Genomic DNA, 92,803 nt, shown 5'->3' on the forward strand with positions numbered 1-92,803 from the left:
GTGCTCGACCGGCACGGCTTCGAGCCCGTCCGGGTCACCCCGACCCTGCTGCGACTGCGCAACTGCCCCTTCCACCCGCTGGCCGCCCGGGACCCCGAGCTGGTGTGCGCGGTCAACCACGCGTTCCTCGCCGGGTTCCTCGACGGGCTGGACGCGCCCACCGCCGAGGCCTGTCCCGCCCCGCGCCAGGGCGCCTGCTGCGTCGAACTGAGAGGAGCCTGACCGATGACCTATGTGATCGCCGGCGGCGGCCTGGCCGCCGCCAAGGCCGCGACGGCGCTGCGCGAGCAGGGCTACGACGGCCGCCTGGTCGTGGCGGGGGCGGAGCCGCACCTGCCCTACGAGCGGCCTCCGCTGTCGAAGTCCTACCTGCAGGGCAGGTCCGAGCGCGACAAGATCTTCGTCCACGACGCCGACTGGTACGACCAGCATGACGTCGACCTGCGGCTCGGCGTCGAGGTGACGGAGATCGACCGCGCCGCCCACGAGGTCGTCCTGTCCACCGGCGAGCGGCACGGCTACGCCAAGCTGCTGCTGGCCACGGGCGCGACCCCGCGCCGCCTTCCGGGCGACGCCCTCTACCTGCGCTCGGTCGACGACAGCGAGCGCATCCGCGAGGTGCTGGCCGGCGCCTCCCGGGTGGCGATCGTCGGCGCGGGCTGGATCGGCCTGGAGGTGGCCGCCGCCGCCCGCCTGGCCGGCGTGGAGGTGACCCTGCTGGAGGCCGGCGACCAGCCGCTGCTGCGCGTCCTCGGTCCCCGCCTCGGCGCGGCCTTCGCCGACCTGCACCGCGCCCACGGGGTCGACCTGCGGCTCGGCGTCGAGATCCAGGAGGTCGGGGACGGCGTCCTGCTGGCCGACGGCAGCCGCGTGGAGGCCGACGCGGTCATCGCCGGAGTGGGCGTCGAGCCCGACACCCGGCTCGCCGAGGCCGCCGGGCTGGAGGTCGACGACGGCGTGGTGGTGGACGCCTCGCTGCGCACCTCCGACCCCGACATCTTCGCGGCCGGCGACGTGGCCCGCGCCTACCATCCGCTGCTCGGCGCCCACATCCGGGTCGAACACTGGGCCAACGCACTCAACCAGCCCGCCGTCGCCGCGGGCGCCATGCTCGGCAGGGAGGTGTCCTACGACCGGCTGCCCTACTTCTACACCGACCAGTACGACCTCGGCATGGAGTACACCGGCTGGGTCCGCCCCGGCGAGACCGGCGACGTGGTGATCCGCGGCGACCTCGCCGGCCGCGAGTACATCGCGTTCTGGCTGTCGGGGGGCAAGGTCGTGGCCGGCATGAACGTCAACATCTGGGACGTCACGGACGACATCAAGGCGCTCATCCGCGCCGCCGCCCCTGTCGACCGGTCCAAGCTCGCCGACCCGTCCGTCCCCCTCCCGGAGACCCTGGCCTGACGCGACCCTGGCCTGACGCGACCCTGGCCTGACGCGACCCTGGCCTGACGCGACCCTGGCCTGACGCGACCCTGGCCTGACGCCCCGGCCGGCGGGTCAGCGGACGCGGAGGTCGGCGAAGAGGGCGTGGTGGTCGGAGCCGGGGACGGCGTGCACCCGCGTCGCCACCGCGTCGGCGCGGCCGTCGGTCAGCACGTGGGAGATGGCCACCAGCGGCGGGAACCGGCGCGCCGGCCAGGTCATCGACAGCCCGCGCCCCGTGGCCGCCGCCGCGTCGGTGTAGCCGGTGTCCAGCAGCCGCCGGAACGCCGCGTGGTCCAGCGTCGCGTTGAAGTCGCCGGCCAGGACGCGCGGCGGCCCGTCCGACGGGGCGGGCGGCAGGCTCGCGATCCCCGCCTCCCACTCGTCCACCGTCCACGGGACCGGCGCCACCGGGTGCACGACCACCACCTCCACGGCCGCGCCGCCGGGCAGCGCCACCTGCGCCACCGGCATGCGGTGCCCCACCGGCCGGAACAGCCCCGACCGTTCCCGCAGCGGGTGGCGGGCGTAGATCCCGCTGCCCTCAGGGCCGCGTGGCATGGGGTGGCTGACCTCGTACGGCAGCAGCTCGCGCAGCCCGGCCGCCCGCAGCCGCTCGCGCGCGGCCCAGGTGAGCTCCTGCACGCTGAACACGTCCACGTCGAGCTCCCGTACGAGGTCGACGACGGCCTGGGCGTCACCGCGGCCGCCGTTGAGGTTGGCGGTCAGCAGCCGCAGCGGCCGTCCCTCGGCCGGCGCCGCGTCGGCGACGGCGCGCGGCGCCACGAGCCAGGTCAGGCAGAGACACACCGCCAGGAGGATCGCCACGGCCGCCCGGCTCCTGGCCCGGACCGCGAAGGCCAGCGCCACCAGCGCCGCCACCGCGAAGTACGGCGTGAACGACACCAGCGGCACGAGCAGGAACCCGCTCTCCAGCCCGCCGAGCCGGATCGCCGTCCCGGCCGCGAACACCACCGCCACCACCAGGACCGGCCGCACCGCCCGAGCCCGCCGCGCCGGCCCGCCGCCGGCCTCTTCCATGAGCACGGCGACGAATCTAGGCGGCCATTCTTAAACTCCCATGAGCGTCACCACGGGAGATCACGGAACCCCTTGGCCTGAACGTCGCCGGTCCAGCGCCGCACCGGGGCGGCGGCGCTCCGGCTCACCGCCTGCCGGACCGGCTCCAGGTCAGCCCGCTCGGCGCGGTGGAGGTGCTTTCCCCCGCGATGGGCGCCGCGTTTTTGATACCCCCTTTTCCCTGCCGGTGTGATGACGGTGCGCTCACGGGTCGTCGTCCTTTATGGTGATGCGGTAATGGGCGTGGCAGTATTGCCGAGCAAGCCGGGCCAGGGGTGGGGCGGCGAAGAAATTGGGGAGCGAAAATGTCGACTTCTCGTGATTTGGGGGGTCTGACCGGAATTTCGGGTGGGGAGCTCCAGCGCGTGGGCCCGACCGCCTTGCGGATTCTGGTGGGCACACAGCTGCGCAGGCTGCGCGAGACCAGCAAGATCACCCGCGAGCAGGCCGGATACGCCATTCGCGGATCGCATTCCAAGATCAGCCGAATGGAGGGCGGGCGCAGCGGCTTCAAGATGCGCGACGTGGAGGACCTGCTCACCCTGTACGGCCTCGCCGGACAGGCGGAGCGGGCGCCGCTGCTGCTGCTGGCCGAGCAGGCCAACCAGCCCGGCTGGTGGCAGGAGTACCGCGACCTGGTCCCCGACTGGTTCGAGGAGTTCCTCGGGTTGGAGCACGACGCCGAGCTGATCCGTACGTACGAGATCCAGTACGTCCCCGGTCTGCTCCAGACCGAGCAGTACGCCCGCGCGGTCATCGCCAGGGGTCACGGCGGCGAGGCGCGGGGGCGGGTCGACCTGCGGGTCGCGCTGCGGATGCGGCGCCAGGAGTACCTGGTGGCGTCCGGCCGCAGGCTCTGGGTCATCGTGGACGAGGGTGCGCTGCGCCGGGTGGTCGGCGGGCGCGAGGTGATGCGCGCCCAGCTCGGCCACCTCGTCGAGATGGCCGGGCTGGCGCACGTCACCCTGCAGGTGCTGCCGTTCAGCGTCGAGGTCGCGGTGGGCGGGGTCGGTCCCGTCACCCTGCTGCGCTTTCCTCAGGCCGAGCTGAGCGACATCGTCTACCTGGAGCATCTCGCCGGCGCCCAGTACCTCACGAAGGACTCCGAGGTGGGCCCGTACCGCCGGCTGCTGGACGAGCTGAGCGTGCACGCGCCGCCGCCCACGGCCACGCCCGAAATCCTGCGCGAGATCATGGCGGAGCTGTAGGGCCCTACGGCTTGCGCGCGACGCCGACCAGCGCGTCCACCTCCTTGAGCTCGGCCAGCGGGTCCGGGTCGGGCCGCCAGAAGGGGAGCGAGGTGATCCCCGGCTCGACCAGCTCCAGGCCGTCGAAGAAGGCGCCGAACCGCTCCCGGCTGCGGAGGCTGTACGGGACGCCCTCTCTGTCGTTGTACTCCTCCTGGGCCTGGTCGAGGGCCTCGCCGGTGACGACGTTGACGCCGTCCCACAGGGCCAGGTAGCTGCCTGGCGGCAGCGCGTCCATCAGCCGGGCCACGAGCGCGTGCGCGCCCTCCTCGTCGCTCACGAAGCCCACGATGCCCATCAGCATCAGCGCGACGGGCTGCGTGAGGTCGAGCGTCCTGGCCGCGGCGGCGATGATCGGCTCGGGGTCGCGCAGGTCGGCCTCGACGTAGTCGGTGGCGCCTTCCGGCGTGCCGACCAGCAGGGCGCGGGCGTGGGTCAGCACCAGCGGGTCGTTGTCCACGTACACCACCCGGCAGGCCGGGTCGGCGCGCTGGGCGACCTCGTGGATGTTGTCGACCGTGGGCAGCCCCGTCCCGACGTCCAGAAACTGGCGGACACCAGCCTCAGTGACCAGATAACGCACGACACGGGATATTAAATGACGAGATAGACGAGCGATATGCACAATGTCCGGAAATGCTTGGCTGAACTGGTCGCCCGCCGCGCGATCGACGTCGTAATGGTCCTTGCCGCCGAGCCAGTAATTCCACATCCGCGCGGGGTGGGGGACGGTGGTGTCGATGCGATGGGCCTGGCCGGGGGGAGGGGACTCACTCGTCATCCGCATTCTCCTCTTACGTCGGGATACGCCGTTCAACGTAGCGCCGCCGCCCCTCCCTTTCCACCGGCCGTTCTCACAGCGCGTCGGTGCTCTGCGCGGCCTGGTACACCTCCATCGCCTCGTCACCGAAGAACGGGCCGAACATGAAGCCGGGCGCGAAGTCGTACGTGAAGCTGTTGACCGAGTTGAGCATGCCGACCCCGGTCGTCTCGTCGAACCCGAGGAACCAGCCGCCGCCGCTGGACCCGCCGGTCATCGTGCAGGGCACCCCCTGGCCCCGGGTCGCGACCGGGTCGTTGAACGCCCGCCCGCTGCAGTAGATCAGGTCGGAGCCGTCGAACGGCGAGGCCGCCGGATAGCCGAAGGCGAACATCTGCCGCTGCCTCGCCTGGTTGAACGCCACCCCCTGCCCGCCCACGACGTCGGTCAGCGTGCGTCCCTGGAGCGGCGCCACCACGGCCGCGGCGATGTCGAAGTTGATGTCCTCGCGCGCGTTCCACTGCTGCGTGGTGAGCAGCCTGGTCGCCACCCAGGTGCCGAACGGGCGCCGGCCGTTGTCGAAGGCCGGCACGAACGCCACGTTGCGGTGCGCGGCCCCGTTCAGCTTGACGCAGTGCCCGGCGGTCATCACCACGCTCTCGTTCGCGCTGGTCACGGCCGTTCCCGAGCAGGAGGCGTTGCCGCCGCCGGCGGTGGTGAAGAACAGCCGCCCGCTGGTGCGCACCACGGCGCCGCCGTCGGTCCACCGCAGGCCGCGGCTGTTGGGGACGGCGGCCCGCAGGGCGGCGCCGTCGCGGGCCGAGTCCTGGGTCGGCCCTGAGGTCCGCTCCGGGGTCCGCTCCGGGGTCCGCTCCGGGGTCCGCTCCGGGGTCCGCTGTCCCGACCGGGACGCCGTGCCCCTGGCCGCCCACGGCTCGCCCCTGGTCGGGCCGGTCGACCGGGCGGCGCGGCGGGGCGCCGCCATGGCGTCCATCGGCTGCGCGGCCAGCAGCCGCTGCGTGGTCCAGTACTGCAGGACGGCCCTGCGCTCCGACCAGGAGTCCGCGCCGGACCAGCGGACGGGCCGGTGATCGGTCGTACCGGTTGCCTGGGCCTGGGCGGCGGGGACGAGCGCGCCCGCCAGGGCGAGCGCGGCGGCGGAGATCAGGGCGACTCTGCGGTGCATGACGTACCTCCCGAAGACCGGAATCTGCCGTCATGAGGTACGCACGGGGCCGTCCATCTTCCTCAAGGCGATCGCGTACGGGTATGGCCCCGATCCGGTGATCACGGTGGCCGGTGGGACTTTGTCCAATCAGACGCGGAAGTCGGGCGGGCTTCCGGCGATTGGGCCCTCGTCGGTCGGCGTAACTCGGGTTACATTCACGTTGATTTGCCCTCACTCATCCCTCACGTTGACCGAAGGGAGAGGCATGAGAGCGAGAACCGCGATCGCGGCTGTGACTGCTGCGGCGATCCTCATGCCGGCCGCGGCCGCCCAGGCCGCCGAGACCGTCAGCGCCCCGCCCCCCGACGACCGGTTCCAGAAGGTCACCCTCAACGACCACCCCGGCGAGCCCATGGACCTGGCGGTGCTGCCCGACTCCAGGGTGCTGCACACGACCAGGAAGGGCGAGGTCTGGTTACACGACCCGAAGACCGGGCTCAACACGCTGGCCGCCGACCTCGACGTGTACCAGCACGACGAGGAGGGCCTGCAGAGCATCGCCCTCAGCCCCGGCTTCGGGCAGGGCTCCAAGAAGGACGACTGGGTCTACCTCTACTACTCGCCGCCGCTCGACACCCCCGTCGACGACCCCGCGACGCCCGACGTGAACGAGGGCGACGCCCCGTTCACCGGCTCGGCGGAGGACTTCGAGCCGTTCGAGGGCCTGATCCGGCTGTCGCGGTTCCGCCTGTCGGGCGACACCCTCGACCTGCGCAGCGAGCAGCGCATCCTCGACGTGCCGGTCGACCGCGGCATCTGCTGCCACGTCGGCGGCGACATCGTCTTCGACGCCAAGGGCAACCTCTACCTGTCGACCGGCGACGACACCAACCCGTTCTTCTCCGACGGCTACACCCCGATCGACGAGCGCCCCGGCCGCAACCCGGCGTTCGACGCCCAGCGCAGCTCCGGCAACACCAACGACCTGCGCGGCAAGATCCTGCGGATCAAGGTGAACGACAACGGGTCCTACTCGATCCCGAGCGGCAACCTCTTCCGGCGCGGCACCCCCGGCACCCGGCCCGAGATCTACGTGATGGGCCTGCGCAACCCGTTCCGCATCGAGCTGAACCGGCGCAACGGCGACCTCTACGTCGCCGACTACTCGCCCGACGCCGGGAACGCCGACCCCGCGCGCGGCCCGGCGGGCCACGGCAAGTGGACGACCGTCCGCAAGGCCGGCAACTACGGCTGGCCCTACTGCTCGACGGCGCGGCTCCCGTACATCGACTACGACTTCGCGACCGGGACCTCCGGAGAGGCGTTCGACTGCGCCGCGCCCGTCAACGACTCGCCGCGCAACACCGGGCGGCGCGAGCTGCCGCCCGTCGTCCAGCCGGACGTCTGGTACACCTACGGGCCGTCGGCCGAGTTCCCCGAGCTGGAGACCGGCGGCATCGGGCCGATGGCCGGCCCCGCCTACGCCTTCGACCCGCGGAACACGCGCGGCCGCGACGCCGTCGGCTGGCCCCGCTACTACGACGGCGTCCCGCTCTTCTACGAGTGGACCCGCGACTACGTCAAGGCGTTCCACCCGGGCGGGCGGATCGAGGACGTGCTCCCGTCGATCGTCTTCGACAACCCGATGGACCTGGAGTTCGGCCCCGACGGCGCGCTCTACGTGCTGGAGTACGGCGACGGCTACTTCCGGGAGAACCCGGACGCCCAGCTGGCCCGCATCGACTACATCGGCCACACCGGCAACCACACGCCCGTCCCCGTGGCCGCGGCGTCGGCGACGGCCGGCCGCGCCCCGCTCACCGTCCGGTTCACCAGCGCCGGCACCACCGACGCCGACGGTGACAGGCTCCGGTACGCGTGGGACTTCGACGCCGACGGCAGGGTGGACTCCCGCAGTCCCGAGGCGTCGTTCACGTACACGGAGAACGGCCTGTACAACGCCACCCTCCGGGTCAGCGACCCGAGCGGCAGGTCCGCCTCGACGTCGGTGCGGATCGTGGTCGGCAACGACGCCCCGGTCGTGGAGATCCTCCGCCCGGCCGAGGGCGACGCGTTCTCCTTCGGCGACGTGGTCGAGTTCGAGGTGCGGGTCACCGACGACCAGCCGATCGACTGCGCCCGGGTCACCGTCGACTACGTCCTCGGCCACGACGACCACGGCCACCCGCAGACCACGGCCCGCGGCTGCACCGGCTCCATCCAGACCACCGAGCCGGGCGGCCACGATCCGGAGAACGACGAGCTGACCGGGGTCTTCGTCGCCAACTACACCGACCCCGGCACCGGCGGCCTGCCCGAGCTGACCGGCACCGACCAGGTCGTCCTGCAGCCCACCCGTTAGGAGAAACCTTTCATGTGCTACGGCTACGGCCCCAGCCGGCGGTCCCTGCTCGCCGCCGGCCTCGGCCTCGGCGCGGCGGCGCTCGCCGCCGCCTCTCCCGCCGCCGCCGCGGGCCCGCACCACCCCGGCAAGCGGCGTCCCGTCCCTCCGGGCCAGATCAGCATGCAGCTCTGGACCGTACGCGACGATCTCGCGCAGAACTACGACGCCACCCTCGCCTACCTGGCGGAGATCGGCTATCCGCGCATCGAGGTGGCCCTCGGCTACTTCGGGCGCACGGCCAAGGAGCTCCGCGCGTTCCTGGACGGGCTCGGCATCCGCGCCACCTCCAGCCACGACGGCATCAGCCCCGACGACGCCGCCCTGCAGACCAAGATCGAGAACGCGCTGACCCTCGGCCAGTCCTACATGGTCGTGCCGTACCTGAACTCCGACAGCCTGGACCAGTGGAAGGCCTGGGCCGAGCGGATGAACGTCGAGGCGCGGGCCGCCCGCGAGGCCGGGCTGCGCTACGGGTACCACAACCACGCCCACGAGTTCACCATCGACCTCGGCGGCGGCCGGACCCCGTGGGACGTGCTCACCGCCGAGCTCGACCCGCGCCTGGTCCACCTGGAGATCGACATCTACTGGGCGGTCACCGGAGGCGTCGGCCGGGGCGCCCGCGACCCGGTGAAGTTCGCGATCGACGTCATCCGGCGGGCGCCGCAGCGGGTGCTGCAGTACCACGTCAAGGACCGGCACCTTGACGGCGACATGGCGGACCTGGGGACCGGGACGATCGACTTCCGGCGGGTGTTCGACGCGCACCGCGTCCAGGAGTACATCGTGGAGAACGACACCCCGGACGTGACGCCGCGCCAGACGTCCGAGGTCGGCTACCGCTACCTGCGGAAGCTGCGCTACTAGTGGGGGGCGTTCCGGGTGGATCCCGCATGGGGGTCCACCCGGGGCGGGGTTGTCCTGATCGAGACAGTTTGTGTTGATCTGTAGCTATACGCTGTCGCCCGTGACACCAGAAGTCCCGGCTCGGCTGGGCTCCCGCCGCTGGGCGGCGCTGGTCGTGGTCGGCTTCGTCGGGCAGGTCGCCTGGACCGTCGAGAACATGTATCTCAACGTGTTCCTGTACGACACGATCACCGACGACCCCGCCGCCATCGCCACGATGGTCGCCGCGAGCGCGTTCACCGCGACGCTCGCCACGCTGCTGGTCGGCGCGCTGTCCGACCGCACCGGCCGGCGCCGGGTCTTCATCGCCTCCGGCTACGTCCTGTGGGGGCTGTCCACGGCCGCCTTCGGGCTGGTCACCGTGGACACGGTGGCCGGCCTCGCGCCGGCCGCGAACGCCGTGCTGCTCGCCATGACCGCCGTCATCGTCCTCGACTGCGTCATGTCGTTCCTGGGCTCGGGCGCGAACGACGCCGCCTTCCAGGCGTGGGTGACCGACGTGACGCGGCCGGCCAACCGCGGCCGGGTGGAGTCCGTGCTGGCGATCATGCCGCTGGTGTCGATGCTGGCTGTCTTCGGCGCGCTCGACCCGCTCACCCGGGCCGGGCAGTGGCGGGAGTTCTTCCTGGTGGTCGGGTCCGTGATCACCGTGGTCGGCGTGGTGTCCTGGTTCCTCGTCCGCGACCGGCCCGACCGGCCCCGGCCCCGGACCCGCGGCGGCGTCCTGGACGCTCTCCTCCACGGCCTGCGCCCCCGCTCGATGCGCGCCAACCCCGCCCTCTACCTGCTGCTGTCGGCGTGGGCGATCTGGGGCGTCTCCACGCAGGTCTTCCTGCCGTACCTGATCATCTATCTGCAGCGCTACCTGCAGATCGAGGCGTACGCGGTCGTCCTCGGCGTGGTGCTGACCGGGGCGTCCGTCGTCACCGTCGGCTTCGGCCGGCTCATCGACCGCGTCGGCAAGGCGCGCTTCCTGCTGCCCGCGCTCGCGGTCTACGCCGCCGGGCTGCTGGCGATGCTCCCCGCGCGCGGCATGCTCGCGGTCATCGCGGCCGGCCTGGTGCTGATGTCCGGCCTCATGCTGGTCGCCGCCACCATCGGCGCGCTGGTCCGCGACCACACGCCGCCGGAGCACGCGGGACACGTCCAGGGCCTGCGGATGGTGTTCGCCATCCTGATCCCGATGCTGATCGGGCCGTACGTCGGTGCGCTCGTCATCCGGGGCGCGGACGCGTACTACGAGGACCTGGGCGTGCTGAGACAGGTGCCCACGCCCGCCGTCTTCCTGGCCGCGGCCGTGGTGCTGCTGCTGATCGCCGTCCCCGTCCTGGCGCTGCGCAAGAGAGAGGCCGCATGAGCATGCTGACCCGCTGGGGCAGGGCCCTGGACCCCGAGGCGGTCCTGCCCGAGTACCCCCGTCCCCAGTTGGTCCGCGACAGCTACCTCAACCTCAACGGCCACTGGGACTACGCCATCACCGGCGGCATCACCGGCGGCGAGGAGCCCGGGACGTACGACGGCCGGATCGTGGTGCCGTTCTCGCCCGAGGCCCCGCTGTCCGGCGTCGGCCGGCGGCTCCTGCCCGGCCAGACCCTCTGGTACCGGCGCGCCGTCACCCTGCCCGACGGGTTCGGCGACGGCGGCAGGGTCCTGCTGCACTTCGGCGCGGTGGACCAGACCTGCCGGGTGCTGGTCAACGGCGTCGAGACCGGCAGTCACGTCGGCGGCTACCTCCCGTTCAGCTGCGACGTCACCGACGCCCTGCGCGACGGCGAGAACGTGCTGACCGTCGCGGTGCGCGACGACACCGACACCGGCCACCACGCGCGCGGCAAGCAGAAGCTGGAGCGGGGCGGCATCTGGTACAGCCCGCAGTCCGGCATCTGGCAGACCGTGTGGGCCGAGCGCGTGCCCGACCCGCACGTCGAGCGGCTCACCCTCACCCCGCACCTGGCCGACTCGTGCGTCGAGGTGACCGTGCACGCCGCCGCGGGGGAGGCGCGCGTCGAGATCCTCGCCGCCGGGTCCGTCGTCGCCCGCGCCACCGTCCCCGCCGGGCGGCCCGTGCGGGTCCCGATCCCCGACGTGCGGCCGTGGACCCCGGAGGACCCCTTCCTGTACGACGTCACGGTGGAGCTGGGCGCGGACCGGGTGACCAGCTACGTCGGGATGCGCTCGTACGGGATCGGGCCGGACGCCGACGGGGTGCCCCGGCTGCTGCTCAACGGGCGGCCGTACTTCCACGCCGGGGTCCTCGACCAGGGCTACTGGCCGGACGGCCTGTACACGCCGCCGTCGGACGAGGCGATGATCCACGACATCGCCACGATGAAGCGGCTCGGCTTCACCATGCTGCGCAAGCACATCAAGATCGAGCCGATGCGCTGGTACCACCACTGCGACCGGCTCGGCATGCTCGTCTGGCAGGACCTGGTCAACGGCGGCGGCCGCTACCACCCGTTGCTGGTCACCGCCCCGGCGATCGTCCCTTTCCACCTCCCCGACAGGCTGTTCCGCAGGCCCGGCAGGGAGCGGTTCCGCGCCGAGCTGCGCGAGACCGTCGAGCACCTGCGCAACGTGGTGAGCCTGGCCGTCTGGGTGCCGTTCAACGAGGGCTGGGGCCAGTTCGACGCGGCCGGGGTCGCGGCGGAGCTGGCCGCGTTCGACCCGACGCGGACCGTCGACCACGCCAGCGGCTGGCACGACCAGGGCGCGGGCGACCTGCGCAGCCTGCACGTCTACTTCCGCCGCTTCCGCGTGCCGCGCCGCCGCGACCGGCGGGTGCTCGTGCTGTCGGAGTACGGCGGCTACGGGCTGCGCGTCGACGGCCACACCTTCAACGACCGGGCCTTCGGCTACCGGCGCTACGACACCCCCGACCGGCTGGGCGCCGCCTTCGCCCGGCTGCACGCCGACCAGATCGCCCCGGCGGTCCCGCGCGGCCTGAGCGCCACCGTCTACACCCAGCTCTCCGACGTCGAGGACGAGCTGAACGGGCTGCTCACCTACGACCGCGAGGTCATGAAACTCCCGGAGGACCTGGTCCGCGCGGTCAACCGGAGACTCACCCTGAACCGGAACCCCTGAAGGAGAACCCGTGGCGAACGCCCTGGACCTGCTCCGCGCCGACCCCAGGACCGCGGCCTGGCTCACCGGGATGGAGTCCGACGACGCGCCGGACGTCGAGCTCGTCCCGCCGGACGCCCTCACCCTGCTCGACCTGGCCGTGCCGCACGAGGACGTCAACGAGATCCTCGCGCTCACCGGGCCGATCCTGGACGACCCCGGCCTGCGGTGGCTGCTGGAACGCTGCGCCCGGCGGCTGGTGCGCGACCTGGGGGCCGCCGGCATCTCCTTCGACCTGCCGCACCTGCCCGCCGAGCTGGGCGCGGCGGGCCGCTACTTCCACCTGTACGCCTTCGTCGCGGCGCTGCCGCACGTGCGCGCCTACCACCGCGAGCACGGCGTCCCCGCCGACGTCTCCCGGCACACCCTGGCCGACCTCGGCCGCAACCTCGCCGTCCACCGCAGGCGGCACGGCGTCGGCGGGGTGATCCAGCCCTCCTGGATCCAACTGCACTTCCGCGGCGTGCTCTACCAGCTGGGCCGGCTGCAGTTCGAGCGCGCCGTCCTGGGCAGCCGGATGGGGGCGGTCGTCGCGGGCGCGCTTCCCGCCGGCCCCGGCTCGCCCTGCCTCCTCCTGCACATCCCCGACTTCTCCGGACCGTTGACGCCGGCCGCCTGCGACGACTCGCTCGCCCGCGCCCGCGCCTTCTTCCCGCGCCACTTCCCCGGCGAGCACTACGCCGTCGCCGCCTGCTTCTCGTGGCTCCTGGACCCCCAGCTCGCCGACCACCTGCCGGACACGGCCAACATCGTCGCCTTCCAGCGCCGCTTCCGCCCCGGCTACCGCAACGAGGAGCCCAACGACGCCGGGCCGATCGAGTTCGTCTTCGGGGACCCCGCGCTGACGGTGGACGAGCTGTCCCCGCGCACCACGCTGGAGCACGCCGTCGTCGCCCACCTGCGCGCCGGCGGCCACTGGTACGACGGCAACGGGTGGTTCCCGCTCTGACGGCTCACCACCGCCGCCAGAGCACGGACGAGCATCGCTCAGACGCGCACGGGCCGCGGGCCGGCCCACTCGGCGTCCGGCATGCGCAGCACCCGCAGCGCGATCAGGCCGTAGGCGGCCAGGTGCAGCAGGGAGCCGGTGGACTGCACGACCGGAGCCTCGTCCATGGTGAGGAACGGCACGATCGTGCCCGCCAGCGCGGCGACCGGCACCCACCAGGGCGCCATCTTGACCGCGACCAGGGTCACGAGCAGTGTGATCAGGCCGACGTGCAGCAGGAACCCCGGCAGCAGCATCCCGTACACGAAGCCCGCCAGTTCGTTCGCCCGCCGCGTGACCTCCTCGGCCTGGGCGTCGGGCAGGGTCTGGGCCAGGGCGAGGTCGTAGAAGTCGGTGGTGAAGAGCGTGAGCCCGTGACCGGCGCCGACCAGGCCGAGCGCCGCCCCCACGTTGCTCGCGCGGGGGGCGCGCTCGCGCAGGAGGTGGGCCAGCCCCAGGACGACGGGGATGAGGCTGAGCGTCGCCCACACGTAGAACAGGGCGCTGACCTGGACGGCCGTCGCGTGCGTACGGAAGATCTCGGGATCGTGCTCGGCCCCGGGGGGCGAGGTCAGGAAGGCCAGGAACTGGAACACCGGCCAGGCGATCAGGGCGAGGCCGGCGACGATCCGGCGCAATGAATCAGGATTTTTCAGCACTCGCCCAGAGAAGCGGAGGCCCGTCCCGCTGCGCCCGGGCGCTCGTCCCCGGCCTGCCGGGAAGAACGCCCGGACCTCCCGGGACACCGTCCCGACCGGTCCGGGACCACGGGCGGATACGGTGTGGCCGGAGGAGGAACGGATGGCGGTCACGGCTCGGGTCGCGTGGGTGTGCTGCGCCCTGACGCTGACGTTGTCCGCGACGGCCGCCGGGCTGGCCTTCGCCAACGGCACCGCCCCCCTCTCCGTCGTCCACCTGCTGTTCGTGGCGGGGTGCGCGGTGGCGGGCGGGCTGATCGGCGCGCACCGGCCCGGCCACATGGTGGGGCGGCTGCTGGCGCTGAGCGCGTTCTGCTTCGCCCTCATGGAGGTCTGCGGCCACTACGCGATCCTCGGCCTGCGCGACGGGCTGCCGTTCGCCCGGGCGCTGGCCTGGCCGCAGACCTGGCTGTGGATCCCGGCGAACGTCGCGGCCGTCCTGATCCCGCTGTACTTCCCCCGCGGCCGCCTGTCCTCCTCGCGCCTGCGCCCGCCGGTCGTGGCGGTGGTGCTCCTGGCCGCGCTCACCGCCGTGGCGAACGCGCTGCGGCCGGGGGACAACCACCAGGTCGGCCTGGGGGCGGCGGTGCCCAACCCGCTCGGCGTGCCCGCCCTGGCCGGGTTCGCGCAGGCGACCGAGGCGGTGCTGACCGTCCTGCTGCCGGTGGCCTTCCTGCTGGGCGCCGCCGATCTGGCCGGGCGCGCCTGGCGCGGCGAGGGCGCCGAACGACGCCAGATCGCCTGGCTCGTGTACGTGGTCGGGCTGGAGACGGTGGTGATCGCGGCCAGGCTGGCGGCCGGGCTCACCGACGACGTCCCCGGCTCGGTGTGGCCATCGGGCAGCGTGCTCTGGGAGCTGGTCGGCGTCGCGGGCGCCACGCTCCTCCCGGTCGCCATCTGCGTGGCCATCCTGCGCCACGGGCTCTTCGACATCGACCTGGTGATCAACCGCACGCTGGTGTACGTGCTGCTGTCGGGCTGCGTGACCGGCGGCTACGTGGCCGTGGTCGCCTACCTCGGCGCGCTCTTCCCCGCCGGTGACCTGCCGGTCTCGGTGCTGGCCGCCGGGCTGGTGGCGCTCGCCTTCGCGCCGCTGCGCCGGCGGCTGCAGAGCTGGGTCAACCTGCTGACCTACGGCGAGCGGCACGACCCGTACGCCGCGCTCACCCGGCTGGGCCGCAGGCTGGAGAGCACCGCGGACCCCGGCACCGTGCTGCCCGGCATCGCCCGGTCGATCGCCGAGGCGCTCCGGCTGCCGTACGTGGCCGTGGAGACCGCCCAGGGCGAGCGCTACGAGCATCGTCCTGGCGGCCCGGCCAGGGCCGCCGAGCCGATCCGGCTGCCGCTGACGCACAACGGCGAGCGGGTCGGCGGCCTGACGCTCGCGCCGCGGCCGGGGGAGAGCGGGTTCGGCCCCCGCGACCTGCGCGTCCTCGCCGACCTGGCGCGGCAGGTGGCGGTGGCCGTGCACGCCGTACGGCTCTCCGCCGACCTGCGCCGCTCCCGCGAGCGACTGGTGATGGCCAGGGAGGAGGAACGCCGCCGGCTGCGGCGCGACCTGCACGACGGGCTCGGCCCCACCCTGGCCGCGCTGACCATGCGGGCCGAGGCGGCGCACGACCTGGTCACCGACGAGGGCGCGCGCAAGCTGCTCGCCGAGATCGTGGACGACGCCGAGACGGCCCTGGCCGACGTGCGGACCCTCGTCGACGGGCTGCGGCCGCCCGCGCTGGACTCCCTGGGCCTGGCGGGGGCGCTGCGCGCGCACGCGGCCAGGCAGCCGTCCGGCCCCCCGGTGGACGTGCGCGTCCCGGCCGACCTGCCCGCGCTGCCCGCCGCCACCGAGGCCGCCGCGTACCGGATCGCGACCGAGGCGCTGGCCAACACGCGCCGGCACGCGGACGCGACGCGGGCGTGGCTGCGCGTCGCGATCGAGGACGGGACGCTGGTGCTGGAGATCTCCGACGACGGCCGCGGCATCACCCCGCCGACCGGCCAGACCGGTCAGACCGGCCAGACCGGTCAGACCGGTCAGGGCGGCACGGACGGCGTGAGCGACACGGGCGGTCAGGGCCACACGGACGGCCCGGGCGGCACGGGGGTCGGGCTGGCGTCCATGCGGGAGCGGGCCGCGGAGCTGGGCGGGTCGTGTGTGATCGACGAGCGTCCCGGGGGAGGCACCCGCGTCCGGGTCGCGCTGCCCGCGGGCGGGGAGGGTGACGGTGATGATCCGGATCTTGGTGGTTGACGACCACGCGGGGTTCCGCGCGGGCCTGCGGACCCTGCTGGCGACGGCCGAGGGCATCGACGTCGCCGACGAGGCGGGCAGCGGGGAGCAGGCGCTCGCGCTGGCCGCCCGGATCCAGCCGGACGTCGTGCTCATGGACCTCGACATGCCCGGCATGGGGGGCATCGCGGCGACCGAGCGGCTGACCCGCGACCATCCGCACATCAGGGTGCTCGTGCTCAGCATGTCCGACGACGACGACTCGGTCTTCGCCGCCGTCCGGGCGGGGGCGCGCGGCTACGTGGTCAAGGGCGCGCGCAAGGCCGAACTCGTCCGATCGGTGCACACCGTCGCCGAGGGCGGCGCCGTCTTCGGCCCCGCCCTCGCCTCCCGCCTGGTCGGCTACTTCTCGCCCGGGGAGCGCGCCGAGCCGGCCCTGCCCGGCCTGACCCCCCGGGAGCGGGAGATCCTCGCGCTGATCGCCGCCCACCTGACCAACCCGCAGATCGCCGCCCGGCTCGGGCTGAGCCAGAAGACGGTGCGCAACCACGTCTCGGCCGTCTTCGCCAAACTCCAGGTCGCCGACAGGGCGCAGGCCATCATGCGCGCCAGGGAGGCCGGACTCTGAACGCTCAGCCGATCAGCCCGCGCCGGAAGGCGACGGCGACGGCCGCCGCCCGGTCGTTGACGCCGAGCTTGGTGTAGACGTGCAGCAGGTGGCTCTTCACCGTGGCCTCGCTGATGAACAGGCGCGAGGCCACCTCCCGGTTGGTGGCGCCCTGCGCGATCAGCTCCAGGACCTCGATCTCGCGGGCGCTCAGCGGGTCGGCCGGCGTGCGCACCTGCCCCACCAGGCGGGTCGCGACGGAGGGGGAGAGCACGGACTCGCCCCGCGCCGCCGTGCGCACGGCCCTGACCAGGTCGTCGCGCTGGGTGTCCTTCAGCAGGTAACCGGTGGCTCCGGCCTCGATGGCGGGCAGCACGTCCTTGTCGGTGTCGTACGTGGTGAGCACGAGCACGTGGGCCCGGAGCCCGAGCTCGGCCAGTCTCCTGATGGCGGCGACGCCGTCCATCCCGGGCATGCGCAGGTCCATGAGGATCACGTCGGGCTCCAGGGCGCGCGCCAGCTCGACCGCCTGGGCGCCGTCGCCCGCCTCGGCGAGCACCTCGAACCCCGGGTCCCCGGCGAACATGCCGCGGATGCCGTCGCGGACGATGGGATGGTCGTCGGCGATCAGCAGCCGGATCGGGCGCTCAGCCACGCGCCACCGCCGGGACGCTCGCGGAGACCGCGGTGCCGCCGCCGGGCTCGGTCTCGATCTCCAGGGTGCCCGCCAGGCGGCTGACGCGCTTGCGCATCGACGTCAGGCCGAAGCCGCCGCCGTCCCGTGCCCGTTCGGGATCGAAGCCCGCGCCGTCGTCGCGCACGTCCAGCGTCACCAGGTCCTCCATGTACGAGAGCGTCAGGCCCACCCGGGACGCGCCCGCGTGCTTGGCCACGTTCGCCAGCGCCTCCTGCGCGGTGCGCAGCAGGGTCTCCTCCACCTCCGGGTGCAGGGGGCGGGGCGTGCCGGTGGTGGTGAGGCCGGCGCGCACGTCGTTGAACTCGCTCCACCGGTCCACGACCTCGCGCAGGGCCTCGGGCAGCGGGGCCGCGTCGAGCTGGCCGGGGCCGACCGCGTGGACGGAGCGCCGGGCCTCGGCGAGGCTCTCGCGCGCCAGCCGGATCGCGTTGTCCACGTTGGGCCGCCAGTCGTCGGCCTGGTGCGCCGCCTGGAGCTGGGTGATGATGCCGGTCAGGCCCTGGGCGAGGGTGTCGTGGATCTCCGCCGCCATCCGCTGCCGCTCGTCCAGCACGCCCGCCTCCCGGGCCTGGACCAGCAGCTGCGCCTGCAGGCCCGCGTTCTCCCGCAGCGTCTCCTCCAGTCGCGCCACCATCTGCTTGCGCTCGGCGCTGCGCGCGGCCGTGATCTCGCCGACGAAGCTGAACAGGCCTACCCCGGCCACGATGGCGGCGGTGAGGAGCAGGTACGAGAGGATCTCGGACGGGACGAGGCCCGGCAGCCCGCCGAAGAAGCCCGTGACGCTGATCGCCGCCGTGGCGGTGACCCCGGCGAAGCGCCACATCCCTTTCAGGTACTCCCATGAGTGCAGGTAGCCGATGAAGCCGAAGAAGCCGGCGAACCACACCGCCTGCGTGCACAGCACGCCGATCAGGACGATCAGCCCGATCACGTAGACGACGCCCCGCGGGACCAGCCGGATCCACGCGGCGGCCAGCGCCGCCAGCGCCACGACCCGCCATGGCGGGCCGTCCTCTGTGAGGAGCGCGAGCACCGTGGAGGCTGCCAGCAGGACGTACGGTGCGGCCGCCAAATGGTGCTCCAGCAGGCGCTCCCACCGATCGAGCTGCGCTGTCATGCCTCACTCCCAGCGGAAGAACCTGGCCGCGATCATACTGACGACCAGCGCGTACCCGGCCATCACCACCAGTGGCAGCGGATCGGCCGGACTGCCCGCCCAGATGCCCTGCAGGCTCTGCCGGAAAGCCCCCAGAGGGGTGTATTCGCCGACACGCACCAAAATATCGGGCATCTGATGCGTCGGCTGCATCAGTCCGGCGAGGTAGGCCATCGGGAAGTACAGCAGCACGCCGATCCCGTTGGCGGACCGCCCGTTCGGGGCCAGCGCCGCGATGAGCAGCCCGATGGCGAACAGCGCCCCCACTCCGAGCAGGAAGGTCAGCGCGACCAGCGGCCACTGGGAGGGCAGGTGGGCGCCCAGGACGCCGCCCGCCACGCCCAGCAGCAGGCCGCAGGCGGCCACCGCGAGCACGACCTGCAGGACCAGCTGCACCACTAGCAGTTTGATCGGGCGCACCGGCGTGGCCGAGAGCCGGCGCAGGATGCCCCGCTCGCGGTAGGTGGCCATGGTGGTCGGCAGCATGTACAGGCCCACCAGCCCGACCGCGATGGCCAGTGCCATCGGCACCAGCACGGTGTCGCCGGGCTCGATCGAGCTGCCGAAGACCACGAGGATGAACAGCGGGATGAGCAGGGCGAAGATCGCCCCGGGCTCCCGGGTCAGCAGTTTCAGTTCGACGAGGGCGAGCTTGGTCACGGGTCCTACTCCTGGGTTCCGAAGGAACGCCCGGTCAGGGCGATGAAGGCGTCGTCGAGCGTGCGCTTGTCGATGCGCAGGTCGCTGACGAGCACGTGGTGCCGGGCGAGATGGGCGGTGACCGCGGTGGCGAAGTCGGCCCGGCCGCTGACGACCATCCGGTCACCGGTCCTGCTCACCCCGGTCACCCCGGGCAGGGACTCCAGCCCGGCCGGCTCGCCGCTCATCAGGGTGAAGCTCATCCGGTGCTCGGCGTCGACCCCGTCGATCAGCCCCGCCGGGGTGTCGAGCGCGACGACCCGGCCGCGGTCGAAGACGGCGACCCGGTCACAGAGCTCCTCGACCTCGTCCATGAAGTGGCTGACCAGCACCACCGTCACCCCGCTCGCCCGGACCCGCTTGACCAGCTCCCAGGTGGTGCGGCGGGCCTGCGGGTCCAGCCCGGTGGTCAGCTCGTCGAGGAAGGCCACCCGCGGGTCGCCGACCAGCGCCAGCGCGATGAACAGACGCTGCTTCTGGCCGCCCGACAGCTTCCCGAACCGGGCGTCGCGCTTGTCGTCCAGCCCCCACTCCGTCATCAGCTCCCGCCAGTCGCGCGGCCGGGCGTAGAAGGAGGCGTAGAGGTCCAGGGCCTCCCAGACCTTGATGTTCTCCGGCAGCTGCGTGTGCTGAAGCTGCACGCCGACCACCTCGCGGAGCCGCCGCTCGTCCCTGACGGGGTCGAGGCCCTGCACGCTGATCGTCCCGCTGTCGGCCCTGCGCAGGCCCTCCACGCACTCCACGGTGGTGGTCTTGCCGGCGCCGTTGGGGCCGAGGATGCCGAAGATCTCGCCCTCCTCGACGGAGAACGACACTCCGTCCAGAACCGTCAGCTCGCCGTACGACTTGCGCAGGCCGGTGACTTCGATGACTGCCATGGCTCAAGCCTCGTGCGGCGGCGGCTCCGGCGAATCGGCCCGCCGGCCATGATCCGCCACGGTTCGGGTTGATCCGGAAATCAGCCGATCGGTTGATGCGCCCACCGGCCGAACTCGGAGCTGAAACTTTCACCGCCGGTTGACGAACCGGCCGCCGCCGCCCATGATCACGCTTGTCTCCTGGTCAGGAGGAGGCGTCGAGTGAGGACCACTGCCCACGGCGAGGTGCACCGATGCCGAGAACCCTGCTCCGCGCCGCGTCCGCGATCGTGCTGACGCTGGCCGTCCTGAACGTCCCCGCCGCCCATGCCCAGGAGGCCACCCCTGTCGACGTGACGGTCAACACCCGCGCCGCGCTCGCCGCCGTACCGGAGACCGGCATCGGCGCCAACCACGCCATCTGGGACGCCCATCTGGGTACGGACCAGACCGCGGACCTGCTCAAGGCGGCGGGCGTCCGGCTGCTGCGCTACCCGGGCGGCTCGTACTCCGACATCTACCACTGGGCCGACCACACCGCCCCCGGCGGCTACGTCGCCCCGAACACCGACTTCGACACCTTCATGGCCGGGGTGCGCCGCACCGGGGCGCGCGCGATGGTGACCGCCAACTACGGCACCGGCACGGCCGAGGAGGCCGCCGCCTGGGTGAGGTACGCCAACGTCACCAAGGGCTACGGCGTCACGTACTGGGAGATCGGCAACGAGAACTACGGCAACGGCCACTACGGCGCCGCCTGGGAGGCCGACGACCACCCGGACAAGAGCCCCGCCGAGTACGCCCGGCACGTCGTCGCCTACGCGGACGCGATGAAGGCGGTCGACCCGACCATCAAGATCGGGGCCGTGCTGACCACCCCCGCCAACTGGCCCGACGCGATCGTGGCCGAGGGCGACGAGGGAAGCTGGAACGAGGTCGTCCTGTCGACCGCCGCCCAGAAGATCGACTTCGTGATCCTGCACTGGTACCCGGGCGCTCTCGACCGCACGGGCCACGTGCCCGACATGATCCAGCTCACCCGCGAGCAGATCGCCCGGCACGCCGGCCCCGGCGCGGAGCGCATCGGCATCGCCATGACCGAGTTCAACACCGGCTCCAGCAGCAACGGCACCACCACCCAGCCGGGCGCCCTGGCCGCCGCCGACGCCTACGCGACGCTGCTGGCCAACGGCGTCTTCACGGTCGACTGGTGGAACGTGCGCAACGGCATCGGCGCGGTCACCGAGGTCGCGGGCCACACCGACTACGGCGACTTCGGCCTGCTGTCCAGCGGGGGCTGCACGTCCGACGGCTCGGTCTGCGAGCCCGCGCTCAACACCCCGTTCGCGCCCTACTACGCGCTGCAGATGGTCAGCCGGTTCGCCCGCCCCGGTGACCAGTTCGTCCGGGCGGGGACCGACCGGTCCGCCGTCTCCGCGCACGCCGCCCGCCGTCCCGACGGCTCCCTGGCGGTCCTGCTGATCAACTCCTCGCGCGACACCTCGTACGCGGCCACGCTCGACTACGCCGGCTACACCCCCGCCCCTGGCGCTCCCACCGTGCTCACCCACACCAACGGCGCCACCGCGATCACGACCGAGACCACCGGCACCCCCGGCAGCCGGCTCCTGCCCCCGCTCTCGCTCACCACGATCGTCCTGCGTCCTGCCCCGTCGACCGGCCCCGGCGCCCCCGGCCGGCCGGCCGCCACCGCGGTGACGGACACCACCGCCACCATCGCCTGGCCGCGCGCCGCCGACGGCGCCCGCCCCGTCGCCAAGTACGAGATCCACCGCCAGCACGGCGCCGTCACCGAGCAGCTCGGCGAGACCGCCGGGACCATGTTCACCGTCCGCAACCTGCGGCCCGGCACCCGCTACACGCTCAACGTGCTGGCCCGCGACACCGGCGGAGGGCTGTCGTGGTCCTCGCCGCCCGTGACGTTCACCACCGCCACCCCGGCCACCGGCACCTGCCGGGCGAAACTGACGATCCAGTCGGACTGGGCGAGCGGCTACGTCGGCAGCATCGAGCTGACCAACACCGGCGCTCCGGTCGACGGCTGGACCCTGGCCTTCACCTGGCCGCGGACCTGGCAGCGCCTCGACAGCGGCTGGAGCGCGGTCTGGACCCAGGACGGGCAGGACGTCAAGGCCGTGAGCGAGCCGGGGAACGGCGCGCTGGCCACGGGGGCGACGACCACCGTCGGATTCGTCGGCGCCTACTCCGGACCCAACGTCCTGCCGTCGGTCTTCACCCTCAACGGCAGGGTCTGCACCGGCGGCTGACGCCCCGGGTGCGGCGGCCCGGACCGCCGCACCCGGACCGCCGGCGCCCCGACTGTCACAGCAGGTCAAGCCCGCCTCCTGAGTATCTGGGATGGCGATCCTCCGGTGGCGGTCAAGTCTTTTCTAAGCCGCCAGAGAGGGCGTGATTGATCCCTATTTGGGTGCTAGCGTCCTAATTGAGGAATCAATCAGATCGAGGGGAGGCGCCATGTCTGGCGGATACGGACGAGGCTGCCGCCGTCGTCACCACCGTCGTTTCTGCCGCCGCAGGAGGTGGTGGGGCTACTGGCACGACTGGGATGACGACTGGGGCTACTGGTGGTAGCACCCCGAACCTGACGGATCGCGACGGTCATCGCAGACAGCGAGATCGCCGCGATCCGTTTTTCGTGCCCGCGCTTCCCATTCCTCAGACCACCGGCTGCCGTTCGAGCAGCGTCTTGAGACCGGACAGGACCTCGGGCCAGCCGCCGCTGAGCATCTCCAGCGCGGTGCTGCCCGGCTCGAACCCGTCGTGGACCACGGTCAGCCTGACGCCGTCGCCGTGCGGTTCGAGCTCGAAGGCCACCCGCGAGCGGGGCTCGCCGCGGAGCTCGGCCAGCACGTCGGCGCCGACCCCGGACACCTCGGCCCACTCCGGGGTGAACGCGTGCCAGCTGTACGAGAGCCTCCGGTACGGGTCGTACTCCAGGACGGTGCTGCCGCCGTCGTCGAACGTCGACTCCCCGGAACGCCAGCCGACGGAGGCGCCCTCGGTCCAGGCCGACTCCAGGGCGAGACCCCAGTAGGCCTCGGTGAACTCCGGCTCGATCAGGGCGCGCCACAGCCGCTCCGGCGTGGTGGCGATGTAGGTCGTGTAGACGAACGCGGGCTTGGACACGGGGGTCTCCTCCAGGGCGTGCTTCAGCGCCGACAGGGCCTGGACGCGGCGGCGGTCGTAGCGGCGGATCCAGCGGTCGGCGATCTCGTTGATGGGGGCGGCGTTGAGATAGTGGAGCTTCTCCCGGCCGCGCCTCCTCGTGCTGATCAGGTTGGCGGCCTCCAGGACGGCCAGGTGCTTGCTGACGGACTGGCGCGCCATGGCCAGGCCCTCGCACAGCTCGTTGAGCGTCTGGCCGTCACGGGCGTGGAGGCTGTCCAGGAGCAGGCGGCGGCTCGGGTCGGCCAGCGCCTTGAACACCTCGTCCACGGGGAACCACCTCACAAATGCAGCCTTTTGGCTGCCTGTCGAAAATAGGCAGCCAAAAGGCTACATGTCAAGGCCGCCTCAGCACGTCCGCAGCATGTTGAGCAGTGCCTTCTTCTCCGCCCGGGTCACGAACAGCCCGTAGTGCCGCTTCACGGTGATCCACGACGTCGCGTACTCGCACCAGTAGGCGCGGCGCTGCGGCCGCCAGCTCTGCGGGCCCTGGCCGCCCTTGGCGATGTTGGCGGAGTGGCTGACCGTGATCAGCTCCGGGCGGGTCAGGTCGTTGGCGAACGCGCGCCGCTTGGCCGGGCTCCACCGCTTGGCGCCCGAGCGCCAGGCGTACGCGAGCGGCACCAGATGGTCGACGTCCACGTGCCTCTCGCTCTTCAGTCTCTTGCCGTCGTACGGGCTGTACCAGTGACCCTTGACCGGATGGCAGGCCGCGTTCCTGCGCACGCCCCGCCCGTCTCGCGCCAGCGCCAGCTCCCGCGTGCTGCACCGTCCCTTGCGGTTGACCCAGTGCGGCCGGAACTTCTCCCGGCTGTAACCCCGGATGGACAGCGGCCTGGCCACCTTGAGCTGAGCCAGGGCGCGCCGGGCCGCGGCCTGCTTGGAGGATTCGGCCGACGCCTCCGGGGTAGTCAGGACGACGGTGGCCGGGAGAGCCACGAGAGTGAGCGCTGCGACGTGAGCCGACCGCCGCAGAGAGATCATGGTTTTGCCCATGCCCAGCGGCATCCCCGATCATGGCGGCGATATTCGCCCCTTTTGTGGCTTCTGGCCGTCGCGACAGGTCCCGGAACCCGCGCGGACGGGGCCGTGAGAGGATCGGCAGTGTGTCGCGCCTGCTGATCGTGCACCACACCACCTCGCCCACGCTGCGCGAACTCTTCGAGGAGGTCCGGCGCGGCGCCGCCGCCGACGGGATCGAAGGCGTCGACGTGATCACCCGCCCGGCGCTGGCCGCCTCCGCCGTCGACGTGTTCGAGGCCGACGCGATCATCCTGGGCACCCCCGCCAACATCGGCTACATGAGCGGCGCGCTCAAGCACTTCTTCGACACGATCTACTACCCCTGCCTGGAGGAGACCCGGCGCCTGCCGTACGCCCTCTACGTCCACGGCAACGACGACACCACGGGAGCGGTCCGCGCGGTGGAGTCCATCGCCACCGGCCTCGGCTGGGAGCGGGTCCGCCCGCCGGCCACGGTGACGGGCCCGCCCGGCAAGGACGACCTGGAGTCCTGCTGGGAACTCGGCGCCACCGTCGCCGCGACGATCAGCGCATGAGCGGTTCGCCACTGGCACGCCGACGAGTGGAACGTGCGGGGGCGTCGTCGTCCGCACTCTGGCCGGCCGGGGCGCACGCCGACCACCCGGCGGCGACCGATCGCTAGCGGGGTGCGAGCCCGGTCTTCCCGTCGATCAGCTCGCGTACGACGTCGAGGTGCCCGGCATGACGGGCGGTCTCCTCGATCATGTGCAGCGCGATCTGCCGTAAGTCGGAGATCTTGTCTCCCGGCGGATGGGGATGGCGTCCCCGGGGCCGCGCCGACAGCGGCAGGGCGGCGAGGACGGCGTCGGACCGCGCGCACTGGGCGCGGTAGAAGGCCAGGACCACCGACGGCGGGCGCGGGGTCGTGAGCGGCTCGTGGTCGTCGGCCGGCCAGGGCAGGGGCTCGGCGGAACCCAGGGCGACCTCCTGGAACCAGTGGCGCTCCGCGTGACCCAGATGCTCGACGAGCCCCAGCGGGGTCCATCCCGAGGGCAGGACGGCGGTCGTCAGGGCGTCGTCGTCGAGACCGTCGAGGATCGCCAGCACGGCGGCGCGCTGCGCCTCCAGGAACGTCAGCAGGGCGTCCTTCTCGCTGTCGCTCACCGGCCCACAGCCCTTCTCCGGCCAACCCGCCGCACCGAAGGCTAACGACCGCCTCCGACATTTCTCGCGCGGCCGCTTGTGGAGCTAAACGTCCTCTTTGTCATGAAGTACGTAGAGCATGCCTTGACGATAACCATGACCCGCTTCGCGTGACTAGAGCTGTACTATCCTGGCCGCTCCTAAAAGGATCAACACTGAGGATTTACGCCGTGTCAGTCTTGTGGGCCGCATTAGCCATCGTCTTCGTCATCTGCCTGCTCAACCTCGTGCTCACCATCGCGGTGATCCGGCGCCTTCGCGAGCACACCGAGCTGCTCAATCGAGGAGGCGGACAGCACCCCGGACAGGAAGAGATCACCCTGCCCGCCGGCTCCCGCGTCGGCGAGTTCAGCGCCGTCACGGTCGACGACCGGACGCTGACCCGCGAGGATCTCCGGCCGGGGATGCTCGTGGCCTTCTTCTCGCCGCGCTGCCCCACCTGTGAGGAGGAGAAGCCGGCCTTCATCCGGTACGCCTCCGGCCTGCCGGGCGGCCCCGACCAGGTGATCGCCGTGCTGCTGGGCACACCCGAGGAGCTCGCCGGGCTGCGCGAGGAGCTGGGCGAGGTCGCGCGGATCGTCATCGAGCCGGACGTCGACGGCGCGATGTCCACGGCGTTCGCCCTGCGCGGATACCCCGCCTTCTGCCTCATGGGCCAGGACGGCGTCCTCCAGGTGACCGGGTTCCGGGTCGACGTCCTGCCCGACTCCGTGGCCCTGTGACGACCGGCAGGCGGGTCGCCCTCGCCGCGTGGCGGCTGGCCTGGCGGTCCTCGGCGCGTACGACCGTCGCCCAGCTCGTGCTGACCGTGCTGGGCGCGGGCGCGCCCGTCGCCGTCGCGTGGCTGACGAAGATCGTGTTCGACCGGTTGAGCGCCCCGGACGGACCCGGGGACCTGACGTGGCCGATCACCGGCCTGGTCGCCGCGGGCATCCTGACGGCGCTGCTCGCGCAGGTGCTGCGCTACCTGCGGGCCGAACAGGGACGGATCGTCGCACTCGCCGCCCTCGACCGGCTCTACGCCGCGGTCAACAGGCTGGTCGGCCTGGGACGGTTCGAGGACCCGCAGTTCGCGGACCGGCTGCGCTTCGCCCGCCACGCCGGCGGGTCCGGACCGGCCGAGATCGTGGCCGTGAGCCTGAACCTGCTCCAGCAGGTCCTGGTGACCGCCGGGTTCGTCATCTCCCTGGTCACCGTCAGCCCGGTGCTGGCGGTGGTCGTCCTGGCCGGCGCGCTGCCCGCCGTCGGCGCCGAGTTCGCGCTCGCCCGCCGGCGGGCCGAGGCCATGAACACCGTGGGACCGCTGGAACGGCGCGAGCTGTTCTACGGCCAGCTGCTCTCCGACGTGGAGGCGGCCACCGAGGTGCGGCTGTTCGGCGTCGGCTCCTTCCTCCGGCGACGGATGCTCGGCGAACGCCGCAGCGCCAACCGGGTGGAGCGGGCCATGGACCGGCGCGCCCTGGGCACGGAGGCGCTGCTCACCGCGCTCTCGACCGCGGTCGCGGGCGGCTGCCTGGTCTGGGTGGTCAACGCCGCCGCCGCCGGGGCGGTCTCCATCGGTGACGTGTCCATGCTGGTCGCCGCCGTCGCCGCGGTCCAGGCGGCGCTGCTCGGCATCGTGCGCGACCTGGCCGGGGCGCACACCCAGCTGCTGATGTTCGGCCACTACCTCGCCGTCGTGGAGGCGGAGCCCGACCTGCCGGTGGCGGCCCGCCCCCTTCCGGTGGAGCCGTTGCGGCACGGCATCGAACTGCGCGACGTCTGGTTCCGCTACCGGGAGGACCTCCCGTGGGTGCTGCGCGGCGTCACCGTGACCATCCCGAAAGGCCGGTCGGTCGCTCTCGCCGGGTACAACGGCGCCGGCAAGAGCACGATCATCAAACTCCTGTGCCGCTTCTACGATCCCGACCGCGGCCAGATCCTCTGGGACGGCGTCGACCTGCGCGACCTCGACCCGGCGCAGCTGCGCGCCCGGATCGCGGGCGTCTTCCAGGACTTCGTCTCGTACGAGATGTCAGCCGCCGAGAACATCGGCATCGGGGACGTGGAAGCCCTGGCGGACCGGTCACGCGTCGAGAACGCCGCCCGGGACGCGGGCGTCCACGACATCCTCGACAGGCTCCCGCACGGGTACGACACGCTGCTCAGCCGCATCTACTTCGCCGGCGACGAACTCAACGGGAACACCCCGGGCACCACGCTCTCCGGCGGCCAGTGGCAACGGGTCGCCATCGCCCGCAGCTTCCTGCGCGGTGGTCGTGACCTGCTCATCCTCGACGAGCCGAGCGCACGCCTCGACGCCGAGGCCGAACACGAGATCCACCAGGGCTTCCGGCGGCTTCGCGCCGGCGGCACCAGCCTGCTGGTGTCGCACCGGCTCGGCACGATCCGGGACGCCGACCTGATCCTGGTGCTCGACGGCGGCACCGTGGCCCAGGCCGGGCGGCACGACGAACTGGTCGAGGCGGGAGGGCTCTACGCCGAGCTGTTCTCCCTCCAAGCCGCCGGATATCGGGATTGACCGCGACCTGAATAGATCTTTACTGTAGGTCAAAACGGGTCAAGATCGAGTGATGCCTACCGGAATCCGACGAACGGCCCGTCACCTCACAAGGGAGCAAGCATGCTGCGACTCTTCAACACGCTGGGCGACCGGATGCTGTCCGCCTTCGTGCCCAAGGTCACCGCCCAGGCCGCCTGCACGACCTGGAAGGAATTCTGCTACTGCAGCGGTGTCTATTCCATTTCCCGGTGGTGCGACCGCGGCTGCGACAGCAGCCAGACGACCTGCGGGCCGTGCAACGTGAGAGGGGCCAAGTACAGCTGCTAGCTCACCCGTAAGACGCGAGTGGCCGCCGGCCGGAGCCGGTGGCCGCTTCCGTGTCACGGACCCGGCCGCCTGGCGGCGGGTGACGCTCCCCACCCTCACCGTGCGACCCGCCGATGAGTTCCACCGAACAGTAAGGCGCCTTCCGTGCAGGCCGTGATCGCAGTGCTCCTGGCAGGCGCCGGCGTGGCGGCCCTCGCCGCGGTGCTGCGGCGCAGGTTCGTGCTGGCCACCGTCGCGGGCTACAGCATGGCGCCCACCCTGCGTCCCGGCGACCGTCTCCTCATACGCCGCGCGCCCCTGTCGCGCCTGAGCGTGGGCGACATCGTCGTGGTCGTGCCGGACGCCCGGATGGCGGCGGGGCCGCGCCACACCACCGGCTACGTGATCAAACGGTTGGCCGCCGTACCGGGGGATCCCGTACCGGATCACGTCCCGGCGCCGGCGCACGAACGCGTCCCTCCCGGCCGGATGGTGATCCTGGGGGACAACCCCGACGCCAGCCGCGACTCGCGGGACTACGGCCTGGTCACCCAGGAGCAGCTCGTCGGCGTCGTCGTGCGCGCCCTCGGCGCCTCGGACCCGGCCAAGGACGAACCCACAAGAGATCAGGCCAACCCGTAACGCGGTCCCGCAGGAAATCAGGCGAAACCGTAAGGCAGTCTCTATCCTGCGGGAGGTGCGCAACTCCCTCACCTTCGCGAACCTCCTCGACGACGCCGCCCTGCTCTCCCTGGAGCACCAGCTGCACCTCGAAGAAGTTCTCGCCGAGCACTCCTGGCACGTGAACCTGAAGCAGCCGCTCTTCGAGTTCACCGGCGACCGGACGATCACCTGCACCGCCTTCCACCTGCTCGGCACCGCCGCCCCCGGACCGGCTTCGTGGCTGTGGGCGTGGGCGAACCCGTCGGGCTTCCCGGAGGCCGTGGTGTCCGCCTCGGAACGGGTACGCGACTTCGGGCGGCAGCACGACATCCCGGAACTGGCCTCCGCGGAGGTGCCGTTCGCCTCGCTGCCCGGCTCCCCGTCAGTGCCGCACGTGGTCGCCGGACTGCTCACGGAGGCGGCCAAGACGGTGACCGGGCACTGGACCTCGTACAACGGGGAAGCCGGCGGCGGGACCAGGGCCGCGTTCCTCGTGGAGCACCCCGACTTCCACCTGCCCGCGCCCGAGCCGGTCCGGGTGATCCGCGTCATCCAGCAGGCGCTCGCCGACCTGTCGCTGACCGACCACCGGCGCGCGCTGCGCGCCTACGCCGCCGGTCGCGGCCTCGGCGCGGAGTTCGACGACCGCGAGGGCCGGCTCACCGGGCCGGGATTCGAAGTGGTCGTGGACCTCGACGCGTACGGCCGCGTCACCGCCATCAAGGCCGGCCTGCCCTCACCCGACGGACCGACCCCCTGAAGCGGCGCTCCAGTGAAAAATCCGGTGGAACCTGTCGAGGATCGGTGCCGGCCGTTCGTCACCTGCACGACACAGCCCTTCCGACCACGAGGAGCAACGATGAAGTACGCGATGCTGATCTTCGGCGACGACCGCGAGTGGGACGCGCTGTCCCCGGCCGAGGAGCAGGACCTGATGAGCCAGATCCACGAGTGGTACGAGCGTTGGCAGCCGACCGGCAAGATCGTCGACGGCGGCGCCGAGCTGCGGCCCCGGGACACGGCGAAGACGGTCCGCGCCGGCGCGGACGGCCGGCCGATGATCATTGACGGGCCGTACCTCGAACTCAAGGAGGTTATCGGCGCGGTCGTCATGCTGGAGTGCGACCACCTCGACGAGGCCGGGCGGATCGCCGCCACCTGGCCGCTCGCCGCCGGGATGAGCGCGGTGGAGGTCCGCCCCGTGATGAGCCGCGACCAGTAGTGACGCCGGGCGCCGGTCTCACAGCCGGCGCCTCAGCTCAGCCACCCGGCGCGACATCAGCTCCCGTTCGGCCGGGTTCGCCGCCAGCTCCAGCGCCCGCTCCGCCGCCGTCAGCGCCTCCGACGGACGGCCGAGCGCCGCCAGCAGATCGGCCCGGGCCGCGTGCCACAGGTGATAACCGGCGAGCCGGTCACCGAGCGCCTCGACCTCGTCCAACGCAGGAGCCGGCCCCACCGCGAACCGCGTGGCCACCGCCCGGTTCAGCAGCACCACCGGCGACGGGTCCAACACGTACAGCCGGTCGTACAGCGCCCGCACGCCCGCCCAGTCGGTGGCCTCGTACGAGCCGGCCAGGGCGTGCAACGCGGCGATGCCGGCCCGCACCTGGTACGGTCCCGGCCGGCCACGGCGCACCGCCGCCCGCAGCCGCAGCGCCGCCCGTCCGATCGCCGCCCTGTCCCACATCCGCCGATCCTGCCGTTCGAGCAGCACGATGCGGCCCCAGGAGTCGAACCGCGCGCCGACGCGGGCGTGATGCAGCTCCAGCAACGCCGCCAGCCCCGCGGCCTCCGGCTCATGGGGCAGCAGCCCGGCGAGCCGGCCCGCCAGCTCCACCCCCTCACGGGCCAGCTCGCGCCGCTGAACGGACCGGCCACTGGACAGATAACCCTCGTTGAAGACGAGATAGATCACCGCGAGCACGGCCGGCAGCCGGTCGGCGTACTCCTGCGGCCGCGGCACCTCGAACCGGACCCCGCGTTCCCGCAACTGGCGCTTGGCCCGGGAGAGCCGCTGCGCCATCGTCGGCAGCGGCACCAGGAACGCGGCGGCGATCTCGGCCGTGCTCAGCCCGGCGGCCGCGTACAACGTCAGCGCCACCCGGGCCGGCTCGGGAAGATCCGGATGGCAACACCCGAACACCATGGCCAGCCGATCGTCCACGCCCGGCTCCGGCGGCGCTTCGGCGGCCACCCGCGCCAACTTCTCGCGGCCGACGGCGTCTCGGCGCAGCCGGTCCAGCGCCTTGCGCCAGCCCGTGGTGACCAGCCAACCGGTGGGGCTATCGGGCACGCCCTCGACGGGCCAGCGCCTGAGCGCCTCGGCCAGCGCGTCCGACAACGCCTCCTCGGCCCGGTCGAAGTCGCCGAGCCGCCGGGTGAGCGCGCCGAGCATGCCGGCCGCGTCCGCCCGCCAGATCCGATCTAACACTTCCGCCACGTCGCCCATCGCACCAGTGTCCCCGCGTGTGCGACACGCCCCCGCACCCGGCGGCCCTGCCCGGGAGGGAGCCCCTGGTCCCTGACGTTCGCTCCGCCGGCGCCGGTCTGGAATCAGGCGTCGGGTCCAGCCCCTCTCACCGGCTCGTCCCACCAGGGCATGCGTAGCCGTCGGCATCCCAGCAGTGATCCGCCGCCGAAGCGATGAGTCTCGCCTCGCGGTCGCCCTCCACCAACACCTCGACGACCCGCTCCCCGAACCTCTTGGTCAGGTCGTACGCCTCACACCGCACCGTGCAGTCCCGTGTGCGTTCGGAGGCCGGTTCGCTGCTCCACCCCGCTTTGCCGAAGGCGGCCACGACCTCCTTCGGCGTCACATCCTCGATGTGGACCTTGACGTGCGCCCCGAATGTGGAGGAGTCGCAGTCATTCCAGTCCTCCATGGTCGCGACCAGGTCGCCCTCGGAGAGAGCGGGACGCAACGCCTCCCGGACGAGGTCGTTCTCATAGTCCGCCCGTTCATGACACGACCGCCCGCCGGCCACCACGCCGAGCAGCCCGCAGCCGGAGGCGAAGACGGCGCTCAGCACGATGAGAACCGGGACCAGCTTGATGCTCGCCATCGCGCCCGAAGCCTTGATCACCGCGCCAGTCAACCATGGACGGCCGAGCCCGTTTCGAGCCGTGGCGACACCCAGACGATCAGGCCGCGGCGCGTACCGATTGACAGCTGTTAGCTATGTGGAATAGCTTTTAAGATATGCAACCTAGCTACAGGAGCAGGGAAACCGCCCATGCCTAGGGCCGGGCTCACCCGCAGCCGGGTCGTCGACGCCGCAATCGAACTCGTCGACAAGCACGGCCTTCCAGCGCTGACCCTCGCCGCCGTCGCCGAACACTGCGGCGTCGCGGCCCCGTCTCTCTACAAGCACGTGAGCAACATCGCCGACCTGCGCACCCTGGTCGGCATACGTGTGATGGAGGAGATGACGGACGGTTTCACGGCCGCCGTGCTCGGCCGCAGCGGCACCGACGCCGTGACCGCGCTCATGCGGGCCTACCGCGCCTACGTGACCGCCCACCCCGCCCGCTACGCGGCCGTTCCCGTCGACCCGCTGCACCAGCAGGAGTACGCCGCCTCCGGGCGCCGCATGCTCGAGGTCATGCAAGCGGCGCTGCGCCCCTGGCAGCTCGACGAGAACGAATCGATCCACGCGATCCGGGCCGCCAGAGTGATCGTCCACGGCTTCGCGTCACTGGAGGCGGCGGGTGGCTTCGGCCTGCCACACGACCTCGACGAAACCTACGAGCGCCTGATCCGGCTGTTCCTCGCCACCCTCCCCCCGCTTTAGGAGATCGCCGTGCCGCTCACCCACACCCGACTCGCCGCCGCCGCACTGACCGCCGCCGGTGTGCTGTTCTTCCTCTACCCGGCGCTCCGCCCGTGGGCGGACGAATCCACAGCCGACGGCGCCCTGCACGCGCTGTCCTCGCCCTGGTGGGTGGCGACCCACCTCTTTGCGATGATCGGGTTCATCCTCGTCCCGCTGGCGCTGCTGCCGATCAACCGTATCGCCGCCGTCATCATGTGGATCGGCGCGGGCCTGACCCTGCCCTACTACGGCGCGGAGAACTTCGCGCTGAACACCATCGCCCTCAAGGTGAGCGAAGGCCGGCAGTTAGACCTGCTCGGCCTCACGGAGAGCATCCGCTACCACCCGGCGGCGGCGGCCACGTTCCTCATCGGGCTGATCCTGCTGGGCGCCGGCGCACTCACCGCCGCCGTCGCGATCTGGCGCTCCGGCGTACTCCCTCGATACAGCGCAGTGCTCTTCGGCATCGGCTTCGCCCTGTTCATCCCCCAGTTCTTCGTCGGCGAGGCAGGGCGAATCGCGCACGGCGTACTCATGGCCGCCGGATGCGGATGGCTCGCGGTCTCCCTCTGGCGAACCCGAACCGTCCCGCTTGGCCGCCCCACCACCGCGTAACCCTCGACACACAACAGTTGGTGTGCCGCGCCTGAAGCTCGTCGGCGTTCAACGTTGGTGGACATTGCCGTACGGGTTGCCGTAGCCGTTCATCGGGGAACGACCTGAGCGCTGACGCCCGGCAGGTCGTCGAATGCGGCAGATGAGTCCATCGTGATCACTGTCCGCGCGGTGGCCGCCGCCGTCGCCGCTATCAGCAGATCATAGGCGCCACGTGTTTTTCCCGCCCGCCGTATGTGCGCCATGAGGCGAGCATGGACCCTGGCGACATTCGTGGTGTATTCCTCGACAGGGATCAACGCGAGGACCTGATCCACGAAAGCTTGCCGATCGGGCCGGCGGTCCTCATCGGCCAACTCCACGCCGACGAACAACTGGGCCACCGTGATCGCCGCGATCGCCACATCATCGGCGTCCCCGATCACCGTGTCCACGGCCGCCTTGCCTCGCTCGGCGGCGATGAGCACACCTGTGTCCAGGATCAGGCGCCGGGCCACGTGTCTCTCATCTCGTTGTCGGTCGCTTCACGTGCCGCCGCCACGTCAGCCTCGAAATCGGCGTCCAACGTGCCCGCGCTTCTGGACAGGAACGCCTTGACCATACGGCCCGGCGCGGCCGGCGCGGGGCCGATCACGGCGATCTGCTTGCCGCCGCGAGTCACCACGATGGTCTCCCCGCGCTCGGCCTCGTCAAGGACGGCCGCGAAGTTTCGGGACGCTTCCGTAGCGGTCATCGCCTTCATGGAATCAGACTATCTGATACCTCCGTTGATCGCTGGCTGTAAGCAGGCTGTCCGCTATGGCTCCGCCATCAGTAAACACGAAAACGCCCCGAAGCGATGATCGCTACGGGGCATTCTTGCTGGTCGGATGAGGTGGTCAGGGGCGGGGTCGAACCGCCGACCTTCCGCTTTTCAGGCGGAGCAATCACCCTGTTCGGGCGATCGAGACCGTGGTCAGGCGCGTGTGGGCGGCGGCGTGGGTGCGTCGGTGGGTGGGGACGTTGCTGTCAGTGCTGCTGTCACCTCAGCCATGTCGTCCGGTGGCAAGGCCCGACGGAGGAGGGCCTTGCCGGCGATCGCCCCAGCTCGTACGACGGGCACCGAAGTCCGCGATCGTCACGGCCTCAGCTACCGTGCTGACATCTGAACCGTAGCTGGGGCGGAGACGTCTACAGGTGTTCAGCATCGATATAAGCCCTTGTCTGAGCAGGAGGGTGGGGCAGGCAGTCCCTAACCTCGGGCTTTCACGGGGAATTTGAGCCAAACTGATCGTTTACATGAGAAAAGTGCCTTTGAGCTGGGAGGATAGGGCTTGTCGAAGGTCCTGTCCGCGTCAGAGCAAGAGGCACTTTTCACGTGCAGACTATCGCGTCCAACCGCAAGATCAGCCTGTCCGCTGACGCAAACGGTCTCCTGTCCCACGCAGGCGGCCTCCTCCTCACCCAGACGCTGGCCATCACCGGCCTGAACCGGGCCCTGTCACACGAACTGGAGCGGTGGCGCCCTTCACGCGCCATGCACGACCCAGGCAAAGTCATCGCTGATCTCGCCCTCACTCTCGCCCTGGGCGGAGACTGCCTGGCCGACATCGCCCTGCTGCGCTCCCAGCCCGAACTGTTCGGCCCCATCGCCTCCGATCCGACCGTCTCACGCCTGATCGACCGGCTCGCCGCCGACGAGACCCGCGCACTGAAAGCCATCCGCGCCGCCCGCGCCACCGCCCGCCAGCGCGCCTGGCACCTGGCCGCCGGTCGCGCTCCCGGAGCCGACGCCCAGCCCGTGATCGTCGACCTCGACGCCACCATCGTCATCTCCCACTCCGACAAGCAGCACGCCGCCCCGACCTGGAAGAAGAACTACGGCTTCCACCCGATGACCGCCTTCGCCGACCACGGCCCCGGCGGTGGCGGAGAACCACTGGCCCTGATGCTGCGGCCCGGCAACGCCGGATCCAACACCGCCGCCGACCACATCCAGACGACCCGCCTGGCCCTCGCTCAGCTGCCCAAACACCGGCGGCGCAACGTCCTGATCCGCACCGACTCCGGCGGCGGCACCCACGAATTCCTCGCCTGGCTCACCCGCCCCGGACGCTGGCTGAAATACTCCATCGGCTTCACCATCACCGACGACATCGCTCAAGCGATCGGCAAACTCCCGGCCACCGCCTGGAGTCCGGCATACGACGCCGACCGCCAACCACGCCAGGGTGCCTGGGTCGCCGAACTCACCGGCCTGCTGGAGCTGACCGGCTGGCCCAAGGGCATGCGCGTCATCGTCCGCAAAGAACGCCCGCACCCCGGCGCCCAGCTGCGCTTCACCGATCTGGACGGACACCGCTTCACCTGCTTCGTCACCGGCACCAAGCACGGCCAGCTCGCCGACCTGGAACTACGCCACCGCCGCCGCGCCCGCGCCGAAGACCGCATCCGCGCCGCCAAGGACACCGGCCTGCGCAACCTGCCCCTGCACGACTTCGCCCAGAACCAGATCTGGCTCGAGATCGTCGCCTTGGCCTGCGAACTGCTCGCCTGGACGCAGCTGCTCGCCCTGCACGGCACCGACGCCCGCCGCTACGAACCCAAACGCCTGCGGCTACGTCTGTTCGCCGTGGCCGGCCGACTGGTGCGCGGTGGCCGACGCCTGCGCCTGCGCATCGCCACGCGATGGCCCTGGGCCGGCACACTCCTGACCGCCCTGGCACGACTCCAAGCCCTGCCAGCGCCGACCTGACCAGCACGAAACCATCCCAACGAACCAGGAAGGAACCCTCGGGCCCGTGGAACCCCGCCCACCCGGCGCGACAGCCGGGCAGCCACGCTGACCACAGCGGGCCAATCGACCTCCAGCCGAAGACCTCAGCCGACCACCTCAAGGTCGAGAAAGAACGAGGCTAAGGTGGCTCATAGGACCGTAGCTACAGTAGCTCACGTCTAGTGGGGTCATTGATCCACACGTCAGTAGCAGGTCGAACGGACTTTCTGTTTTCAAGAATTTCCGTTCGGACATGACCGCGACCACGCAAAAGGAATGCCTCCAAGAGGTCGGCTGCTAGCATAAATTCCGGTCGAGAAGTATCTAGCTGAATACCTTCAGTGCTGCCGATGTCGCTGCACTCGATCTGCTCACGAAGCCGTTTCAAAGCTTCTCTGAGAGAACCGCTCGATCGGTATTCCGCTAGAAGCATTATTAGCGCTGTTCCAGCAGCAGAATTGTACAGTTCAGGGTCTGCGATACTAGGAACGTCCACTACCAATCTTGGGTGTGACCAGATAGCGCATGCTATAGCATACGGATCCACATGCCGAATCGCTCGGTGAGAGATCCTCCATTTAATCAAGGTGACAAGAGCGTCGGATTGAATAGCGTGACTGCCCAGCTTCAGTATAATGTCTACGGCATCAAGTGCAGCTGAGACTTCCTTTCTGTTTCCAACCAGTTCGTACGGGAGCATGATTCTCGCGCCCGATTGGCGTCGGCGAAAAGGAATCATAAGGGATGCGATCCAAGGCTCAATGAGATCGACGATGTTCTCATTTCCGTCGCCATAGAAAGCACCATCCTGGACGGCCATGCCAATACGAACCCAGGACTCAAGCCTGCAATCTCCGATTAAACGCGCATAAGAGGCGTGCTGAAAGTCGGAGCCAGGGATCTGCGATCCGACGTCAACTTTGTCGCCGTCAAGACTGAGTGTGTCCAAAATGGCATTCCAGCCACTTTGATCTAAGCTGCCTCGCCATAAATTGACTAATGATACCCAGGAAGCGCGTGGGTTACTTTCTGTCGGGAAAATGCTGCTTAATGATGTTACCGTTTCGGCAATTGCGAGACGCAGAAGCACCAGATTGGCGCTGTAGGCACCAATCTGCCGTACTCTGTCTAAAGGTAGAGGGCGATACTCACTGTATCGCTCCGATGGGTGGCGTTGTCGGCAATTGGCTAGAAGCACTCCTAGGAGCTGTAGTATATTTTGCTTTTCTTCCGAGGGCATGGCGCGAAAGATTTCAGACACAAATGATGCTATTTGCCCTCGTGTAACGATAGGTTGATGAGACAATAGCGCGAATAGTAGATCGTCATTGAGTTCAGTCGCGCCGCGTCGCAATTCATTGATTGTGTATGACATGCCCTTGAGCGTCTTGATAATCTGTGCAGCTACCAAGTATTCACCAAAGGTGGCATGAAGAAATTCGTAGCTCCTCCTTGTGGTTCTCAAGCCTTCAATCTGAGCCTCTGCTGTATGGATGAAGAAGAACTTTCCTACCAGTTCCCGACCTAGCGTGGCAGTATCAATACTCATTGACCGGTTGCCGCTTAGCGCAGCTATATCGTTTCCAAGTTCGATATCGGTTGCATCCTGCCTGCCTCGGTTAAACATAGCAAACGCAGCTATCGACAGTTGCCATAAACCGTCATTGACCCCCTCGCGTTTCTGATCAGGGTTAGGGATGGTTTTGTGTCGCTTCCGCACTTCTCGAGTAAGAAAGTTCTCTAGTAGGTGACGATAAACATCAGAACTGGACACATCGATGTCCAGAGGGTGAGAGGACGGGTCCGAGGAGTAGAGGGCGAGCATCATTAGAAGTAGGGGTTGAGATGATAGCTCACGCAGACCAAGTGCTCCTTCGGGCGAAAGTACGCCCAACTTGCCCTCCGAAATCAAGGATGCATTTTCCTCCCTCCAAATTTGGAGCCATGATGCGATTTGATTATCGTCGAATTCCTCCAACCTAAGTAGCGGAGTTCCCTCTGAGATTTCGACACGGTCTGCTACAAGAGTACGTGACGTAACAATTGCCACCACCGGGCGCTGTTGTTCGGCCTCGCGGCGCTGGAATTCTGCCACCTCTAGCAGATAGCTTGATCGGTGTAGAGCTGATGCCTGGAGCAGCTCGTCTAGCCCGTCGAGAAGCACTACTCTAATTGTCGCTTGGCTTGTATCGGCTAATTCATGCCACTCGACTCGCTTGTGAGTGTACAAATCGAGCGCTTGTTGTATTTGCTCGAATATCGGGGCGTCAGCGCTGACTCTCCTCAGCGGTACGCGAACGACTGTATAGGATTGAACAGGTAGGCGCGCTGCAAGAACTTTCGTAAAGAGACTTTTGCCGGCTCCAGGGTGGCCCAGCACCACCAGGGGGAGTCTTGTTGCGTCGACGCTGGTTACATGGGCCGTGAGAATCAGATCTATATTGTCTTGTATCGACTGATCTTCCCACCACTCGTCGCTTGAGGGCCGTGCGCTGGGCCCGTAGCGTGCCATCCTGCAATGCGGGTCTACATATATCTGCCCGACGGTTGGAAAGCTGATTGGCTCCTGCTGTTTCGCCATGTCTATGGGGACAATTAAATCGGCGAGAGCTCCCTTGTTTGCACGGCTTACTACGTTCATCAGTTCGCGGTTACCCGAACGGCTTGAGCCAGCTGCCACAGTCAGCAATTGCTCGATGCGGCTCAAGGCTACGCTCTTACTGTCAAGTGCCGTCTGAAGATCAGCTTGAATGGCGCGCATCTGGTAACGAGTTGCAGCATGCTCATGCATGCTTGCCCAGACCAGGAATTCGGGTACGCTAGCAGCTAGCTTTATGAAGTTCGTCCTGTACTTCTCAACGGCACGATCAACCACGGTCTCTGGCGGTGACTTTTTAGATATCTCCGCCCAGATTTGTAGCCCTTCTAGAAATCGAATCGAACGCTCACAGGTTTGCTTCAGCCATCTGCTTACTTCCGCAGCATTTTCTTCGAATCCACGAATAGCGGAAGGAGCAGGCACCACCGTACTATATATAGCGTCCAAGAAGTTTTCTCGTGAGTCTCGCCACTTTCCAGTGACAAGCATCTCTTGCTCGTCATCACGTAGAGAAAGAGAATGGTCTGACTTGTCGCCAACCCATTCGTGCAGGGCATCGAAGAACGCAGCTGCTACTATGGTAGTGTGCGCCGCTGTAATTAGTTGATGGCGTTCGTACCCATTGGTTCCAAGTAGATGATCTGAAACCTTGTTTATCACCTTTCTGAGCAAACCCATAGCTTCATTTTTCTGATCAACCCAACCCCAGACGGCTGCTAGTCCTGCTAACGGCGCCAGGCTTGGTGCTCCTATAGCAAGTGCCCCCGCCGCCATGCCACCAGACATGATCACGCCTCCGAGAAGCCTGTCGAGCTTCTCGATAGTCGGGCGTTCATAATGGCCGAGAATGCTGAGTGCGCCTTGGTACGTCAGCGCTGGATCTCGTTTCATTCAATCTCCGGTACTATGCACGGTTCCGTATTGCTCTATCCTGCAGCGCAAGTTTCAGCCGATATGTAGCTTGGATCATAGTCTTCGTATAAGCGCACTGAAGATCTATAGCGTGCCCCGCAACCGCATCAAATCCAGACCTATGCTTCTGCCACATTCTCATTGCTACTGTGCCACCTAGCCGCAGACAACTCAAGTCACCATCTCCTCGCTCTTTGTCACTTATAGGGTCGTTCTGTGCCATATAGGCGTGGGCGGTGCTGGTCGCGACCGGCCGGAGAGCCGCAGCGCGGCCAGCGACCGCCCGGCGCGGCAGCTCGCCGCAGGCGGGCTGCCCTTGATGACGAACAGATAAGTTGCTTTCTGGGCTGCCCGCAGCTGTGTCGGGTGGTGCTTGAGCTACTGGTAGCAGGGCTGAGCGGTGGCCCAGATCCGGATCATGCTCGTGAGGTAAGTTGCTGCTGGCCCTTCCTCGTTGCCGCCCATGAGGTGCATGACTGGGGCGTTGGCTGCTGGCGTGCCGTAGGCGTGGGTGTTGACGAGCAGTTCGTCGTCGGCCTGGTAGACGGAGTTGTAGAGCACCGTGCGATGTAGCCGGATCTCGACGCCCTGGACATCGAGTAGGGGCCGATACAGTGCGAGCGCGTTTTTGACCCTTGCGGTCATCACCTCGGTGCCGATGCCCTCGTCGGCTCCCCGCTGAGCAACGGCCTCCCCCTCGGGGTCACCCAGAAGGATGCGGACCTTCACGTCGGCCTTGGCCCGTGCCGTGAGGATGTCGAGAGCCGCCCGGTCCTCGGCGAGGAACAACGCGCTGTAGGCCAGGATCCCGATCTCGCGTCGGGCAGCGCTGAAGTGGTTGCGCCAAACCGTTTGGGGGACGGTCCAGCGGTGCGGGTAAATCGCCTTGACGCCTTCGACGAGTGCCTGGTGTCGTGGAGCGACCTCCGGCCATAGGTCGGCCTCGTCGACGTGGAGGAGATCGGCGACGGCCCAACGGTGACGCGGGTAGGGGATGCGGCCTTGAAGCCAGCGGGCGACGGTCTTGGGGTCGACGGCCAGGGCGGCGGCCACATCGGTGGCGCTGAGCCGGGCGGCAGCTAGTGCATAGCGGAGGTTGTCGTTCACGACCGGCCTACCCCTTCCGGAAGGTGACCCTGTGCTGCGACGTTAACACCAGACGTCCCTAGACGTCCCCAAGTTGCGGTGTTCCCGCCCTACTCGCCGGCGCGAACCTCGACCCACAGCACACGAACCCCGCACCGACGTCAGGGAGACTCGGCATGCAGACGAGCAAGACGATCAAGGACCAGCAGCGCGCCTACGCCCAACGGCTGCTGGCCGCACTTGGCAAGCACCTGTCCGCATGGGACGTCACGGCGGTGCTCATCATCACCGCCGACGGCCGCCCCGCCCTGGACGTGACCGACATCCGGGGCCGGATGCGGCGGGTGTTCGTGCACCTGTCGTTCTGCTGGTTCTACTGGGGCGACCGCGGCGACGAACGGGTCTCCTTCCTCCAGATGGCCGGCGCGGTGGACCGCATCGAGCAGGCCGCCCGCGACGGCTGGCACGACGGCGAGCAGGGCGAACTCAGCATCAACCTGGACCACATCCTCGATGCCCACCGCGGCTGAGACGATGGCCGAGCGCCGATGGCTGACCGGCGGGCGCGCCTACCCCCAGATCGCCGGCCGCATCCGCGACCAGATCCACACGGGCCAGTTCCCGCCCGGCACGGTCCTGCCCTCTGAGGCGGAGCTGTGCCGGACATTCGGCGTCGCCCGCAACACCGTCCGGCGCGGCCTGGCCCTCCTGGAGGACGAGGGGCTTGTGGTGACCGTCCCGTCCAAGGGCCGCGTGGTCGCCGGGCAGGCCGGAACCACCTCGTACCGGTACCAGGAGATCGCCGCGACCCTGCGCGAGCAGATCCAGCGCGGCGACCTCGCCCCCGGCGCTGCGCTGCCGAGCGAGGCCGAGCTACGCCGCCGCTTCGCCACCTCGCGCAACACCGTGCGGCAAGCCCTGGCCGTCCTGGAACACGAGGGGCTGATCGTGGCCGAGCATGGCCGGGGCCGTTTCGTCCGCGATTAACACACCCGCTGGCGAGACGTCCGAGGACGTCTCGCCTCGCCCTCTGGATTCACGGGCACCCTTGCCGCCTATCGTGAACCACGTGGGACAAGTCGAGTGGGCATACGGCCTGGCCAAGGACCTGCTGAAGGCGGAGCTGCCCCGGCGCTGGGCACACACCCAGGGGGTCGCCGAGCAGGCCGAGACCCTGGGGCCGATCCTCGGCGCGGACACCGACATCCTGATCGCCGCGTGCCTGCTGCATGACATCGGCTACGCCCCGGACCTCATCGACACCGGCATGCACCAGCTCGACGGCGCCCGCTACCTGCGCGACGTGGCCGGGGCCGATGAGCGGCTGTGCCGCCTGGTGGCCTACCACTCCTGCGCGGACAACGAGGCCCGGCAACGCAACCTGCTCGACGTCCTGGCCAAGGAATTCGACCAGGAGCGGCCAGACCTGGCTCGGGCGCTCACGTACTGCGACATGACCACCGATCCGGATGGGCGGCATCTGGACGTGCGCGATCGGCTGGCGGAGATTCACTCCCGGTACGGTCCCGAGCACGTGGTGAGCCGGTCGATCGCTGCTGCGACGCCGTGCATCGTGTCGTCGGTGCGGGCGGTGGAGTCGGCGCTATCCGATGTGCGGCAGGCCGGTGCCGGCTAGGTAGTGCTCGATCCGCATCCGCATCGACCGATCCATCTTCAGTCCCGCCACCTGGTCGCGGGGTACCCAGCGGACTTCGCGCGACTCGTCGCTCGGTGTCGGCTGGCCGCTGACGGCTCGGCCGGTCAGGACGAGGGAGAACTCTTGGCGGGCCTCGCTGTTGCTGGTGTAGAGGATGACGTGGCGGGGGTCGCTGTAGGTGCCGACCAGGCCGGTGATCTCACAGGTGATGCCGGTCTCTTCGAGAGTCTCGCGGATGGCGGCTTGGGGGATGGACTCGCCCAGGTCGATCGCGCCGCCGGGGACGGCCCAGTTGTCGTTGTCGGTGCGGCGGATCATCAGCAGGTCGCCGGCCTGGTTGGTGACGATGACGTTGACGGACGGCACGAGGCTGTTGGGCTTGGGTGCTTCCGGGTCGTCGTAGAAGTCGATGCGTCGTGCCATCACTGCTCCACCGGCTTGGCCTGGTCCCATACCTTGTCGAAGCTGTCGGCGTAGGTGGCCACCATGTCGCCTCCGGCCACCCGGCTTAGGTGGAGCACGGGGGCATTGCCGGCGCGGCTGCCGTACACGTGGGTGTTGATCAGGAACTCGTCGTCGGCGCGGTAGATCGAGTTGTACAGCACCGTGCGGTGCATCCGGATCTCGACGTTGTCCAGTCCGCTGATCGGCCGGTACAGCACCAGGGCGTTACGGATCTGGGCGGCCAGGCCGTCGCCGCTCTCCTCATCAGCCCCGCGCTGGGCTACCTCGGCGCTGTCGGGGTCTCCGAGCAGGATGCGCACCCGGACCCCGGCGCGGGCCTTGTCTCCGAACAGCCGGACCATGCCGCCGTCGTCGGCCAGGAAGAGCCCGCTGTAGACCAGGACGCCGATGTCCTGGGATGCCGCGCTGAACAGTCGTCCCCAGATGTCCCGGGGCACCGACCAGCGGTGCGGGTAGACGGCGATGATCTCGCTTCGTGAGGCGGAGGTCACCTGTTCGGGGCTGAGCGCTTCCGGCCACAGGTAGGCCTCGTCCACTCCCAGGTATGAAGCCGTGGCAAAGCGGTGCTTACGGTACGGCTCACGGCCCTTGGTCACCCACCGCTCGACCGTCTTGGGATCGACCTCGATGGCCTGGGCCAGATCGGCGATGGACACGCCTTTTCGCAGCAGGGCCGCGCGTAGCCGTTCGTTGGCCATCTCTCCCGCTCCGTGGGACGTCCGGGGACCTGGCCATCGTAGGCCGGACGTCTTGAACATGTCCCGTCGTGTAGTGATCTCGTCCTGACACTCCGTCGCATTCTCGGTTCGCAAGCACGAACGACGAACCGAAGGAGGCGATCGGACATGAGTCACGAGATCTACCCCGAGCCCATCTGCGCCTGCGGCGCACACCTCGACGAGGGCCAGAGCCGGTGCCGTAAGTGCCGCTCCCGTGACCGGTGGATCAAGCGGCAGGTGGCCAAGCGCAAGCGCGACGGGCATCGGCGCGACGAGACCCGTCGTTCCCCGCGCGCTCCGCGCGGCCTGGCCTCGGCGGGGGTGATCTGGTCATGACCCTGATCCCGCTGATCATCGCCGGAGTCATCGGCGTCGCGCTGCTGGTCGGGTACGTGGCGGTGCTGGTTGGCATCCGCCGTGAGGACAAGCGGCTGAGCCTGCGGCAGAACCCGGATGGGGCGTCGGCGGTGCTGGCGCGGCGGGTTACCGGCTGCTACGTCCGGAACGGCGTGTCGTGGACGTAGCCAACTGCTCTTCGACCTTCGCCAGCCGGACAGCCAAGTCCTGCACGGTGGCGCGCAACTCGGCCAGCTCGTCGCCGGCCTTCGGGTCCGGCGGAAGTTCGCCGGCCTCGCGGACAAACACGCCCTTGCCCTGCTGGCCGATCACCAGACCCTCGGTACGCAGCACACCCACGGCGAGCTTCACCACCGACAGGGACGCGTCGTACCGCTCGGCGAGCTTGGTCGTGGACGGCAGCGGGGTTCCGGGCGCCAGAGAGCCGCCGCGGATCTGCGCGCGCAGGTCGTCGGCGATCTGGAGGTAGGCGGGCTGCCCGGTGTTTCTGACCATCGCCCTTCTATCTCACCACGAATGTTCGACCTGGCCAACCGAGGGAACATTGACAACCGAGCCAACTAGGTTAACTATGTTGCTCACGACGAAAGAGGAGGTCACCACCCATGCGTTCCGTCCCAATCCCCGTGGATGTCAGCAAACTCGCCATCACCTGCGTCAAAGCACCCCGCCCGCGCGTCCTCAACCGCGACACCGGCGAGATCAAAACCGACAAGAACGGCAACACCATCTACGAAGTCACCGTCTCCGTCGAAGACGAGTTCGGCCGGATCGAACTCGTCAAGATCGGCACCACCGGCGAACCGCCCATCGGCGTCGGCGACCAGGTCAACGCGGTCGGCCTGCTCGGCTACGTCTGGGAGATCGCCGGCCGCTGGGGCATCGCCTACCGCGCTACGGCGCTCCTTCCCGTGCGGGAGGCCGCCGATGCGTGACACGCTCCTGATGCTCACAGTCCTGGCCGCCGTCGCGGCGGGGCTGTGGGCCTGGCGCCGCTGGCACTACCCCTCCTTCTGGCTCGCCCTCGGCTTCCCCCTCGTCGCCCTGTCCGTCCGCACCTCGTGGCGGCGGGTGGCGCTCGGCTGCGGCCTGACCAAGAAGCGGCAACGCTGGTGGTTCACCACCGTCCCCGGCGCGATCGCCTCCACCGGCCTGGTCAAGGTCCGCCGCCGGTTCCAGCGGGTCGCCGTCGACACCAAACCGTTCATGTGGCTGCCCAAGCCGACCCGACACGGCTGGCGCGTCACCCTGCACACCCTGGAAGGCCAGACCCCCGGCGACTACGCCGACGCCGCCGAACGCCTCGCGCACTCCTGGGGCGTGCACGCAGTGCGAGTGTCGTCGCCCCGGCCCGGCCGCGTGGTGCTGATGGCGACCAAGCGCGACCCGCTGGTCAAGGTCAACGACCTCCCGGCCTCCCCGGAGCTGCTGAAGGTGACGGTCGGACGGCTGGAGACCGGCCAGCCCTGGGTCATCGACTTCCGTACGGTGCCGCACTGGCTCAACGCCGGGGCCACGCAGTCCGGGAAGTCGAACCTCGCCAACGCGCTCATCGTCGGCCTCGCCCCACAACCGGTCGCCCTGGTGGGCTTCGACCTCAAGGGCGGAGTCGAGTTCACCCCGTACGCGCCCCGCCTATCGGCGCTGGCCACCTCCCGCGCCGAGTCCGTCGACCTGCTGTGTGACCTGGTCGGGTTGATGATCGACCGGATGGGGTTGTGCCGTCAGGCCGGTGCCCGCAACATCTGGCAACTCCCGCCCGCCATCCGCCCCGTCCCGGTCGTGGTCCTCGTCGACGAGCTGGCCGAGCTGTACCTGATGGCTGACAAGTCGGAGAAGGACGAGATTGCTAAGAGCTCGACTGCACTGCTGCGGGTGGCGCAGCTCGGGCGGGCGTTCGGCCTCTACCTGTTCTGCTGCGGCCAAAGGATCGGCTCCGACCTGGGGCCGGGGGTAACCGCCCTACGCGCCCAGTGCTCCGGCCGGATCTGTCACCGGGTCAACGACCCGGAGACCGCGACCATGACCCTCGGCGACCTCGACCCTGCCGCCCTGGTCTCCGCCCGCGCCATCGCCTCCGAGACGCCGGGCGTCGCGATCGTCGCCTCACAAGACGGCCAGTGGTACCGCGCACGCTCCTTCTACGTCACCGAGCAGACCGCCGAGCACGCCGCCCGCACTCACGCCCACCTCGCCCCGGCCTGGGACGAGATCACCGCCCACCTGCCCGAGCCCATCACCGCCTGAACCCATGAAGGGAGGAACGATGCGACGCTTGGCCTGCTGGCTGCTCGACACCGGCCCGGTTCTCGTCCTGGCCGTCATCGCGGGTGCCGGATCGTTCACCCACATCCGCGACACCGCCACCGAGCACGGCCAGACCGGCTGGATGGCCTGGGCCGTCGCCGTCTGCATCGACCTGACCTGCGTCATGGCCGCCCGCGAACGCCAACGCGACAAGAAGACCGGCAAAGGCTCGCGGGGCGTGCTCGCCTGGCCCGTCCTCGTTCTGACCGGCGGCATCGTCCTGTCCCTGGCCGCCAACCTCGCCCAAGCCGAGCCGACCGTGTGGGGCTGGATCACCGCCGCCACCCCGGCCGCGGCCTTCCTCATCGCCGTCTCGATGCTGGAACGCCGCGCCACCCACGCCCGTCCTGAGCCGTCAACCGTCCCGGCGGCCTCGCCCGCGCCCGTCCTGGCTCCGTCCCCGCTCCCGCGCCTCGTCCCGCACGACAGCCTGGACCAGGACGACGCCCAGCATGACCGGGACGGCGACCTCGCCCCGGCCCTGGTCGACTTCGCCCGCCGCGTCGCCGACGACCACCACGCCAAACACGGCCGACCGATCACCCGCGACGCGCTCCGCTCACACCTCGGCGTGTCCAACCAGCTCGCCGCCGACCTGCTGCGCACCCTGCGCACCGCCTGAAGGGAGACCCGCATCGATGACCCATCACCACCGCGACGCCCTCATCAACGGCTTGCGAGAGCTGGCCGCGTTCCTGGAGACCAACCCCGGCGTCCCCATCGCCGCAACCGCGACCGTGCACTTCTTCGCGCGCCACACCAGCGACGACGACAACCGCGCCGAGATCGACCAGATCGCCGCCCGCATCGGCACGCCCCTCGACGCCGACGACCTTCCGCACGGCCACTACGCCACCTCGCGCTTCTTCGGCCCCGTCGAGTACCGCGCCGTGGCCATCCTCGCCCCGGCCCGTGCCCGCTACGACGCCCAGAACAGCTACCGCGACTGCATCCAGCCCGACGACCTCACGCCCGCCACCTGACCAGGAGAACCCGCTCATGCGCATCCGTATCGACGGCACCCGAGCCGAGATCGTTGACGCCCTGTTCCGGCTGCGTCTGCACTTCACCGTCTACGCCGTGTCCCGCGCCTACCCCGACCGAGGTAAGCCGCACCACTGGCGCGTCTACCTGACCACCCGCCCACGTGAAAGGAGGTGACCCTGTGACCGATGAGCTGCCGGTGATCCGCTACCGCTGCTGCACCTGCGGCGGCACCGGCCTGACTGGCGAAGGCGACCGGTGCACCGACTGCGACGGCACCGGCATCGACAACCACGGCGCATAGCACAGCGCCCCCGGCCTGGCCGCACATCCGCCAAGACACACGCCAGGTCGGGGGCCATCCCCATCACCCGAACGAGTGAGAGGAGGTCTCCATCTTGCCCGCAACCCATGCCAACGCGCACGCCATCACCGGCATGATCAAGCGCCTCAACCGGGACGACTACGACCGCTGGGCATCCCAGATCCGCAACACCGGCGGCTGCCGCCAACCCATCCACCTGCGGGGGAAGGTCGAACACTACGACCGCGCCACCGGAGCACTGCTCCACCGCTACACCACCCGCACCGAACCTGACGGCATCCTGCGCGTGCCGTGCAAGACCCGCCGCGCCTCCCGCTGCCCGGCCTGCGCCGAGACCTACCGCGCCGACACCTACCAACTCATCCGCGCCGGCCTAATCGGTGGCAAGGGCGTGCCGGAAACCGTCACCGCACATCCGACGCTGTTCGTCACGCTCACCGCCCCGTCCTTCGGCGCGGTCCACGCCCGCCGAGAGCACGGCGGCAAGGTGCAGCCCTGTCACGCCCGCCGCGAGGCCGAGACCTGCCCGCACGGTCGCGTCATGTCCTGCATGGAACGGCACGGCAAGGATGACCCTCGTCTCGGCGAACCGCTGTGCCCGGACTGCTACGACTACACCGGCAGCGTCCTGTTCAACGCCCTCGCGCCGCTGCTGTGGAAGCGCTTCGCCGACTCCCTGCGCCGCGCCCTCGCCAAGGCCGGCGGTCTGGCCCTCAAGGAACTGCCCTGCCACCTGAGACTGTCCTTCGCCAAGGTCGCCGAATACCAGCGGCGCGGCGTCGTCCACTTCCACGCCGTGATCCGCCTCGACGGCCCGGACGGACCCACCACACCGCCACCGGACTGGGCCACCACCGACACCCTGACCTTGGCTGTTGGGCACGCGGCCCGTGCGGTATCAGCAACCGCGCCCGCCCACGACGACAAGCCCTACCTTGTCCTGCGGTGGGGTGCTCAGCTCGACATCCGCCCCATCACCTTGAACGGCGACCTCACCGAGCAGGCCGTCGCGGGCTACATCGCCAAGTACGCCACCAAGGCGGCCGAATGCGTCGGCACGCTGGACCGCCGCATCCACTCCACCGACACCCTGGACGCCTTCAACCTGCGCGACCACGCCCGCCGCCTCATCTCCACCTGCCTCCGCCTCGGCGCCCTCCCCGAGCTGGCAGAGCTGCGGCTGACGGACTGGGCGCACATGCTTGGCTTCCGCGGCCACTTCTCCACCCGCTCCCGCCGCTACTCCACCACCCTCGGCGAACTCCGAGCCGCCCGCGAACAGCACGCACGCGACAACGACATCACCACCGGCAGACTGCCCCTCTTCGACGAAGACACCGTCCTCGTGATCAGCGAATGGGAGTACGCGGGCAAGGGTCACTCCCTCGGCGATCAACTCCTCGTCGCTGCCCTGACCGGTATGAGCCTTACCGGGCCAACGGATCTAGAGGCGGCCCCTCATGGATGACCTCGTGCTCACCGTCGATGAGGCCGCCCAGCGCCTCCGGGTCAGCCGCTGGACCCTCTACGTCCTCATCCGCTCCAACCAACTCCAGACCATCAAGATCGGCCGCCGCCGCCTCGTTCCGGCTGACGCCCTCGCCGACTGCATCAGGACCCTCGTGGAGGTGGCGCGATGACGAAGACCACGGTCGGCACCCCGGAGGAAGAGCCGAAGCGCCGGACCGGCCGCCGCATCCGCAAGCGCTCCAACGGTGAGGGAAGCATCTGGCCCCGCAAGGATGGCCGCTACGGGTACGCCGCCTTCGTCCAGACCACCGCCGGAACCGTGAAGCGTGTTCAGGGTTCGGCGCGGACCCAGGAGGACGCCCGGAAGAAGCTGACCGAGCTTCTCCGCCAGGCCGACGAGGGCATCCCCGTCTCCTCGGAGAACTGGACGCTGGCCGACTTCATGAACTACTGGCTGAAGAACATCGTCAGCCAGGAGCGGCGCCCCAAGACCTACCAGGGGTACGAGGGCGTCGTCCGGCTCCACCTCATCCCCGGCCTGGGCAAGAAGCGCCTGGGCAAGCTCAAACGCCCAGGACGTCCGCCTCTTCATCAACCGAGTCCGCTCCGAATGTCAGTGCTGCCGGAACGGCTGGGACGCTTCCCGCGAGAAGCCGGTGTGCTGCGCCCTCAAGGGCGGTCAGTGCTGCGACTCCCGCTTGTCCACGCGCATGGTCCAGTCCATCCACGCGGTCCTTCGGAACGCCCTGGAGTGCGCCGTACGAGAGGAGATCATCGCTCGCAACGTCGCGAAGCTCGTCAAGGTCCCGGTGCCTAAGTACAAGGTCAATCGCGGCCTCACCGTCCCGCAGGCGCGTGCTGTCCTCAAGGCCGCTCGGGACCACCGGCTCTACGCGCTGTACGTCCTGGCGCTCTGCCTTGGCCTGCGCCGCGGGGAGCTCCTCGGGCTCCGCTGGGCGGACGTCGACCTTGAGGCCGGCAAGCTGGAAGTGGTCCAGAGCCTCCAGCGGGTCGCGGGCCGCCTCCAGTTCGTTCGCCCCAAGACCTCCGACTCGGAGCGGACTGTCCCGCTGCCGCCCATCTGCGTGGAGGCCCTGCGGGAGCACCGAAGGAAGCAGTTCGCCGAACGCTCGGACCGCTGGGAGGAGTGGACGGAACACGGCCTCGTCTTCCCGTCACGCTGCGGTACCCCGATGGAGCCGGACAACCTACGGCGAAGCTGGGGAGCGATCCGCAAGGCCGCCGGCCTCGGCGATATGAGGTTCCACGACCTCCGCCACACCTGCGTGACGCTCCTGCTCAACCTCGGCGTTCCGCCCCAGGTCGTCCGCGACATCGTCGGCCACAGCGACATCGAGGTCACCATGACCATCTATGCCCACGCCTCGCTTGACGATAAGCGTCAAGCGCTCGCCAGGTTGAGTGAGACGCTCGCATAGCGCGAGTGGTTGCGGCTCCGTGAGCAACGTACCGCTCACGGAGCGGCGGCACATTAGCTCGTGCCTAGACTCGGTTGCCGTCCTTATCCAGATCGAGAACAACCTCGTGGCCTGACTGCTCGTGGTAGTCGAGAAGTAGCAGGAGGGCATCGGACAAAGCGCGTTCCTGCTGCTCAAGACCCGCTGCCAATAGGGCCTTGCGTACATAGAGTGCCTCTACGGCAAGACTGGCGCGATGTGATTCCGGCTCCTCAGCCTGGCTAAAGCAAGCCAGCACCTTGACACAGAACTTCGTGAGATCTGCAGCCTCCGGGTGTGGAGAGGCGATCAGGAACTTCGCGAGTCTTACGACCTGCCCATATGGCTCTGCCGCGGGGAACGCGCTGCCGTTCGGGTAGGTGCTTGGGACGCTCGTCCAGAAGTCAGCAGCCATCTCGTCAATCCTCTGCCATGCCTGCTGCACCTTAGGCGGAGGAGTCTGGACACCCTTGCGGCGAAATAAGCCCATTGGGTCACCCTTGCCAGTTGCGTTGCACTGTTCGACAAGAGTGCATCGAGCTCTACAAGCGCCCTGTTACTGGACGTTGCTGTCACTGTTGCTGTCACCAGACACCAAAAAGCCCCGAACGATGATCCGTTCGGGGCATTCTTGCTGGTCAGTTGAGGTGGTCAGGGGCGGGGTCGAACCGCCGACCTTCCGCTTTTCAGGTGTAGCAATCACCGTGGTCCTCAGTCCCGACCAGGAGCTAGTCAGTCGTCCGCGGTGCTCGTCGTGTGAGCTTGGTGGCCGAGGTTGCCGTCAGCGTTGCCGTCACAGGTACCGCTACGCCCAGTGCCGAGGCCCGACGAAGGAGGGCCTTGGCGGCGATCGCCCCAGCCCGTGAGGTGGGCACCGAAGTCCGCGATCGTCACGGCCTCAGCCCGTCGCGACGGGGTTGTCGAACTCGCCACGCTGTGTTGAGTTGTATGCCAAATCGGTACGGATAGCAGTCACTGCGCGCGCATCGCCTTAATCTCGACATGATGAGTCTCGTCGGCCTGAAGCCCGACCAAGCCCGAAACCTGGCCGCTGCTGCCGAGGTCGCGGGCGGATCCCTCGTCGTTCAAGGCCAAGTGATCCGGCGGCTCCTAGACCGCTGGAACGGCGATTCCAGCCGCCTCGCCACATTTCCGGCTCGGGCCACCTGGGCAGACGACCAGGCCAAGGACATCCGGCGCCGTGTGGGGCTCCTCGAACAGGACCCGGAAGGCGTGTTGTTGTTCGCCAGCATGACCGGCATCCTCGACCTCTGGAAGAAGTACAAGGAGCAAAGACAGAATGTGACCAGGCCGCTCAAGGTCATTTCGGTGATCAGTGGCGTGGAAGCTGCCGTTCAACTGCATAAACGGTGGGCGCAGGGCAGGAACGTCGCTGCGGCACGGGCTGTCTATGACATCCGCCGCTACATGGGTGCTCTCCCCGGAAATCGCAAGCTGTCCGAGCTGATCATCGAAGTGCTCAAGCGTCAGAAAATTCGGGACCTGTACAAGCAGCCCTGGAAGTGGCAGCAGACGGTCTCCGCCGCCATGCAACGGTTGCGCGTCCCCGGCGCGCAGCTCCTGGTCAAGAATCCGCCCGGTGCAGGGGTGTTGGCACGGATCATGTTGCCGGCCGCCGTCGTCACCGGCGTCAAGGAAGCCGTGCTGCCTACGCACGAGGGAACGCAAGGCTGGGTGGACCGCAGCATGGGCGTCGTGCAGGCCGGCGGTGCCGTCGCGGTCATGGGTGGTGCGGGGATCGCCGCCTCGCTCAGCGCATCGGCCGCCGTGGCCGCCGCCGTCCCCGTGGCGGGATGGGTCGCACTCGGCGTGGCCGGCGCCTACTTCCTCGGCAGTTGGGCGTGGGACAAGTGGGGAGACGACATCAAGGCAGGGGTGGGCAAGGCGTGGGAAGGCGCGAAAAGCTTCGTCGAGAAGCTCAAGTTCTGGTGAGTCACCCGTTGATCGAGGTACGGAGGCATCATGGCACCTACCAACGCGCCTCCTCTGGCCAGTAGCAACCGGCGCATCGTCCCCATCTGGACGGACGGCCTTCTCGCGCTCGGCGCCGGAGCCATCGGAGGCGAACTGCTCGGCCGGGCCTCCAACTTCTGGGTTGCCGCGATCGGTGCACTCCTCCTGGTGTCCTTCTGCAATCACGTCGTCTTGACGGTCCTGACCGGCGGCAGCATCGGCAAGCTCATCGGCGGGCTTCGTCTCATCCGTACCTCCGATCGCGATAAGCCGGGACTCGGGCAGGCCACCCGCCGTTGGCTCTGGGGCTTCTTCTACATCGCTATCTCCCCCTTCCTGATGCTGACGGGCAGCGACGTGGACCATCTCGACATCGCCGGCCTGCGCATCGTCCGAACCGCTGATCTCCGCTGACGGGGAGCCGATTACTGGTGGAAGCACATTTAGACGTCGAGCTCTCCGAGTTCCGCGCGCAGGTAGGCGAGGCCCTGGCAGAAGGTGGGACACAGGCCCTGACCCGGTTGACCGACGAAGAGCTTGCCGTCCTGGACCCCCAGGAGACGTTCATCCCCAAGCCGCATCTGTCCGCCATGAACGCTCAGCAGCGCGAATGGGTCATGGCCGCCGCTCTTCGCTCGCTGGTCTCACGTGAAGCCGTGGAGATCGTCAACATCGGCGAACTGGACGCCGTACTCCTTGGAGGACCACAAATCCCGGTAGATCTGCGCATCCGGATGGATGTCGACCTCGCCCTGACCCTCCGCCGTACCGCTGACCGCGTGCTCGCCGTGAAGCAGGAGAGCGCCACCGGCACCGCCTTCGGCTACGTGCACATCCATAGCGCCAACTTGCTCCTCGTGGAACGCATCACCGCCGGCGGCATGCACCTCTTCACGCTGGCCGGCACCGTGCAGGACGTGGTGAAGCTCGTCCTACCCCTCGTGGACCCTCTCGGAGTCGCGGACCGGGACGGCGAGAGCAGGCCCTTGGATCCGTCCACCCTCGACCGGGAGCATGTTGGGTCGCTCGCGAGCGTGATCGACAATGCCCGCGTCGTGGGGCAGATGGTTCTTCTGAACGAGCCTCCCGGCCCCTTGATGATGACGTACGCCACGGACCGGGCGGTGTGGGCTGTCGTGGTCGACGGCCCACACGCTCTCAGCGGCGTGACCGCCAGGCCCGTGAGCGCAGCGACGTTGTCACGACGCATCGCGGACATGATGTCCACGGGAAACCCGGAGACGGGCCATGCCTGACCGATTGAGCGAGTGCCAAGCTGATATGCGTCTCATTGAGCAAGCTGCCGATGACATCGAACGAACACTCGAAGCGGTCAACGCGACCAGCGGCGAGAGTGTCTGGGCCGGCCCCGCCGGAGATCGCTTCCGTAACGACTGGGCACTACACCGCTTGGCCATCCGAGCTGCTCTCAACGACGTCAGAGCCCAAATCCAGTCCATAATCGCAGGGGTACGGAAAGAAGAAGGGAGGTCATAGGACGTTGGCTCTCTCGGCCTGCCGCTCACCTCGAAGCTCACCTGAATGTCGCAACGCACGATTGGCAATCTGGGCAGGTGCTTAAAGACCGTGAGACCTTACCTGACCAGGGGGCGTATGGCGGCTAGGCCCGAAAGCATTGGAAGCTGCCGATAGCTCGGAGCTATTCCCTCTCGCCCCTACCGCGTACGACATCAGCGATTCTCAATGCGGCTTCAGCCGGGTCATCGTGTTCCCATACCCTGATTGAAGTCCATCCAGCAGCGACAAGTTTAGAGTCAGTATCCTGATCGCGCAGCGTGTTTCTTCTAATCTTCTCCGACCAGTAGTGAGAGTTGGTCATCACTGCATTTTGATGAGTCGGGCAGCCATGCCAAAAGCAGCCGTCCAGGAAAACGGCTATCTTTGCCCGGGTGAATACTAGGTCGGCTGTGCGTCTAAGGGAGGGGAGAGGCCGGGTTGCTACCCGATATCTGAGCCCCAGGCTATGCACTGCCCTCCTTAGAGCCAGTTCAGGCTTTGTGTCACGGCTACGGTTCGCCCGCATAACGGCTCGAACGGCATCACTGGATGCCCATGAATCTGCAGGCTGGTTCATAACTCCAGAACTTTAAAACAGCTTCTGGTCTTCGGCGTTTTCGCTGTGATCAATATAAGCCTCGTCGACCTCATCGCTGAAATAGTCCAACCAGCGATCGATCTCCGAGAGCTTGACCTCTATCTCAGCAATTCGGCGGTGGAGGGCGCCAGGGAAGTCGCTTATAACTTGTGCGACCTGAAGTCCGGACCATCCGAAAACGTTTCTCAAAAATGCGTGAACGCTCTCGTGTACATTGATTGATACTCCGAGATCCTTCTCAAGGGTTGGGATCCTTTCTGAATTCAGGAGGGAGATATGCCTTGGATTACTGACAACTAGCGCTGCGCGTGGGATTCCTGCAGCAGAGACGGCTCGTGCGAACTGCTCAAGTTCTGCGATGGAGACCGGCTTTCCTCTAACTTCCACAGACAAGAGGATGTTTCCGTCCGCCTTTACCTGTACGTCTCCGGGGATGTCCCGTGAAGGATCGTTTATTCGCCGAGACACTACTTCGGCATGTAGCATGTCTAGCCCCGCCGCCACACATGCCTGCAATTTTCTCGGTATGTGGCTGCCTGTGGAAACGTACCTATCTGTCAGATCGATAAGACTCGATTCGAGCAGTCTGCTGGAGCCGATGGCACGCTGACTCTTTCTGGCTATCTCTATGCAAACTCGCAGAAATGCACCCAGGGCAAGGCGGGCCTCCATGGCGGAGTATCCCTCTAGCCGTTCGAGGTTCCTTTTCAAGGCATCGAAATACGGAAGAGCTGAAGCTCTAACTCTTTCTCTCTTTATTTCGTCATAGTGATCGAATCGAAAGAAAGGTTGATTGTTAATTGGCTCGCGCCCTGTAAGCCTAAGGCTGAAGTTGAGTTCTACGGACGCCGGCACCAGCACGTTATGGCATAATGTTCGAGCCGAATAAGAACGCTCGCCCTGCGTTTCCTTGAGGCCCAGTGGGTCAACTTGATCGTCGCAAGCTCGTGCGAGGAGCGCGGTGCCCAGGGCGGGGGTGAACGTACCCGATGCCTTATCCTCGCGAAGCATTGTCGCAAGGTCGATCCATTCTTGCGGAAGCTCGGTGTCTTCCTCGGCTAGAATGTATGCTTCTTCTAGTATTCTGCGTGCCCGTGCATGATCGATATGAATACCCATATGCAGTACCGCACCTTCTAGAAGAGAAGGGTCTCCTGAACCTGTTCAGGCCGGGCGCCGTCGCCCAGAGGGTCAAGATACCCCATCTGCTCCATGAGCGCGCGGATGACAACCTTCCCTAGCTCAACGGGCACAGCATTGCCGATCTGACGTTGAACTTCTCTGCGGTCGCCGATGAACTCGAACTCGTCGGGGAACGTCATGATGCGCTTGAGCTCAGGCACGCGGAGTCGACGTGCACGCATCTCGCCGTCGGCGTTGGGGACGTTTTCCCAATGGAAGGGGCCTACCCACGGTCCCGGCTGAGCCTGAACCGTCGTGGAGGGTCGATCAGGATCTAGCCGGAGCAGAAACGTCCAGTACCGGCTTCGCCACTTGAACACGGGGCGGCCACCATACCGGTCCGTGTGCCACAGGTAGTTTTGCCCAGGAGGGACCTCGGCTGCCAATTCGCCAAATGTTCCATCAGCGATCTCTCCATTTTCTGGAGTTGCCGGGAGGCCATCGAAAACTTCTTTGACGCCTACAAAAGGCAGCTTTGAAGGATCGTATTCCCTATCTCTTTCAGACTCTCCGGAATGAGTAATGGGAGGAAAATGGAACGGCTTCCCGTCCCGCCGACCCACGACGAATACTCGCCTTCTCAGCTGCGGAACACCGTATTCTGCTGCCAACAGGACCTTGTATTCGACGCTGTATCCAGATTCTCGCAACCCTGTGATAAGCCGCCGTAGCTGTTCCTGGTGAGTTCTATAGGTCAGGCCCTGTACGTTCTCCAACACGAAAGCTTCTGGTTGGGCCTCGGAAACGACGCGTACGTACTCGTCCAGCAATGAGGCGTTCGGGTCCTGGCTGTTACGCTTTTCTTCGATCCAGAAGCCTGACTTGCTGAAGGGTGTACAAGGAGGGCCTCCAACCACGAGAGTTGGCTCCCCCTTGCTTAGGCCAGCAACCTTGAGGAGATCGGAAGTGCTAACTGTACGAATATCCTCCAGGATGGTCTTAGTGTGCGGAAAGTTGCGCGCCAGCGTTTGCAGCGCTGTCCCGTCGTAATCGGTCGCAACCCTCACACGAAGCGGCGATCCAGAACCATCGTGGACGAGGGGTGGTTCAGCGCAGCGCTCAACAGCGCAGTCCAAGCCTCCTGCGCCTGCGAACAGGCTGATGACTGGAAGTTCATTCGTCACTGGACCAAGGTAGCGGATGATCGACTGTCGAGCGGTTCACCTAGCGTGACCGATGGCACTCTTACGGTGACTGTTATGTCGGCTCTCTACCCTCTCTGGCGCGCGGGCGGTGCGGGCCACGACCGGCCGAAGAGCCGCAGCGTGGCCCGTGGCCGCTGGCGCGCGCCGTGCCGCCGTAGGTGGCGCGGGTTGAGTCGGCATGAGGCGCGGTGTCGGGATTGCTCCCGGTCCGTTTCCTCATGCCGCTCGCCGAACCCGCCGTGCGCCTTTCAACGCAACGGGCTCTCCACGGTCTCTGCCGTCAGGTGGTTTCGGTGACCCAGGGGTTGCCGATCGTGTTGCCTCGGTAGCGGTATCGTGTGATCGGGATGGCCGCTGTCCGTTTCAACTCGATTCCGCCTGCCGCGATGGGCCGCCATTGCCCGTTGGGCATGACGTAGCGGCGGCGGACGTCTCCCCATCTCCAGCGGTGCCGGGTCGTGAGCATTCGGATCAGCCTGCACCAGGTGAAATGGTCCAGGCTGTCGAAGGTGCGCTGGGCCACGGCGTGCTGGAAGTAGGCTGCCCAGCCGTGGGTGATCTGGTTGATCCTCCGCAGCAGTTTGGCCAGGTCGTGTTGTGACGTTCTGGGCGTCAGAGCACGGACCTTCGCGCGCACGGAGCGGATGGCCGCGTGTGAGACGAAGGTGTAGACATACCACTGGTTCGTGCCGTGCTTGCGACTCCATTGGAGGCGGAACCCCAAGAAGTCGATCGCCTCGCTGAGGTGTCTGACCTGGGTCTTGGACGGCGACAACCGTAACCCGAGCCTGGCCAGGACCTCGGCGACCTCCTCACGCAGGGCGTGGACATCATCGCCGGTGCCGTGCACGAGGATGACGAAGTCGTCGGCGTAGCGGACGAGTCGCCAGTTCGGCAGGCCTTTGCGGCGGCGGTGCACACGCCGGGCGTGGGTGCTCATCGAGCCGCCCTGCTGCCAGGGCCGATGGAGATGCTCATCGAGCACCTGCATGGCGATGTTGAACAGCAGGGGCGACAGGATGCCGCCCTGCGGCGTACCGGCGTGAGACTTCCGCAAGGAGCCGAGTTCGGTGAGAACTCCTGCCTTGAGGAAGGCCTTGACCAGTGCCAGGACGCGTTTGTCCTTCACCCGCGAACGCACGCGGTCCATCAGGGCCACATGGTCGAGGTTGTCGAAGGCCGCTTCGATGTCCGCGTCCAGCACCCAGCGATAGGCCCGGGTGCCGAAGTAGTGGATCTCCGCGATCGCGTCATGGGCTCGCCGTCGGGGCCGGAACCCGTAGGAGACCGGCAGGAAGTCGGCCTCGAAGATGGGTTCCAGCACCAATTTCACCGCTGCCTGGACGACCCGGTCTGCCACCGTGGGAATGCCCAGGTGGCGAACCTTGCCGCTACCTCCTGGTTTGGGAATCAGGCGTTCCCGCACCGGCAGCGGGCGGAACGAGCCCGTCTTGAGCTGGGCTCGCAGGTCGGCCAGGAAGCCGGGGACTCCCACGTGCTCTTCGACATCGGCGACGGTCAGGCCGTCGATGCCGGCAGTGCGGGAGCCGATGTTGCCCGCGACCCGTTCGAACGCTGCCAGCAGCGTGGCCGGGTCGTGCACGAGGTTGAACAGATCGTCGAACCGGCGGCCGGGATCGGCCACCGCCCAACGGTGAAGCTTGGCCTGCATCTCCGATACCCGCCGCCGCGGTCCCATCGGGACCGCCTCTGGCCAGGCGCCGCCATTCGGCGGCGCATCTTTCGGCATTGCAGCCTCCAATCTCTTCTCGAAACCGCTGCCGCCCTTCGCCATGTGGCCGGCTTTCCCGGCCTCGGACTACTACGGCGGCTCCGCCCCATCCGGCCCGTTCGACGGTCGGTGCGTCTATCCCGACGTCGGGGCTGGCTGCCCGCGCATCGGGAGATGCGACCGGATGGTTCCCGTGTTCACACCGATTCGCTGGGTGGAGGAGGAGCCCGGCTCTATCCCAGCGGCATCGCCATGGGTACGCCGCAGACCTTCCCCATGGCCTCCCGGAGCCGTTCAAGGGGCCGACTCCGGAAGTTCCCGCCGCTCAAGAACACAGCGGGACGCACCGCGCCCGGCCCATATCCACCAGATTTGAGCCGGTCCTACGTGTTGAAGGACGTAATGACGCCGGTTCCTCGCGTACTCCTTTCCACCTCGCTCGCCGGACCCACACCATCTGGCGGTACTGGCCCGTCCCGGCTTTGTCAGGGCTGCTCTCGCCATCCCCGGCACCACCCGGTTAGGCTGCCCTCAGCTTCCCCGCCCTGCTGCGACAGGACGAAGGAGAAGGTCTTCCACCTCCTCACGAACCGGTGCGCCGCACGGCGCACCCTTGAAGACGTAGAGAAAGTTCTCATCCGGCCGAGCGATAGCCTTGTGACCTGCGGGTGGTCAGGCTGTGTTGGCGGCTCCGGCGGGAACTGGTGATGGAGCCTGTCGCGGACTATGCGTCCCCGGCTTCGGAGCTATCAGGAGGGCTGACGAAGCTGCCCATGCCGCGGACGGTGTAGATGGTGCCCTCTTCACGGAGGGCTCGCATGGCCTTGTGGGCGGTCATCCGGGCTATGCCGAACTCCTGCATGAGGTCGTTCTCGCTGGGGACGCGTGAGCCTGGGCGGTAGGTGCCGGCCGCGATGCGATCGCGGATCACCTGGGTGACTTGCTGCCATCTGGGCTGGTCCTCGCGAAACTCCACGCTTTGACTGTAGGAGAGCGTGATCTACCATCGTGCTCCGGGTGGCTCTCTGGAGCCCTATAGACAACCGTAGGGATGCTGCTTAGGCTGTGCACCCGTGGCACTGGCACAGCCCCAGGGATGCACACCGCTTTCAGTTCCGGGCGGCGGTCGTCCCTGGGCCAAGAGCAGGGGAGACGAAGCGATGGCCAAGAGCGGCTTCCTCCAGGACGCACATCACAGTCCCCACGTCGCCCGCCCTCGTCCTGATGCGGAGCTGGTGGACTGGAGCCCACCGGCACACCGCGTTGACCGGGTACGCGTACGCGCCCACACCTGTTGCTGTCGCCGCCCTGCCTTCGAGTTGTGCGCCGCCGCCGGCCTGTGGTTCGTGCGACGCGTCGCTGACGACGGCGCGATCACCGAAAGCCCATGGACGCCATCATGGGACGCCATGGAGCTGTGGGAACAGATCCTGCGCGGTCAGGCGTGGTAGATCCCCACCGGATCGGCCCGGTGGGGAGACGCTGCCGCCTGCTGGTCAGCAAAGATCCATGCCACCAGTCGAGCCACCTTCGCGGACGTGATCTCGTCGGTCTGGAAGCGGCAGGCGAACAGGCCGTCGTCGTGGGCGTGCAGGTCGGCCAGGGTCTCATCCCATGCACGCAACCGTTCAGCGGTGTCGTCGTCGCCGCGCTCGCGGGAACGTCGTTCGCACATCTCGCGCGACACCCACAGCAGGACCACCAGCCACCGCCCCGCGTCCACCAGGCGGCGGACGTCATCGACGGTGCCCATGTGCACGACGGGTACCTGCCCGGCCTCGGTGATCTGCTCGACCTGGTGGCGGTCGACGGCGTAGGCGTTGCCGTACCGGTGGCTCTCGACGAGCAGCCGCCGAGCGGCGCGCAGTTCGGCGAGGCGCTCGAAGCTGACGAACTCGTACTCGCTGCCACGTGGGATGCCGGCCTTGAGCTTGCGCAACAGCACGAACCGGGGGTCCAGCGCTGTCAGGGCAGCGGTGACGGTGCTCTTGCCGCTGGCCGGCGGCCCGTACAGCACCACGCCCCTCATGCCAGGATCCGTTTGAGCGTCTCGCGGGTCTGGTCGGCCAGGCTGATCGCGGCTCCGAGCCGGTTGTCAACGGTGATGTGCGCGGTCTCCGGGCTGGTGTCCGTCTGGAGACCGCTGGTGTACGTCTCCCAGTTCTTCAGCTTCCAGCCGTCTCGGGGCGCTCCGCGGAACTCGATGTACTCGCGCATGGACTCGACATCGCAGCGGACCCAGACCACCGCCACATCGATGCCCTTGGCCGCGTACCGGTTCGTGAGCCGGGAGATCCACGCGGGGTCGGCCAGCTCGGCGATGAACGGCGCGGCGAGGATGGCTGAGGTGCCGACCTTGAGGTTGTCGAACGCTGTCTCCATCAGGCACCGGTACTCCAGCGGTCGGACCTCTCTCAGGTAGAGCTCGGTGTGCCGGTCGTGCGGGTCGCCGCCGAGGGAGACGAGCAGGCGTTCGACCATGGCGCGGGTGATTGAGTCCTTGTCCAGGAACGCCCAGCCGGTGATGTCGGACAGGAAGCGGGAGAACTCGGTCTTGCCCGATCCGGCGTAGCCGCCCACGAGAGTCAGGATCGGTTTGGGGCTGCCCTGGCCGTGGCGTCTTCGCCAGGCGTCCACGACGCGGTTGTGTAGGGCGTTCTGTTCGGCGTTGGCGGGGGCGCCGGAGACTTTGACGAGGGTCTGTTCGATGACCTGGGCGGCGGCGTTGTCGGCGGCGGGGTCGGAGGGTTGGGGCAAATCCGAGATGGAATTTTCCACTTCGGCTATTTCGCCGGGAAGTGGCAGTCGGAAACCCAGGGTCGGCTCATTCGCCTGATAGAGCAGGCAATAGGCGCGGCGGTAGTGAGGTCCGGGATATACCGATCCCTGCTCGTGTGCCCAGAGTGTCTGGAAATTGGCGGCTGGTGCGGACAGGCCGTGCCTGCGGGCGACCTGGCGGAGCTGGTCACCTGCGGCTTCCAAGGTGAGGCCGTGTGCCTCGCGGTGCTGGCGCAGGATGATCGGCTGCCATCCGGGGCGGTGAATTGTCTTCATCGCATCCTTTTGACGCACTTCGAGGGGCGGGCATGTGTAAGAGCATGTGTAACCGCCGTGCAGGCAGCAATGCAGAAGCTTAGCTAACGCTCCGTGATACTCAAGAGCGCGAATTCGCGGTGAACTATCGGCATCCCCGCCGGGATAACGACCAGCCAGAAAAGGGGTGCCGAAATGACCGCAAACAAGGAACTGCTGGACGAGCTTCGGGCGATCCGGTCCGAGATGGAGGAGCTGGCCTGTCGGATCAGCGAGATCGCTTCGGCTCTCGGAACACGGCCTTCTCAAGGTCGGCGATCCGCTCGCCGAGATCCGCCAGAGCGCCGCGCATCTGGGCGAGCTGCTCCATGAGCTCCGAAGAGCCGGCCTGCTCGGAGCGGTCGGCCTCCTCGGCTCGGGCCGCGGCGTCCTCGCGGACGAAGACGCCCTTGCCCTGCTGGCCGACGATCAGCCCCTCGGTACGAAGCACGCTGATGGCCGCCTTGACCACGCTGGCGGACACGTCGTAGCGCTGGCCGAGCTGGGCGGTCGACGGCAGCGCGGCGCCGGGCGCGAGTGAGCCCGATCTGATCTGCGCGCGCAGGTCGTCGGCTATCTGGAGATAGCCGGGCCGACCGGTCTTTTCGACCATCCGCCGCCTTCCACGAGGTGCCTGTCTCTCCAGTTCAGCACAGGCGGCACGACATGCCAACCAAGTCTGCGTGGAAGCCCTTGACAACTTGGAATGCTAAGCGTTCTATGTATGCAGAGAGTTACTGATCCGCTACTCGAAGGAACCTGCCATGCGCACCGTCCCCATCCCTGTCGACACGAACAAGCTCACGATCACCTGCGTGAAGGCCCCGCGCCCGCGCGTCCTCAACCGCGACACCGGCGAGATCAAGACCGACAAGAACGGCAACACCGTCTACGAGGTCACCGTCTCCGTGGAAGACGAACTCGGCCGGATCGAACTCGTCAAGATCGGCATCACTGGCGAACCGCCCATCAAGGCCGGCGACCCCGTCAACGCGGTCGGACTGCTCGGCTACGTCTGGGAGATCGCCGGCCGCTGGGGCATCTCCTACCGCGCCACCGCCCTCCTCCCGCTGCGGGAGGCCGCCGATGTCTGACCAGCACTGGTGGGCGCTCGGAGTCCTGGCCGCGGTGGCGGCCGGGCTCTGGGCCTGGCGCCGCTGGCACTACCGCTCCTTCTGGCTCGTCGTCGGCTTCCCGATCGTGGCCATCACCGTGCGGGCGTCCTGGCGCAAGGTCGCGCTCGGGTGCGGCCTGACCAAGAAGCGGCAGCGCTTCTGGTTCACCACCGTCCCCGGCCTGGTCTCCTCGACCGGCGTCATCCGGGTCAAGCGCCGCTTCCAGCGGATCGCCGTCGACACCAAGCCGTTCATGTGGCTGCCGCTGCCGACCCGGCACGGCTGGCGGGTCACCCTGCACACCTTGGAAGGCCAGATCCCCGGCGACTACGCCGACGTCGCCGAACGGCTCGCGCACTCCTGGGGCGTGCACGCCGTGCGCGTCTCCTCCGACAAGCCCGGACGGGTCCGGCTGGCTGCGACCATGCGCGACCCGCTGGTCACCGTCGACCAGCTCCCGGCCTCTACCGAACTGCTCAAGGTCACCGTGGGCAGGTTGGAGACCGGCGGGCCGTGGGTCGTCGACTTCAAGACCGTCCCGCACTGGCTGAACGCCGGAGCCACGCAGTCCGGCAAGTCCAACCTCGCCAATGCCCTGATCGTCGGTCTGGCGCCACAGCCGGTGGCGCTGGTCGGCTTCGACCTCAAGGGCGGAGTCGAGTTCACCCCGTACGCGCCGCGCTTGTCGGCGCTGGCCACCTCACGGGCCGAGTGCGGTGGGCTGCTCGATGACCTGGTGGCGCTCATGACGGACCGGATGGGCGTGTGCCGGATGGCCGGCGCCCGCAACATCTGGCAACTCCCGCCCACCCTGCGGCCGGTCCCGGTCGTGGTCCTGGTCGACGAGCTGGCCGAGCTCTACCTGATGGCCGACAAGAGTGAGAAGGACGAGATCGCCAAGACCTCCACCGCGCTGCTGCGGGTGGCGCAGCTCGGGCGGGCGTTCGGCATCTACCTGTTCTGCTGCGGCCAACGGATCGGCTCCGACCTCGGGCCCGGCGTCACGGCGCTGCGGGCGCAGTGCTCGGGCCGGATCTGCCATCGGGTCAACGACCCGGAGACCGCGACCATGACGCTCGGCGATCTGGATCCCGCCGCGCTGGATTCCGCCCGCGCCATCGCCGCCGAGACGCCCGGCGTGGCCATCGTCGCCAGCCAGGACGGCCAGTGGTATCGCGCCCGCTCCTTCTACGTCAGCGAAGCCGCGGCCGAATACGCCGCCCACGCCTATGCCGGCCTCGCCCCGGCTTGGGCGGACGTGATGGCCGCGCAGCCTCACGAACTGCCCGACTCGCAGACCGCCTGACCAGAAGGGAGGAACCGTGATGTGCCGCTTGGCCGCCTGGCTGCTCGACACCGGCCCCGTCCTCGTCCTGGCCCTCATCGCTGGAGCGGGCTCGTTCACCCACATCCGCGACACCGCCACCGAGCACGGCCAGCACGGCTGGATGTCCTGGGCCGTGGCCGTCTGCATCGACCTCACGTGCGTCATGGCCGCCCGCGAACGCCAGCGCGACAAGAAGACCGGCCGCGTCCGGCGCGGTCCGGTCTCCTGGCCGGTGCTCGTCCTGGCCGGTGGCGTCGTCCTGTCGCTGGCGGCGAACCTGCAACAGGCCGACCCGACCGTGTGGGGATGGATCACCGCCGCCACTCCGGCCGCTGCGTTCCTCGTCGCCGTCTCCATGCTGGAGCGCCGCGCCGCCGCCCGTACGGAGCTGTCCCCGGACGTCTCGCAGACGTCCCCGTCCTGGACGGCGGCGTCCCCGCCCGTCCCTGAACGTCCGCAAGCCGTCCCGTATGAGGACCGTCCCGCGCTCGTCCCCGCCGCCGAGGACGGCCCAGACGACCGGCAGGACGGGCCGACGCCCGATCCGGCACTCGTCGACTACGCCCGCCGCGTCGCCGACGAACACCACACCGCGCACGGCAGGCCCATTACCCGCGACCAGCTCCGCGCCCGCCTGGGCGTGTCCCACCAGCTCGCCTCAGACCTGCTGCGCACCCTGCGCACCGCATGAACAGGAGATCACCGATGACCGACGACCGCACCGCGTTCATTCATGGCCTCATCCACCTGGCCGTCTTCCTCCAAGCCAACCCCGACGCGCCCGCACCCCGGAGGGCCGTCGTCCACTACTTCGCTCGGGACGCCGACGACGACCAGATGCGCGCGCAGATCGACGCCATCGCCGGCCTTCTCGGCAGCACGGCCGACCAGGACAGCGGCCACTACGTCACCTCGGTGTGCTTCGGCCCTGTGGAGTACCGAGCCGTGGCCATCCTGTCCGACGCCCGCGCCCGCCACGCCGCCCACGACAGCTACCGCGGCTGCATCACACCCGACACCCACTGAAGGAGAACCCATCGTGCGTATCCGCCTCGAAGGAAACCGCGCCGAGATCGCGCTCGGCATGTTCCACCTGCGCGAGGCCTTCGACGTCACCTCGATGTCGCGGGCCTACCCCGACCGCGCCCGGCCCCGCAGCTACCGCATGTACGTGACGATCAGCCCGCGCAAGAACCGGTGACCGCCATGACCGAACAGCCCTGGGCCGACTGGCCCGAGATCCTCGACGCCATCCCGATCGCCCGCTACCGCTGCGGCACCTGCGGCGGCACCGGCCTCAGCGAGAACGACACCTGCGCCGACTGCCACGGCACCGGCATCGACAACCACGGCGCTTAACCGCTGTAGCGCCCCCCGCCTGGCCACACATCCGCCAAGATCCGCGCCAGGCCGGGGGCCATCCCACACCAGCAACCTGGATAGGACGGTCCCATCTTGCCCTGCCTTGCCCACTCCCACGCCGTCGCCGGAATGATCGACCGGCTCAACCACCCCGACTACGACCGCTGGGCCTCCCAGATCCGCCGTACCGGAGGCTGCCGCCAACCCATCCACCTGCGCGGCAAGGTCGAACACTACGACCAGGCCACCGGCCAACTCCTGCACCGCTACACCACCCGCACCGAACCCGACGGCATCCTGCGCGTCCCGTGCAAGACCCGCCGCGCCTCCCGCTGCCCGGCCTGCGCCGAGATCTACCGCGCCGACACCTACCAACTCATCCGCGCCGGCCTCGTCGGCGGCAAGAGCGTGCCCGAGACGGTCAGCGCGCATCCGTGCCTGTTCGTCACCCTGACCGCCCCGTCCTTCGGAGCCGTGCACGTCCGACGGGAGAAGAACGGCAAGGTCCTGCCCTGCCACGCCCGCCGCGACGCACCCACCTGCCCGCACGGGCACGTCATGTCCTGCACCGCCCGGCACTCCGCCGACGATCCCCGGCTCGGGGAGCCGCTCTGCCCGGACTGCTACGACTACGACGGGTCAGTGCTGTTCAACGCCATCAGCCCTGAGCTGTGGCGGCGCTTCACCGAAGCCCTGCGCCGCCGCTTCGCCAAACTCTCCGGCCTGACGCTAAAGGCCCTGCGCGAGCAGGCGGTCATCTCCTTCGCCAAGGTCGCCGAGTACCAGCGGCGCGGCGTCGTCCACTTCCACGCCGTCGTACGTCTCGACGGCCCGGACGGCCCCACCTCACCGCCCCCGGCCTGGGCCACCGCTGAGGCCCTGGCCGACGCCGTCCAACACGCGGCGACGGCCGTAACCGCCGACGTCAAGCCGCTGGCCCGTACCTTCCGCTGGGGCGAACAGCTCGACGTCCGCCGCATCACCTTGGACGGTGAACTGACCGAGCAGGCCGTCGCGGCCTACATCGCCAAGTACGCCACCAAGGCCGCCGAATGCGTCGGCACCCTGGACCAGCGCATCCAACTCCTCGACGACCTCGACGCGCTCCCGATCCGGCCGCACGCCCGCCGACTGATCGACGCCTGCCTGCGCCTGGGCGCCCTCGACGACCTGGCCGACCTCCGGCTGATCCAGTGGGCGCACATGCTCGGCTTCCGCGGCCACTTCTCCACCAAGTCCCGCCGCTACTCCACCACCCTGAGCGAACTCCGCGCCGCCCGCGAGGAACACCGCAAGGCCGAAGCCATCACCACCGGACGCCTGCCCCTCTTCGAGGAAGACACCGTCCTCGTCATCGCCCACTGGGAGTACGCCGGACAGGGCCTCTCCCTCGGAGAGCAACTCCTTGCCGCAGCCCTCACAGGCTCCCGCCCTGCCACCTCAACGCCTTCGGAGGCCCTCGCATGAATGAGGTCGTGCTCACCGTCGATGAGGCCGCCCAGCGCCTCCGGGTCAGCCGGTGGACCCTCTACACCCTCATCCGCTCCAACCAGCTCCAGACCATCAAGATCGGTCGTCGCCGCCTCGTCCCCGTCGACGCCCTGGCCGACTGCATCAAGACCCTCGTGGAGGTGGCGCGATGACCAAGACCACGCTCGACACACCAGGGGAGGAGCCGAAGCGCCGGCCTGGCCGCCGCTCCCGCAAGCGCTCCAACGGTGAGGGGACGATCTACCAGCGCAAGGATGGCCGCTGGGAGGGGGCGGCCTTCGTCCTCACCACAGCGGGCACGTACAAGCGCGTCCGCGCGTATGGCCGCACCCACGAGGAAGCTCGCAAGAAGCTCACCAAGTTGATCGCGCAGGCTGATCAGGGTATCCCGGTCGCCTCGGAGAACTGGACGCTGGCCGAGTTCCTTACGTACTGGCTCAAGCACATCGTCAAGGAGGAGCGGCGGCCCAAGACTTACCAGGGCTATGAGGGCGTCGTCCGCCTCCACCTCATCCCCGGCCTGGGCAAGAAGCGTCTCGGCAAGCTCACCGCCCAAGACGTTCGGGTCTTCATCAACCGCATCCGGAAGGAATGCCAGTGCTGCAAGCACGGATGGGACGCCTCCCGTGAGCGGCCCACGTGCTGCGCCCTCAAGGCTCCGAAATGCTGCGGGTCGTTTCTGTCCACGCGGATGATCCAGTCCATCCACGCGGTTCTTCGGAACGCACTCGAACGGGCTGTACGTGAGGAGATCATTCCGCGGAACGTCTCGAAGCTCGTCACGGTCTCCGTGCCCTCGTACAAGGTGAACCGTGGTCTGACGACCGAGCAGGCCCGACGGGTGCTGAAGGTATCTCGCGAGGACCGGTTCCACGCGCTGTACGTCCTGGCGCTCTGCCTCGGTCTCCGGCGCGGGGAACTGCTCGGCCTTCGCTGGGAGGATGTCGACCTCGACGCGGGCACTTTGGAGGTAGTCCAGACTCTTCAGCGCGTCGGTGGCGAGCTCCGGTTCGTCCGTCCCAAGACGGAGAACTCCGAGCGCACGATCCCGCTGCCCGAGATCTGTGTCGATGCTCTCAAGGAGCACCGCAGGCGGCAGTTCGCCGAGCGGTCAGACGCCTGGCCCGATTGGGAGGATTATGGGCTTGTCTTCCCGTCTCGGCGCGGAACGCCGATGGAGCCCGACAATCTCCGCCGAAGCTGGGGAGCCGTCCGCGAGGCCGCCGGCCTCGGCGAGATACGCCTCCACGACATGCGGCACACCTGCGTGAGCCTCCTCCTGGACCTCGGCGTCCCGCCGCACATCGTCCGGGAGATAGTCGGCCACAGCGACATCGAGGTCACGATGACGATCTACGCGCATGCGTCTCTGGACGAGAAGCGCAAGGCTCTTGGGAAACTCGGAGAGGCTCTGACGTAAGGACGCCGAGGACGAGTAGAGGTGCCCATGGTGACTCTGGGCACCTCTACTTGTTGCAAGAGCAAGTCAATGCTGGCATCCGCGTGTAAGGGTTCCCTCAACTGGCTACATACCTAACTGTGATCAATTCACTACTCTTTGGAGCATGGGTATGGGACTTCGAGAATTGGCATTGACGCTCACCCTTCAAGGGGTCGGCGCAGCATCGCTTGGAGAACTCCGAGATGCATACATAGTGGATCATCCGGAGCTGCTTGGGCGGAAACGGAACAGTCGTCCACTCATGCAGAAGATCCAGGCTGCACTGCTGGAGGACGGCATTCTTATCTGGCCCAGCCAGCTGGGTAGCTTGGAGGCCAAGCGGATGGTCTACCTTGTGCGTACAGGCTCGGCCCTGGGGGAGGCTCTTGTCATCTTGGACAAGATGGAGCCCAACCAGATCCTTGCTGAAGTGATTCTTTCCAAGCTTCGGTTCGCGTACGACGCCGAGGAAGCTGTTACCAGCTGACGTTGCCGTCAGGGTTGCCGTCAGCAGACACAGAAACGCCCCGGAGCGATGATCGCTTCGGGGCATTCTTGCTGGTCAGATGAGGTGGTCAGGGGCGGGGTCGAACCGCCGACCTTCCGCTTTTCAGGCGGACGCTCGTACCAACTGAGCTACCTGACCTAGAGCGGTCCTGACGGGACTTGAACCCGCGACCTCCACCTTGACAGGGTGGCGAGCACTCCAAACTGCTCTACAGGACCTTGCTTCTTGCTTTGCGCTCGCTTAGCTTACCAGCTCCCCGGTGGTCTCAGACCATCCGTTTCGCGGTGCGCCAGGCGCTCGCTGTGCCCCCAACGGGATTCGAACCCGTGCCGCCGCCTTGAAAGGGCGGTGTCCTAGGCCGCTAGACGATGGGGGCTCAGGATTCCCTGTCGCCTTCCGTCGGAGACCTCTGAAGCATAGGGGACGATTGCCCCTCATGCCAAAGCGGCTTTCCGTTGGCCGGCGTGGTCGTGCCGCTGATCGATCCCGATGGCGTCGGGGCGCTCGTTGGCTCTGGGAGAATTGTACGACCCGGGTCGGGTTCCACGTGACGCTGGACGTACACCGACTGCTCGCCGAGGCCGCCGAGGGTGATGTCGTCCCAGGCCTGGAGGCGTTTGGTCTCTTTGTCGAAGTACAGGACGGATGCCTGGACGGGGGTGGGCGCCTCGTGTTCGAGGGCGCGCAGGCCGGCGCCGCCTGTGGAGCCCTGGACCATGACGCGGGTGCCGGTGGGCAGCATGGCGGTGGAGCGGGCGTGGGCGTGGCCGGTGAGCACGAGCGGAGTGGCGCCGGAGAAGCCACGGGCGACGATGTCGTCGTGCACGGCCACGAGGTCGGCCTGCTCGACCTTGGCCCGGTGGTCGCGGCCGTACTGCTCCATGGAGGCGGGGTCGGGCTGGACGACGGTGGTCTTGTCGGGGGTGAACCGGGGGTCGCCGAGGCCGTAGATGTCCAGGCCGGCGACGTTGCGCATCTTGTCGTCGAGGACGATGGCGTTCTTCTGGCCGGCGACCGCGCGCTGGGTGGTCTTGGAGTCGTGGTTGCCCCGTACGAACACGTACGGGACCCCTAGGGTGCCGATCTCCTCGACGAACTTGTTCTCCGCCTTCGTCCCGTGATCGGAGATGTCCCCGGTGTCGACGATCAGGTCGACGGCGAACTGGTCCTTCAGTGAGCGGATCACGGTCCAGGCGATCGGGTTGATGTGGATGTCGGAGACGTGCAGGACCCGGATGGACCGGTCGTCGGCGTCGTACACCGGGAGTGTCGAGACCGCGTCGTACAGCTTCGAGACGTTCGTCACCAGCTTGGTGAGCTGCGCGCGGTACGACTCGAACCTGGACACGATGGCCTCCGCGCTGCCCACCAGGGAGGGGGCGGCGGCGATCAGGCCGGAGTAGCGGGGTTCGACGAGCGAGCCCGGCTGGAACGTGCGAACCGCGAACATGCCCGTGCCCGCCAGCGCCACCGCGGCCGCCAGCAGGCCCGTCAGTGCCACGAGCGGGCGCCTGAAGACCAGCAGGACGGCGATCAGCGCGCCCGCGCCCGCGCACAGCAGCGAGCGGATCGCCAGTTCGCGCACGCCGTCCATCAGATCGCGCTCGATCATGGCCGGCAGCCGGTCAGTGAGCTTGGGGTCCTCCAGGAGGAGGCGGGCGCGTTCCTGGTCGATGTTCTCCAGGGTGATGCGCAGGGTGAGGGGCGCGTCGTGGCTGCGGAACGTGAGCGTGCCCAGCGGGCTGGCGTCCACGATCGTCTCGCCCGACCACGACGGCCGGACGGTCATACCGGTCTCGACCGGGCCGATCTGGGCGCGTACGGTGCCACTCAGGAAGATGCCCAGCCAGGCGCCGGCCGCGGCCACGAGGAGCACCGCCGCCGCCTTGACCACCCTGGAGCGGATGACCTTCTTCAATGCGTCGGAGAAGTTCATACGCTTTCTTGGATACCCGAGCCACGGGGCAGAATGACATGTGTGATCGAGGTTTCACCGGAGAGGTTCGACGAGCTCGTGTCCGAGGCGCTGGACACGATCCCGCCCGAGCTGACCGAGGTGATGAGCAACATCGTCGTCACCGTGGTGGACGATCCGCCCGAACCCCACCTGCTCGGCCTGTACACCGGCATTCCCCTCACCGAGCGCGGCGACTGGTACTCGGGCGTTCTGCCCGACCGGATCGAGATCTACCGCAATCCGATCTGTGAGATGTGCAGGACCGAGGACGAAGTGATCGAGGAAGTACGGATCACGGTCGTCCACGAAGTCGGTCACCACTTCGGCATCGACGACGCCCGCCTGCACGAGCTGGGCTGGTAACTCTTTGCATGCGAGGCGCTCCTTTGGGTTGCGCATTGCCGATTGATCGGGCACCTTAGGTGACATATTCAGCACTGTGAGTCAGGCACACCGGAGTCCAGTGAGGGCGATGCGGGCGCGGCGGCTGCCGGGGCGGCACAGGCGCTCCACCGAGCGCCAGGCCACCTACGGCGAGGTCATCGCCGTCAAGGAGTTCAGGGCGCTGTGGTACGCGCAAGGACTGTCCCTGCTCGGTGACCAACTGGCCCAGGTGGCGCTGGCCGTCCTGGTCTACGACCGCACCCGGTCGCCGCTGGCCACCGCCGCCGTCTACGCGCTCACCTATCTGCCGTCGATCCTCGGCGGGCCGCTGCTGGCGGGGCTGGCCGACCGGTTCGCGCGCCGGGGCGTGATGCTGGCCTGCGACCTGCTGCGCGCGGGGCTGGTGTGCGTGATGGCGCTGCCGTTCATCCCGTTCTGGACGCTGTGCGCGCTGGTGTTCCTCGTCGTGCTGCTCAGCGCGCCCTTCTCGGCCGCGCGCGCGGCTCTGCTGCCGGAGGTGCTCCAAGGGGACCGGTACGTGGTCGGCTCCGCGCTGCAGAACATGACGAACCAGGCCGTCCAGATGATCGGATTCGCCGCGGGCGGCGCCATGATCGCAGCGCTGGGCCCGTACCGCGCTCTCGCCCTGAACGCGGCGACCTTCCTGGCCTCGGCGCTGATCCTGGTCGCCGGGGTGCGGCGGCGGCCCGCCCCGCGCGACCCCGGGGACCAGCCGTCCATGTGGGCCATGACCAGAGCCGGAGCCAGGCTCGTCTTCGGCGACCGCGAGTTGCGGACGCTCGTGCTGTTCGCCTGGCTCTGCGGCTTCTACGTGCTGCCGGAGGGCATCGCCGTGCCGTACGCGGTCGCCCTCTACACCGGCGACCTGCCCGTTCCGGTGATCACCGGTCTGCTGATGGCGTCGATGCCGGCCGGCACCGTGGTGGGGGCGTTCCTGTTCAGCCGGTTCGTCTCGCCGACGGCCCGGCTGCGGTTGATGGGCTGGCTGGCCATGCTGAGCTGCGCGCCACTGATCGTGACCGCGCTGCGGCCGCCGCTGGAGATGGTGCTGGCGGCCTGGTTCCTGTCCGGTGTGGGAGGCGCCTACCAGCTCGCCGCGAACGCGGCGTTCGTCCAGCGGGTGCCCGCCGGGCAGCGCGGGCAGGCGTTCGGCCTGGTGCACTCGGGCCTGATGGCGGTGCAGGGCATCGCCATCCTGATCGGCGGTTACGCCGCGGAACGCCTCGGGCCCGAGCCGGTCGTCGCCCTGTCGGGCGTCGCCGGTCTCACCGTCGCCGCCGTGCTGGCCATGGTCTGGGCCGCCGCCCGGGGCCCCCGAGTGAGCGCGCAGGCCACCGCCTGATCACTGGCGCGGCTTGTGGTCGTCCTCGGTCCACGGGTTGCTGCCGGTGTTCTTCTCCTGCTGCTTGGCCAGCAGGTCCTGCACGATCGAGGTGTCCTTGCCCTCCTCCGGCAGGAGCAGCCAGCCGATGGCGTAGATGCCGATGCCGAGGCCGCCGAACAGCGTGACGATCGCAAGGCCGATGCGGATGATGTTCGGGTCGATGCCGACGAACTCGCCGACGCCCGAGCAGACGCCGCCGAGCATCCGGCCCTTGTGGGTCCGACGCAACTGCTTGCTGCTGTGATATTCGCTCATGCCTCAAGACTGCCCTCCGACCCGCCGTTCGCACATCGGGATTCCCCCTGGTAGAACCCTGGTAGCCCCCTAATGAGGAGAGGAGCGCGCCATGGACGACCTGTTGCGTCTGGACGATCGGCTCAACGGTGACCAGAGGCTGATCCGCGACACCGTGCGGTCCTTCGTCGCCGACCGCGTCCTGCCGCACGTCGGGGACTGGTTCGAGGAGGGCACGTTCCCGGCGCGCGAGCTCGCGCCCGAGCTCGGCTCGCTCGGTCTGCTCGGCATGCACCTGGAGGGCTACGGCTGCGCCGGAACGGACGCGACCTCGTACGGGGTGGCCTGCCGCGAGCTGGAGGCCGGCGACTCGGGGCTGCGGTCGTTCGTGTCGGTGCAGGGTTCGCTGGCCATGTTCCCCATCTGGCGGTACGGATCGGATGAGCAGAAAGAGGAGTGGCTGCCCCGGATGTCCGCCGGTGAGGCGATCGGGTGCTTCGGCCTGACCGAGCCCGACCACGGCTCCGACCCGTCGAGCATGCGCACGTACGCCAAGCGCGACGGCTCCGACTGGGTGCTCAACGGCTCCAAGATGTGGATCACGAACGGATCCGTCGCGGACGTCGCGGTGGTGTGGGCGCAGACGGACGACGGCGTCCGCGGCTTCGTCGTCCCCACCGACGCCCCGGGCTTCTCCGCCCCTGAGATCCACAAGAAGATGTCCCTGAGGGCGTCGATCACGTCGTCGCTCTATTTCGACGACGTGCGACTGCCTGAAACGGCCGTCCTGCCCGGAGTGCGCGGCCTGAAGGGACCGCTGTCCTGCCTCTCCGAGGCGCGCTTCGGCATCCTGTGGGGGACCGTGGGCGCGGCTCGCGCCTGCGTCGAGGCGGCCGTCGAGTACGCCCAGACCCGCGTCCAGTTCGGCAAGCCCATCGGCGCCTTCCAGCTGACCCAGGAGAAGCTGGCCTGGATGTACGTCGGACTGGCCCAGGCGGGGCTCACCGCGCTGCACCTGGGCGCCCTGAAGGACGCCGGCACCCTCGAACCCCGGCAGATCAGCTTCGGCAAGCTCGCCAACGTGCGCGCCGCCCTGGACATCGCCCGGCAGGCCCGATCCATCCTCGGCGGGAACGGGATCACGCTGGAGTACCCTGTGATCAGGCACATGAACAACCTGGAGAGTGTGCTCACGTACGAGGGAACACAGGAGATCCACACCCTGGTGCTGGGCGAGGCGCTGACGGGGCTGGCCGCATACCGGTAAGGGCGTCGCGTGGCGGGCGGTAACCTCGGTACGCTTGGCTGTTGCTGGGGGCGTTAGCTCAATTGGCAGAGCTGCGGACTTTTAATCCGTAGGTTCCGGGTTCGAGCCCCGGGCGCCCTACCCCACATGACCTGGGCGGACTCCCTGATCTTTGATCCGGAAGCCCGCCCGGTTGCATTTCCCGTTGCAGTTAACCCCAGAGAGCCCGGCCCATTCGGGCTGCCGCTTCGGTCGAGAGCGTCGCCGTGATGTGGGTGTAGCGCTTGGTCGTGGTCAGTTGTGAGTGCTCCAGGATCTCCTGAGCGACGCTGACGTCCACGCCCTGTTCGATGAGCAGCGTCGTCGCGGCCGTGTGCCTGGCGTCGTGGACGCGGGCGTCCTTGTCGACCTCGGCCCTCGTCTGCGAGGCGCGCCCCGCGAAGGCATCACGTGATCGTCCAGCTCGGTCTTCACAAACCGATCTTGGACGCCCTTCGCTGTGCTCGCAGACAATCAGCCGCGCGGGCCGACGACACCTGAGCCGTCAGCAACCGGTGGCGGGGTGCATCGAAGACGCCGGGCGGCAAGGGTCACGGATTCGCCCGGTGAATGCCCGGTGAAATGCCCGGTCGGTGACCTGGGCGGACGCCCTTCCACGGGTGAAGACTCAGCGATAACACCCTCAGTGGCACAAGAAAAGCGAGATGCCCGTGACGCTGCGGCACGGGTTCTCCCGCGGTTCGGAGCCGCTGATTCCTGTTACCGGGTTCGTGCGCGTGGCGGGCCCGCGACAACAAGAAGGGAAGTCACATGGAAATGACGTCGCACAACGAATTCGACCGGCGCGAAGGGCGCGGCCCCGTTCTCGTCGACATCGCGGACATCATCGTGTCGGAGGAGTCGGTCGCCGCTCTGCAGGACCGGCAGCTCTGGATGCGGCCGCAGCGGGACGTCGGTCACTGATCCGCAGGCCGGTGGGCGCGGGACTTCTCTGAGCACAGGACGGGTTCCCGCGCCCGCCGGGCTGGTCAGGTGGCTTGACGGGACCATTCACCGCACGATTCCGGAGGTCTGAGATTTGCTGGACGAAGGCACCTGGCGGAGACTCTGCGAGCGGGACGGGCCGCATTTCGCCGAACGCGTGCACACTCCCGGCCTGATCCGCGAACCGGACGTTCTCGCGGAGCTCGTTCTCGGCGCTCTCCGGGCCGCCACCACCAGAGTGGACGGCGACGACACGGATCTGCCCGCCATGAGAGCGTTCCGTGACACCTGCCTCGACTATGACGCCTCGGAGAAACTGGTATCGGGGGCGTTTTCCGGGCGGTCGGCGGTACATTCCTGGCTTTCCGCCCGCACCGGAAAGGACGACATCTGCCTGGCGATCAACGGCCTGGACTCCTGGGACGCCGAGCTCGCCGAGCTTCTCTACACCGGCTTCGTCCTCCCGCTCGAATCGGCGGGCGTTCCGCTGACGAGAGGGGTGGACTGGTACTGCTTCGTGGCCAGTTCCGGCACCACCCCGTTCGGCGTGCACACCGACCCGGAGCCCTCCTTCATCTTCCACCTCGGCCCGGCGGCGAAGACGGCGTGGACCTGGCCAGGGCTGAGCCTGCCGGCACTCGGCCAAGGGCGCCCGCACACGCTGGACGCGGAGCCTCTTCTGCCGTCGGCGGACAGCGTCCGCCTCGCGCCCGGTGACTTCCTGCTGATTCCCGCGGGGATGTACCACCTCTTCCGCAACGACGGTCCGTCGCTGTTCCTGGGGCTCACGGTGTATCCGGAAGATCCCGGGCAGACCGCCAGGGACGCGCTGTTCCACCAGCTGCGCCGCCGGAACGCCCAGCACCCGGAACAGGCCGACGGGGATCCGGTCGCCGACGCGATCGACGCCTTCCGGGACGCCCTCGGCGACGACGGCGTCGAGCGGGCCGTGCGGCGGCAGGCGATGCTCCGCCGGTCGTGCGGGTACGGCTCGCCGCCCCGGTTCCCCGGCAGAACCAGCGATCAAGGTCCACCCTATACAGTCACCCGCCTGCCGGTCGTGATCGCCGACCACAGCGTCTTCGCCCTGGGAAGAGAGCTCTCCGTCGATCTCGGTGAGCTGGCCCGCCTGCTGAAGCCCGGCGCCCTCGTCGGCGCCGACGAGCTGCGCGACGCGGCCACCACGCCAGAGCTGCGAGCCGCTGTGCGGGCCCTGGTCCGCGTGGGCGTCCTTCGGAGCGTTGGGACACAGTCATGACACTGTCGTGGGAGAACATCGTCGACGCGCTCGGCGGGGAGTCCGTCTGGCGCAAGTCGTTCGGGAACGAGCTTCTGGCCGGCCGGGTCCCGCAGGGATCGTGGCACGCGTCGCTCGGATGGGGCGTCATCGACCACATCATGAGGACGACCACGATCGAACCGCTGATGATCCGCTTGTCGTCCGAACCCATGGCTTATCCCGGCACCTACATCAGCACGCGGATCGACGGCGGCGACATCGTGCACCGCAACTGGCGTTACGGCGCCATGGTCGAGTACCTCCGCTCCGGCGCGACCCTCGTCGCCAACAGGGCCGACCGCATCCACGTGGGCCCTGCTCGCCTGCGGGAGGAGTTCGAGTACTTCGCCGACGACCCGGCCTGGGTGAACTGCTACGCCTGCTGGACGACGCAGTCAGCGTTCGGCCGCCACGCGGACGGCCACGCCACGGTGATCTTCCAGGCGGAGGGCAGCAAGCGCTGGCGGATCTGGGAGGGCTCCGGGCCCGGCGCGCGGCTGATCGAGAAGGCGGACATGCACGCCGGCGACGTGTGGCACATCCCCCGGGGATGGGACCACGAGGCCACCGGCATCGGGCCGAGCCTGCACTGGACCTTCGGCCTGCACGCGTCCACCCCCGAGGACTTCGCGCGGACCGCGCTGGACGCCTGGTCCCACCGGCCCAGGACCGAGGGGACGCCCGATGACGGCGGCGAGCTCGACTCCCTCATGACCGCCCTGGCCTCGGACGTGCACCGGGCGCGGGAGGTGCGTTCCGCGCAGTCGCTCGAAAGGCGCGAGGGCCTGTCGCTGCCGTGGTCGGTGGAGAGCGTCCCGTACACCGGTACCCGGCTCAGGTGGGCGGCCCGGTTCCCGCCGCTGGTCAAGGCCGGGGACGGCCTGATGGCGATCGAGAGCCTCGGCGTGCGGCTCAGGATCGACGGCCGTCTCGCACCCTGGATGACCGAGTGGTCGGCGGGGCGAACCACGCTGCGCGATGACACGGCGGGCATCGCCCTGACCGACGCGGAGATCGACCAGGCGCTTGACTCGCTGGTCCGCGCCGGGCTCCTCCTCGTCGAGCAGGCCAGGTGAGCCCCGCCATGACGAGCGCGGACCGGTCCGGGGCCCCGTGGGTCCTCAACCCGGCGTTCCGGATCCAGGGCGGCGACCTCGTCAACGAGGCCGAGGACACGCGGCTCACCCTGACCCCGCCCCTGCGGGAGCTGTGGGAGCTGGGGGAACGCCGTGACGGCGCGCCGGCGGTGCGGCTCACTGAGGAGGCGGACAAGGCCCTGCGCAGAATCCGCCTGATCGTGCCGCCGGACGCCTCGGCGGCGGCGGCCGGCGGGCTCGCGCGGACGGCCGGGACCCCGCTGTCCCTGCCCGCAGGCACCAGGGCCGCCGCGGCCGTATGGGGACTGATCGGAGCGCCGGTGGACCTGGGAGGCCCTCCCGGCCCCCGGCCCAAGGACGCCGTCCCCGTGATCCGCCAGGCCCTCGCGGGCAGGTTCCGGCTTCTGGCCCAGCCGGGCACCTGGTCGTGGACGCTGCGGGCCCGGCCGGCCGAGGGACTGCCCGGCCTCGTGGATCACGGCGACCTCGCGGTCCATCCGCAGACCGACACGGGGGCGGCGGCCCACGAGCGGCTGCGGGCCCTCGTCGGCACCGTCCTGGCGCAGGGCCACCGGCCTCTGGTGATCGGCGGGGACCACTCGATCGGCTACCCGGTGATCAGCGCGGTCGCGGGCAGGCATCCGGCGCTGCGCGTCGTCCACTTCGACGCGCACGCCGACCGCCGCCCGGCCGGGAACGCGGTCACCGCGGACTGCGGGAACTTCGTCAGCTGGGTGCTCTCCGAGCATCCCCATGTCGCATGGCTCACCATCGGCGTGCGCGGCGTCGACACGAACCTGGACCAGGCCACGAACGGGCGCGTCTCCTACCTGACGGCCGACGAGGCCCGCGCGCCGGAGGCGGCGGGCACGATCGCGCGGTTCTGCGCCGGCGCGCCCGTGCACCTCACGGTGGACATCGACGTGCTGGACCCGGCGTACGCTCCCGACGTCGTCTATCCCGCCGGCGGCGGTCTCGACCCCGCGACTCTGACGGCCCTGGTACGGGGCGTCGCCGCAGCGGGCCGCTTGGTCGCGAGCGACCTGGTGGAGGCGTGCCCCTCCCCGTCCGGTCGCCACCTGACGGCCGCCCATCTGGCCGATCTCGTGGAGACCGTCCAACTCGCGGAGGCGGGGCAGGTGGTGGGGCGGGGCTCACCGGTGAACAATTTCGCCGGAGAAGACGCATGACCGACGCTCCCGCCGTACCCGGCTCGCCCCTGTCGTCGCCGCTCTACAGGGTCTACCTGGCGGGGCAGGCGGTCTCACAGCTGGGGGACGGGGTCGTCTCGGTCACCTTCGCGTTCGCCGCCCTGGCCGTCGCGCCCGACGGGCGGGGCATCCCGATGGTGCTGCTGGCCCTGTGGCTGGCGAGGTTCCTCTTCATCGCGTACGGAGGCAGCCTGCCGGACCGGGTCGGGCGGTTGCCGGTCATGTTCGGCGCGGACGCCGTCCGCCTGGCCGCCCAGGTGTTCCCGGCGATCACCTTCGCCCTCGGGAATCCGGAGCTCTGGCACCTCGTCGTGTCCGCGGCCGTCCATGGCGCGGCGACGGCCTTCTTCACGCCGGGCGCCGTCGGGCTGCTCCCCGAGCTGGTCCGCCCCGCCCAGCTGCAGAAGGCCAACTCCTGGCTCGACGTCGCCGGGGACACCGGACGGCTGGCCGGGCCCGCGCTCGCGTCGCTGCTGGTGGTGGTGGGAGGCGTGCCGCTGGCGCTCTTCTTCGACGCCGCCACCTTCGTCGTCTCCCTCGTCTCGCTCGCCTGGCTGAGGCGGCTGATCCGGGCCCGGCCGCCGGAGCGCGGACCCGCCGAGGACGATGACGGCGGCGCGGGGGAGCGCGTACGGTTCCTCGACGCGATGCGTGTCATGCCCCGCCTGCCGCTGGTCCTGGGCGCGATCCTCGTCTGGGTTCCGGTGCAGGTCGGACTGGCCTCGGTGAGCGTGCTCGGTCCGATCACCGTGCAGGAAAGGTTCGGGAGCATCGAGCAGTGGGGCGTCATCGTGACGTTCCTGGCCGCGGGCGGGCTGTTGGGAGCGCTGGTGAGCGGGCACGTGCGCGTCGAGTGGCGCGGGGTGCTCACCGTCGCCCTGCTGGTCGTCTCGATGCCGGTGCAGCTCCTGGCTCTCGCGTACGGTCGGCATCTGGTCGTGGTCGCGGCCGCCCTGTTCCTGGCGGCTCTGGCGGCAGGGGTCGCCGGGGTCGTCTTCGACACCCTCGTGCAGCTCACGGTCCCCAAGCCGATGTTGTCGCGGGTCGGGTCGTTCGAGACGACCATGACCACGGCGATGGTGCCGCTGGGCTTCTCGATCGCGCTGCCGCTCGCGAACCTGGTGGGCCGGACGGCGTACCTGGCCGGGCTGGCGGTCGTCATCGTCGCCACGGCGGCGGCGGTGCTCGGCTGGGCGGTCCCGCGGTCGGGGCTGCGGGACCGCGCTCTTGTGGACGGCGCCGGTGACTCGGCGTGGCAGGGGGTGCCCTCGTCGACCTCCCCGGGATCCGGTCGCGAGGGTGGCCGAGAAGGTGAGGCGGAAGGCCATGTCCAAGGAGATCAGGAGGCGCGAGCGTGGCAGCTCATGACGGACGGACCGCCGAGGCCGTGACCCTTGTACAGGGGCGGCGGTTCGTGGTGGTCGACAACGCCCTGTCCCCGGACGCCCTGGCCGCCTGGCGGGAGGAGGAGCGGGCCGTGCAGCACCGGCCCACCTTCAGCTCGGTCGATCCGATGTTCGACGGAGTGGCGTTCTACGCCGACGCGTCGTACGCCTCCGCGAAAGCCGGCGAGGAGCACGCCGGGGAGGTGAGGTCAGCCGTCAGGAGGGGCCTCGACGCGCTCGGCGTGACGGCGGCGGACAACGACCGGTTCAAGTTCTGGCGGTACGGCCGGGGGTCCGGGCTGGACTGGCACGACGACGGGAGCGGCCGGGGAGCGGCGTACACGCTCTACCTGTCGGGCGAGTGGCGGGCGACGTGGGGCGGCGAGCTGGAGCTGTTCGACTGCCCGGTCGGCGAGGTGCCGTGTGCCGAGTTCGACGTCCCCAAGGACCTGATGAACGCTCCCGTGCCGGCCACGTCCATCGCGCCCCGGCCGAACCGGCTCGTGGTGATGGTGGCCGGCACGTTCCACCGGGTGAGGAAGGTGGAGGCGGCCGCGGGCGACAACCTTCGGCGCTCCATCACCGGCTTCCTGACTCCTTGACGCGCCCCCGCACAGATGCAGCCCTACGGTCGCCGTTGCATGGCCGGTCTTCGTAAGTGGTCGAGGGTGATCGACGAGCCAGGGTTCGTTCCTCACCCTGGCTCACCGGAACGTGGCTGATCGCCGTTTGCCCGGTCGGTGCTCATGTGATGATGATCACATGAGCCGAACGACCGCGGTTGAGGGATCTGCGTTACGCAGAGCGGCGTACCTGGCCGCGACCCTGTTAGCTGGTGTACTCATGCTGGTCGCGGCCGTGAACATGGCTCCCACCGAGGCTGATCGATTCGCTGACTCCGCCGGCAGCATGGAGACGGTCGCCCGCTCGATGGGCGAGGGTGCTGAGCTGGAGCAGCAGACCATCGGAAACCTCACGTTCGAGAAGGTTTTCCGGGTGAACGGTCTGGTCTATTTCCAACAGGGCCAGGGGTGGTTGGGAGACCGCGTCTACGGCTATGTCTGGAGCCCTCGTGCGCAGCCGCGCGAAGCTGAGCACGTGGAAGGCCCGTGGTACAGATACACAGATCTCGAGGACTGATCTTTCGGATGACCAGAGTTGAACCGCCTCGCCGCAGGTCAGGGACATCCGTTGGAATTTCCCGACATTACAGCGAGGTTCGTGGCGCATCACGATCCGCGTCTCCCAGCGCATCGACCAACTGGACGAGATGAGGCAGGACATCGACCGGCTCCGCGACGGCAACGACGACCTGGTGACGTGTTGAGCTTGAACGGGCGAAGAGATCGGCATGGGATCGCGCAGAGTTTTCTACCGGTGGGGCCGAGCCCTCATCCGCTGCTATCGGAACCGTCTGCCGTTCCGTCCCGGCCGACGACCGGCGACCGGTGCGGTGATGGTCACGGGGATGCCTGAGGGAGCCTGGGCGCCCGTGATGCGCCTGAGCTCGGCCTCGCCCGAACGGACCGCGCTGGTCTGCGGGACGATGCCGGCGTCGGCCATCAAGCGGGTCATGTCACGGCGCTGGTTGGGCAGCACCAGGGTGACGACGCTGCCGGACTCGCCGGCGCGGGCGGTGCGGCCGCCGCGGTGCAGGTAGTCCTTGTGGTCGCTCGGCGGGTCGACGTTGACGACGAGGTCCAGGTTGTCGACGTGGATGCCGCGGGCCGCGACGTTGGTCGCCACCAGCGCCGTGACGTGGCCGCTCTTGAACTGGGCGAGGGTGCGGGTGCGCTGGGGCTGGGATTTGCCTCCGTGCAGCGCGGCGGCGCGCACTCCGCTGTTGAGCAGCTGTTCGGTGAGCCGGTCCACAGCGTGCTTGGTGTCCAGGAACATGATCACCCGGCCGTCCCGAGCAGCGATCTCCACGGTGGTGGCCTGCTTGTCGGCGCCCTGGATGTGCAGCACGTGGTGCTCCATCGTGGTGACCGCGCCCGCCGAGGGGTCGACCGAATGGACCACCGGGTCGGCCAGATAGCGGCGGACCAGCAGATCGACGTTGCGGTCCAACGTGGCGGAGAACAGCATCCGCTGGCCACCTGGGCGCACCTGGTCGAGCAGGTGGGTGATCTGCGGCATGAAGCCCATGTCGGCCATCTGGTCGGCCTCGTCCAGCACGGTGATGCCGACCTGGTCCAGGCGGCAGTCGCCGCGCTCGATGAGATCTCTGAGCCGTCCCGGGGTCGCGATGACGACCTCGGCACCGTTGCGCAGCGCATGGGCCTGGCGGCTGATCGACATGCCGCCGACGACCGTGGCCAGCCGCAGCTTCAGGGCTTGGGCGTACGGGGTGAGCGCATCGGTGACCTGCTGGGCCAGTTCCCTGGTGGGGACGAGGATCAGGGCAAGCGGTCGCCGCGATTGTGCCCGCTGTCCGGAGGTGCGGACGAGCAGGGCCAAGCCGAAGGCGAGTGTCTTGCCCGACCCGGTGCGCCCTCGCCCCAGGACGTCCCGGCCGGCCAGGGAGTTCGGCAGCGTGGCCGCCTGGATCGGGAACGGTTCGTTCAGGCCCAGGCTGGTGAGCACCTTCAGCAGTGCGGGCGGCATGCTCAGCTCAGCGAAGGTCGCGGCTGCCGGCAGGGCCGGGGTTACGGTGACGGGCAGCGCGAACTCTCCCTGGAGCGCGGCGGGGCGCCGCCCGTTGCCGGACCGGTTGGAGGCGCCTGAGCCGTATCGGCCGCCCCTGCCTCGGGCGGAGCCGCCCGTACGGGACGAGAAGTTGCGGTCATGCGCGCGAGTTGCGTGGTTCATGCAGAACCTTCCTCAATGCGGCACGTGGCAGGCGATCCTCGGCGCGATGAGCGGCACAAGAACAGTTAGCACGAGCCGAAGAAAGACGAGTCGAACCGGCGGAAAAAGCCTGGGTTCGTACGTCGAAATGGTCGGCTTTCGCCGGGAAGAACGCGGCTGTGATGCCGCGCCGTGGAACTGGAGCGGGCCTGTGCCCGAACCGGAGCCCTCGGTGGTGCATCCGGTGTGCGGTGGAAGAACAGACACGCTGTGCTTCTCGGGTTGTGAGGTCATCACGGCACGACGGATGCCACAAAAGCAACGCGCCGGGGCCCGCGCCCTGCGGCGCGGGCCCCGGCTACGTGGTGCGCGGTGTCAGGCGGGAACGATGTTCTCGGCCTGCGGGCCCTTCTGGCCCTGCGTGACGTCGAAGGCCACCTTCTGGCCCTCGCGCAGCTCACGGTAGCCGCCGTTGGCGACGATGTTGGAGTAGTGCGCGAAGACGTCGGCGCCGCCGCCGTCCTGCTCGATGAAGCCGTAGCCCTTTTCCGCGTTGAACCACTTCACGGTGCCGGAAGCCATGTTGATCTCCTTTGATGGGTGCAAAGCCGAAATCCGCATCGAACGGATTTCGCGTCGCGGTGATAGGACCACACACCCGGAGATGACCGGACAACAAAAAATGCACCCGAGGCTACATACCGTCAGGTGCACACAAGTTTTATGGGTACCACAACTGCAACTGGTTCCAACCTAGCACACGTGTCGTCGTGCTCTGTACGTATGCCGCCCGCGGTCGTCGGACGGGCGTGCGTGACCGCTGCTGGTCGGCGGCCGCGCCGCTCACGCCGTGGAGTGGATCCTGGCCTGGATGGTGATCGGTTCCGTCGCCGCGCGGTCCCTGACTCCTGCCGCGGTTGAGCGATCATCATTCCGTCATAATCGGCCCATGGGAAAGAGCTACCAGCGGATAGACGGCAGGCTGCGTGCCTTCATCGAGGCGCAGCACATCTTCTTCACCGCGACGGCGCCGCTGGACGGCGAGGGCACCGTCAACCTTTCGCCCAAGGGCCTGAACGGTTCGTTCGCCGTACTTGACGAACTCACCGTGGCCTACCTCGACTTCGCGGGCAGCAACGCCGAGACCATCGCCCATCTGCGCGAGAACGGCCGCATCACCCTGATGTGGTGCGCCTTCGACGGTCCTCCCAACATCGTGCGCGTGCACGGCCGCGGAGAGCCGGTCTTCCGCGACGACGCGCGGTGGGCCGAACTGATGGGCCACTTCCCCGACATCGACCCGACCCTGCACGGCCTGCGCGCGATCATCGTCGTCACCGCCGAGAAGATCCGCGATACCTGCGGGTACGCCGTCCCGTTCATGACCTATGAAGAGGACCGCCCGCTGCACGCGTCGCGCTTCGCGCGTGAGACCGATGAGTCGCTCGACGCGTACTTCCAGAAGAAGGAGCACATCGCGGCCAGCATCGACGGTCTTCCGGGGCTGCCACTGCCCCTGCCGCCGCTTCCGCGCACCGCATGACACCCGGCCCGGCTGCCCGGCCCCCTGGCGCGCCGTCGAAGTGTCGGGGCGGCTCCAGAACCTGAGCTTTCATGGCGGGCAGGTCGCCGCGCTGCCAGGCGGTCAGGAACGCGGTCGTCGTCTGCTGGGGCGAGTCTTCGGTGCGTACCGTCAGGTAGACGGCAATGCCCACACCGAGGTGATCTCGACGGTGGCCGGCTCCGCGTGCCGCACGGTCGTCATACGGGCGTGCGTGACCACTGCTGGTTGGCGCCGGTGTTGCACGGATACTGCTTGAGGATCGCGCCGTCCGCGGTCGATGCGGCCGGTACGTCCACGCATGTGCCGCTGTGCCGGGCCTGGAGCTGGAAGTAGCCGCCGTTGGCGACCAGCTGGAACTGCTGGTTGGCGCCGGTGCCGCAGGTGTACTGGATCAGCTCGGCGCCGTCGGCGGTCGAGGCGCCGACCACGTCGAGGCACTTTCCGCTGTGGCGGCTGATGACGCGCCAGTATCCGCTGCCCGCGTCCTGGAACCGCCACTGCTGCCAGACGTTGCCGCCGTAGGCGTACTGGCCGACGCGGGCGCCGTTGTCGGTGTTGGGTTGCTGGACGTCCATGGCCTTGCCGCTGTGGCGCACGTCGATCCTGTAGTAGGTCGTGGGGGTGGCGCCGATGGTGTCACCCCAGGCGTAGCGGATGCGGTCGGCGCCGGAGGGGTTGCGGACGGTCAGGCCGAGGTCGGTGCCGCTGCCGGTCAGCGCGTACATCGAGTAGTGGTCGTAGCCGGAGCTGCCGGTCGGCTTACCGCCAAGAGCGGGCCAGTAGGTGCCGCCCATCTGGTTGTCGCGCATGACCTGGGCCATGGCGCGGATGTGGCGCACGAAGTTGTCGGTGCTGTTGGCGTCGCCGTAGTCGAGACCGGTGGCCATCGGCGCGCCGAACTCGGTCGCGACCGCCCGGGAGGCGCAGTTGCCCAGGCGCGTCTGGATGTGGCTGCGGAAGGCGTCGTAGGTCATCGCGCCGTAGAAGAAGGCGTAGTGGTGGAAGGAGAGCAGCGTCGAGGCGAAGCGGCTGTCGCCGCAGACGTCCCGCAGGTCCTGGCTGTAGCCGGTGCCGCCGATGAGGACCCGTCCGGGCGATGCCGAGGTGTGCCGGCTGAGCCAGTTCGCCGCGACGTCGCGCCACTCCGCGGAGGTGTAGCCGTGCGGCTCGTTCATCGGCTCGAAGTAGACGCCGGCGTTCGAGCCGTACGTGCTGGTCACGCCGGACCACATCGTGTGCCAGGCGGCGAGGTCGGTGATTCTGCCGCCGGAGGCGGCGCCGTCCTCCCAATAGGCGAGGATGACCTTGAATCCCCGGGCGGTGGCGGCGTCGATGGCGCCACGGTAGGCGTTCCACCAGGTCGTGTTGGCGACGGTATGGGTGTTGACGGGCAGCCGGACGGTGTTGACGCCCATGGTGGAGGCCAGGTCGTCGTAGAGGGCGTCGGCCTTGGCCCGTACGGTCGCGTTGCTGTCGGACTGGCTCAGGCCGTGCAGGACGAGCGGGCCGGTGCTGAAGTTGTCGCCCAGCACGGCCCAGTTCATGCCCCTGAACTGGCTGGTGGCGGCGTCGGCGGGCGGCGCGGCGGCGATGAGGCTCGCCGCCGCGGTGAGCGTCGCCACCACAGAGGCGATCAGTGATCGGCGTAAGGCCGACGGTCCGGCTGCGTGCGTCATGACAGGTCCAATCACTGAGTACGGCTCCACTGCTGGTTGGTGCCGCTGCCGCAGGCGTACTGCTGGATGTCGGCGCCGTCAGCGGTGGACGCGTTGACGACGTCGAGGCATTTGCCGCTGTGCCGGGCCCGGAGCTGGAAATGGCTGCCGGTGGCCACCCATTGCCATTGCTGGTTCGTGCCGCCGCCGCAGGTGTACTGGATGACGTTCGCCCCGTCGGCGGTCGAAGCGCCGGCCACGTCCAGGCACTTGCCGCTGTTCTGGTTCATCAGCCGGTAGTAGCCGCCGCCCGTCTCCTGGAACTGCCATCTCTGGTTCCCGCCGCCGTTCCAGGTCCACTGCTTGACCTCGGCGTTGTTCGCGGTGGAGGCCGACATGACGTCCATGACCTTGCCGCTGTCGCGGTTGGTGACGCGGTACGCGGGAGCCGGGCCGGGCACGTCGGCCACGGGCAGGATCGTGCCGTGGCGGCAACCGGGGCAGGTGATCTGGCTCAGGCCCGACCAGGAGTCCAGGTTCGCGCTGGTGGCGGTCCAGATGCCGCCGTTGGTGTACTTGTCGACCCAGATGCGCCAGGAGCCGTCGCTCATCCGCAGCACGGCCGGCCCCTCGTAGCCGGAGGTCCACAACTGGCCCTGGTTGCTCCAGCCGCTGGTGAGGCCGGCGCTGGTCCAGTGCTCGATGTACTTGGAGGTCTCGTTCTTGGTGAAGGCGTGGTAGGTGCTGCCCGACTTCACCACGTACGTGTCGATGTAGTTGGAGCCGAGGCCACCCATCTGCGCCGGTCCGCTCCAGGAGGTGAGCGAGGCGTTCTGGGCGGTGAAGACGTAGGGACGGAAGCAGTTGGAGCACGTCGTCCGGGCGATGCTCACGATCACCCGGACGGTGCCGCCCTCGACGTAGAACTCGGGCGCCCAGGTGAACCGCGTGTCGGCGACGCCGGAGCCGACGCTGGTGACGTGCGTCCAGTTGACCAGGTCGGGGCTGGAGGCGATGTTGAAGTGGGTCGAGTTCGTGGTCCACGACTGGACGGTGTGGGCGATGTAGTACAGCCCGTTGTGCTGGATGACGCTGGGATCGCGGAGCACGCCGGACGGGCCCTGGTAGCCGGTGTCGGCCAGCACGCTGAAGTTCGTGCCGTCGGACGAGGAGTAGACCCAGAGCTCCTGGTCGGCCGCGGCGTCCCCCTTGAACGTGGTGTAGACGTAGCCGGGGGCGACCTGCGCGGGGGTGGCGACGGTGACCCCGGTGGCGGCGGCGAGCGCCACGAGGCAGAGCCGCACCAGCCATCGTCTGACCTTGAGCTGTCCGTTCACGGGTGAACTCCGTTTGGCCGGAACAAGACCATTCTTGTTAGCGCTAACATTCGACGCGCCGGGGGCAATGGGGATGACATCGGCGTTACGCCAGTGTGTTCCCGTGTATCGAGCCGGTCAATACGTCCGAGCCTCCAGGAGGCGGATGATTTCGGCGTGGCCGGTGCCGAGCCACGACTCCGAGCGAAGGATGCCCGTGCTGTCGCGCACCTCGGCCACGATCCGTACGTCGCCTCCTTCACACTCCTCACGGCGAACGACGATCCGCGCTCCCTGTGGGGCATGTTCCGTGGCTCGTGCGAGCAGCTCCGTATCGATGTCGCGCCCGGCGTACCGGCGGGCGAGATCGATGGGGCGCCGGCCCTGAACGTCGGCCGATACAGGGTTCGCCCCATGCTCGAGCAGTGCTTTCACGACGGCCAGTGGTACGTGACGTTCCCCGGCGCAGGGTCCGGCTGCGCGTCGCTCTCAGGCAGGTGAATAGGTGAGGCAGTCCGCCGTGCCGGAGCCGTAGCCGACCGTGATGTTGGGAGCCTGGCATTCGAACTGGGTGTTGTGCCGGCAGTCCGCCATCTTGCACGCGCCGACGTGGCCGACGTTCGCGGGATCGCCGCCCTTGGTCGAGGCGCTGAAGAAGGTGTCGCAGTGGGCGTGACGGGAGTCGCCCACGGTGATGGCCATGGCGTGACATTTGCCGTCGGTGTTGTAGGCGCATGCTTCCACGTCGCATGCGTTGACCACAGGCATCTTCATCGAATTCCCCCGAACGTGACGTGTGGCCGAGGCCGGTCAGCGGCTTCTCGGAACCGCTCAGGATGCTGCCCCGGCGTCAGAGGGTTCACTCCGCGTCGTCATGAAGCTGGGTGAAGTCTTGGCGATGGCTATGGCAATGGAGCTGATCGGTGCTTTCACCCCTCGCCGTGGGTGGGGACGATGTCGAGTGCGCGCATGCGGCGCTCGCCCCATTCTCCCAGAGCGCCGAGCGCCGCGTAGAGCGAGACGCCTTCGCGGGTCAGCTCGTACTCGACCCGGGGCGGTGTCTCCTCGAACACGGTCCGCCGGACGATGCCGTCGGCTTCGAGCTCGCGGAGCTGCTGGGCAAGGACCTTGTCGCTGATGCCGGGCAGGCTGCGCCGCAGTTCGCCGAATCGACGCAGCCGCTCGTCCAGCGCCCACAGGATCAGCGCCTTCCATTTGCCGCCGACGACGTCGAACGCGGCGTCGAGAGCACAGACGTAGGGCGGGTTGCGCACTGCCTCATGGTAGCCGGGCCCCGGCTGGCTCAGCCTGCGGCGATGGCGCGCCGCATCCGCCACAGCGAGGCGCGCAGGTGCCCGGAGAGCTCCGCGGGCACCCCCGCCTCCTCGGAGGTGGAGATCATGTTCTCCAGACCGGTCGCCTGCATCGCGGCGTTGTACTCCTCGGGAACGGACACGCTCACGTCGGCCTCGCCGGCGATGATCGGAAGCATCCGCTCCATCCAAGGCCGCAGCACGTCGCGCTTGAACGCCTCCACGTCACCGCCTTCCGCGTGGACCAGCGCCACGGCGTGATCGGCCCCGGCGCTCATGCCGTACATGCCGCTGAGCGCGGCCATGTCGTACAGCGACGCGAACCCCGGGTCCTCGCCCACCCAGTGGGGACGGCCGACAGGACTCAGCACGGGGGCGACCCGGTCGAACAGGTCCCGCGGGCCGCTGTAGAGGACGGAGGCCGCCTCCGTGCCGACCGTCTGGGGCACCGCCAGGATTCCGCCGGCGAGGAACCGCACGCCGTGCCCGTCGAGCCACCGGGCGAGCTCACGCGCCTGCCGTACGGAGCCGCTGGTGAGGTTGACGAGCGGGCCGCCGGAGAGTTCCCGCAGGACCGGCGCGAGCGTCTCCCGGACGCTGGCGTCGTCCAGGAGGCACGCCACCGTGAGGTCCCCGGCGTCGATCGCCTCGCCCGGGTCCGACGCCTCCCGCGCGCCGCGCGCGACGAGGTCGCCCGCCTTTCCGGGGGTGCGGTTCCAGACCGTCACCTCACGGCCGGCTTCGAGGAGGGTGCGCGCCAGCGTGCGCCCCATGGCTCCCAGACCGAGAAAAGCGATGCGTTCAGGTTTCATGTCCATGGCCCCACTGTTCAACCTGGGCGGCTCCGGCCACAAGAACGCACTTCGAAGTGCGTGGTTACCCGGAGGTTAGCGACGCGGCGAGGGGCCTCGGGCCGCCCGTGGTGAACGATCGACGGCTGTGATTCGGGGTTCGTATTCTCAGGTCGCAAGCCCGTGACAGTGGTTCGCAAGGGGATGAAGGTGAAATATGGGTCATCTCGACGGGTGTTGAAGGCGGATCATGGTGCGGGAAAGCGGGACCTGTCCGGATTGTGGGGCGATGGTGGGGTCCGGAGCGGGGGTTCAAGAGCCCGTGTCCAGGTGCCCGCGGTGCGGACTGCTGCTGCAGGGGCCTGTGGCGTACGAGCTCTGGCAGGTGGACCAGGCCCTCGCCGAGCTGAGCGGGCGGCAGGCCTGGTTGCAGTCGCGCCGCGGGGAACTGCTGGAGGTCCTGCGCACCGGCGGGCCCCATCCAGGTCCGCCGCACGTGGGGATGCCGCACGTGGGGATGCCGCACGCGGGGATGCCGCACGTGGGGATGCCGCACGCGGGGATGCCGCCGTATCCCGGGCCGCCGCCCCCGGGAACGGGGCCGTACCCCGGGATGGTGGGTGGGTCCCCGGCGCGGGAGGTCTCCCCGGCCGCCGCGAAGAACGTGCTGCTGATCCTCGGCGGGCTGCTGCTCGCCGTGGCGGCGGTGGTGTTCACGGTGGTGAGCTGGGGGCGGCTGGGCATCGGCGGGCGGGCGGCGGTGCTGGCGGGGTTCACCGCGCTGGTCATGCTGGCGCCGGTCCTGCTGACGCGGCGCAGGCTCACCGCGACGGCCGAGACGGTGGCCGGGTTCGGGGTGGTGCTGCTGCTGCTCGACGGGTACGCGGCCCGGAGGGCGGGATTCCTCGGCCTCGACGCTCTCGACGGGCTGCACTACACGGCGGGGGTGCTGGGGGTCACCGCGCTCGTCCTGGTGGTCCATGCCCGGGTCACGGGGCTCCGCGTGCCCGCTCCGGTGGCCGTGGTGCTGGCTCAGCCGGTCCTGCCGCTGCTGTTCGGTGAGCTGTCGGGGACCTTGCTGGTGGCCATGCTGGTGGTCACCGCGGCGGCGGACGCGGCGCTGGTCCGCTGCGGCAGGGGAGCGGTGCGGGTGACGGCCGCGGTCTGCGGCGGCGGGGTCGCCGCCTTAGCCCTGCTGGGGGGCGCGCTGTACGCGCTGGGGGCGCCCTCGGCCGGGGAGGCGGTGCTGAGGTCGGCGCCGCTGGCCGTGCTGGCGCTGCTCGGCGGGTTCGTGACGTGGCTGCTGGTCAGGGCGGGCAGGGCCGACGGGGAGCTCTGGGCCGCCGCGGTCACCGTCGGGACCGTGCTCGCCTTGATCGCCGTGCCGGCGGCGTGGGCGCAGCCGGTGCTGTGGATCTCGGGCACGGACTGGCGCGCACTGGGGTACCTGGTGCCGGCGCTGGCGGTGGTGCTCGCCGCCAGCTGGCTGCCCTGGCCGAAGGTGCGGTCGGCGGCCGTGGCCACCGGTGGGCTGGTGGCGCTGGGGACCGTGCTGACGCTGCTGCCCCGGCTCCTGGGCGCTCTGGTGTCGCCGCTCGCCTGGCTGGACCTGTTCTTGACGGGGACCTGGGGCGGAGCTCAGTGGGAGCCATTGGCGAGAGTGACGCCGGCGGACGTGGTGATGCTGGGCGCGGTGGCGGCCACCCTTCTGGCGGCAGCCGTACGGCTCAAGGGCGGGCGATCGAGGGCCGGGACTCCTGACGGTGCTGGGCGGCCGGGTGACGGGATGCCTGGCGGCGGGCGGCCCACGACGGCGCCTTCTGGCGGCAGGCGGTGGGCGGTGGGCGGTGCGCTGGTGTTCGGGGCGCTCATGGTCGCCGTCGCCCCGCACGCGTTCGGGGCGCCCTATTCCGCCGCCGTGGCGGTGCAGGCGGTGCTCGCCGTCGCGGTGACAGTGGCCGCCGCCGTGAGCCGGGTGCCGTGGTGGGCCGTGACGTGCGCGGTCGTGGCCGTGGCGGCCTCGGGGCGGGCGGCGGCGTACGCGTTCGGCAGCGAGCCTGCGACCTTGATCGTGCTGCCGGTCCTGGGCATGGCGGCGGCCGGGGTGGCGTGGGCGGCCAGGGTCAAGGGGCTGCGGGCGTGGGGGTTCGGCTTCGCCGTGCTGTTCCTCGGGCTGGCGGCGGTGGCGGCGGGGTTCTCGCTGGGCCTGCGCGTCCTGGTCGCGATGAGCGTGGGCTTCGCCGCGGCCGGGGTTCTGGTGCTGGTCAGGTCGCTGTGGGCGGGCCGGGACCGGGCGATCGGCCTCCGGTACGCAGGCGTCGCCCTGCTGGTGCCGGCCTCCTGGTTGCGGCTGGCGGCGGACGAGGTCACCGTCGTCGAGGCGTACACGGTGCCGTGCTCGCTGGTCCTGCTGGGATCCGCCTGGCTGCGGCGGCGCGGCGCGCCTGTCTCGTCGTGGGCGGCGTACGGGGCGGGCCTGTCGGTCACGATGGTGCCCAGCCTGGTGGCGGTGTACGCGGACGTGGAATGGCGGCGGTCGCTGGCGCTCGGCGTGCTGGCGCTGGTGGTGCTGCTCGCCGGGGTCAGGTTCAGGCTCCAGGCTCCCACGGTGATCGGGGCCGTCGTGGTGGCCGGGGTCGCGGTGCGCGAGCTGGGTCCGTACGTGTCGGAGATGCTCCTCGTGGTGCCGCGCTGGGCGCCGATCGCGGTCGGCGGGCTGCTGCTGGTGGTGATCGGGGCGACGTACGAGGCGCGCATGCGGGACCTGCGTCGGCTGCGTGACAGCTTGGCGTCGATGAGGTGAGCGCGTGATCAGTGAAATAGCCATTACCTACAGGTAGTGTGGGTTGGGTGGACACCTCATCGATCGCCGTCGTCGGCGGCGGCGCGAGCGGCGCTCTGACCGCCATCCACCTGCTGCGGCTCGCCCGCACCCGCAGGACGCCGATCACCGTCACGCTCATCGACCAGCACGGCCGGCACGCGCTCGGCCAGGCGTACGCGACCACCGATCCGCACCACCTGCTCAACACCCGGGCCGACCGGATGAGCGCCGTCGAGGGCGAGCCCGGCCACTTCCTGAGCTGGGCCCGCGCCGCGGGCCTGGACGCGACCGGGACCGGCTACCTGCCGCGGGCCGTCTACGGCCGCTACCTGCGCGAGGTGCTGGCCGCCTCGGCGGAGCCACCGGCCCGCGCGCTCCACCTGATCACCGGCACCGCCATCGGCCTGGCAGGCGACCACGCCGTACGCCTGGCCGACGGCCGCCGCGTCGCCGCGGACGCGGTCGT

101 protein-coding genes, 4 tRNA genes and 1 pseudogene are annotated in these 92,803 nt (G+C 68.8%); 63 read left to right on the forward strand and 43 right to left on the reverse strand.

Going from position 1 to position 92,803, the window contains the following annotated elements; genetic code table 11:
- Both OUY22_RS02150 and OUY22_RS02155 read left to right on the forward strand, forming a co-directional pair.
- A pseudogene (locus OUY22_RS02150) lies at nucleotides 1-222 on the forward strand (transcriptional regulator); the annotation flags it as partial.
- Between the two features lie 3 nt (nucleotides 223-225).
- On the forward strand, nucleotides 226-1,410 hold the full coding sequence (locus OUY22_RS02155; RefSeq protein ID WP_270152982.1) for an NAD(P)/FAD-dependent oxidoreductase: 1,185 nt from the start codon (nucleotides 226-228) through the stop codon (nucleotides 1,408-1,410).
- A 96-nt stretch (nucleotides 1,411-1,506) separates the two neighbouring features.
- On the opposite strand, the gene OUY22_RS02160 is transcribed toward OUY22_RS02155, so the two are convergent.
- Nucleotides 1,507-2,472, reverse strand: coding sequence for an endonuclease/exonuclease/phosphatase family protein (locus OUY22_RS02160; RefSeq protein WP_270153075.1), 966 nt, complete (start codon nucleotides 2,470-2,472; stop codon nucleotides 1,507-1,509).
- A 431-nt stretch (nucleotides 2,473-2,903) separates the two neighbouring features.
- On the opposite strand from OUY22_RS02160, the gene OUY22_RS02165 reads away from it, so the two are divergent.
- The gene (locus tag OUY22_RS02165; RefSeq protein ID WP_270152983.1) at nucleotides 2,904-3,719 is read left to right on the forward strand and encodes a helix-turn-helix domain-containing protein; all 816 of its coding nucleotides are present in this window, start codon (nucleotides 2,904-2,906) and stop codon (nucleotides 3,717-3,719) included.
- Nucleotides 3,720-3,723: 4 nt separating this feature from the next.
- Here OUY22_RS02165 and OUY22_RS02170 read toward each other — a convergent pair whose 3' ends face one another.
- Nucleotides 3,724-4,539, reverse strand: a complete 816-nt coding sequence (locus tag OUY22_RS02170; protein WP_270152984.1) for an SAM-dependent methyltransferase — start codon at nucleotides 4,537-4,539, stop codon at nucleotides 3,724-3,726.
- A gap of 73 nt (nucleotides 4,540-4,612) precedes the next feature.
- A complete protein-coding gene (locus OUY22_RS02175; RefSeq protein WP_270152985.1) occupies nucleotides 4,613-5,704 on the reverse strand; it encodes a trypsin-like serine peptidase in 1,092 nt (363 codons plus the stop codon).
- A gap of 247 nt (nucleotides 5,705-5,951) precedes the next feature.
- On the opposite strand from OUY22_RS02175, the gene OUY22_RS02180 reads away from it, so the two are divergent.
- From OUY22_RS02180 to OUY22_RS02200, 5 genes are all read left to right on the forward strand, one after another.
- Nucleotides 5,952-8,048: a PQQ-dependent sugar dehydrogenase gene (locus tag OUY22_RS02180; RefSeq protein WP_270152986.1), complete on the forward strand. Its 2,097-nt coding sequence runs from the start codon at nucleotides 5,952-5,954 to the stop codon at nucleotides 8,046-8,048.
- Between the two features lie 12 nt (nucleotides 8,049-8,060).
- Nucleotides 8,061-8,957 carry a sugar phosphate isomerase/epimerase family protein gene (locus OUY22_RS02185; protein ID WP_270152987.1) on the forward strand — a complete coding sequence of 299 codons (897 nt, stop codon included), beginning with the start codon at nucleotides 8,061-8,063 and terminating at the stop codon, nucleotides 8,955-8,957.
- A gap of 100 nt (nucleotides 8,958-9,057) precedes the next feature.
- Complete coding sequence (locus tag OUY22_RS02190; protein ID WP_270152988.1) at nucleotides 9,058-10,353, forward strand: MFS transporter; 1,296 nt, start codon at nucleotides 9,058-9,060, stop codon at nucleotides 10,351-10,353.
- Nucleotides 10,350-12,083, forward strand: a complete 1,734-nt coding sequence (locus OUY22_RS02195) for a glycoside hydrolase family 2 protein (RefSeq protein WP_270152989.1) — start codon at nucleotides 10,350-10,352, stop codon at nucleotides 12,081-12,083. Before OUY22_RS02190 ends, OUY22_RS02195 begins: the two co-directional genes overlap by 4 nt.
- A 10-nt stretch (nucleotides 12,084-12,093) precedes the next feature.
- Nucleotides 12,094-13,071 carry an acyltransferase domain-containing protein gene (locus tag OUY22_RS02200; protein ID WP_270152990.1) on the forward strand — a complete coding sequence of 326 codons (978 nt, stop codon included), beginning with the start codon at nucleotides 12,094-12,096 and terminating at the stop codon, nucleotides 13,069-13,071.
- 38 nt (nucleotides 13,072-13,109) lie between these two features.
- Here OUY22_RS02200 and OUY22_RS02205 read toward each other — a convergent pair whose 3' ends face one another.
- Nucleotides 13,110-13,748, reverse strand: coding sequence for a hypothetical protein (locus OUY22_RS02205; RefSeq protein WP_270152991.1), 639 nt, complete (start codon nucleotides 13,746-13,748; stop codon nucleotides 13,110-13,112).
- A gap of 163 nt (nucleotides 13,749-13,911) precedes the next feature.
- Between OUY22_RS02205 and OUY22_RS02210 the strand changes: the two genes are divergently transcribed.
- Entirely contained in the window at nucleotides 13,912-16,056 is a 2,145-nt protein-coding gene (locus OUY22_RS02210) for a sensor histidine kinase (protein WP_270152992.1), read from the forward strand.
- Nucleotides 16,034-16,663, forward strand: coding sequence for a response regulator (locus OUY22_RS02215; RefSeq protein WP_270152993.1), 630 nt, complete (start codon nucleotides 16,034-16,036; stop codon nucleotides 16,661-16,663). Before OUY22_RS02210 ends, OUY22_RS02215 begins: the two co-directional genes overlap by 23 nt.
- Nucleotides 16,664-16,667: 4 nt before the next feature.
- Here the strand turns inward: OUY22_RS02215 and OUY22_RS02220 are convergent, their stop codons facing one another.
- From OUY22_RS02220 to OUY22_RS02235, 4 genes are read right to left on the reverse strand one after another with little or no spacing between them, the layout of a single operon-like run.
- The gene (locus OUY22_RS02220) at nucleotides 16,668-17,297 is read right to left on the reverse strand and encodes a response regulator (RefSeq protein ID WP_270152994.1); all 630 of its coding nucleotides are present in this window, start codon (nucleotides 17,295-17,297) and stop codon (nucleotides 16,668-16,670) included.
- Nucleotides 17,290-18,456 carry a sensor histidine kinase gene (locus OUY22_RS02225; RefSeq protein ID WP_270152995.1) on the reverse strand — a complete coding sequence of 389 codons (1,167 nt, stop codon included), beginning with the start codon at nucleotides 18,454-18,456 and terminating at the stop codon, nucleotides 17,290-17,292. The genes OUY22_RS02220 and OUY22_RS02225 overlap by 8 nt, the downstream gene beginning before the upstream one ends.
- A gap of 3 nt (nucleotides 18,457-18,459) precedes the next feature.
- A complete protein-coding gene (locus OUY22_RS02230) occupies nucleotides 18,460-19,155 on the reverse strand; it encodes an ABC transporter permease (protein ID WP_270152996.1) in 696 nt (231 codons plus the stop codon).
- Nucleotides 19,156-19,160: 5 nt separating this feature from the next.
- Nucleotides 19,161-20,072, reverse strand: a complete 912-nt coding sequence (locus OUY22_RS02235) for an ABC transporter ATP-binding protein (RefSeq protein WP_270152997.1) — start codon at nucleotides 20,070-20,072, stop codon at nucleotides 19,161-19,163.
- A 233-nt stretch (nucleotides 20,073-20,305) separates the two neighbouring features.
- Between OUY22_RS02235 and OUY22_RS02240 the strand changes: the two genes are divergently transcribed.
- The gene (locus OUY22_RS02240; RefSeq protein WP_270152998.1) at nucleotides 20,306-22,339 is read left to right on the forward strand and encodes a cellulose binding domain-containing protein; all 2,034 of its coding nucleotides are present in this window, start codon (nucleotides 20,306-20,308) and stop codon (nucleotides 22,337-22,339) included.
- 409 nt (nucleotides 22,340-22,748) lie between these two features.
- On the opposite strand, the gene OUY22_RS02245 is transcribed toward OUY22_RS02240, so the two are convergent.
- Both OUY22_RS02245 and OUY22_RS02250 read right to left on the reverse strand, forming a co-directional pair.
- Nucleotides 22,749-23,528 carry an ArsR/SmtB family transcription factor gene (locus OUY22_RS02245; RefSeq protein WP_270152999.1) on the reverse strand — a complete coding sequence of 260 codons (780 nt, stop codon included), beginning with the start codon at nucleotides 23,526-23,528 and terminating at the stop codon, nucleotides 22,749-22,751.
- Nucleotides 23,529-23,606: 78 nt separating this feature from the next.
- Complete coding sequence (locus tag OUY22_RS02250; RefSeq protein WP_270153000.1) at nucleotides 23,607-24,197, reverse strand: HNH endonuclease family protein; 591 nt, start codon at nucleotides 24,195-24,197, stop codon at nucleotides 23,607-23,609.
- 167 nt (nucleotides 24,198-24,364) lie between these two features.
- On the opposite strand from OUY22_RS02250, the gene OUY22_RS02255 reads away from it, so the two are divergent.
- Nucleotides 24,365-24,817 carry a flavodoxin family protein gene (locus OUY22_RS02255; protein WP_270153001.1) on the forward strand — a complete coding sequence of 151 codons (453 nt, stop codon included), beginning with the start codon at nucleotides 24,365-24,367 and terminating at the stop codon, nucleotides 24,815-24,817.
- Between the two features lie 103 nt (nucleotides 24,818-24,920).
- Here OUY22_RS02255 and OUY22_RS02260 read toward each other — a convergent pair whose 3' ends face one another.
- Complete coding sequence (locus tag OUY22_RS02260) at nucleotides 24,921-25,406, reverse strand: DinB family protein (RefSeq protein ID WP_270153002.1); 486 nt, start codon at nucleotides 25,404-25,406, stop codon at nucleotides 24,921-24,923.
- Between the two features lie 209 nt (nucleotides 25,407-25,615).
- On the opposite strand from OUY22_RS02260, the gene OUY22_RS02265 reads away from it, so the two are divergent.
- The 6 genes from OUY22_RS02265 (at nucleotide 25,616) to OUY22_RS02290 (ending at nucleotide 30,139) form a co-directional block, all read left to right on the forward strand.
- Nucleotides 25,616-26,167, forward strand: a complete 552-nt coding sequence (locus OUY22_RS02265) for a thioredoxin domain-containing protein (protein WP_270153003.1) — start codon at nucleotides 25,616-25,618, stop codon at nucleotides 26,165-26,167.
- Nucleotides 26,164-27,966 carry an ABC transporter ATP-binding protein gene (locus OUY22_RS02270; RefSeq protein WP_270153004.1) on the forward strand — a complete coding sequence of 601 codons (1,803 nt, stop codon included), beginning with the start codon at nucleotides 26,164-26,166 and terminating at the stop codon, nucleotides 27,964-27,966. Before OUY22_RS02265 ends, OUY22_RS02270 begins: the two co-directional genes overlap by 4 nt.
- Before the next feature lie 102 nt (nucleotides 27,967-28,068).
- Nucleotides 28,069-28,275, forward strand: a complete 207-nt coding sequence (locus OUY22_RS02275; protein WP_148035312.1) for a hypothetical protein — start codon at nucleotides 28,069-28,071, stop codon at nucleotides 28,273-28,275.
- A gap of 153 nt (nucleotides 28,276-28,428) precedes the next feature.
- Complete coding sequence (locus tag OUY22_RS02280) at nucleotides 28,429-28,896, forward strand: S26 family signal peptidase (protein ID WP_270153005.1); 468 nt, start codon at nucleotides 28,429-28,431, stop codon at nucleotides 28,894-28,896.
- A 55-nt stretch (nucleotides 28,897-28,951) separates the two neighbouring features.
- Nucleotides 28,952-29,677, forward strand: coding sequence for a DUF6882 domain-containing protein (locus OUY22_RS02285; RefSeq protein ID WP_408638097.1), 726 nt, complete (start codon nucleotides 28,952-28,954; stop codon nucleotides 29,675-29,677).
- A 99-nt stretch (nucleotides 29,678-29,776) separates the two neighbouring features.
- A complete protein-coding gene (locus OUY22_RS02290; protein ID WP_270153006.1) occupies nucleotides 29,777-30,139 on the forward strand; it encodes a YciI family protein in 363 nt (120 codons plus the stop codon).
- 18 nt (nucleotides 30,140-30,157) lie between these two features.
- On the opposite strand, the gene OUY22_RS02295 is transcribed toward OUY22_RS02290, so the two are convergent.
- Complete coding sequence (locus OUY22_RS02295; RefSeq protein WP_270153007.1) at nucleotides 30,158-31,366, reverse strand: RNA polymerase sigma factor; 1,209 nt, start codon at nucleotides 31,364-31,366, stop codon at nucleotides 30,158-30,160.
- A 127-nt stretch (nucleotides 31,367-31,493) separates the two neighbouring features.
- On the reverse strand, nucleotides 31,494-32,000 hold the full coding sequence (locus tag OUY22_RS02300) for a hypothetical protein (RefSeq protein WP_270153008.1): 507 nt from the start codon (nucleotides 31,998-32,000) through the stop codon (nucleotides 31,494-31,496).
- Nucleotides 32,001-32,150: 150 nt separating this feature from the next.
- Between OUY22_RS02300 and OUY22_RS02305 the strand changes: the two genes are divergently transcribed.
- The gene (locus tag OUY22_RS02305) at nucleotides 32,151-32,708 is read left to right on the forward strand and encodes a TetR/AcrR family transcriptional regulator (protein ID WP_270153009.1); all 558 of its coding nucleotides are present in this window, start codon (nucleotides 32,151-32,153) and stop codon (nucleotides 32,706-32,708) included.
- Nucleotides 32,709-32,717: 9 nt separating this feature from the next.
- Nucleotides 32,718-33,344, forward strand: a complete 627-nt coding sequence (locus OUY22_RS02310) for a hypothetical protein (RefSeq protein WP_270153010.1) — start codon at nucleotides 32,718-32,720, stop codon at nucleotides 33,342-33,344.
- An 89-nt stretch (nucleotides 33,345-33,433) separates the two neighbouring features.
- Here OUY22_RS02310 and OUY22_RS02315 read toward each other — a convergent pair whose 3' ends face one another.
- The gene (locus OUY22_RS02315) at nucleotides 33,434-33,841 is read right to left on the reverse strand and encodes a PIN domain-containing protein (RefSeq protein ID WP_270153011.1); all 408 of its coding nucleotides are present in this window, start codon (nucleotides 33,839-33,841) and stop codon (nucleotides 33,434-33,436) included.
- Nucleotides 33,826-34,086 carry a type II toxin-antitoxin system Phd/YefM family antitoxin gene (locus tag OUY22_RS02320; protein WP_270153012.1) on the reverse strand — a complete coding sequence of 87 codons (261 nt, stop codon included), beginning with the start codon at nucleotides 34,084-34,086 and terminating at the stop codon, nucleotides 33,826-33,828. Before OUY22_RS02320 ends, OUY22_RS02315 begins: the two co-directional genes overlap by 16 nt.
- A 615-nt stretch (nucleotides 34,087-34,701) precedes the next feature.
- Here OUY22_RS02320 and OUY22_RS02325 point away from each other — a divergent pair.
- On the forward strand, nucleotides 34,702-36,078 hold the full coding sequence (locus OUY22_RS02325; protein ID WP_270153013.1) for an IS1380 family transposase: 1,377 nt from the start codon (nucleotides 34,702-34,704) through the stop codon (nucleotides 36,076-36,078).
- A 184-nt stretch (nucleotides 36,079-36,262) separates the two neighbouring features.
- Here the strand turns inward: OUY22_RS02325 and OUY22_RS02330 are convergent, their stop codons facing one another.
- Together OUY22_RS02330 and OUY22_RS02335 are read right to left on the reverse strand one after the other, a co-directional pair.
- Nucleotides 36,263-39,589: an NACHT domain-containing protein gene (locus OUY22_RS02330; protein WP_270153014.1), complete on the reverse strand. Its 3,327-nt coding sequence runs from the start codon at nucleotides 39,587-39,589 to the stop codon at nucleotides 36,263-36,265.
- A gap of 399 nt (nucleotides 39,590-39,988) precedes the next feature.
- Nucleotides 39,989-40,717, reverse strand: coding sequence for an XRE family transcriptional regulator (locus OUY22_RS02335; protein WP_270153015.1), 729 nt, complete (start codon nucleotides 40,715-40,717; stop codon nucleotides 39,989-39,991).
- Nucleotides 40,718-40,872: 155 nt separating this feature from the next.
- On the opposite strand from OUY22_RS02335, the gene OUY22_RS02340 reads away from it, so the two are divergent.
- The 3 genes from OUY22_RS02340 (at nucleotide 40,873) to OUY22_RS02350 (ending at nucleotide 42,332) form a co-directional block, all read left to right on the forward strand.
- Nucleotides 40,873-41,226: a hypothetical protein gene (locus OUY22_RS02340; RefSeq protein ID WP_270153016.1), complete on the forward strand. Its 354-nt coding sequence runs from the start codon at nucleotides 40,873-40,875 to the stop codon at nucleotides 41,224-41,226.
- A complete protein-coding gene (locus tag OUY22_RS02345) occupies nucleotides 41,210-41,683 on the forward strand; it encodes a GntR family transcriptional regulator (protein ID WP_270153017.1) in 474 nt (157 codons plus the stop codon). Before OUY22_RS02340 ends, OUY22_RS02345 begins: the two co-directional genes overlap by 17 nt.
- Nucleotides 41,684-41,765: 82 nt before the next feature.
- Entirely contained in the window at nucleotides 41,766-42,332 is a 567-nt protein-coding gene (locus OUY22_RS02350; protein ID WP_270153018.1) for an HD domain-containing protein, read from the forward strand.
- Here the strand turns inward: OUY22_RS02350 and OUY22_RS02355 are convergent.
- Both OUY22_RS02355 and OUY22_RS02360 read right to left on the reverse strand, forming a co-directional pair.
- Nucleotides 42,300-42,776 carry an NUDIX hydrolase gene (locus OUY22_RS02355; protein WP_270153019.1) on the reverse strand — a complete coding sequence of 159 codons (477 nt, stop codon included), beginning with the start codon at nucleotides 42,774-42,776 and terminating at the stop codon, nucleotides 42,300-42,302. The genes OUY22_RS02350 and OUY22_RS02355 overlap by 33 nt on opposite strands.
- Nucleotides 42,776-43,516, reverse strand: a complete 741-nt coding sequence (locus tag OUY22_RS02360) for a helix-turn-helix domain-containing protein (RefSeq protein WP_270153020.1) — start codon at nucleotides 43,514-43,516, stop codon at nucleotides 42,776-42,778. The genes OUY22_RS02355 and OUY22_RS02360 overlap by 1 nt, the downstream gene beginning before the upstream one ends.
- A 147-nt stretch (nucleotides 43,517-43,663) precedes the next feature.
- On the opposite strand from OUY22_RS02360, the gene OUY22_RS02365 reads away from it, so the two are divergent.
- A complete protein-coding gene (locus OUY22_RS02365; RefSeq protein ID WP_270153021.1) occupies nucleotides 43,664-43,873 on the forward strand; it encodes a hypothetical protein in 210 nt (69 codons plus the stop codon).
- The gene (locus OUY22_RS02370) at nucleotides 43,870-44,061 is read left to right on the forward strand and encodes a hypothetical protein (protein WP_270153022.1); all 192 of its coding nucleotides are present in this window, start codon (nucleotides 43,870-43,872) and stop codon (nucleotides 44,059-44,061) included. Before OUY22_RS02365 ends, OUY22_RS02370 begins: the two co-directional genes overlap by 4 nt.
- Here OUY22_RS02370 and OUY22_RS02375 read toward each other — a convergent pair.
- Nucleotides 44,021-44,389: a winged helix-turn-helix domain-containing protein gene (locus OUY22_RS02375; RefSeq protein ID WP_270153023.1), complete on the reverse strand. Its 369-nt coding sequence runs from the start codon at nucleotides 44,387-44,389 to the stop codon at nucleotides 44,021-44,023. The genes OUY22_RS02370 and OUY22_RS02375 overlap by 41 nt on opposite strands.
- Before the next feature lie 110 nt (nucleotides 44,390-44,499).
- Here OUY22_RS02375 and OUY22_RS02380 point away from each other — a divergent pair, with 110 nt between their 5' ends.
- The 10 genes from OUY22_RS02380 to OUY22_RS02425 all read left to right on the forward strand — a co-directional run bounded on the left by OUY22_RS02380 (nucleotide 44,500) and on the right by OUY22_RS02425 (nucleotide 50,419).
- Nucleotides 44,500-44,829 carry an SCO3933 family regulatory protein gene (locus OUY22_RS02380; protein WP_270153024.1) on the forward strand — a complete coding sequence of 110 codons (330 nt, stop codon included), beginning with the start codon at nucleotides 44,500-44,502 and terminating at the stop codon, nucleotides 44,827-44,829.
- A complete protein-coding gene (locus OUY22_RS02385; protein ID WP_270153025.1) occupies nucleotides 44,822-46,141 on the forward strand; it encodes an FtsK/SpoIIIE domain-containing protein in 1,320 nt (439 codons plus the stop codon). The genes OUY22_RS02380 and OUY22_RS02385 overlap by 8 nt, the downstream gene beginning before the upstream one ends.
- Before the next feature lie 19 nt (nucleotides 46,142-46,160).
- Entirely contained in the window at nucleotides 46,161-46,823 is a 663-nt protein-coding gene (locus OUY22_RS02390) for a DUF2637 domain-containing protein (protein ID WP_270153026.1), read from the forward strand.
- 16 nt (nucleotides 46,824-46,839) lie between these two features.
- Nucleotides 46,840-47,184 (forward strand): hypothetical protein, encoded by a 345-nt coding sequence (locus tag OUY22_RS02395; RefSeq protein ID WP_270153027.1) that lies wholly within the window; start codon nucleotides 46,840-46,842, stop codon nucleotides 47,182-47,184.
- Between the two features lie 16 nt (nucleotides 47,185-47,200).
- Complete coding sequence (locus OUY22_RS02400) at nucleotides 47,201-47,362, forward strand: hypothetical protein (protein WP_270153028.1); 162 nt, start codon at nucleotides 47,201-47,203, stop codon at nucleotides 47,360-47,362.
- A gap of 4 nt (nucleotides 47,363-47,366) precedes the next feature.
- Nucleotides 47,367-47,489: a hypothetical protein gene (locus OUY22_RS02405; protein WP_270153029.1), complete on the forward strand. Its 123-nt coding sequence runs from the start codon at nucleotides 47,367-47,369 to the stop codon at nucleotides 47,487-47,489.
- A 133-nt stretch (nucleotides 47,490-47,622) separates the two neighbouring features.
- Complete coding sequence (locus tag OUY22_RS02410; RefSeq protein WP_270153077.1) at nucleotides 47,623-48,978, forward strand: replication initiator; 1,356 nt, start codon at nucleotides 47,623-47,625, stop codon at nucleotides 48,976-48,978.
- Nucleotides 48,971-49,150, forward strand: a complete 180-nt coding sequence (locus OUY22_RS02415) for a helix-turn-helix domain-containing protein (RefSeq protein WP_270153030.1) — start codon at nucleotides 48,971-48,973, stop codon at nucleotides 49,148-49,150. The genes OUY22_RS02410 and OUY22_RS02415 overlap by 8 nt, the downstream gene beginning before the upstream one ends.
- Nucleotides 49,147-49,797 carry a tyrosine-type recombinase/integrase gene (locus OUY22_RS02420; protein ID WP_270153031.1) on the forward strand — a complete coding sequence of 217 codons (651 nt, stop codon included), beginning with the start codon at nucleotides 49,147-49,149 and terminating at the stop codon, nucleotides 49,795-49,797. Before OUY22_RS02415 ends, OUY22_RS02420 begins: the two co-directional genes overlap by 4 nt.
- Nucleotides 49,691-50,419: a tyrosine-type recombinase/integrase gene (locus OUY22_RS02425; protein ID WP_270153032.1), complete on the forward strand. Its 729-nt coding sequence runs from the start codon at nucleotides 49,691-49,693 to the stop codon at nucleotides 50,417-50,419. The genes OUY22_RS02420 and OUY22_RS02425 overlap by 107 nt, the downstream gene beginning before the upstream one ends.
- Nucleotides 50,420-50,483: 64 nt before the next feature.
- Here the strand turns inward: OUY22_RS02425 and OUY22_RS02430 are convergent, their stop codons facing one another.
- Nucleotides 50,484-50,852 carry a hypothetical protein gene (locus tag OUY22_RS02430; protein WP_270153033.1) on the reverse strand — a complete coding sequence of 123 codons (369 nt, stop codon included), beginning with the start codon at nucleotides 50,850-50,852 and terminating at the stop codon, nucleotides 50,484-50,486.
- A gap of 587 nt (nucleotides 50,853-51,439) precedes the next feature.
- On the opposite strand from OUY22_RS02430, the gene OUY22_RS02435 reads away from it, so the two are divergent.
- Genes OUY22_RS02435 through OUY22_RS02445 form a run of 3 tightly spaced genes read left to right on the forward strand, consistent with a single transcriptional unit; the run spans nucleotide 51,440 to nucleotide 53,667 of the window.
- Nucleotides 51,440-52,390, forward strand: coding sequence for a hypothetical protein (locus OUY22_RS02435; protein ID WP_270153034.1), 951 nt, complete (start codon nucleotides 51,440-51,442; stop codon nucleotides 52,388-52,390).
- A 30-nt stretch (nucleotides 52,391-52,420) separates the two neighbouring features.
- Entirely contained in the window at nucleotides 52,421-52,825 is a 405-nt protein-coding gene (locus OUY22_RS02440; RefSeq protein ID WP_270153035.1) for an RDD family protein, read from the forward strand.
- A 17-nt stretch (nucleotides 52,826-52,842) separates the two neighbouring features.
- On the forward strand, nucleotides 52,843-53,667 hold the full coding sequence (locus OUY22_RS02445; protein WP_270153036.1) for a hypothetical protein: 825 nt from the start codon (nucleotides 52,843-52,845) through the stop codon (nucleotides 53,665-53,667).
- Between the two features lie 404 nt (nucleotides 53,668-54,071).
- Here OUY22_RS02445 and OUY22_RS02450 read toward each other — a convergent pair whose 3' ends face one another.
- From OUY22_RS02450 to OUY22_RS02485, 8 genes are all read right to left on the reverse strand, one after another.
- Nucleotides 54,072-54,506, reverse strand: coding sequence for a very short patch repair endonuclease (locus tag OUY22_RS02450; protein WP_270153037.1), 435 nt, complete (start codon nucleotides 54,504-54,506; stop codon nucleotides 54,072-54,074).
- 12 nt (nucleotides 54,507-54,518) lie between these two features.
- On the reverse strand, nucleotides 54,519-55,646 hold the full coding sequence (locus OUY22_RS02455) for a restriction endonuclease, SacI family (protein WP_270153038.1): 1,128 nt from the start codon (nucleotides 55,644-55,646) through the stop codon (nucleotides 54,519-54,521).
- A 17-nt stretch (nucleotides 55,647-55,663) separates the two neighbouring features.
- The gene (locus tag OUY22_RS02460) at nucleotides 55,664-56,833 is read right to left on the reverse strand and encodes a DNA cytosine methyltransferase (protein ID WP_270153039.1); all 1,170 of its coding nucleotides are present in this window, start codon (nucleotides 56,831-56,833) and stop codon (nucleotides 55,664-55,666) included.
- A 301-nt stretch (nucleotides 56,834-57,134) separates the two neighbouring features.
- Nucleotides 57,135-58,649, reverse strand: coding sequence for a group II intron reverse transcriptase/maturase (gene ltrA, locus OUY22_RS02465; protein ID WP_270153040.1), 1,515 nt, complete (start codon nucleotides 58,647-58,649; stop codon nucleotides 57,135-57,137).
- Between the two features lie 661 nt (nucleotides 58,650-59,310).
- Entirely contained in the window at nucleotides 59,311-59,562 is a 252-nt protein-coding gene (locus tag OUY22_RS02470; protein ID WP_270153041.1) for a GntR family transcriptional regulator, read from the reverse strand.
- A gap of 462 nt (nucleotides 59,563-60,024) precedes the next feature.
- Nucleotides 60,025-60,615 carry a guanylate kinase gene (locus OUY22_RS02475; RefSeq protein ID WP_270153042.1) on the reverse strand — a complete coding sequence of 197 codons (591 nt, stop codon included), beginning with the start codon at nucleotides 60,613-60,615 and terminating at the stop codon, nucleotides 60,025-60,027.
- Nucleotides 60,612-61,343 (reverse strand): AAA family ATPase, encoded by a 732-nt coding sequence (locus tag OUY22_RS02480; RefSeq protein WP_270153043.1) that lies wholly within the window; start codon nucleotides 61,341-61,343, stop codon nucleotides 60,612-60,614. The genes OUY22_RS02475 and OUY22_RS02480 overlap by 4 nt, the downstream gene beginning before the upstream one ends.
- Nucleotides 61,344-61,887: 544 nt before the next feature.
- Nucleotides 61,888-62,271: a winged helix-turn-helix domain-containing protein gene (locus OUY22_RS02485; protein WP_148036126.1), complete on the reverse strand. Its 384-nt coding sequence runs from the start codon at nucleotides 62,269-62,271 to the stop codon at nucleotides 61,888-61,890.
- Between the two features lie 151 nt (nucleotides 62,272-62,422).
- Between OUY22_RS02485 and OUY22_RS02490 the strand changes: the two genes are divergently transcribed.
- The 10 genes from OUY22_RS02490 (at nucleotide 62,423) to OUY22_RS02535 (ending at nucleotide 68,881) form a co-directional block, all read left to right on the forward strand.
- A complete protein-coding gene (locus OUY22_RS02490; RefSeq protein WP_270153044.1) occupies nucleotides 62,423-62,752 on the forward strand; it encodes an SCO3933 family regulatory protein in 330 nt (109 codons plus the stop codon).
- Nucleotides 62,745-64,079: an FtsK/SpoIIIE domain-containing protein gene (locus OUY22_RS02495; protein ID WP_270153045.1), complete on the forward strand. Its 1,335-nt coding sequence runs from the start codon at nucleotides 62,745-62,747 to the stop codon at nucleotides 64,077-64,079. The genes OUY22_RS02490 and OUY22_RS02495 overlap by 8 nt, the downstream gene beginning before the upstream one ends.
- Nucleotides 64,080-64,098: 19 nt before the next feature.
- The gene (locus tag OUY22_RS02500) at nucleotides 64,099-64,791 is read left to right on the forward strand and encodes a DUF2637 domain-containing protein (RefSeq protein ID WP_270153078.1); all 693 of its coding nucleotides are present in this window, start codon (nucleotides 64,099-64,101) and stop codon (nucleotides 64,789-64,791) included.
- A 14-nt stretch (nucleotides 64,792-64,805) separates the two neighbouring features.
- The gene (locus OUY22_RS02505) at nucleotides 64,806-65,126 is read left to right on the forward strand and encodes a hypothetical protein (RefSeq protein ID WP_270153046.1); all 321 of its coding nucleotides are present in this window, start codon (nucleotides 64,806-64,808) and stop codon (nucleotides 65,124-65,126) included.
- A gap of 13 nt (nucleotides 65,127-65,139) precedes the next feature.
- Nucleotides 65,140-65,301 (forward strand): hypothetical protein, encoded by a 162-nt coding sequence (locus OUY22_RS02510; protein ID WP_270153047.1) that lies wholly within the window; start codon nucleotides 65,140-65,142, stop codon nucleotides 65,299-65,301.
- Nucleotides 65,302-65,306: 5 nt separating this feature from the next.
- Complete coding sequence (locus OUY22_RS02515) at nucleotides 65,307-65,459, forward strand: hypothetical protein (protein ID WP_270153048.1); 153 nt, start codon at nucleotides 65,307-65,309, stop codon at nucleotides 65,457-65,459.
- 132 nt (nucleotides 65,460-65,591) lie between these two features.
- Nucleotides 65,592-66,929: a replication initiator gene (locus OUY22_RS02520; protein ID WP_270153079.1), complete on the forward strand. Its 1,338-nt coding sequence runs from the start codon at nucleotides 65,592-65,594 to the stop codon at nucleotides 66,927-66,929.
- Nucleotides 66,926-67,105 (forward strand): helix-turn-helix domain-containing protein, encoded by a 180-nt coding sequence (locus OUY22_RS02525; RefSeq protein WP_270153049.1) that lies wholly within the window; start codon nucleotides 66,926-66,928, stop codon nucleotides 67,103-67,105. Before OUY22_RS02520 ends, OUY22_RS02525 begins: the two co-directional genes overlap by 4 nt.
- The gene (locus OUY22_RS02530) at nucleotides 67,102-68,373 is read left to right on the forward strand and encodes a tyrosine-type recombinase/integrase (RefSeq protein WP_270153050.1); all 1,272 of its coding nucleotides are present in this window, start codon (nucleotides 67,102-67,104) and stop codon (nucleotides 68,371-68,373) included. Before OUY22_RS02525 ends, OUY22_RS02530 begins: the two co-directional genes overlap by 4 nt.
- A gap of 145 nt (nucleotides 68,374-68,518) precedes the next feature.
- Entirely contained in the window at nucleotides 68,519-68,881 is a 363-nt protein-coding gene (locus tag OUY22_RS02535; RefSeq protein ID WP_270153051.1) for a hypothetical protein, read from the forward strand.
- Nucleotides 68,882-68,966: 85 nt separating this feature from the next.
- Here OUY22_RS02535 and OUY22_RS02540 read toward each other — a convergent pair.
- The 4 genes from OUY22_RS02540 to OUY22_RS02555 all read right to left on the reverse strand — a co-directional run bounded on the left by OUY22_RS02540 (nucleotide 68,967) and on the right by OUY22_RS02555 (nucleotide 70,838).
- Nucleotides 68,967-69,040: transfer RNA gene (locus OUY22_RS02540), tRNA-Phe, on the reverse strand.
- A 5-nt stretch (nucleotides 69,041-69,045) separates the two neighbouring features.
- Nucleotides 69,046-69,120: transfer RNA gene (locus OUY22_RS02545), tRNA-Asp, on the reverse strand.
- Nucleotides 69,121-69,205: 85 nt separating this feature from the next.
- Nucleotides 69,206-69,278, reverse strand: a tRNA-Glu gene (locus OUY22_RS02550).
- The gene (locus tag OUY22_RS02555) at nucleotides 69,279-70,838 is read right to left on the reverse strand and encodes a metallophosphoesterase family protein (RefSeq protein ID WP_270153052.1); all 1,560 of its coding nucleotides are present in this window, start codon (nucleotides 70,836-70,838) and stop codon (nucleotides 69,279-69,281) included. It lies immediately after the preceding tRNA gene.
- 33 nt (nucleotides 70,839-70,871) lie between these two features.
- Between OUY22_RS02555 and OUY22_RS02560 the strand changes: the two genes are divergently transcribed.
- Both OUY22_RS02560 and OUY22_RS02565 read left to right on the forward strand, forming a co-directional pair.
- Nucleotides 70,872-71,222 carry a metallopeptidase family protein gene (locus OUY22_RS02560; protein WP_408638100.1) on the forward strand — a complete coding sequence of 117 codons (351 nt, stop codon included), beginning with the start codon at nucleotides 70,872-70,874 and terminating at the stop codon, nucleotides 71,220-71,222.
- Nucleotides 71,223-71,331: 109 nt separating this feature from the next.
- Nucleotides 71,332-72,606, forward strand: coding sequence for an MFS transporter (locus OUY22_RS02565; protein ID WP_270153054.1), 1,275 nt, complete (start codon nucleotides 71,332-71,334; stop codon nucleotides 72,604-72,606).
- Here OUY22_RS02565 and OUY22_RS02570 read toward each other — a convergent pair whose 3' ends face one another.
- Nucleotides 72,607-72,903, reverse strand: a complete 297-nt coding sequence (locus OUY22_RS02570; protein WP_270153055.1) for a PspC domain-containing protein — start codon at nucleotides 72,901-72,903, stop codon at nucleotides 72,607-72,609. It lies immediately after the preceding gene.
- Nucleotides 72,904-72,994: 91 nt separating this feature from the next.
- On the opposite strand from OUY22_RS02570, the gene OUY22_RS02575 reads away from it, so the two are divergent.
- Nucleotides 72,995-74,149: an acyl-CoA dehydrogenase family protein gene (locus OUY22_RS02575; RefSeq protein ID WP_270153056.1), complete on the forward strand. Its 1,155-nt coding sequence runs from the start codon at nucleotides 72,995-72,997 to the stop codon at nucleotides 74,147-74,149.
- Between the two features lie 47 nt (nucleotides 74,150-74,196).
- Nucleotides 74,197-74,269, forward strand: a tRNA-Lys gene (locus OUY22_RS02580).
- 70 nt (nucleotides 74,270-74,339) lie between these two features.
- Here OUY22_RS02580 and OUY22_RS36850 read toward each other — a convergent pair.
- Nucleotides 74,340-74,645 (reverse strand): tyrosine-type recombinase/integrase, encoded by a 306-nt coding sequence (locus tag OUY22_RS36850; RefSeq protein WP_408638101.1) that lies wholly within the window; start codon nucleotides 74,643-74,645, stop codon nucleotides 74,340-74,342.
- A 293-nt stretch (nucleotides 74,646-74,938) separates the two neighbouring features.
- Here OUY22_RS36850 and OUY22_RS02585 point away from each other — a divergent pair, with 293 nt between their 5' ends.
- The 7 genes from OUY22_RS02585 (at nucleotide 74,939) to OUY22_RS02615 (ending at nucleotide 81,224) form a co-directional block, all read left to right on the forward strand.
- Entirely contained in the window at nucleotides 74,939-75,091 is a 153-nt protein-coding gene (locus OUY22_RS02585; RefSeq protein ID WP_270153057.1) for a hypothetical protein, read from the forward strand.
- 115 nt (nucleotides 75,092-75,206) lie between these two features.
- Nucleotides 75,207-76,370, forward strand: a complete 1,164-nt coding sequence (locus OUY22_RS02590) for a hypothetical protein (protein WP_270153058.1) — start codon at nucleotides 75,207-75,209, stop codon at nucleotides 76,368-76,370.
- Nucleotides 76,367-77,467: a JmjC domain-containing protein gene (locus tag OUY22_RS02595; RefSeq protein WP_270153059.1), complete on the forward strand. Its 1,101-nt coding sequence runs from the start codon at nucleotides 76,367-76,369 to the stop codon at nucleotides 77,465-77,467. The genes OUY22_RS02590 and OUY22_RS02595 overlap by 4 nt, the downstream gene beginning before the upstream one ends.
- An 8-nt stretch (nucleotides 77,468-77,475) precedes the next feature.
- Entirely contained in the window at nucleotides 77,476-78,678 is a 1,203-nt protein-coding gene (locus OUY22_RS02600; RefSeq protein ID WP_270153060.1) for an arginase family protein, read from the forward strand.
- Entirely contained in the window at nucleotides 78,675-80,090 is a 1,416-nt protein-coding gene (locus OUY22_RS02605) for an MFS transporter (protein WP_270153061.1), read from the forward strand. Before OUY22_RS02600 ends, OUY22_RS02605 begins: the two co-directional genes overlap by 4 nt.
- Nucleotides 80,087-80,686, forward strand: coding sequence for a 2OG-Fe(II) oxygenase (locus tag OUY22_RS02610; protein WP_270153062.1), 600 nt, complete (start codon nucleotides 80,087-80,089; stop codon nucleotides 80,684-80,686). The genes OUY22_RS02605 and OUY22_RS02610 overlap by 4 nt, the downstream gene beginning before the upstream one ends.
- Nucleotides 80,687-80,927: 241 nt before the next feature.
- Nucleotides 80,928-81,224: a hypothetical protein gene (locus OUY22_RS02615; protein WP_270153063.1), complete on the forward strand. Its 297-nt coding sequence runs from the start codon at nucleotides 80,928-80,930 to the stop codon at nucleotides 81,222-81,224.
- A gap of 261 nt (nucleotides 81,225-81,485) precedes the next feature.
- On the opposite strand, the gene OUY22_RS02620 is transcribed toward OUY22_RS02615, so the two are convergent.
- Together OUY22_RS02620 and OUY22_RS02625 are read right to left on the reverse strand one after the other, a co-directional pair.
- Nucleotides 81,486-82,895: a DEAD/DEAH box helicase gene (locus tag OUY22_RS02620; protein ID WP_270153064.1), complete on the reverse strand. Its 1,410-nt coding sequence runs from the start codon at nucleotides 82,893-82,895 to the stop codon at nucleotides 81,486-81,488.
- A gap of 354 nt (nucleotides 82,896-83,249) precedes the next feature.
- On the reverse strand, nucleotides 83,250-83,456 hold the full coding sequence (locus tag OUY22_RS02625; RefSeq protein ID WP_270153065.1) for a cold-shock protein: 207 nt from the start codon (nucleotides 83,454-83,456) through the stop codon (nucleotides 83,250-83,252).
- Between the two features lie 268 nt (nucleotides 83,457-83,724).
- On the opposite strand from OUY22_RS02625, the gene OUY22_RS02630 reads away from it, so the two are divergent.
- Nucleotides 83,725-84,417: a pyridoxamine 5'-phosphate oxidase family protein gene (locus OUY22_RS02630; RefSeq protein ID WP_270153066.1), complete on the forward strand. Its 693-nt coding sequence runs from the start codon at nucleotides 83,725-83,727 to the stop codon at nucleotides 84,415-84,417.
- Between the two features lie 218 nt (nucleotides 84,418-84,635).
- Here OUY22_RS02630 and OUY22_RS02635 read toward each other — a convergent pair whose 3' ends face one another.
- From OUY22_RS02635 to OUY22_RS02660, 6 genes are all read right to left on the reverse strand, one after another.
- The gene (locus OUY22_RS02635; RefSeq protein WP_270153067.1) at nucleotides 84,636-86,114 is read right to left on the reverse strand and encodes an RICIN domain-containing protein; all 1,479 of its coding nucleotides are present in this window, start codon (nucleotides 86,112-86,114) and stop codon (nucleotides 84,636-84,638) included.
- Between the two features lie 11 nt (nucleotides 86,115-86,125).
- Nucleotides 86,126-87,430 (reverse strand): RICIN domain-containing protein, encoded by a 1,305-nt coding sequence (locus OUY22_RS02640; RefSeq protein WP_270153068.1) that lies wholly within the window; start codon nucleotides 87,428-87,430, stop codon nucleotides 86,126-86,128.
- A gap of 117 nt (nucleotides 87,431-87,547) precedes the next feature.
- Nucleotides 87,548-87,844, reverse strand: coding sequence for a hypothetical protein (locus OUY22_RS02645; protein ID WP_270153069.1), 297 nt, complete (start codon nucleotides 87,842-87,844; stop codon nucleotides 87,548-87,550).
- A 54-nt stretch (nucleotides 87,845-87,898) separates the two neighbouring features.
- Nucleotides 87,899-88,183, reverse strand: a complete 285-nt coding sequence (locus OUY22_RS02650) for a DUF1540 domain-containing protein (RefSeq protein WP_270153070.1) — start codon at nucleotides 88,181-88,183, stop codon at nucleotides 87,899-87,901.
- 155 nt (nucleotides 88,184-88,338) lie between these two features.
- A complete protein-coding gene (locus tag OUY22_RS02655) occupies nucleotides 88,339-88,683 on the reverse strand; it encodes a winged helix-turn-helix transcriptional regulator (protein ID WP_270153071.1) in 345 nt (114 codons plus the stop codon).
- Nucleotides 88,684-88,712: 29 nt separating this feature from the next.
- Nucleotides 88,713-89,540 (reverse strand): NAD(P)-dependent oxidoreductase, encoded by an 828-nt coding sequence (locus OUY22_RS02660; protein WP_270153072.1) that lies wholly within the window; start codon nucleotides 89,538-89,540, stop codon nucleotides 88,713-88,715.
- A gap of 337 nt (nucleotides 89,541-89,877) precedes the next feature.
- On the opposite strand from OUY22_RS02660, the gene OUY22_RS02665 reads away from it, so the two are divergent.
- Nucleotides 89,878-92,316, forward strand: a complete 2,439-nt coding sequence (locus tag OUY22_RS02665; RefSeq protein ID WP_270153073.1) for an SCO7613 C-terminal domain-containing membrane protein — start codon at nucleotides 89,878-89,880, stop codon at nucleotides 92,314-92,316.
- 47 nt (nucleotides 92,317-92,363) lie between these two features.
- A partial coding sequence (locus OUY22_RS02670) for an FAD/NAD(P)-binding protein (RefSeq protein WP_270153074.1) occupies nucleotides 92,364-92,803 on the forward strand: 440 nt, incomplete at its 3' end.

The sequence above is a fragment of the Nonomuraea corallina genome (assembly GCF_027620315.1).
GTDB lineage: Bacteria > Actinomycetota > Actinomycetes > Streptosporangiales > Streptosporangiaceae > Nonomuraea > Nonomuraea corallina.

Bases quoted from the DNA above. Each gene is read 5' to 3' on its own strand.
- OUY22_RS02155 (WP_270152982.1), top strand. From the start codon at position 226: ATGACCTATGTGATCGCCGGCGGCGGCCTGGCCGCCGCCAAGGCCGCG.
- OUY22_RS02160 (WP_270153075.1), bottom strand. From the start codon at position 2,472: ATGGAAGAGGCCGGCGGCGGGCCGGCGCGGCGGGCTCGGGCGGTGCGG.
- OUY22_RS02170 (WP_270152984.1), bottom strand. From the start codon at position 4,539: ATGACGAGTGAGTCCCCTCCCCCCGGCCAGGCCCATCGCATCGACACC.
- OUY22_RS02175 (WP_270152985.1), bottom strand. From the start codon at position 5,704: ATGCACCGCAGAGTCGCCCTGATCTCCGCCGCCGCGCTCGCCCTGGCG.
- OUY22_RS02180 (WP_270152986.1), top strand. From the start codon at position 5,952: ATGAGAGCGAGAACCGCGATCGCGGCTGTGACTGCTGCGGCGATCCTC.
- OUY22_RS02185 (WP_270152987.1), top strand. From the start codon at position 8,061: ATGTGCTACGGCTACGGCCCCAGCCGGCGGTCCCTGCTCGCCGCCGGC.
- OUY22_RS02195 (WP_270152989.1), top strand. From the start codon at position 10,350: ATGAGCATGCTGACCCGCTGGGGCAGGGCCCTGGACCCCGAGGCGGTC.
- OUY22_RS02210 (WP_270152992.1), top strand. From the start codon at position 13,912: ATGGCGGTCACGGCTCGGGTCGCGTGGGTGTGCTGCGCCCTGACGCTG.
- OUY22_RS02215 (WP_270152993.1), top strand. From the start codon at position 16,034: ATGATCCGGATCTTGGTGGTTGACGACCACGCGGGGTTCCGCGCGGGC.
- OUY22_RS02225 (WP_270152995.1), bottom strand. From the start codon at position 18,456: ATGACAGCGCAGCTCGATCGGTGGGAGCGCCTGCTGGAGCACCATTTG.
- OUY22_RS02235 (WP_270152997.1), bottom strand. From the start codon at position 20,072: ATGGCAGTCATCGAAGTCACCGGCCTGCGCAAGTCGTACGGCGAGCTG.
- OUY22_RS02240 (WP_270152998.1), top strand. From the start codon at position 20,306: ATGCCGAGAACCCTGCTCCGCGCCGCGTCCGCGATCGTGCTGACGCTG.
- OUY22_RS02275 (WP_148035312.1), top strand. From the start codon at position 28,069: ATGCTGCGACTCTTCAACACGCTGGGCGACCGGATGCTGTCCGCCTTC.
- OUY22_RS02290 (WP_270153006.1), top strand. From the start codon at position 29,777: ATGAAGTACGCGATGCTGATCTTCGGCGACGACCGCGAGTGGGACGCG.
- OUY22_RS02295 (WP_270153007.1), bottom strand. From the start codon at position 31,366: ATGGGCGACGTGGCGGAAGTGTTAGATCGGATCTGGCGGGCGGACGCG.
- OUY22_RS02305 (WP_270153009.1), top strand. From the start codon at position 32,151: ATGCCTAGGGCCGGGCTCACCCGCAGCCGGGTCGTCGACGCCGCAATC.
- OUY22_RS02320 (WP_270153012.1), bottom strand. From the start codon at position 34,086: ATGAAGGCGATGACCGCTACGGAAGCGTCCCGAAACTTCGCGGCCGTC.
- OUY22_RS02330 (WP_270153014.1), bottom strand. From the start codon at position 39,589: ATGAAACGAGATCCAGCGCTGACGTACCAAGGCGCACTCAGCATTCTC.
- OUY22_RS02340 (WP_270153016.1), top strand. From the start codon at position 40,873: ATGCAGACGAGCAAGACGATCAAGGACCAGCAGCGCGCCTACGCCCAA.
- OUY22_RS02345 (WP_270153017.1), top strand. From the start codon at position 41,210: ATGCCCACCGCGGCTGAGACGATGGCCGAGCGCCGATGGCTGACCGGC.
- OUY22_RS02355 (WP_270153019.1), bottom strand. From the start codon at position 42,776: ATGGCACGACGCATCGACTTCTACGACGACCCGGAAGCACCCAAGCCC.
- OUY22_RS02360 (WP_270153020.1), bottom strand. From the start codon at position 43,516: ATGGCCAACGAACGGCTACGCGCGGCCCTGCTGCGAAAAGGCGTGTCC.
- OUY22_RS02365 (WP_270153021.1), top strand. From the start codon at position 43,664: ATGAGTCACGAGATCTACCCCGAGCCCATCTGCGCCTGCGGCGCACAC.
- OUY22_RS02370 (WP_270153022.1), top strand. From the start codon at position 43,870: ATGACCCTGATCCCGCTGATCATCGCCGGAGTCATCGGCGTCGCGCTG.
- OUY22_RS02375 (WP_270153023.1), bottom strand. From the start codon at position 44,389: ATGGTCAGAAACACCGGGCAGCCCGCCTACCTCCAGATCGCCGACGAC.
- OUY22_RS02380 (WP_270153024.1), top strand. From the start codon at position 44,500: ATGCGTTCCGTCCCAATCCCCGTGGATGTCAGCAAACTCGCCATCACC.
- OUY22_RS02385 (WP_270153025.1), top strand. From the start codon at position 44,822: ATGCGTGACACGCTCCTGATGCTCACAGTCCTGGCCGCCGTCGCGGCG.
- OUY22_RS02390 (WP_270153026.1), top strand. From the start codon at position 46,161: ATGCGACGCTTGGCCTGCTGGCTGCTCGACACCGGCCCGGTTCTCGTC.
- OUY22_RS02395 (WP_270153027.1), top strand. From the start codon at position 46,840: ATGACCCATCACCACCGCGACGCCCTCATCAACGGCTTGCGAGAGCTG.
- OUY22_RS02400 (WP_270153028.1), top strand. From the start codon at position 47,201: ATGCGCATCCGTATCGACGGCACCCGAGCCGAGATCGTTGACGCCCTG.
- OUY22_RS02410 (WP_270153077.1), top strand. From the start codon at position 47,623: ATGATCAAGCGCCTCAACCGGGACGACTACGACCGCTGGGCATCCCAG.
- OUY22_RS02415 (WP_270153030.1), top strand. From the start codon at position 48,971: ATGGATGACCTCGTGCTCACCGTCGATGAGGCCGCCCAGCGCCTCCGG.
- OUY22_RS02420 (WP_270153031.1), top strand. From the start codon at position 49,147: ATGACGAAGACCACGGTCGGCACCCCGGAGGAAGAGCCGAAGCGCCGG.
- OUY22_RS02425 (WP_270153032.1), top strand. From the start codon at position 49,691: ATGGTCCAGTCCATCCACGCGGTCCTTCGGAACGCCCTGGAGTGCGCC.
- OUY22_RS02430 (WP_270153033.1), bottom strand. From the start codon at position 50,852: ATGGCTGCTGACTTCTGGACGAGCGTCCCAAGCACCTACCCGAACGGC.
- OUY22_RS02435 (WP_270153034.1), top strand. From the start codon at position 51,440: ATGATGAGTCTCGTCGGCCTGAAGCCCGACCAAGCCCGAAACCTGGCC.
- OUY22_RS02440 (WP_270153035.1), top strand. From the start codon at position 52,421: ATGGCACCTACCAACGCGCCTCCTCTGGCCAGTAGCAACCGGCGCATC.
- OUY22_RS02450 (WP_270153037.1), bottom strand. From the start codon at position 54,506: ATGAACCAGCCTGCAGATTCATGGGCATCCAGTGATGCCGTTCGAGCC.
- OUY22_RS02455 (WP_270153038.1), bottom strand. From the start codon at position 55,646: ATGGGTATTCATATCGATCATGCACGGGCACGCAGAATACTAGAAGAA.
- ltrA (WP_270153040.1), bottom strand. From the start codon at position 58,649: ATGGCGAAGGGCGGCAGCGGTTTCGAGAAGAGATTGGAGGCTGCAATG.
- OUY22_RS02475 (WP_270153042.1), bottom strand. From the start codon at position 60,615: ATGAGGGGCGTGGTGCTGTACGGGCCGCCGGCCAGCGGCAAGAGCACC.
- OUY22_RS02485 (WP_148036126.1), bottom strand. From the start codon at position 62,271: ATGGTCGAAAAGACCGGTCGGCCCGGCTATCTCCAGATAGCCGACGAC.
- OUY22_RS02490 (WP_270153044.1), top strand. From the start codon at position 62,423: ATGCGCACCGTCCCCATCCCTGTCGACACGAACAAGCTCACGATCACC.
- OUY22_RS02495 (WP_270153045.1), top strand. From the start codon at position 62,745: ATGTCTGACCAGCACTGGTGGGCGCTCGGAGTCCTGGCCGCGGTGGCG.
- OUY22_RS02500 (WP_270153078.1), top strand. From the start codon at position 64,099: ATGTGCCGCTTGGCCGCCTGGCTGCTCGACACCGGCCCCGTCCTCGTC.
- OUY22_RS02505 (WP_270153046.1), top strand. From the start codon at position 64,806: ATGACCGACGACCGCACCGCGTTCATTCATGGCCTCATCCACCTGGCC.
- OUY22_RS02515 (WP_270153048.1), top strand. From the start codon at position 65,307: ATGACCGAACAGCCCTGGGCCGACTGGCCCGAGATCCTCGACGCCATC.
- OUY22_RS02520 (WP_270153079.1), top strand. From the start codon at position 65,592: ATGATCGACCGGCTCAACCACCCCGACTACGACCGCTGGGCCTCCCAG.
- OUY22_RS02525 (WP_270153049.1), top strand. From the start codon at position 66,926: ATGAATGAGGTCGTGCTCACCGTCGATGAGGCCGCCCAGCGCCTCCGG.
- OUY22_RS02530 (WP_270153050.1), top strand. From the start codon at position 67,102: ATGACCAAGACCACGCTCGACACACCAGGGGAGGAGCCGAAGCGCCGG.
- OUY22_RS02535 (WP_270153051.1), top strand. From the start codon at position 68,519: ATGGGTATGGGACTTCGAGAATTGGCATTGACGCTCACCCTTCAAGGG.
- OUY22_RS02555 (WP_270153052.1), bottom strand. From the start codon at position 70,838: ATGAACTTCTCCGACGCATTGAAGAAGGTCATCCGCTCCAGGGTGGTC.
- OUY22_RS02560 (WP_408638100.1), top strand. From the start codon at position 70,872: ATGACATGTGTGATCGAGGTTTCACCGGAGAGGTTCGACGAGCTCGTG.
- OUY22_RS02565 (WP_270153054.1), top strand. From the start codon at position 71,332: ATGCGGGCGCGGCGGCTGCCGGGGCGGCACAGGCGCTCCACCGAGCGC.
- OUY22_RS02570 (WP_270153055.1), bottom strand. From the start codon at position 72,903: ATGAGCGAATATCACAGCAGCAAGCAGTTGCGTCGGACCCACAAGGGC.
- OUY22_RS02575 (WP_270153056.1), top strand. From the start codon at position 72,995: ATGGACGACCTGTTGCGTCTGGACGATCGGCTCAACGGTGACCAGAGG.
- OUY22_RS02585 (WP_270153057.1), top strand. From the start codon at position 74,939: ATGGAAATGACGTCGCACAACGAATTCGACCGGCGCGAAGGGCGCGGC.
- OUY22_RS02595 (WP_270153059.1), top strand. From the start codon at position 76,367: ATGACACTGTCGTGGGAGAACATCGTCGACGCGCTCGGCGGGGAGTCC.
- OUY22_RS02600 (WP_270153060.1), top strand. From the start codon at position 77,476: ATGACGAGCGCGGACCGGTCCGGGGCCCCGTGGGTCCTCAACCCGGCG.
- OUY22_RS02605 (WP_270153061.1), top strand. From the start codon at position 78,675: ATGACCGACGCTCCCGCCGTACCCGGCTCGCCCCTGTCGTCGCCGCTC.
- OUY22_RS02615 (WP_270153063.1), top strand. From the start codon at position 80,928: ATGCTGGTCGCGGCCGTGAACATGGCTCCCACCGAGGCTGATCGATTC.
- OUY22_RS02620 (WP_270153064.1), bottom strand. From the start codon at position 82,895: ATGAACCACGCAACTCGCGCGCATGACCGCAACTTCTCGTCCCGTACG.
- OUY22_RS02625 (WP_270153065.1), bottom strand. From the start codon at position 83,456: ATGGCTTCCGGCACCGTGAAGTGGTTCAACGCGGAAAAGGGCTACGGC.
- OUY22_RS02635 (WP_270153067.1), bottom strand. From the start codon at position 86,114: ATGACGCACGCAGCCGGACCGTCGGCCTTACGCCGATCACTGATCGCC.
- OUY22_RS02650 (WP_270153070.1), bottom strand. From the start codon at position 88,183: ATGAAGATGCCTGTGGTCAACGCATGCGACGTGGAAGCATGCGCCTAC.
- OUY22_RS02660 (WP_270153072.1), bottom strand. From the start codon at position 89,540: ATGGACATGAAACCTGAACGCATCGCTTTTCTCGGTCTGGGAGCCATG.